Origin of the sequence: Agrobacterium leguminum, from assembly GCF_005144435.2 — a bacterium.
GTDB classification, from domain to species: Bacteria; Pseudomonadota; Alphaproteobacteria; order Rhizobiales; family Rhizobiaceae; genus Agrobacterium; species Agrobacterium leguminum.
This window is the reverse complement of the sequence record NZ_CP120211.1, coordinates 2,947,892-3,034,963: the sequence shown is the minus strand read 5'-3', so window position 1 is coordinate 3,034,963 and position 87,072 is coordinate 2,947,892. Positions and strand designations below refer to the sequence as shown.

93 protein-coding genes and 2 pseudogenes are annotated in these 87,072 nt (G+C 59.5%); 51 read left to right on the top strand and 44 right to left on the bottom strand.

What is annotated here, in order from left to right; genetic code table 11:
* Positions 1 to 770 precede the first annotated feature (770 nt).
* From rpsT to mutM, 3 genes are all read right to left on the bottom strand, one after another.
* Positions 771 to 1,037 carry a 30S ribosomal protein S20 gene (rpsT, locus tag CFBP4996_RS14535; protein ID WP_003493474.1) on the bottom strand — a complete coding sequence of 89 codons (267 nt, stop codon included), beginning with the start codon at positions 1,035 to 1,037 and terminating at the stop codon, positions 771 to 773.
* A 195-nt stretch (positions 1,038 to 1,232) separates the two neighbouring features.
* The gene (locus CFBP4996_RS14530; RefSeq protein WP_080852758.1) at positions 1,233 to 2,006 is read right to left on the bottom strand and encodes an enoyl-CoA hydratase; all 774 of its coding nucleotides are present in this window, start codon (positions 2,004 to 2,006) and stop codon (positions 1,233 to 1,235) included.
* Positions 2,007 to 2,037: 31 nt separating this feature from the next.
* Positions 2,038 to 2,934, bottom strand: a complete 897-nt coding sequence (mutM, locus tag CFBP4996_RS14525) for a bifunctional DNA-formamidopyrimidine glycosylase/DNA-(apurinic or apyrimidinic site) lyase (protein WP_080852759.1) — start codon at positions 2,932 to 2,934, stop codon at positions 2,038 to 2,040.
* A 143-nt stretch (positions 2,935 to 3,077) separates the two neighbouring features.
* Between mutM and ubiE the strand changes: the two genes are divergently transcribed.
* The 3 genes from ubiE (at position 3,078) to olsE (ending at position 6,545) form a co-directional block, all read left to right on the top strand.
* Positions 3,078 to 3,854 (top strand): bifunctional demethylmenaquinone methyltransferase/2-methoxy-6-polyprenyl-1,4-benzoquinol methylase UbiE, encoded by a 777-nt coding sequence (gene ubiE, locus CFBP4996_RS14520; RefSeq protein WP_080852760.1) that lies wholly within the window; start codon positions 3,078 to 3,080, stop codon positions 3,852 to 3,854.
* A gap of 36 nt (positions 3,855 to 3,890) precedes the next feature.
* Positions 3,891 to 5,465 (top strand): 2-polyprenylphenol 6-hydroxylase, encoded by a 1,575-nt coding sequence (gene ubiB / locus CFBP4996_RS14515; RefSeq protein WP_003520095.1) that lies wholly within the window; start codon positions 3,891 to 3,893, stop codon positions 5,463 to 5,465.
* Positions 5,466 to 5,630: 165 nt separating this feature from the next.
* Positions 5,631 to 6,545, top strand: coding sequence for an ornithine lipid hydroxylase OlsE (olsE, locus tag CFBP4996_RS14510; RefSeq protein ID WP_065654590.1), 915 nt, complete (start codon positions 5,631 to 5,633; stop codon positions 6,543 to 6,545).
* A gap of 9 nt (positions 6,546 to 6,554) precedes the next feature.
* On the opposite strand, the gene CFBP4996_RS14505 is transcribed toward olsE, so the two are convergent.
* The 3 genes from CFBP4996_RS14505 to CFBP4996_RS14495 all read right to left on the bottom strand — a co-directional run bounded on the left by CFBP4996_RS14505 (position 6,555) and on the right by CFBP4996_RS14495 (position 9,784).
* Entirely contained in the window at positions 6,555 to 6,929 is a 375-nt protein-coding gene (locus tag CFBP4996_RS14505) for an MmcQ/YjbR family DNA-binding protein (RefSeq protein WP_078051349.1), read from the bottom strand.
* A complete protein-coding gene (gene coaBC / locus CFBP4996_RS14500) occupies positions 6,926 to 8,131 on the bottom strand; it encodes a bifunctional phosphopantothenoylcysteine decarboxylase/phosphopantothenate--cysteine ligase CoaBC (protein ID WP_080852761.1) in 1,206 nt (401 codons plus the stop codon). Before coaBC ends, CFBP4996_RS14505 begins: the two co-directional genes overlap by 4 nt.
* A gap of 69 nt (positions 8,132 to 8,200) precedes the next feature.
* On the bottom strand, positions 8,201 to 9,784 hold the full coding sequence (locus tag CFBP4996_RS14495; protein WP_003520100.1) for a peptide chain release factor 3: 1,584 nt from the start codon (positions 9,782 to 9,784) through the stop codon (positions 8,201 to 8,203).
* 90 nt (positions 9,785 to 9,874) lie between these two features.
* Here CFBP4996_RS14495 and dut point away from each other — a divergent pair, with 90 nt between their 5' ends.
* From dut to cysK, 3 genes are all read left to right on the top strand, one after another.
* Positions 9,875 to 10,345, top strand: a complete 471-nt coding sequence (gene dut / locus CFBP4996_RS14490) for a dUTP diphosphatase (RefSeq protein WP_080852762.1) — start codon at positions 9,875 to 9,877, stop codon at positions 10,343 to 10,345.
* 87 nt (positions 10,346 to 10,432) lie between these two features.
* The gene (locus CFBP4996_RS14485; protein ID WP_003520102.1) at positions 10,433 to 11,050 is read left to right on the top strand and encodes a LysE family translocator; all 618 of its coding nucleotides are present in this window, start codon (positions 10,433 to 10,435) and stop codon (positions 11,048 to 11,050) included.
* A gap of 141 nt (positions 11,051 to 11,191) precedes the next feature.
* Positions 11,192 to 12,160: a cysteine synthase A gene (gene cysK, locus CFBP4996_RS14480; RefSeq protein WP_003520103.1), complete on the top strand. Its 969-nt coding sequence runs from the start codon at positions 11,192 to 11,194 to the stop codon at positions 12,158 to 12,160.
* A 216-nt stretch (positions 12,161 to 12,376) separates the two neighbouring features.
* On the opposite strand, the gene CFBP4996_RS14475 is transcribed toward cysK, so the two are convergent.
* From CFBP4996_RS14475 to rsmI, 11 genes and pseudogenes are all read right to left on the bottom strand, one after another.
* Positions 12,377 to 13,909: a YifB family Mg chelatase-like AAA ATPase gene (locus tag CFBP4996_RS14475; RefSeq protein ID WP_080852763.1), complete on the bottom strand. Its 1,533-nt coding sequence runs from the start codon at positions 13,907 to 13,909 to the stop codon at positions 12,377 to 12,379.
* Positions 13,910 to 14,093: 184 nt separating this feature from the next.
* Entirely contained in the window at positions 14,094 to 15,053 is a 960-nt protein-coding gene (gene gshB, locus CFBP4996_RS14470) for a glutathione synthase (RefSeq protein WP_080853263.1), read from the bottom strand.
* 243 nt (positions 15,054 to 15,296) lie between these two features.
* Entirely contained in the window at positions 15,297 to 15,809 is a 513-nt protein-coding gene (locus CFBP4996_RS14465; protein WP_035264088.1) for a cupin domain-containing protein, read from the bottom strand.
* 109 nt (positions 15,810 to 15,918) lie between these two features.
* Positions 15,919 to 17,019: a sn-glycerol-3-phosphate import ATP-binding protein UgpC gene (locus CFBP4996_RS14460; RefSeq protein WP_080852764.1), complete on the bottom strand. Its 1,101-nt coding sequence runs from the start codon at positions 17,017 to 17,019 to the stop codon at positions 15,919 to 15,921.
* A 10-nt stretch (positions 17,020 to 17,029) separates the two neighbouring features.
* Positions 17,030 to 17,872, bottom strand: a complete 843-nt coding sequence (gene ugpE, locus CFBP4996_RS14455) for a sn-glycerol-3-phosphate ABC transporter permease UgpE (protein WP_003520108.1) — start codon at positions 17,870 to 17,872, stop codon at positions 17,030 to 17,032.
* An 11-nt stretch (positions 17,873 to 17,883) separates the two neighbouring features.
* Positions 17,884 to 18,852 carry an ABC transporter permease subunit gene (locus CFBP4996_RS14450; RefSeq protein ID WP_170988557.1) on the bottom strand — a complete coding sequence of 323 codons (969 nt, stop codon included), beginning with the start codon at positions 18,850 to 18,852 and terminating at the stop codon, positions 17,884 to 17,886.
* An 83-nt stretch (positions 18,853 to 18,935) separates the two neighbouring features.
* Positions 18,936 to 20,234: an extracellular solute-binding protein gene (locus CFBP4996_RS14445; RefSeq protein WP_080852766.1), complete on the bottom strand. Its 1,299-nt coding sequence runs from the start codon at positions 20,232 to 20,234 to the stop codon at positions 18,936 to 18,938.
* Between the two features lie 120 nt (positions 20,235 to 20,354).
* Positions 20,355 to 20,519 (bottom strand): annotated as a pseudogene (locus CFBP4996_RS29545) (DapH/DapD/GlmU-related protein); the annotation flags it as partial.
* Between the two features lie 270 nt (positions 20,520 to 20,789).
* Positions 20,790 to 20,855: pseudogene (locus CFBP4996_RS29540) on the bottom strand (sugar O-acetyltransferase); the annotation flags it as partial.
* Between the two features lie 62 nt (positions 20,856 to 20,917).
* Positions 20,918 to 21,286, bottom strand: a complete 369-nt coding sequence (locus tag CFBP4996_RS14435; RefSeq protein ID WP_080852768.1) for a YraN family protein — start codon at positions 21,284 to 21,286, stop codon at positions 20,918 to 20,920.
* On the bottom strand, positions 21,276 to 22,217 hold the full coding sequence (gene rsmI, locus CFBP4996_RS14430) for a 16S rRNA (cytidine(1402)-2'-O)-methyltransferase (protein WP_080852769.1): 942 nt from the start codon (positions 22,215 to 22,217) through the stop codon (positions 21,276 to 21,278). The genes CFBP4996_RS14435 and rsmI overlap by 11 nt, the downstream gene beginning before the upstream one ends.
* Before the next feature lie 261 nt (positions 22,218 to 22,478).
* Between rsmI and dnaN the strand changes: the two genes are divergently transcribed.
* The 6 genes from dnaN (at position 22,479) to CFBP4996_RS14400 (ending at position 27,197) form a co-directional block, all read left to right on the top strand.
* Complete coding sequence (gene dnaN, locus CFBP4996_RS14425; RefSeq protein ID WP_031233744.1) at positions 22,479 to 23,597, top strand: DNA polymerase III subunit beta; 1,119 nt, start codon at positions 22,479 to 22,481, stop codon at positions 23,595 to 23,597.
* 192 nt (positions 23,598 to 23,789) lie between these two features.
* Entirely contained in the window at positions 23,790 to 24,383 is a 594-nt protein-coding gene (gene pmtA, locus CFBP4996_RS14420; protein WP_003520115.1) for a phospholipid N-methyltransferase PmtA, read from the top strand.
* A 95-nt stretch (positions 24,384 to 24,478) separates the two neighbouring features.
* Positions 24,479 to 25,075, top strand: coding sequence for a histidine phosphatase family protein (locus CFBP4996_RS14415; RefSeq protein WP_080852770.1), 597 nt, complete (start codon positions 24,479 to 24,481; stop codon positions 25,073 to 25,075).
* Positions 25,076 to 25,079: 4 nt separating this feature from the next.
* Positions 25,080 to 25,787, top strand: coding sequence for an orotidine-5'-phosphate decarboxylase (gene pyrF / locus CFBP4996_RS14410; RefSeq protein ID WP_003503850.1), 708 nt, complete (start codon positions 25,080 to 25,082; stop codon positions 25,785 to 25,787).
* A 20-nt stretch (positions 25,788 to 25,807) separates the two neighbouring features.
* Entirely contained in the window at positions 25,808 to 26,095 is a 288-nt protein-coding gene (locus tag CFBP4996_RS14405; RefSeq protein ID WP_003520118.1) for a DUF1330 domain-containing protein, read from the top strand.
* A gap of 121 nt (positions 26,096 to 26,216) precedes the next feature.
* The gene (locus CFBP4996_RS14400; RefSeq protein WP_080852771.1) at positions 26,217 to 27,197 is read left to right on the top strand and encodes a complex I NDUFA9 subunit family protein; all 981 of its coding nucleotides are present in this window, start codon (positions 26,217 to 26,219) and stop codon (positions 27,195 to 27,197) included.
* A 607-nt stretch (positions 27,198 to 27,804) separates the two neighbouring features.
* Here the strand turns inward: CFBP4996_RS14400 and CFBP4996_RS14395 are convergent.
* Positions 27,805 to 28,611 carry an undecaprenyl-diphosphate phosphatase gene (locus CFBP4996_RS14395; RefSeq protein ID WP_080852772.1) on the bottom strand — a complete coding sequence of 269 codons (807 nt, stop codon included), beginning with the start codon at positions 28,609 to 28,611 and terminating at the stop codon, positions 27,805 to 27,807.
* A 159-nt stretch (positions 28,612 to 28,770) separates the two neighbouring features.
* On the opposite strand from CFBP4996_RS14395, the gene CFBP4996_RS14390 reads away from it, so the two are divergent.
* The 13 genes from CFBP4996_RS14390 (at position 28,771) to guaA (ending at position 42,332) form a co-directional block, all read left to right on the top strand.
* Complete coding sequence (locus CFBP4996_RS14390; RefSeq protein ID WP_080852773.1) at positions 28,771 to 29,463, top strand: glutathione S-transferase family protein; 693 nt, start codon at positions 28,771 to 28,773, stop codon at positions 29,461 to 29,463.
* A gap of 130 nt (positions 29,464 to 29,593) precedes the next feature.
* Entirely contained in the window at positions 29,594 to 30,745 is a 1,152-nt protein-coding gene (gene queG / locus CFBP4996_RS14385) for a tRNA epoxyqueuosine(34) reductase QueG (protein ID WP_080852774.1), read from the top strand.
* 3 nt (positions 30,746 to 30,748) lie between these two features.
* Positions 30,749 to 31,621, top strand: coding sequence for an SDR family oxidoreductase (locus CFBP4996_RS14380; protein ID WP_080852775.1), 873 nt, complete (start codon positions 30,749 to 30,751; stop codon positions 31,619 to 31,621).
* A 428-nt stretch (positions 31,622 to 32,049) separates the two neighbouring features.
* A complete protein-coding gene (locus CFBP4996_RS14375; protein WP_059759243.1) occupies positions 32,050 to 32,418 on the top strand; it encodes a septal ring lytic transglycosylase RlpA family protein in 369 nt (122 codons plus the stop codon).
* Positions 32,419 to 32,479: 61 nt separating this feature from the next.
* Positions 32,480 to 33,769 (top strand): RsmB/NOP family class I SAM-dependent RNA methyltransferase, encoded by a 1,290-nt coding sequence (locus CFBP4996_RS14370; RefSeq protein WP_080852776.1) that lies wholly within the window; start codon positions 32,480 to 32,482, stop codon positions 33,767 to 33,769.
* Between the two features lie 155 nt (positions 33,770 to 33,924).
* Positions 33,925 to 35,202, top strand: coding sequence for an imelysin family protein (locus CFBP4996_RS14365; protein WP_080852777.1), 1,278 nt, complete (start codon positions 33,925 to 33,927; stop codon positions 35,200 to 35,202).
* 58 nt (positions 35,203 to 35,260) lie between these two features.
* Entirely contained in the window at positions 35,261 to 36,784 is a 1,524-nt protein-coding gene (locus CFBP4996_RS14360) for a di-heme oxidoreductase family protein (RefSeq protein ID WP_080852778.1), read from the top strand.
* Positions 36,784 to 37,905: an imelysin family protein gene (locus tag CFBP4996_RS14355; protein WP_080852779.1), complete on the top strand. Its 1,122-nt coding sequence runs from the start codon at positions 36,784 to 36,786 to the stop codon at positions 37,903 to 37,905. Before CFBP4996_RS14360 ends, CFBP4996_RS14355 begins: the two co-directional genes overlap by 1 nt.
* Positions 37,906 to 37,909: 4 nt before the next feature.
* Positions 37,910 to 39,004, top strand: a complete 1,095-nt coding sequence (locus tag CFBP4996_RS14350) for a DUF1513 domain-containing protein (RefSeq protein ID WP_080852780.1) — start codon at positions 37,910 to 37,912, stop codon at positions 39,002 to 39,004.
* 51 nt (positions 39,005 to 39,055) lie between these two features.
* Positions 39,056 to 39,508, top strand: coding sequence for a TspO/MBR family protein (locus CFBP4996_RS14345; RefSeq protein ID WP_080852781.1), 453 nt, complete (start codon positions 39,056 to 39,058; stop codon positions 39,506 to 39,508).
* 78 nt (positions 39,509 to 39,586) lie between these two features.
* On the top strand, positions 39,587 to 40,036 hold the full coding sequence (locus CFBP4996_RS14340; RefSeq protein ID WP_003520131.1) for a PaaI family thioesterase: 450 nt from the start codon (positions 39,587 to 39,589) through the stop codon (positions 40,034 to 40,036).
* A complete protein-coding gene (locus tag CFBP4996_RS14335) occupies positions 40,033 to 40,671 on the top strand; it encodes a 5'-methylthioadenosine/S-adenosylhomocysteine nucleosidase (protein WP_080852782.1) in 639 nt (212 codons plus the stop codon). The genes CFBP4996_RS14340 and CFBP4996_RS14335 overlap by 4 nt, the downstream gene beginning before the upstream one ends.
* Positions 40,672 to 40,754: 83 nt before the next feature.
* Positions 40,755 to 42,332, top strand: coding sequence for a glutamine-hydrolyzing GMP synthase (gene guaA / locus CFBP4996_RS14330; protein WP_003520133.1), 1,578 nt, complete (start codon positions 40,755 to 40,757; stop codon positions 42,330 to 42,332).
* Positions 42,333 to 42,371: 39 nt separating this feature from the next.
* On the opposite strand, the gene CFBP4996_RS14325 is transcribed toward guaA, so the two are convergent.
* A complete protein-coding gene (locus CFBP4996_RS14325; protein WP_080852783.1) occupies positions 42,372 to 42,860 on the bottom strand; it encodes a hypothetical protein in 489 nt (162 codons plus the stop codon).
* A 143-nt stretch (positions 42,861 to 43,003) separates the two neighbouring features.
* Complete coding sequence (locus tag CFBP4996_RS14320; protein ID WP_080852784.1) at positions 43,004 to 43,582, bottom strand: TetR/AcrR family transcriptional regulator; 579 nt, start codon at positions 43,580 to 43,582, stop codon at positions 43,004 to 43,006.
* Positions 43,583 to 43,941: 359 nt separating this feature from the next.
* On the opposite strand from CFBP4996_RS14320, the gene CFBP4996_RS14315 reads away from it, so the two are divergent.
* Together CFBP4996_RS14315 and CFBP4996_RS14310 are read left to right on the top strand one after the other, a co-directional pair.
* Positions 43,942 to 44,643, top strand: a complete 702-nt coding sequence (locus CFBP4996_RS14315; protein WP_170988556.1) for a methyltransferase family protein — start codon at positions 43,942 to 43,944, stop codon at positions 44,641 to 44,643.
* A gap of 90 nt (positions 44,644 to 44,733) precedes the next feature.
* Positions 44,734 to 45,450 carry a 2'-5' RNA ligase family protein gene (locus CFBP4996_RS14310; protein ID WP_080852785.1) on the top strand — a complete coding sequence of 239 codons (717 nt, stop codon included), beginning with the start codon at positions 44,734 to 44,736 and terminating at the stop codon, positions 45,448 to 45,450.
* A gap of 178 nt (positions 45,451 to 45,628) precedes the next feature.
* On the opposite strand, the gene CFBP4996_RS14305 is transcribed toward CFBP4996_RS14310, so the two are convergent.
* Positions 45,629 to 45,796, bottom strand: a complete 168-nt coding sequence (locus CFBP4996_RS14305) for a hypothetical protein (protein WP_162935939.1) — start codon at positions 45,794 to 45,796, stop codon at positions 45,629 to 45,631.
* Positions 45,797 to 46,033: 237 nt separating this feature from the next.
* On the opposite strand from CFBP4996_RS14305, the gene CFBP4996_RS14300 reads away from it, so the two are divergent.
* From CFBP4996_RS14300 to CFBP4996_RS14290, 3 genes are all read left to right on the top strand, one after another.
* Positions 46,034 to 46,381, top strand: coding sequence for an ArsC family reductase (locus CFBP4996_RS14300; protein ID WP_080852787.1), 348 nt, complete (start codon positions 46,034 to 46,036; stop codon positions 46,379 to 46,381).
* A 12-nt stretch (positions 46,382 to 46,393) separates the two neighbouring features.
* Positions 46,394 to 46,870 (top strand): Cys-tRNA(Pro) deacylase, encoded by a 477-nt coding sequence (gene ybaK, locus CFBP4996_RS14295; RefSeq protein ID WP_020812408.1) that lies wholly within the window; start codon positions 46,394 to 46,396, stop codon positions 46,868 to 46,870.
* A gap of 88 nt (positions 46,871 to 46,958) precedes the next feature.
* Complete coding sequence (locus CFBP4996_RS14290; protein ID WP_080852788.1) at positions 46,959 to 48,197, top strand: aminopeptidase; 1,239 nt, start codon at positions 46,959 to 46,961, stop codon at positions 48,195 to 48,197.
* Between the two features lie 6 nt (positions 48,198 to 48,203).
* Here CFBP4996_RS14290 and pecM read toward each other — a convergent pair whose 3' ends face one another.
* Positions 48,204 to 49,067: a 4-hydroxybenzaldehyde efflux transporter PecM gene (gene pecM, locus CFBP4996_RS14285; RefSeq protein WP_080852789.1), complete on the bottom strand. Its 864-nt coding sequence runs from the start codon at positions 49,065 to 49,067 to the stop codon at positions 48,204 to 48,206.
* 81 nt (positions 49,068 to 49,148) lie between these two features.
* Here pecM and CFBP4996_RS14280 point away from each other — a divergent pair, with 81 nt between their 5' ends.
* The 3 genes from CFBP4996_RS14280 to CFBP4996_RS14270 all read left to right on the top strand — a co-directional run bounded on the left by CFBP4996_RS14280 (position 49,149) and on the right by CFBP4996_RS14270 (position 51,724).
* Complete coding sequence (locus tag CFBP4996_RS14280) at positions 49,149 to 49,649, top strand: MarR family winged helix-turn-helix transcriptional regulator (protein ID WP_162935940.1); 501 nt, start codon at positions 49,149 to 49,151, stop codon at positions 49,647 to 49,649.
* Between the two features lie 107 nt (positions 49,650 to 49,756).
* Positions 49,757 to 50,464 (top strand): FadR/GntR family transcriptional regulator, encoded by a 708-nt coding sequence (locus CFBP4996_RS14275; protein ID WP_080852790.1) that lies wholly within the window; start codon positions 49,757 to 49,759, stop codon positions 50,462 to 50,464.
* 57 nt (positions 50,465 to 50,521) lie between these two features.
* A complete protein-coding gene (locus CFBP4996_RS14270; protein WP_080852791.1) occupies positions 50,522 to 51,724 on the top strand; it encodes a mandelate racemase/muconate lactonizing enzyme family protein in 1,203 nt (400 codons plus the stop codon).
* On the opposite strand, the gene xseA is transcribed toward CFBP4996_RS14270, so the two are convergent.
* Positions 51,725 to 53,323: an exodeoxyribonuclease VII large subunit gene (xseA, locus tag CFBP4996_RS14265; RefSeq protein ID WP_080852792.1), complete on the bottom strand. Its 1,599-nt coding sequence runs from the start codon at positions 53,321 to 53,323 to the stop codon at positions 51,725 to 51,727.
* Positions 53,324 to 53,512: 189 nt separating this feature from the next.
* Here xseA and CFBP4996_RS14260 point away from each other — a divergent pair, with 189 nt between their 5' ends.
* Positions 53,513 to 53,755: a hypothetical protein gene (locus CFBP4996_RS14260; protein ID WP_020812414.1), complete on the top strand. Its 243-nt coding sequence runs from the start codon at positions 53,513 to 53,515 to the stop codon at positions 53,753 to 53,755.
* Positions 53,756 to 53,767: 12 nt separating this feature from the next.
* Positions 53,768 to 54,139 carry a GtrA domain-containing protein gene (locus CFBP4996_RS14255; protein WP_080852793.1) on the top strand — a complete coding sequence of 124 codons (372 nt, stop codon included), beginning with the start codon at positions 53,768 to 53,770 and terminating at the stop codon, positions 54,137 to 54,139.
* Here the strand turns inward: CFBP4996_RS14255 and CFBP4996_RS14250 are convergent.
* Entirely contained in the window at positions 54,136 to 55,119 is a 984-nt protein-coding gene (locus CFBP4996_RS14250; RefSeq protein WP_080852794.1) for a Gfo/Idh/MocA family protein, read from the bottom strand. The two genes, CFBP4996_RS14255 and CFBP4996_RS14250, sit on opposite strands and share 4 nt — an antisense overlap.
* Before the next feature lie 180 nt (positions 55,120 to 55,299).
* Between CFBP4996_RS14250 and CFBP4996_RS14245 the strand changes: the two genes are divergently transcribed.
* From CFBP4996_RS14245 to CFBP4996_RS14230, 4 genes are all read left to right on the top strand, one after another.
* A complete protein-coding gene (locus CFBP4996_RS14245) occupies positions 55,300 to 55,860 on the top strand; it encodes a cysteine hydrolase family protein (RefSeq protein ID WP_080852795.1) in 561 nt (186 codons plus the stop codon).
* Positions 55,860 to 56,843 carry a GlxA family transcriptional regulator gene (locus tag CFBP4996_RS14240; protein ID WP_080852796.1) on the top strand — a complete coding sequence of 328 codons (984 nt, stop codon included), beginning with the start codon at positions 55,860 to 55,862 and terminating at the stop codon, positions 56,841 to 56,843. The genes CFBP4996_RS14245 and CFBP4996_RS14240 overlap by 1 nt, the downstream gene beginning before the upstream one ends.
* A 108-nt stretch (positions 56,844 to 56,951) precedes the next feature.
* A complete protein-coding gene (locus CFBP4996_RS14235; protein ID WP_080852797.1) occupies positions 56,952 to 57,902 on the top strand; it encodes an aldo/keto reductase in 951 nt (316 codons plus the stop codon).
* Between the two features lies 1 nt (position 57,903).
* Positions 57,904 to 58,347, top strand: coding sequence for a GNAT family N-acetyltransferase (locus tag CFBP4996_RS14230; RefSeq protein WP_080852798.1), 444 nt, complete (start codon positions 57,904 to 57,906; stop codon positions 58,345 to 58,347).
* On the opposite strand, the gene CFBP4996_RS14225 is transcribed toward CFBP4996_RS14230, so the two are convergent.
* The gene (locus tag CFBP4996_RS14225) at positions 58,348 to 59,238 is read right to left on the bottom strand and encodes a LysR family transcriptional regulator (protein ID WP_080852799.1); all 891 of its coding nucleotides are present in this window, start codon (positions 59,236 to 59,238) and stop codon (positions 58,348 to 58,350) included.
* A 117-nt stretch (positions 59,239 to 59,355) separates the two neighbouring features.
* On the opposite strand from CFBP4996_RS14225, the gene CFBP4996_RS14220 reads away from it, so the two are divergent.
* The gene (locus CFBP4996_RS14220; protein WP_080853266.1) at positions 59,356 to 60,357 is read left to right on the top strand and encodes an aldo/keto reductase; all 1,002 of its coding nucleotides are present in this window, start codon (positions 59,356 to 59,358) and stop codon (positions 60,355 to 60,357) included.
* A 58-nt stretch (positions 60,358 to 60,415) separates the two neighbouring features.
* Here the strand turns inward: CFBP4996_RS14220 and pheT are convergent, their stop codons facing one another.
* From pheT to infC, 6 genes are all read right to left on the bottom strand, one after another.
* Positions 60,416 to 62,839: a phenylalanine--tRNA ligase subunit beta gene (gene pheT, locus CFBP4996_RS14215; RefSeq protein WP_080852800.1), complete on the bottom strand. Its 2,424-nt coding sequence runs from the start codon at positions 62,837 to 62,839 to the stop codon at positions 60,416 to 60,418.
* Between the two features lie 24 nt (positions 62,840 to 62,863).
* Entirely contained in the window at positions 62,864 to 63,946 is a 1,083-nt protein-coding gene (gene pheS, locus CFBP4996_RS14210; RefSeq protein ID WP_003507467.1) for a phenylalanine--tRNA ligase subunit alpha, read from the bottom strand.
* The gene (locus CFBP4996_RS14205) at positions 63,939 to 64,817 is read right to left on the bottom strand and encodes a phosphotransferase (protein WP_080852801.1); all 879 of its coding nucleotides are present in this window, start codon (positions 64,815 to 64,817) and stop codon (positions 63,939 to 63,941) included. Before CFBP4996_RS14205 ends, pheS begins: the two co-directional genes overlap by 8 nt.
* Positions 64,818 to 64,992: 175 nt before the next feature.
* Positions 64,993 to 65,397 carry a 50S ribosomal protein L20 gene (rplT, locus tag CFBP4996_RS14200; RefSeq protein WP_003493358.1) on the bottom strand — a complete coding sequence of 135 codons (405 nt, stop codon included), beginning with the start codon at positions 65,395 to 65,397 and terminating at the stop codon, positions 64,993 to 64,995.
* A 40-nt stretch (positions 65,398 to 65,437) separates the two neighbouring features.
* On the bottom strand, positions 65,438 to 65,641 hold the full coding sequence (rpmI, locus tag CFBP4996_RS14195; protein WP_035264590.1) for a 50S ribosomal protein L35: 204 nt from the start codon (positions 65,639 to 65,641) through the stop codon (positions 65,438 to 65,440).
* A 190-nt stretch (positions 65,642 to 65,831) separates the two neighbouring features.
* Complete coding sequence (infC, locus tag CFBP4996_RS14190) at positions 65,832 to 66,368, bottom strand: translation initiation factor IF-3 (RefSeq protein ID WP_078051391.1); 537 nt, start codon at positions 66,366 to 66,368, stop codon at positions 65,832 to 65,834.
* 187 nt (positions 66,369 to 66,555) lie between these two features.
* Between infC and CFBP4996_RS14185 the strand changes: the two genes are divergently transcribed.
* Both CFBP4996_RS14185 and CFBP4996_RS14180 read left to right on the top strand, forming a co-directional pair.
* The gene (locus CFBP4996_RS14185) at positions 66,556 to 67,344 is read left to right on the top strand and encodes an alpha/beta hydrolase (protein WP_080852802.1); all 789 of its coding nucleotides are present in this window, start codon (positions 66,556 to 66,558) and stop codon (positions 67,342 to 67,344) included.
* A gap of 118 nt (positions 67,345 to 67,462) precedes the next feature.
* The gene (locus tag CFBP4996_RS14180; protein ID WP_003524508.1) at positions 67,463 to 68,077 is read left to right on the top strand and encodes a transglutaminase-like cysteine peptidase; all 615 of its coding nucleotides are present in this window, start codon (positions 67,463 to 67,465) and stop codon (positions 68,075 to 68,077) included.
* A gap of 56 nt (positions 68,078 to 68,133) precedes the next feature.
* Here CFBP4996_RS14180 and mbfA read toward each other — a convergent pair whose 3' ends face one another.
* Positions 68,134 to 69,117, bottom strand: a complete 984-nt coding sequence (mbfA, locus tag CFBP4996_RS14175; RefSeq protein WP_080852803.1) for an iron exporter MbfA — start codon at positions 69,115 to 69,117, stop codon at positions 68,134 to 68,136.
* 140 nt (positions 69,118 to 69,257) lie between these two features.
* Between mbfA and CFBP4996_RS14170 the strand changes: the two genes are divergently transcribed.
* Both CFBP4996_RS14170 and CFBP4996_RS14165 read left to right on the top strand, forming a co-directional pair.
* Positions 69,258 to 69,728 carry a group III truncated hemoglobin gene (locus CFBP4996_RS14170; RefSeq protein WP_121490282.1) on the top strand — a complete coding sequence of 157 codons (471 nt, stop codon included), beginning with the start codon at positions 69,258 to 69,260 and terminating at the stop codon, positions 69,726 to 69,728.
* A gap of 162 nt (positions 69,729 to 69,890) precedes the next feature.
* Positions 69,891 to 70,994 (top strand): TRAP transporter substrate-binding protein, encoded by a 1,104-nt coding sequence (locus CFBP4996_RS14165; RefSeq protein WP_080852804.1) that lies wholly within the window; start codon positions 69,891 to 69,893, stop codon positions 70,992 to 70,994.
* Positions 70,995 to 71,000: 6 nt separating this feature from the next.
* Here CFBP4996_RS14165 and CFBP4996_RS14160 read toward each other — a convergent pair whose 3' ends face one another.
* Positions 71,001 to 72,095, bottom strand: coding sequence for a helix-turn-helix domain-containing protein (locus CFBP4996_RS14160; protein ID WP_162935941.1), 1,095 nt, complete (start codon positions 72,093 to 72,095; stop codon positions 71,001 to 71,003).
* Between the two features lie 145 nt (positions 72,096 to 72,240).
* On the opposite strand from CFBP4996_RS14160, the gene CFBP4996_RS14155 reads away from it, so the two are divergent.
* Positions 72,241 to 73,314: an alpha/beta hydrolase family protein gene (locus tag CFBP4996_RS14155; protein ID WP_080852806.1), complete on the top strand. Its 1,074-nt coding sequence runs from the start codon at positions 72,241 to 72,243 to the stop codon at positions 73,312 to 73,314.
* A gap of 18 nt (positions 73,315 to 73,332) precedes the next feature.
* Here CFBP4996_RS14155 and CFBP4996_RS14150 read toward each other — a convergent pair whose 3' ends face one another.
* The 3 genes from CFBP4996_RS14150 to CFBP4996_RS14140 form a co-directional block, all read right to left on the bottom strand.
* Positions 73,333 to 73,851, bottom strand: a complete 519-nt coding sequence (locus CFBP4996_RS14150) for a GNAT family N-acetyltransferase (RefSeq protein ID WP_080852807.1) — start codon at positions 73,849 to 73,851, stop codon at positions 73,333 to 73,335.
* Positions 73,852 to 73,871: 20 nt separating this feature from the next.
* Complete coding sequence (locus CFBP4996_RS14145; protein WP_080852808.1) at positions 73,872 to 74,453, bottom strand: helix-turn-helix domain-containing protein; 582 nt, start codon at positions 74,451 to 74,453, stop codon at positions 73,872 to 73,874.
* A gap of 95 nt (positions 74,454 to 74,548) precedes the next feature.
* Positions 74,549 to 74,950: a ketosteroid isomerase-related protein gene (locus tag CFBP4996_RS14140; protein WP_080852809.1), complete on the bottom strand. Its 402-nt coding sequence runs from the start codon at positions 74,948 to 74,950 to the stop codon at positions 74,549 to 74,551.
* 73 nt (positions 74,951 to 75,023) lie between these two features.
* On the opposite strand from CFBP4996_RS14140, the gene CFBP4996_RS14135 reads away from it, so the two are divergent.
* From CFBP4996_RS14135 to lepA, 3 genes are all read left to right on the top strand, one after another.
* Entirely contained in the window at positions 75,024 to 75,632 is a 609-nt protein-coding gene (locus CFBP4996_RS14135) for a GNAT family N-acetyltransferase (protein WP_162935942.1), read from the top strand.
* Positions 75,629 to 76,498, top strand: a complete 870-nt coding sequence (locus CFBP4996_RS14130) for a carbon-nitrogen hydrolase family protein (protein WP_080852811.1) — start codon at positions 75,629 to 75,631, stop codon at positions 76,496 to 76,498. Before CFBP4996_RS14135 ends, CFBP4996_RS14130 begins: the two co-directional genes overlap by 4 nt.
* Before the next feature lie 61 nt (positions 76,499 to 76,559).
* Positions 76,560 to 78,398: a translation elongation factor 4 gene (gene lepA, locus CFBP4996_RS14125; RefSeq protein WP_035264582.1), complete on the top strand. Its 1,839-nt coding sequence runs from the start codon at positions 76,560 to 76,562 to the stop codon at positions 78,396 to 78,398.
* A 69-nt stretch (positions 78,399 to 78,467) separates the two neighbouring features.
* Here lepA and CFBP4996_RS14120 read toward each other — a convergent pair whose 3' ends face one another.
* Positions 78,468 to 78,875 carry a DUF2000 family protein gene (locus tag CFBP4996_RS14120; protein ID WP_078051400.1) on the bottom strand — a complete coding sequence of 136 codons (408 nt, stop codon included), beginning with the start codon at positions 78,873 to 78,875 and terminating at the stop codon, positions 78,468 to 78,470.
* 94 nt (positions 78,876 to 78,969) lie between these two features.
* Here CFBP4996_RS14120 and CFBP4996_RS14115 point away from each other — a divergent pair, with 94 nt between their 5' ends.
* Positions 78,970 to 79,746 (top strand): AraC family transcriptional regulator, encoded by a 777-nt coding sequence (locus CFBP4996_RS14115; RefSeq protein ID WP_059759147.1) that lies wholly within the window; start codon positions 78,970 to 78,972, stop codon positions 79,744 to 79,746.
* Here the strand turns inward: CFBP4996_RS14115 and CFBP4996_RS14110 are convergent, their stop codons facing one another.
* A complete protein-coding gene (locus CFBP4996_RS14110; protein ID WP_080852812.1) occupies positions 79,747 to 80,634 on the bottom strand; it encodes an NAD(P)/FAD-dependent oxidoreductase in 888 nt (295 codons plus the stop codon).
* A 154-nt stretch (positions 80,635 to 80,788) separates the two neighbouring features.
* Between CFBP4996_RS14110 and CFBP4996_RS14105 the strand changes: the two genes are divergently transcribed.
* A complete protein-coding gene (locus tag CFBP4996_RS14105; RefSeq protein ID WP_059759145.1) occupies positions 80,789 to 81,247 on the top strand; it encodes an Rrf2 family transcriptional regulator in 459 nt (152 codons plus the stop codon).
* 71 nt (positions 81,248 to 81,318) lie between these two features.
* Here CFBP4996_RS14105 and CFBP4996_RS14100 read toward each other — a convergent pair whose 3' ends face one another.
* Both CFBP4996_RS14100 and CFBP4996_RS14095 read right to left on the bottom strand, forming a co-directional pair.
* Complete coding sequence (locus tag CFBP4996_RS14100) at positions 81,319 to 81,636, bottom strand: hypothetical protein (RefSeq protein WP_003524488.1); 318 nt, start codon at positions 81,634 to 81,636, stop codon at positions 81,319 to 81,321.
* A gap of 72 nt (positions 81,637 to 81,708) precedes the next feature.
* Positions 81,709 to 83,121, bottom strand: coding sequence for an aminotransferase-like domain-containing protein (locus CFBP4996_RS14095; protein ID WP_205529277.1), 1,413 nt, complete (start codon positions 83,119 to 83,121; stop codon positions 81,709 to 81,711).
* Between the two features lie 116 nt (positions 83,122 to 83,237).
* Between CFBP4996_RS14095 and CFBP4996_RS14090 the strand changes: the two genes are divergently transcribed.
* On the top strand, positions 83,238 to 84,113 hold the full coding sequence (locus tag CFBP4996_RS14090) for a DMT family transporter (RefSeq protein WP_080852814.1): 876 nt from the start codon (positions 83,238 to 83,240) through the stop codon (positions 84,111 to 84,113).
* Between the two features lie 12 nt (positions 84,114 to 84,125).
* Here the strand turns inward: CFBP4996_RS14090 and CFBP4996_RS14085 are convergent, their stop codons facing one another.
* From CFBP4996_RS14085 to CFBP4996_RS14070, 4 genes are all read right to left on the bottom strand, one after another.
* The gene (locus tag CFBP4996_RS14085) at positions 84,126 to 85,238 is read right to left on the bottom strand and encodes a glycoside hydrolase family 25 protein (RefSeq protein WP_035240397.1); all 1,113 of its coding nucleotides are present in this window, start codon (positions 85,236 to 85,238) and stop codon (positions 84,126 to 84,128) included.
* Positions 85,239 to 85,416: 178 nt separating this feature from the next.
* Positions 85,417 to 85,605, bottom strand: coding sequence for a YegP family protein (locus tag CFBP4996_RS14080; RefSeq protein WP_059759498.1), 189 nt, complete (start codon positions 85,603 to 85,605; stop codon positions 85,417 to 85,419).
* A gap of 58 nt (positions 85,606 to 85,663) precedes the next feature.
* On the bottom strand, positions 85,664 to 86,389 hold the full coding sequence (locus tag CFBP4996_RS14075) for a type 1 glutamine amidotransferase (RefSeq protein ID WP_162935943.1): 726 nt from the start codon (positions 86,387 to 86,389) through the stop codon (positions 85,664 to 85,666).
* Between the two features lie 138 nt (positions 86,390 to 86,527).
* Complete coding sequence (locus tag CFBP4996_RS14070) at positions 86,528 to 86,977, bottom strand: DoxX family protein (protein ID WP_003524478.1); 450 nt, start codon at positions 86,975 to 86,977, stop codon at positions 86,528 to 86,530.
* Positions 86,978 to 87,072 lie beyond the last annotated feature (95 nt).

Genomic DNA, 87,072 nt, shown 5'->3' with positions numbered 1-87,072 from the left:
ATTGCCGCCTTTCAAATTGCCAATCATAGCCTGACGATCAAAGATCGATCGCCAGAGATCCCCCTCGTATATTTTTGCCTCCAGCGTTCCCCTCGAAAGAACGTCAAAGGCGACTACTCGTTTGCGAGCCGGTTATCCCATTTCCCTCCCCCTCATGGAGAGGCCTGCGACACGCTAAAACGCTCCTTTCGTTACAACCTTAAGGCGCATTCTTGAGGACAAAAAACTCCCGCCCGTTCCGGAGACCGAAACGGCACAAAAAGCTCCATGACCTGAAAAAACGGACCCCGAAAGACCCGCCAGCAAGAAGGTGAATATCGTCGATACGATCATCGAGATAATCTGTGGACTGAGATCCGCACCCCTTGTTGAAATGCATTTAGGCAGGATCGTGGGGAGAGATCAATGGCGTTTTTTCTGCAAAAACTCAGATCGGCCATTGACTCGCAAAGACCGTTTTGCATCACCGACAAGGTGCGAAGCAGAATCGCTTATGAATCAATGAGATTCAATTTTGGCAATTTTTGAGAGCTGATTTTGGCAAAAAAATAAAAATCTTCTTGACTCAAAACTAGCCGCGACTTCCGTAGAGAAAGCCCCCGAGTTTTCCAGAGACCTCCAGTAAACCATTGTTTTTATTACAAATTTCCTGTCGTCCATCTGACATGCGTTTGTCACGTTACGGCAGCAATGGTTAACGGGCAGTTAGAATCACAAAAAGCCCGGTCAAAAGACCAGGCTTTTTGAATAATTATTTGTGATTAGCCGGATTAGGCGGAAAGAGCCTTAACGCGCTGTGCGAGACGCGACACCTTGCGGGATGCGGTGTTGCCGTGCAGAACGCCACGGGTGGCGGCGCGCTGGATCTCGGGCTGAGCTGCCTTCAGAGCTTCGGTGGCGACTGCGAGATCACCGGAAGCGATGGCTTCCTCGACCTTGCGGATGAAGCCGCGAACGCGCGAACGGCGAGCCTTGTTGACTGCGGTACGGCGAGCGATCTTGCGGGTCGCCTTTTTCGCCGAAGTTGTATTGGCCATGTATGCCTCTCTTCGAATTCAAACCAAATTCCGCAACCATAGGATCGGGTCGTTCGAAGACCTCACGTAACCCAAGAATGCGGGAGTAATTTCGGACAAGCCGGATGGCTTTCCTTAACCGTGGGCGGGCATATACCGCTAAAGCTTACGCCCGTCAACGCGCAAAACGCTTAAAAGCGCCGATATTCCGAATCCTTAGCGATTCCGGAAAGCGGGTTTGCGCTTTTCCACGAAGGCGGCCATGCCCTCCTTCTGATCCACTGTCGCAAAGAGCGACTGGAAGGATCGTCTTTCATATCTCAGTCCCTCCGCAAGCGGCACCTCGAAGGAGCGATTGACGCTTTCCTTGGCCATGAGAACGGAAGCACGCGACAGGGAAGCGATGCGGGTTGCCGCCTCCACCGCCTCGTCCATGAGATTTGCAGCCGGCACGACACGCGACACGAGACCGGCCCGCTCAGCCTCCTCCGCATCCATCATGCGCCCGGTCAGAACCATATCCATGGCCTTCGCCTTGCCAACTGCCCGTGTCAGCCGCTGCGAGCCGCCCATGCCCGGAATGACACCGAGGGTGATTTCCGGCTGGCCGAATTTTGCCGTGTCCGAAGCGATGATGAAATCGCACATCATCGCCAATTCGCAGCCACCGCCCAGCGCAAAGCCGGATACGGCGGCGATGACCGGCTTGCGGGTGGCCGCAACCTCGTCCCAGCCGCCGAGAAAATCGCCGACATAGGCATCGACGAAATCCAGCCCCTGCATTTCCTTGATATCGGCGCCTGCCGCAAATGCCTTTTCCGAACCGGTAATAATGATCGCACCGATGGAATCATCGGCGGAAAACGAAGACAGAATGTGCCGCAGCTCTTTCAGAAGCACCGAATTGAGAGCGTTGAGCGCCTTGGGGCGGTTGAGGGTGATGACACCCACCTCATCGCGTTTCTCGACCAGTATCGTTTCATAGTCCACGGCAATCTCCCCTTCCGGCACTCCGGCTCCGTTACTTCTGGCAGGCGGCGCAATAAAAGGTCGAACGACCGGCCTGCACCACCCTTTCAACCGTACCCCCGCAGCCGGGTGTCCGGCAAGGCTGGCCTTCCTGATCGTAGACCGAAAAGGAATGCTGGAAATAACCGAGCGTTCCGTCCGTCTGTATATGGTCTCGCAATGAGGAACCGCCAGCGGCGATGGCGTCGGCGATCACGTCGCGGATTTTCTCCGTCAGATCGACGAGCTGTGCTTTGGGCTTGCCACCTTTCGTCACCAGCGTTCCCGCCGCCCGCAAAGGCGAAAGATGCGCACGCCATAGCGCCTCGCAGACATAGATATTGCCGAGGCCGGCAATAACCTTCTGGTCCAGCAGCGTGCTTTTCAGGGGCTGGCTTTTACCTTCAAACCGGCTCGCCAGATAATCCGCGCTCAGTGCATTGCCTGTCGGCTCCGGGCCAAGCTCGGCAAAGGCAGGATAAAGGTCGAGCTTGTTGCGCTCCACCAGATGCATGAAGCCGAAGCGGCGCGGATCATTATAAATGACGCAGACGCGCTCTTCCCCTTTATCCAGATAAAAGACGACATGGTCATGCTTGCCGTCTTTGGAACGGGCATGGTGAAACGTACCTGGCGCATTGCCAATCTCATCTGCCTCCGCCTCGATGCGGAACGAGCCGGACATACCGAGGTGGGAAACGATGGTCAGCCCGTCCTCCAGTTCGATCAGAAGATATTTCGCCCTGCGCCCGAGCGACAGGATTTTCTTGCCTTCGATAAGCGCTGCAAAATCCTGCGGGAATGGAAAGCGCAAATCGGGGCGGCCGAGATGGAGCCTGCGGACCCTTGCGCCTTCCATGGCGGGCGCAAGGCCGCGTCTGACGGTTTCGACTTCTGGCAATTCTGGCATCTGGCTTATCCGACAGTTTATCGTTAGGACCATGTGGTCTATACAGTGCACGCGAAATGTCGCGCCCAGGCGATGCGGCAACAGATAGCGTTGCCATGGCGTTTCCGCTATGGTCCGCCACGCAATAAATATGGAGACAGACGATGACCGACGCCCGTACCACTGCCCAAGGCGGCATGGAAACGTCCTATGGCTTCCACAAGGTGGACGAAGGCAAAAAGCAGGGGCTGGTCAACGAGGTCTTCCACAAGGTGGCCAAACGCTACGACATCATGAACGATGTGATGTCGGCCGGCCTGCACCGGCTGTGGAAAGACGCCATGGTCTCTTCACTTTCGCCACGCAAGGACGCGACCTACAAGGTTCTGGACGTTGCGGGCGGCACCGGCGATATCGCCTTCCGTATCATCGATGCCTCCAACCGTCTGGCGCATGCCACCGTTCTCGACATCAACGGCTCAATGCTGGCCGTCGGCGAAGAACGCGCGGCAAAAAAGAAACTTTCCGACAATCTGACCTTCGTGGAGGCCAATGCCGAGGAGCTGCCTTTCGAGGCAAACAGTTTCGACGCCTATACGGTCGCGTTCGGCATCCGCAATGTGCCGCGCATCGATGTCGCGCTGAAAGAGGCCCATCGCGTGCTGAAGCGCGGCGGGCGGCTGCTGGTGCTGGAGTTTTCCGAAGTAGAAATGCCATTGCTTGACCGCGTTTATGACGCCTGGTCGTTCAACGCCATTCCGCAATTCGGCAAGATGATCACGGGTGACGCCGAGCCCTATCAATATCTGGTCGAATCGATCCGCAAATTCCCCAATCAGGAGGATTTCGCGACGATGATCCGCACCGCCGGCTTCTCCCGCGTCACCTATACCAATTACACCGGCGGCATCGCCGCCCTGCATTCCGGCTGGAAGCTTTAAGACCATGGCCGGCAGACGCAGGAGACAAGCATAAGCATGAGTACTTTGGGCGCATATTTCCGCCTCGCAAGGGTTGGCTGGGTTCTCGTGCGCGAAGGCGTCGTGCTGGCCCTGCCTTCCGATGACCTACCTGCTCCCGCCCAATTGTTGAAAGCGCTGCTGAAGCCGTTCGCCCGCAGCAAGGCGAAAAGGGCGCAGCGCAGCGACCGTCTGGCGGTGGCTGTGGAGCGGCTTGGTCCTTCCTATGTGAAGATGGGTCAGTTTCTCGCCACCCGGCCGGATGTGGTGGGCGCCGACTTCGCCGACGATCTCGCGAGCCTTCAGGACCGCATGGCCTTTTTCCCGGCGGCTGCGGCGAAAGCGAATATCGAAGGCTCGCTCGGCCGTTCGGTGTCCGATCTCTACAGGGAATTCGGCGATCCTATCGCCGCCGCCTCCATTGCCCAGGTTCATCCGGCAATGGTGGATACGCCGAAGGGGCCGCGCAAGGTGGCCGTCAAGGTCATCCGCCCCGGCGTGCGCCAGCGTTTCCAGAACGATCTCGAGGCGATGTATCTGATCGCCGATCTGCAGCAGCGTTTCGTCCGCTCCGCCCGTCGCCTGCGCCCCGTCGAGGTGACACGCACGCTGGAGCAGACCACCAAGATCGAGATGGATCTGCGGCTCGAGGCCGCCGCCCTTTCCGAACTTGCGGAAAACACCAAGGACGATCCCGGATTCCGAGTTCCCGAGGTCGACTGGGAACGCACCGGGCGCGATGTCGTCACCATGGAGTGGATCGACGGCGTCAAGATGTCGGATATCGAAGGGTTGAAGGCCGCCGGCCACGACCTGAACAAACTCGCCGACACGCTGATCCAGTCCTTCCTGCGGCACACGCTGCGCGATGGCTTCTTCCATGCCGACATGCATCCCGGCAATCTCTTCGTCGATGCTGAGGGCGAGATCGTCGCCGTCGACATGGGCATTGCCGGACGTCTCGGCAAAAAGGAACGCCGCTTCCTTGCCGAGATCCTCTACGGCTTCATTACCCGCGATTACATGCGGGTGGCGGAAGTGCATTTCGAGGCCGGTTACGTGCCGGGCCATCACGATATAGCGAGCTTCGCCCAGGCGATCCGCGCCATTGGCGAGCCGATCCACGGCCAGCCGGCCGAAACGATCTCCATGGGCAAGCTTTTGACGCTGCTGTTCGAAGTGACCGAGCTTTTCGACATGGAAACGCGGCCGGAACTGGTGATGCTGCAAAAGACCATGGTGGTGGTGGAAGGCGTGTCGCGCATGCTCAATCCGCGCTTCAACATGTGGAAGGCGGCAGACCCGGTCGTCGGCGGCTGGATCAGGGACAATCTCGGCCCGAAACGCATCGTCACCGATCTGAAGGACGGCGTGAAGGCGGCCCTCAAGCTTGCCGAGGCAGCGCCGGAGATCGCCGCCAAGACGGAGAAGCTGCATTCCGAATTGATGTATATGAGCGAGAACGGCCTGCGTTTCGACGCGCAGACGGCGGAAGCCATCGGCAAGGCGGAAGCGCGCCACACCAAATGGGGACGGGCGGCACTCTGGGTCATAGCGCTGACGCTTCTTTACATCGCAATCAGGATAAGCTGAGCATCTCGGCACCGGTGAGTGCCATGTTTGTGTAATGCATTGGAGCGATAAGGGCCTGATCTCTAGTCGAGACAGGTGATCGATGCGGGGTAAGGGCTGCTTTGATGCCTGCGCGGAATTGCGCCGGCGGTATAGACGGACGATGCCGGACGGGATTTGATTTTGATGGCAAAAGCGCAAGTACTGAAAGAGGCCCTTTCCTATTCTTCGTGGCCGCTAGTGTTCGTCGGCGGCCTCGTGGGGTCCTATTTCGCTTTCACGAGCAGCCATCCGATCGCGGCCTTTTTGACCGTTTATGCGGGCGCGGTTTTGAGCCTGTTTCTTCTCGAACGCTATATTCCCTACGAAATCCAATGGCTTGAGGGTGATGGCGAGACCGTTAACAGCATCGGCCATACGCTTTTGACGAAAGGGCTCGTCCAGCTCGCAGCCGCCGCAGCGGCAATCTTCCCGATGGTGACCGCCAATGTGCTGCAGCCGCTCGCCGCCATGCGTTTCGACCTGTGGCCGTCTCATCTGCCGATGATCGTTCAGGTCGCCCTTGCGGTGACGATTGCCGAATTCGGCCTCTACTGGTCCCACCGTATTGCACATGAAACCGTATTCTTCTGGCGTTTCCATGCGCTGCATCACAGCGTCGTGCGGCTCTGGGTCGTCAATACGGGACGGTTCCATGTGGCCGATTCCCTGTTCAAGATCGCTCTCAGCCAGATTCCGCTCTATTTCATGGGTGCGCCGCTACAGGTTTTCTGGTGGCTCGGTGCCGTTACCGCATTCATCGGTATTTTGACCCATTGCAACGTCGATATGAAAACGGGGCCGCTCGATTACGTGTTCAGCACCCCGCGCCTGCACCGCTGGCACCATTCAAAACAGCTTCCGGAAGGAAACACCAATTACGGCGAGAATCTCGTCTTCTTCGATCTGATCTTCGGCTCCTACCATAACCCCGATCGGCCCTCTTCCACCGATATCGGCATCAAGGGCAAGATTGCGAAAGGATTCCTGCCGCAGCTCCTGCAGCCCTTCACCAAGGAAGGCGTCCGCCAGATCATCGGCAAGGACACCAAGCTCGACTGAACCGAAAAACTACAGGGCACGCGCAGTATCGATCACGATACCGAGTTCGCCCCGCAGTTTTTTGGTCAGACCGGCTGCGACAAGTTCATAGGAGCGGCGCACATAATGCTCCAGTTCTTCCTGTTCGAGCGGGGAATGATCGCCAATCGATATCCATTTGCGTTTGGCGAAATAGGGCGCCTGCCCTATGCCTTCCAGCGAGGTCAGTATTTCGAAGCTCTCTTCCGAGCATTTCACGACCAGCCGCCAGTCCTCCCGCTCGCCAAGCACGGCAAAGACCTTGTCGCCCACCTTGGCGACATGGGAATCCCATTGGTCGACAAAACGCACGCCCGGCCATTTGCCGAGCACCCTGTCGAAAGTCTTGCGATCGAACAGGCTCATGCGAGTTTCTCCGCGATCAGGGCCACCAGACGTTTTGCAACCTCGGCCTTGCCGAGATCCGGCCAAACGTCGACGCCATCTGCGGAAATGATCTTCACGCTGTTGCGATCCCCGCCCATGATGCCGGTTTCCGCCGAAACATCATTCGCGACGATATAGTCCGCCCCTTTGCGCTCCAGCTTCGCCCGGCCGTTCTTCTCGACATCCTGCGTTTCGGCGGCGAAGCCCACCACAATCTTCGGGCGCTTTTCATGGTGGCCGACGGTTTTGAGAATATCGGGATTTTCCGTCAGCTGCAGCGCCGGCGGCGCATCGCCCGGCTGCTTCTTGATCTTCTGCTCCGACGAGCCCGTCACCCGCCAGTCGGCGACGGCGGCGACCATGACGGCGATATCCGCCGGCAGTCTCGATATCACCGCATCGCGCATCTCCTCGGCGCGCTCGACATGGATCGTCGTGACCCCGGCAGGATCGGCGATGGTGACAGGCCCTGAGACCAGCGTGACCTCTGCCCCCAGCCCAGCCAGAGCCGCCGCAATGGCATGGCCCTGCTTGCCGGAGGAGCGATTGGCGATGTAACGCACCGGGTCAATCGGTTCATGCGTGGGACCGGAGGTCACGATGGCCGTTCTGCCCTTCAGGGGCTTTGGCCCCTCATCCAGCAGTGCCGCGACGGCTTCGACGATCTGCAATGGCTCGGCCATGCGGCCAAAACCAGCCTCGCCCTTCTCTGCCATCTCGCCGGCCATGGGTCCGATGAAAAACACGCCGTCTTTTTTCAGCGTTTCGACATTACGCAGCGTGGGCTTCGCCGCCCACATTTTCGGGTTCATCGCCGGTGCCACCAGCACCTTTCGATCCGTCGCGAGAAGGACTGTGGAGGCAAGATCGTCTGCCAGACCATGTACCATCTTCGCCATCAGATCGGCGGTGGCGGGCGCCACAAGCACGAGGTCGCAGTCACGCGCCAGCCTGATATGGCCGACATCCTGTTCATCCTGCCGGGAAAAGAGATCGGTGAAGACATGGGTGGCGGAAAGTGCACCAACGGCAAGCGGCGTGACGAATTCCTGGGCGCCCTTCGTCATCACCGGCGTCACCTTAGCGCCGCGCTCCTTCAGGCGGCGGATGAGATCGAGACTCTTATAGGCCGCTATGCCACCGGAGATGATGAGGAGAATATGTTTGCCTGAAAGCGTCATGATGCCGGACCAGTTTCCCGTTTCAGGGGAAACTAAGCCCTTGGCATACAAAGTGCAATCCGGCCGATATCACGCCGCCTTGGCGACGTGATATTCCTTGATCGCGACCATCTTGATCGCCGGAAAACGCTCGGACTCATAGCGGAGCGAGAAGGCGTCCTGCGCGAGAAACACCGGATCGCCATCCAGATCGCGGGCGATATCGCCGCGCTTGACGTTGAGGAACTTGTCCATTTCCGCCGGCTGATCGGAGGAAATCCAGCGGCAGACGGAAAAGCGCGACATTTCGAAGGAGACCGGCAGGCCATATTCGCCCATCAGGCGCTCCTTCAACACGTCGAGCTGCAGCGCGCCGACGACACCGACGATGGCCGGCGAGCCGTCTTCCGGCGAAAAGAGCTGCACGACGCCTTCTTCCGCCATCTGCTGCAGGGCTTCCTTCAGCTTCTTCGCCTTCATGGCGTCTTCCAGACGCACGCGGCGGAGAATTTCCGGCGAGAAATTCGGCACGCCTTGGAAGACGAGGTTTTCACCCTCGGTCAGCGTATCGCCGATGCGCAGCGTGCCGTGGTTCGGGATGCCCACCACGTCACCCGCAAAGGCCGTATCGGCCAGTTGGCGCTGCGAGGCGAAGAAGAACTGCGGCGCAGTGAGGCCCATCTGTTTGCCGGTGCGAGCAAGCCGCGCCTTCATGCCGCGCTCCAGCTTGCCGGAGCAGATGCGGGCAAAAGCGATGCGGTCACGATGGTTCGGGTCCATATTGGCCTGAATCTTGAAGACGAAGGCCGTCATTTTTTCTTCAGCCGCATGTACGGTGCGGGTATCGGCCACCTGATCGCGCGGCGGCGGCGCGAAATCGCCAAGCGCATTGATGAGGTCGCGTACACCGAAATTGCGCAGCGCCGAACCGAAGAATACCGGCGTCATATGACCTTCGAGAAATGCCTGACGATCGAAAGGACGGCAGGCTTCCAGCGCAAGCTCCGTTTCCTCGACGAAAAGATGGCGTTCATTTTCCGGCAGGCGATCGGCAACCGCCTGCGGACCGTTAACCGGCATGGCTTCCACCTGCGTATCGACGCCACGGAAGGTGCTGTCGGCGAGATTATAGGCGCCGCAGAAGGTCTTTGCCCGACCGACCGGCCAGGTGATCGGCGCGGTATCGAGCGCGAGCTTCTCTTCCACCTCATCCAGAATCTCGAAGGGGTCGCGGCTTTCGCGGTCCATCTTGTTGATGAAGGTGATGATCGGAATATCGCGCATGCGGCAGACTTCGAAGAGCTTCAGCGTGCGCGGCTCGATACCCTTGGCGGCGTCGATGACCATGATCGCCGCATCCACCGCCGTCAGCGTGCGGTAGGTGTCGTCGGCAAAGTCTTCGTGGCCGGGCGTATCGAGAATGTTGAAGACACGGTCGTTATATTCGAAGGTCATGACCGAGGTAACGACCGAAATGCCGCGCTCGCGCTCGATCTTCATCCAGTCCGAACGGGTCTGGATGCGGTCCTTCTTCGCCTTCACCTCACCGGCAAGCTGGATCGCTCCGCCGAACAGCAGCAGTTTTTCGGTAAGCGTGGTCTTACCCGCGTCCGGGTGCGCGATAATAGCAAAGGTGCGGCGGCGGGAGACCGCCTCGGCAAGTGTTTCGGCCATCTGACAAATCCTGTGGAATTGCGGGCTATCTAGCGTTTCAGGCCCGCATTTGCAATTGACCTTGCCGCGATCTCGGCAAACTAATGCCGCATGACCCTTCAAAACGACAATCGCCCCCCTCTCCGGCTCGTCCGCCTCGCCAATGGCGCTGACCTCGAATTGCCGTCTTACGAAACCCGTGGCGCCGCCGGCATGGACCTGCGCGCTGCCGTACCTTCCGGTGAACCGCTGACCCTGCAACCGGGCGAACGCACCCTGATCCCGACCGGTTTCATCTTCGAGGTTCCGCAGGGATACGAGGCGCAAATCCGCCCCCGCTCCGGCCTCGCCATCAAGAACGGCATCACCTGCCTCAACTCTCCCGGCACGGTGGACAGCGATTATCGCGGCGAGGTGAAAGTCATCCTCGCCAATCTTGGCCAGGACGTTTTTGTCATCGAGCGCGGCATGCGCATTGCACAGATGGTGATTGCGCCGGTAACCCAGGTTGTTGTGAGCGAGGTGACGGAAACTTCCGAGACGGCGCGGGGCGCCGGCGGTTTCGGCTCCACCGGGGTTTAGCGACACCACTGGGACAGACGCGCGGACTGATTGTCTTTACCGGGCAATTTCGTTATGGATTTAGCGGATTTTTCGGGAAACACGATCATGACGCTGACGACACTTTTCGCCTATGCCACCGCCCTCTTCATCGCCGCTGCCATTCCCGGCCCCGGCATGACGGCGATCGTGGCACGGGCGCTGGGTTCGGGCTTTCGCGAAACCTTCTTCATGGGTCTCGGACTGGTGCTGGGCGACATGATTTACCTGACCGCTGTGATCTTGGGCTTGGCCTTCGTCGCGCAGACCTTTCAGGAAGCCTTCATGGTTCTGAAATTCGCGGGCGCGGCCTATCTCCTTTATATTGCCTGGAAGCTTTGGACCGCCGGTCTGCTGCCACAGGAGCTGAAGGCCAAGAAAAGCACCAGCATGCCCATGTCCTTCCTGTCCGGCCTGCTGATCACGCTCGGCAACCCGAAAACCATGCTGTTTTATGTGGCGCTGGTGCCGACGCTGATCGATATCCGCATGATCGGTCCTTCGGAATATGCGACACTTCTCGCCATCACCTTCGTCGTGCTGATGGCGGTTCTCCTGCCTTACATCCTGCTTGCAGCCAAGGCACGTAACCTCCTGAAAAGGCCGAGCGCCTTGACAATCCTCAACCGCACGGCGGCGGGTATTCTGGCCGGAACCGCCACCATGATCGCGATCCGCAGCACGTAAAACAAATTCGTGCATTTATGCGATTTATCGTGAAATTATTCCTGCAATTTAGGGATATTAGGACGAACGTTCGCTAGCTTGCGAAAGCTATTGCTCCTATTCTGCCGCTCAAATCTTGCGGTCTTTACACAGGAGAGCATCATGCCCGAAGCCAGAAAGCCCGGACGCGGACGCGTCTATTCCTCGATTACGGAAACAATCGGCGACACGCCGATCGTGCGGCTCGACAAGCTGGCGAAGGAGAAGGGCGTGAAGGCCAACCTTCTCGCCAAACTCGAATTTTTCAATCCCATCGCTTCCGTGAAGGACCGCATCGGCGTCGCCATGATCGAAGCTCTGGAAGCGCAGGGCAAGATCACCCCCGGCAAAACCACGCTGGTGGAGCCGACCTCCGGCAACACGGGCATCGCGCTTGCCTTCGCCGCCGCCGCGAAGGGCTACAAGTTAATCCTGACCATGCCTGAAACCATGTCGGTTGAGCGCCGGAAAATGCTGGCCCTGCTCGGCGCCGAACTGGTGTTGACCGAAGGCCCCAAGGGCATGAAGGGCGCCATCGCCAAGGCGCAGGAACTGGCCGAGACCCTGCCTGACGCCATCATTCCGCAGCAGTTCGAAAATCCCGCCAATCCCGATATTCACCGCAAGACGACGGCTGAAGAAATCTGGAACGACACCGAAGGCACGGTCGATATTCTCGTCTCGGGTATCGGCACCGGCGGCACCATCACCGGCACGGGTCAAGTGCTGAAATCCCGCAAGCCCGAGGTGAAGGTCATTGCGGTCGAACCTGCCGACAGCCCGGTTCTTTCGGGCGGCAACCCCGGCCCGCACAAGATTCAGGGCATCGGCGCCGGTTTTGCACCCGCCATCCTCGACACCGGCATTTATGACGAGATCGTCACCGTGACCAATGACGAGGCTTTCGAAACCGCACGTCTGGCGGCAAGGCTGGAAGGCGTGCCGGTCGGCATCTCCTCGGGTGCGGCGCTGGCGGCGGCAATCAAGGTCGGCGCGCGGGAAGAAAATGCCGGCAAGAACATCGTCGTCATCATTCCTTCCTTCGCGGAACGCTACCTTTCGACAGCGCTTTTCGAAGGCCTTGGACTTTAAGCCAAACTTTCAAGCGCGGTACGATCGCGCGCGAGATTAGCGAATATTCTTATGTGCCGCCGGCTCCGCTGGCGGCACAGTGTTTTTTCAGGGAAGGCACAAAAGGCGACCTTCTGGAGCATCTCCGGCTTAAACGGAATCGTTAGACGTGCTCTACTTCTTTGTTTTTACACACTTTCCTGACAAAAACCGCTTCGTTCTTTTACTGCAAATGCTCTAGGCAGCCGCCGTCAGCCTTTCGCCAGCGATACGATAGGACACGGCTTCCGCCACATGGATACGGCCGACCGTCTGTTTTCCATCCAGATCCGCCAGGGTGCGGGCAACCTTGAGAATGCGATGATAACCGCGCGCGGAGAACTTCAGCCGCTCGGCCGCATCGCGCAGCAATTGCAGTCCGGATGCATCCGGCTCGGCATATTTTTCTATCAGGGTCGTCGTGCAGCGGGCATTGGTGCGAATGGCGGCAAATCCCGCCGCCGCGTAACGTTCCTGCTGCGTAAGGCGTGCCCGGGCGACACGAGCGGCGACCGCGGCACTCGGCTCGGACGCGACGGGACGGATGAGATCGGCAGCAGAGACGGCGGGAACGTCGATGCGGATATCGATACGATCCAGCAGCGGGCCGGAAATGCGGGCCTGATAATCCGTCACACAACGCGGGCCTCGGGCGCAGGTGAAACCCGGCTCTCCCGCCATGCCGCAGCGGCAGGGGTTCATCGCCGCAACGAGCTGGATTTCCGCCGGATAGCTGACGCGATGATTGGCCCGCGCAATGATGCATTCGCCCGTTTCCAGCGGCTGGCGCAGCGCATCTAGCACCTGCGGCGAAAATTCCGGGAACTCATCCAGAAAAAGAACGCCGTGATGGGCGAGCGAAGCCTCACCCGGCTTGGCGCGAAGCCCCCCGCCGATCAGCGCCGCCATGGTGGCGGAGTGGTGCGGGGTGCGGAATGGCCTGCGGTCCGAAAGCTTGCCGCCGGACAATTGGCCGGCGATGGAATGGACCATGGACACTTCCAGCAATTCCGCCGCCTCCAGCGGCGGCAGGATGGAAGGCAGGCGGGCTGCGAGCATGGATTTGCCGGAGCCGGGTGGACCGACCATAAGCAGGTTGTGTCCGCCGGCGGCTGCCACCTCCAGCGCGCGCCGGGCGCTCTCCTGCCCTTTTATATCCGCTAAATCCGGCAGATTGACCGGGTTGGCGCGGATGGCGGGCGTCGGGCGCGAGAGAAGCTGGGTGCCGCGAAAATGATTGGCCAGCGCAATCAGGCTGCGCGGGGCGAGAATATCGATACCGGCGCCGGCCCAGGCCGCTTCCGGCCCGCTTTCAGCCGGGCAGATCAGCCCCTTGCCAAGCGCATTGGCACCGATCGCCGCCGGCAGGGCGCCCGAAACCATACCGATGGTGCCATCGAGATTGAGTTCGCCGAGAACCACATAACGTGCCAGCATTTCCGCCGGTATCGCGCCCAAAGCGGCCATGAGGCCAAGCGCAATGGGAAGATCGAAATGCGATCCTTCCTTGGGCAGATCGGCAGGCGCGAGATTGACGGTGACTTTTTTTGCCGGCAGCGTCAGACCGGAGGCATGCAGGGCGGCCTGCACCCGCTCGCGGCTTTCGGCCACCGCCTTATCGGGCAGGCCGACAATCTGGATGCCCACCTTTCCCGGCGCGACCATGACCTGCACCTCGACGGGCACACCCTCTATGCCCTGAAATGCAACCGTATTGACCCTTGCCACCATGGCCTGCCCCCGCAAACCGGCCGCGTCACCAGAGCTTCATGCCCTATCACGGCCACCCGCAAGCAACGTGCCACAGGGCAAAGAATAAAACAAGAACATCCAGCGAACAATTTCTCGCTGACGATGTATTTTAGTTGTGTCTAGTTGTACTCGCGGAACAAAGCTGGACCGGCGAAAGCTCGCCTCAGAAATCCTGGGCTTCGCGCTTTTTCTCGATCGCATCCCACAACAGGCTTGCGACATCGGCACCGCCGAATTTCCGCACTTCGCGAATGCCGGTCGGCGAGGTGACGTTGATTTCCGTCATATAGTCGCCAATCACATCGATGCCGACGAAAAGAAAACCGCGCTCGCGCAAGGCAGGGCCGATGCGGCAGCAGATTTCCTTCTCGCGTGCCGTCAGTTCCGTCGGTTCCGGCCGTCCGCCGGCATGCATGTTGGAGCGGGCGTCGTTTTCCGCCGGCACGCGGTTGATTGCGCCAACCGGCTCGCCATCCACCAGGAGGATACGCTTGTCGCCCTTGCGGACGTCAGGCAGATATTGCTGGGCGATATAAGGCTCGCGGAACATCTGGCCGAACATCTCCAGCAGAGAAGAGAAATTGCGGTCGTCGCGCGCGGAATGGAAGACGCCGGCGCCACCATTGCCATAAAGCGGCTTGAGGATGATATCGCCCATTTCATTGCGGAAGCGGGCGATTTCCTCCACGTCCTTGGTGATCAGCGTCTTCGGCATCAGATCGGCGAATTCGGTGACGAAAATCTTTTCCGGCGAATTGCGCACCCAGGCGGGATCGTTGACCACCAGCGTTTTCGGATGAATGCGTTCCAGCAGATGGGTCGAGGTGATGTAAGCCATGTCGAATGGCGGATCCTGACGCAGATGGATGACATCCATGGTCGACAGATCGACGCGCTCCGGTTCGGACAGCGAGAAATGGTCGCCCTTGATGTCGCGCAGTTCCATCTGCTCGACGGTGGCGTAAATCTTGCCATCGCGCATGGAAAGGCGCTCAGGCGTATAATGGAACAGCCGATATCCGCGCGCCTGCGCCTCAAGGCTCATGGCGAAGGTGGAGTCGCCGGCGATATTGATGCCGGAGACATGATCCATCTGGATCGCGACGTTCTTGATCTTCGCCATGCGCATGTTCCTCTTGCAGCATACGGACGCTTTGTCGGCCCGCGGTGCCCATTGCCTCGCCTTTTCAAGCTTCCCTGCAGGACCGGTAGAAACCCGGAAATGCTTCAGAAAACCCTGAAGATGTAGGGCAGCGACCATTCAAAGGCAACTGCTGCAAGCGGTGGTTTGTGTGAGTTTTATTGAACCTTCACAATTCCGTCGGCGAAGCCGTGCAGGCCCCGCCGACTGGAATGTTTTATGGGTTCAGGCCGCCAGCTTATAGGAACGGCCGGCAAACAGCTTGTTCTTGACGCGATAGGCAAAAGCCAGCGCCTTGGGGAACGGACGGCGCATGAATGCAACCTTGCGGACATAGTCATCCACCCGCCAGGTGGCCCATGTTCCCGCAGGGAAATAAGCGACATCGCCGACCCGCAGGATACTGATGGAACCGTCTTCCGCGGTCACATGCACTTCGCCTTCGAGAATATAGACGGTTTCATCCCAGCCGAAGAACCAGCGGAACTCACCCGCCGTGCAATCCCACATGGCGGTGCTGGAGGCACGGTCGCCGCTTCTGGAATGATCCGCCGCGCGCGCCTGGGGGTTGCCGGAAATGATCCATTCCGGATTGATAGGGGCCGGCTGAAGCCGCAAATCGGTACAGGATGCGCTGACGACGGCCTCGTCTTTTGACCGGCGCAAATAGGCCGGCAATATCGGCACGGTCCGGACCGCCATGGTTGCTGCGGCAGCGAACATCATTTTGAAGGACATATTAGAAAACCCCCGTGAAATATTGGAGGTCTTCTATCATCGGGATCGTAACGAAGCGGTTTTGACAATCGGCGCAATTTTAGTCATCGCGCCGATTTCTGCGAAGCACTCAGACTGTCGCCATTTGCGCGGGCTGCGCCGCCAGCTGCTCCGCTTTGCCGGCGATGCGCTTGCCGGTTTCGCTGGAGAAGAAATGCAGTTTTTCCGGCGCGATCGTGACGGAAAGCGCAGACGGAACCTCGACATCCGGCGGGAAAGCAACTGTCAGGTTCTGGTCGCCGATCATGCCGTGGATAAGTCGCTGCGACCCCAGCTCCTCGATATAATCGACCCGAAGCGGGAAGCCCTGCTCACCTGCCGCAGCGAGGCGGAAATCTTCCGCCCGCATGCCCACCGTTACGGGGCCGGAGGCAGGTGCGAAGCCGTTGAGCGCAAAGAGCGACGGACCGATGGCGAGGCTATCGCCATGCAACTCGGCGTTCAGCAGGTTCATGGCGGGAGAGCCGATGAAACTCGCAACGAAGGTCGAAGCAGGCGTGTGATAGACATCGAGCGGCGCGCCGATCTGTTCGATACGGCCGCCATTCAACACCACAAGACGATCGGCGAGCGTCATGGCCTCCAGCTGATCGTGGGTGACGTAGATCGAGGTGGTGCCGAGGCGCTTTTGCAGGCGCTTGATCTCGCCGCGCATGGAAACGCGCAGCTTGGCATCGAGATTGGACAGAGGCTCGTCGAAGAGGAAGGCCGCCGGTTTGCGCACGATGGCGCGACCCATGGCGACACGCTGCCGCTGGCCGCCGGAAAGGGCGCGCGGCTTGCGGTCCAGGTAGGGTTCGAGCTGCAGCATACGCGCGGCTTCGGCCACACGCGCATCGATCTCCGTCTTCGCCGTCTTGCGGTTCTTCAACCCGTATTCCAGGTTCTGGCGCACCGACATATGCGGGTAAAGCGCGTAGTTCTGAAACACCATGGCGATATCCCGGTCAGCCGGATCAGCCTGATTGACCACCCGGTCACCGATCTTCACTGTGCCTTCGGAAATATCCTCAAGCCCTGCTACCATGCGCAGAAGCGTGGATTTGCCGCATCCGGAGGGGCCGACCAGAACGATGAACTCACCGTCCCTGATGTCGATATCGACGTGGTGCACGGCGCGCACGCCGCCATGATAATCCTTGCAGACCTGACTGATTTCTATCGCGGCCATTTCGGTCTCCTTATTTATCGCTTTCGGTCAGGCCCTTGATGAACCAGCGCTGGAAAATGACGACGATCAGCACCGGCGGCAGCATAGCCAGCACGGCGAGCGCGAAAGCTTCGTTGTAATCGGGAATTTGCGAACCGACCCAGACCTGCAGGATCGACTTAATGCCGCGCATCAGGGTGAAGAAGCCCTCATCCGTCGTCATCAGCATGGGCCAGAGATACTGGTTCCAGCCGTAAACGAACATGATGATGAAGATCGCCGCCATCATGGTGCGGGACAGCGGGATGAGAACGTCGATGAAGAATTTCACCGGCCCTGCGCCGTCAATGCGGGCAGCCTCCAGCAACTCCTCCGGCACGGATTTGAAGAACTGCCGGAAATAGAAGGTGCCCGTCGCCGAAGCGAGAAGCGGCACGATGAGGCCGGTATAGGAGTTCAGAAGGCCAAGTTTGCTCATCACCTCGTAGGAGGGCATGATGCGCACTTCGAGCGGCAGAAGCAGCGTCGTGAAAATGATCCAGAAGGCGAGCGTTGCGAACCGGAAGCGGAAATAGACGATCGCATAGGCCGCCGTCATTGACAGGACGATCTTGCCGACGGCAAAACCGATGCCGAGGATCAGCGAATTCAGCACCATGTTGAGACCCGTGATCTGCCCGGTGAAGCCGCCCTTCTGGGTCAGGACCTTTTCATAAGTCTCGATGAAATTGTCGCCGGGAACCATCGTCAAACCGCTGCGGTGGATTTCCGCAGCGGTGTGGGTGGAGGTCATGAAGGCCACGATGACCGGCAAGATCAGGAACAGCGCGCCGATGATCAGCACCAGATGATCGAGGGGTTTTGTCTTGTACATGGTCTTTTCCCTCAATTGTAGTGGATGCGCTTTTCGATGAAGCGGAACTGAATGATGGTGAGAACAAAGACGACCAGCATCAGAATGACGGACTGGGCCGAAGAGCCACCGATGTCATTGCCGCGGAAACCATCCAGAAACACCTTGTAGACCAGCGTGATCGGATTGTTGGCCGCCTTGTCCTTCACCATCACGTCGATGACGCCGAATGTGTCGAAGAGCGCATAGGTGATGTTGATGATGAGCAGGAAGAAGGCCGTGGGCGCCAGAAGCGGCATGATCACCGTCCAGAACCGGCGAAAGCCCGAGCAGCAGTCGATGGCGGCAGCTTCCCGCACGGAGACCGGAACGCCCTGAAGACCGGAGAGGAAGAAGATGAAATTGTAAGGGATCTGCTTCCAGACCGCGACGACGATCATGGCGAAGGCCGTATCGAAATAATTGAGGCCGACCTTCATGTCCCAGCCGAGGAATGCGGCCATCTTGACGAAGGGGCCGATATGCTGGTCGAAAAACATCATTCCGATGAGACCGGCGACCGGCGGCGCGATGGCATAGACGGAAATCAATAGCGTCTTGTATGTCGAGCTGCCGCGAATGACCGCATCCGCCTTGACGGCGAGCAGCAGGCCGAGCGCCAGAGAAAAGAAGGTGACCAGCACGGTGAAGACAACCGTGAATTTGGCGATGCTGAGATATTCGGGACTGAAGATCGCATCCGAATAATTGGCAAGTCCGACGAAGGAAGCGCCGAAACCGAACGGGTCTTCGATATAGAAGGACGAATGTATGGCCTGAACCGATGGCCAGTAGAAGAAGATGAAAATCACCGCAAGCTGCGGCGCCAGAAACAGGTAAGGTACGTAGGACGAGGAGAACTGCACGCGTTTCATGCCGGCGTCGGCAGGTTTGGCGGGCTTTCCAGCCTTTGCGGACCAGCCGGACAAAAACCGGCGCGGTTGAGACGATGTATAGGCCACGCTTGCGCTTCCTTATCCGAGAGCGAGCCTCCCTTCCGTGGGAAAGGAGGCTCGGCAATGGTCATTGGTTTCGAAACAGACGATCAGCCGGCCGTCTTGGCGAAACGGGCGAGCAGGTCGTTGCCTTCCTTCTCGATGATCTCGAAAGCAGCCTTCGGCGTAACTTCGCCGGAGAAGATGCGGTTATATTCACGTTCCATGACGGCGCGGATCTGCGGGTAGAAGCCGAGGCGGTAGCCCTTGGACCATTCGCCGCCCGGCAGCGAGAGCTGCTGGATACCGACTTCCGCGACCGGCTTTTCCTTGTAGAAGCCTTCAGCCTTGGCCTTTTCGTAAGCCGCCTTGGTGATGGCGACGTAACCGGTTGCCTTGTGGTAGAAGACCTGGATTTCCGGCGAGGTCAGGAACTGGAAGAAGTCGGCCACGCACTTGTTTTCGGCTTCAGACTTGCCCGACATTGCAAAGAGCGCAGCGCCGCCGATGAAGGAGTTGGTGCCGGCACCCTTGATGGAGCCCCAGTAGGGAAGGAAGGTTGCCGAGAACGGCATGGTCGCCGTCTTCTGCAGGCCGCCGAAGGAGCCCGAAGAACCGATCCAGAACGCGACCTTGCCTTCTTCGAAGGGCTTCTGGTTGTCGTTCCAGCCGGCGCCGTAATAGGCGAACAGGCCCTTGTCCTTCCAGTCCTTCAGCTTGTCGAACATCATGACGAGGTTCGGGTCGGTGACCTTGAGCTTGGTGTCGGCAACGCTGTCATAACCGTTATTGTTGGTGGCGAACTGGATGTTGTTGCGGGAGAAGAAGTTCTCCGTGAACTGCCAGGTGAGCTGCGACTGAACGAGCGGAATGTAGCCGGCTTCCTTCAGCTTCGGCGCAACCTGCTCGAACTCTTCCCAGGTCTTCGGGGCTTCGACGCCGGCCTTCTTCAGGGCTTCGTCGTTGACGTACATGATGGGGGCGGAGGAGTTGAACGGCATGCCGACAAACTTGCCGTCAGCGGCAGCATAGAAATAACGCACGCCGTTGATGAAGGCTTCGCGGTCGAACTTGTAACCGGCCTTGTTGATGAGGTCTTCGGCGGGAATGACGGCGCCCTTGGCGTTGATGATGGTGGCGGCGCCAGCATCGAAAACCTGGAGGATGTTCGGCTGTTCGCCAGAGCGGAAAGCAGCAATGCCGCTGGCCAGCGCTTCTTCGTAAGAGCCCTTGGAAACCGGCGTCAGAGCGCATTCTTTCTGGGCTTCGTTGAACTTCTGGGCGACTTCGTTGATGACTTCGCCATTTCGGCCGCCCATGCCGTGCCACCAGGTGATGTTGGTAGCAGCCATGGAAGATGTCGCCGAAATGCTGACGGCCACTGCGGCCATGGAAATCTTCTTCAACATTACTAAATCCTCTCCACCATTTATTGGGATGAGGATGCGAATAGAGACGTTCCATGACGCCTCTTTGACAGTTCCATGTCAGATTTATTACAGCGGCTGACGAAAATCTCAGTCGGTCATGCGCTTTATGGGCCGAGCGGGATTTCCCACCACCGTCACGCCTGGCGGCACATTGCGCGTCACGACTGAACCGGCGCCGACAATCGCTCCGTCGCCGATGGTGATGCCAGCCAGAAGGATCGCTCCGCCGCCGATCCAGACATCACGGCCGATCGTGACGGGCTTTGCGATTTCAATGCCTTGCGCTCGCGGCACCGGGTCCAGATGGTGTTCCGCACAATAGATCTGCACCGCAGGCCCGAGCATCGCGCCGTCGCCTATCGTAACCTTCGCGGAATCGAGAATGGTGCAGCCGGCATTGAGATAGACATTTTTGCCCAGCGTGATGTTGAAGCCGTAAGCGCAATGAAACGGCGCTTCGATAAATGCCCCTTCACCAACAGAAGCGAACAGAGCCCGCAGCAAGGGGGCCATTGCCCCGCGCTCATCCGGCGGCATCGTATTGTGCTGGTGGACGGCCCCTCGTGCCCGCCAGCGCAATATATCCAGCTCAGCATCCATGCAGCTGTACCATTCGCCCGCGGCCATTTTTTCCCGCTCCGTGGACATTGTTTCCCTCCCCCTTAAAAGGCGTCGATAAAATGCTGCGGCAGGCGTCGCGGCAGGACCGCGACAATATCGAAACGCAGCGAAAACCGCGCGGCATCCTTGCGACGGGCGAGCCATAGATCGGCCGCCGCCCGAATGCGTTGCTGCGAATGGAAACCGACGGCATCCACGGCACCTTCACCGGACGTTCGCGCCTTGACCTCGACGATGGCGACGAGGTCCTTCTTGCGGGCGATGAGATCGATTTCCCCTAGCCGGGTGCGATAACGAATGGCGAGGATGCGATATCCCTTCAGCAGCAGATAAAGTGCCGCCCAATATTCCGCGGCATGGCCGCGTCGCTCGGCCTTGCGCCTTTTATTGCTTCGCCCGTCAGCGGCCATCCGTTTCCTTCATATCCAGCAGCCTTTGATAAAGCTCCTTGCGCGGCAGGCCCGTCAGCTTCGCCGCTTCGCCTGCCGCCTTGGCGGCGGGCATGGTGGCGACGAGATCCTTCAGCAGCTTCTCGACATCCTCGATATCGGGAATCTCGTCATAGGAAGGCGGCTCCACCAGAAGAACGATCTCGCCCTTCACCACGCGGTCGCCATCGTAATAATCCGCAAGCTCGTCCAGCGTGCCGCGCCGGAACTCCTCGAAGGTCTTGGTCAGCTCGCGGCAGACCACGGCGCGGCGGTCGCGGCCGAGCACTTCGGCCGCGACCTTGACGGAAGCGCCGATGCGATGCGGCGATTCAAAGAAGATCAATGTGGCCGGGATTTTTGCGAGTTCGGCAAAACGGTCGCGCTTGCCGCGATCCTTTACCGGCAGGAAGCCTGCAAACAGGAAAGCATCGCTCGGCATTCCCGAACCCACGAGGGCGGCGAGCGGCGCTGATGCCCCCGGCACCGGCACGACACGATGCCCGGCCTCAAGCGCGAGTTGGCCGAGGCGGTAACCGGGATCGGAAACGAGCGGCGTTCCGGCATCCGAGACCAGCGCCACGGATTTTCCCGCCTCAAGCGCCGCAATGAGCTTCGGCCCCGCTTCGTTTGCATTGTGCTCATGATAAGAGAGCGGGCGGGTGCGGATGCCGTAACGTTCGAGCAGGATGCGGGTGACGCGGGTATCCTCGCAGGCGAGAACATCGGCAGAGGCCAGCGTTTCCAGCGCGCGGATGGTGATATCGCCAAGATTGCCGATGGGCGTGGCCACGAGATAAAGCGCCGGCTCCAGCGGCCGCGCCGGAATGGTGGCCGTGCCGATCCTGAAACTCTTTGTCGCATCTCTCAAGTCGCTGTTCGATATTTCTTCCGTCACACGGCTTCCAATCATTCTGGCCGATTATTCGCGGCCGCTGGTTTCCTCTCTTTATGGGCAATAGAAAACCGGCGAACAAGGTCCACGGACGCCCCCAGCCTGTGGATCATGCTGTATAGCAGCAAAATGACCCGTGGCAGATGCACTCGGCTCTTGCATTTCCTGCAATAACTCTGCCATTTTGCCCGTCCACATTATCCGGCTTTCTGGCCGGTGAAGACTCTTCTTGCCGATCCGGCGGTGGCCGGTTCGCAACGGTTGAAAGCGGTAGCGTCCATGCGTATTACTCTTGAGCGGTCGAACCTTCTGAAATCGCTGAACCACGTCCACCGGGTCGTCGAGCGTCGCAACACGATCCCGATCCTGTCCAACGTCCTGCTGCGCGCCTCCGGCGCCAATCTGGACATGAAGGCGACCGACCTCGATCTCGAAATCACCGAAGCGACACCGGCCATGGTGGAGCAGGCAGGCGCCACCACGGTGCCGGCGCATCTGCTTTATGAAATCGTGCGCAAGCTGCCGGACGGGTCCGAAGTGCTTCTGGCCACCAATCCGGACGGCTCCTCGATGACGGTTGCCTCCGGCCGTTCAAAATTCTCGCTGCAATGCCTTCCGGAAACGGATTTCCCTGATCTGACCGCCGGCACCTTCAGCCACACCTTCAAACTGAAGGCTACCGACCTGAAGATGCTGATCGACCGGACGCAATTTGCGATCTCGACCGAAGAAACACGTTATTACCTGAACGGTATTTTCTTCCATACCATCGAAAGCAATGGCGACCTGAAGCTGCGCGCCGTCGCGACCGATGGCCACCGCCTGGCGCGCGCCGATGTGGATGCGCCTTCCGGTTCCGAAGGCATGCCGGGCATCATCATTCCGCGCAAGACCGTCGGCGAGTTGCAGAAGCTGATGGACAACCCTGAGCTGGAAGTCACGGTCGAAGTCTCGGATGCGAAAATCCGCCTGACCATCGGTTCGGTCGTTCTGACCTCGAAGCTGATCGACGGCACATTCCCGGATTATCAGCGCGTGATCCCGACCGGCAACGACAAGGAAATGCGGGTCGATTGCCAGACCTTCGCGCAGGCTGTCGACCGCGTCTCGACCATTTCTTCCGAGCGCGGCCGCGCCGTGAAGCTCGCGCTCACCAACGGCCAGCTGACGCTGACCGTCAACAACCCGGACTCGGGAAGTGCTACGGAAGAAGTGGCTGTCGGTTACGACAATGATTCGATGGAAATCGGCTTCAACGCCAAATACCTCCTCGACATCACCTCGCAGCTTTCCGGCGACGACGCGATTTTCCTGCTGGCCGACGCCGGTTCGCCGACGCTCGTTCGCGACACCGCCGGCGACGATGCGCTTTATGTTCTGATGCCGATGCGCGTTTGAAACGGGAATTTTCCGCAAATTTCATCAAAAAAGCCGGTGGAACACTTCACCGGCTTTTTTGATTCGGCGAAGGCGCATTTCAAACCGTAAGCGAATTTTTCCAGTTACGACATTTTGCCTTGTTTTTGCGCCAAATGGGATCAACATTGCGTAACAGTTTTTTGACAATGACCAAAAGCATCTGAGGGAACTATGGCACTTAACCTGAAGCAACGGCTTGAACAGAAATTTGAAGAAGAAATCCGCTTTTTCAAGGGCATGGTCAGCCAGCCGAAAAAAGTCGGGGCCATTGTGCCGACATCGTCCATCACGGCGAAAAAAATGGCGAGTGTCATCAATCCCCATTCCGGCCTGCCGGTTCTCGAACTCGGTCCCGGCACCGGCGTCATCACCAAGGCCATTCTGGCGCGCGGCATCAAGCCGGAGAACCTGACCGCCATCGAATATTCGACCGATTTCTACAATCAGCTGCTCAGGAGCTATCCGGGCGTCAATTTCGTCAATGGCGACGCCTTCGATCTCGATGCGACGCTTGGCGAACACAAGGGCCAGATGTTCGATAGCGTCGTCTCCGCCGTGCCGATGCTGAATTTCCCCATGGCCGCCCGTATCAAGCTTCTCGACGAATTGCTGAAGCGCGTGCCCCATGGCCGCCCCGTCGTGCAGATATCCTACGGTCCGATTTCCCCCATCGTCGCCCAGCCGCATCTCTACCACATCCGCCATTTCGATTTCATCGTGCGCAATATTCCGCCGGCGCAATTGTGGACCTATACGCGGGCCTGATATTCGACAGAGTGCCGGAACCCGTCATTTCCCGGTCGTGACGAATGGTTAGGGTGTCGATTTGCCCTTTCCATCGCCCTTGAGGACCGATTGCCATGCATGCGCTCTACATCACCCACCCCCAGGTCAAGATCGATCCGGCTGTTCCCGTTCCCGAATGGGGGCTTTCGGACAGGGGTGCCGAGCGGACGCGCGAGGCAAGCCGCCTGCCCTGGGCGCGGTCATTGCGCCGCATCGTTTCCAGCGCCGAGACCAAGGCGATCGAAACCGCCCGCATCCTGGCTGAAACCTCCGGGGCGGAAATGGATATCGTCGAGGCGATGCATGAAAACGACCGGTCCGCCACCGGCTTCCTGCCGCCGCCGGAATTCGAAAAAGCGGCGGACTGGTTCTTCGCCCATCCCGAGGAAAGCTTTCACGGCTGGGAGCGTGCAATCGACGCGCAGGTGCGGATCGTCGGGGCGGTCAAAGCGGTTCTTGACCAGCACGACCCGCAGCAGCCGATTGCCTTTGTCGGCCATGGTGGCGTGGGTACGCTTCTGAAATGCCATATCGAAGGCCGCGGCATCAGTCGCAGCAAGGACCAGCCGCCCGGCGGCGGCAATCTCTTTCGCTTCCCCATCGCCGACTTTTCACTTGCAGCCGCGTCCCCCACATGCGACTGGACGGCAATGGAAACATGGCAGGGATAAGACAATGACCGCGCGCGAAAAACTCATCGTCGGGCTGGATGTTCCGACTGTGCAGCAGGCCGAAGACATCGTGTCGAAGATCGGCGACGAGGTTCTGTTCTACAAGATCGGTTATCAGTTGGTCTTTGCCGGCGGTCTCGAATTTGCGCGCGACCTTGTCCAGAGCGGCAAGAAGGTCTTTCTCGACATGAAGCTGCTCGATATCGACAACACCGTCGCCTCCGGTGTCGAAAACATCGCCCGCATGGGCATGTCGATGCTGACGCTGCATGCCTACCCCAAAGCGATGCGCGCTGCCGTCAAGGCCGCCGAAGGCTCCGGTCTCTGCCTGCTGGGCGTCACCGTGCTGACCTCGATGGACGACGTCGATCTCGCCGAGGCGGGTTATGCCTCTGACGCCCGTTCGCTGGTGCTGCGCCGGGCGGAGCAGGCACGCGAGGCGGGCATGGGCGGCATCGTCTGTTCGGCGGAAGAATCGACCGCCGTGCGCGAAATCCTCGGCCCGGACCTTGCCGTCGTCACCCCCGGCATTCGCCCGGCCGGCGCGGATCTCGGCGATCAGAAGCGGGTGATGACACCCTACGACGCCATCAAGGCCGGATCGAGCCATCTGGTCGTCGCCCGCCCGATCGTCAGGGCGGAAGACCCGAAAGCGGCGGCCCGCGCCATTCTTGACGACATGCTGCGCGCCAGCTTTCCGGCCAATCAGTAACGACAATCGGAGGAGATGAAATGGCAAAGGGATATTGGATCGCCCGCGTCGATGTGCGCGATAGTGAGCGTTACAAGGACTATGTCACGACGGCTAAGCCCGCTTTCGAGCGGTTCGGCGCCAATTTCCTGGCCCGTGGCGGCGCGCTGACCGAGCTGGAGGGCAAGGCGCGTGCGCGCAATGTCGTTATCGAGTTCCCGTCGGTGCAGCACGCCATCGACTGCTATAATTCTCCCGAATATCAGGCCGCGGCCAAAATCCGCCAGGAAGTCGCGGATGCGGAGATGATGATCGTCGAAGGAATTTGACGACCGTCAACCGCATTTCCCAAACCGGCTTCCGGCCTCGCGACAACATCTCTTCACGCGCGCGCGGCTTTGGGCTAAGAGACTGAAAAACGCTTTATCGACAGCTTCTGAGGAGCCTCCCATGACCTTGGCCAACCTTCCACCCCTCGTCACCGTTTTCGGCGGTTCGGGTTTTGTCGGGCGGCATGTCGTGCGGATACTTGCGAAGCGCGGTTATCGCATCCGCGTCGCCGTGCGCCGCCCGGATCTCGCCGGTTTCCTGCAGCCGCTCGGCAATGTCGGCCAGATTTCCTTCGCCCAAGCGAACCTGCGTTATCGCGATTCCATCGTCAAAGCCGTGGAAGACGCCGACCATGTGGTCAATTGCGTCGGCATCCTGACCGAAAGCGGCCGCAACACCTTTGACGCCGTACAGGAATTCGGCGCAAAAGCCATTGCCGAGGCGGCCCGCGATGCCGGCGCCACGCTGACGCATATCTCCGCCATCGGCGCCGATGCCAGTTCGCCGACCGGTTATGGCCGCACCAAGGGCCGCGCCGAGACTGCCATTCATTCCATCCTGCCTGGCGCCGTGATCCTGCGCCCGTCGATCATTTTTGGACCGGAAGACGATTTCTTCAACAAGTGCGCAAAGATGGCCCGCAGCATGCCGTTCCTGCCGCTGATCGGCGGCGGAAAAACCAGGTTCCAGCCGGTCTATGTCGAGGATGTCGCGGAAGCTGTCGCCCTTGGCGTCGATGGCAAGCTGAAGCCCGGCGCGATCTATGAACTCGGCGGTCAGGATGTCATGACGTTCCGTGACTGTCTCGAGGCGGTTCTTGCCGCGACCTATCGGGAGCGTCCCTTCGTCAACCTGCCCTTCGGCGTCGCGTCGATGATTGGCAAGATCGCTTCAATGGTGCCGCTGATTACGCCGCCGCTGACGCCCGATCAGGTGACCATGCTGAAAAAGGACAATGTCGTTTCCACTGACGCCGAAAAGAACGGCCTGACGCTGGAAGGCATCGGCATCACCCCCGTTCGCGTCGCATCCATTCTGCCTTCCTACATGGTGCAATATCGCCCTCACGGCCAGTTCTCCAATGCCGGAAAAGCGGCCTGAAGCCCACCTTCAGCCTCATCGACCATAAACGAAAGCGGGAGCCATTCCCGCTTTTTGTTTTTGCGCAATTCAATTGCAACCAAACCGCTATTCGTGCATTTTCCCCTCAACTGCAGGGGAGGTATTGAATGAACCAGGGCTGTTTTGCAAAGCCGGGTAAAAGTTAACGTCGGTCTGGCCTCCACAGGCAAGCGTGGCACAAGCGCAACTGTGGAAAAGACTTCGTATTAACCCGGTATTCAACAAGCTGCTTTATTGATATTCGCCACATTCCAAACATATCCCGACCACTCAATTCACACACGGCGGCATGATCCGCGCGAACGAACGTCTGAAAGGCAATCATAAAATGGGCAGATCTATCGCACTCTTTTTTGCGTGTGCGGCTTTGGTGGTTCTGGCGGGTTCTTTCATGGCGCCGGGAACGGTTGCAGCGGGTAAGAGCGGTTGCGCTCCCGCCTATGGCGTCGACCCCTGCGCAACGGCCTCGATCAGCACCAACTGATCGGCCTTTAAAAGTTTCAAAGAAAAAGCGCCGCCGGCTCTCCGGGGGCGCTTTTCTTTTTCTGTTCGCTCGTCGCGGACGGAGATTATTCCCGCCCCTGGTTCAACCCAGAACCAGAAGTGCGATCAGTCCCAGCGAACCGATGGCGATGCGCCACCAGGCGAAGGGTGCAAAGCCCCGCCGCGATACGAAATCCAGCAGGGAGCGAACGACGAAGAGGCCCGAGACAAAAGCGGCGATGAAACCCACGGCGATCAGCGCGCCGTCATCGAAGCTCAGCGCATCGCGGTTCTTGTAAAGATCGAGCGTGAAAGCGCCAAGCATGGTCGGCATCGCCAGGAAGAACGAAAATTCAGCGGCGGAGCGCTTGTCCGTTCCCATCAGCAGCGACCCGACGATTGTAGCGCCGGACCGCGACGTGCCGGGAATCATCGCAAGGCACTGGAAGAGGCCGATCTTGAAGGCGAGCGACGGCGGATAATCCATGATGTCGGTATATTTCGGTTTCAGCGGCATGCGGTCGACGCCGAGCAGAATGACGCCGCCGATGATCAGCACCACGCAGATGAGCATCGGCGTTTCAAATAGCACGGTCTTGATGAAGTCATGCGCCAAAGCGCCGATTATCGCCGCCGGCAGGAAAGCGAGAGCAACGGCCAGCACGAAGCGGCGCGCTTTCGCGCTTGTCGGCAGAGCGAGCGCAATCGACACAAGCTTTTGAAAATAAACAAGAAGGATCGCAAGGATCGCACCAAGCTGAATAAGAACGGCAAAGGTGTTGCCGGGTGATTTAAAGCCGAGGAAATGCCCGGCCAGCAGCACGTGCGCCGTTGAGGAGACGGGAATGAACTCCGTCAGACCCTCGATAATGCCCAGCAGAAGCGCGCTGATGATCGATTGGTCACCCATGAGGTATCCTTCTTTTCAGGGGGAAAGTGGCAATGGAAGGCAATTGCGTTAAACTTGTTTTAAAGTAGCCAAGCTCTTATAGCGTCTTGATGAAGCGAAACTGAAAAAGTTTTTCGGCAAATGCCGATCATGACAACCAATCGTAAAAATTGAGTACCGATGCCAACTCTCTATCACTCTCCGATGTCGACCGCATCCCGGTTCGTTCGTCTGATCCTCGCGGAATACGGGTTCCAGACCGATCTCGTGGAAGAGCAGCCGTGGGAAAGACGGCGGGAGTTTCTGGCGCTCAATCCGGCCGGCACCCTGCCGGTCTATCTGGACGACAATATGCGCTCGCTGAGCGGGCCTTATGTGCTTGCGGAATTTCTCGATGAAACGCACGGGGTTCTGAAGCGCGACCGTCGGCTTCTTGCCGAAGACCCGTTTCAGCGCGCGGAAATTCGCCGCCTGACGGAATGGTTTCTGCAGAAGATGGAAAACGATGTGACCCGGCCGCTGGTGCGGGAACGGATCTATAAATTACAGATGACGGCGGCGCAGGGTGGCGGACCGCCGGATTCCAAGCTGCTGCGCACCGCCCGCAACAATATTCGCCAGCACATCAAATATCTGGAATGGCTGGCCGGCTCGCGCACCTGGCTGGCCGGCGACCGGTTGAGCTATGCCGATCTTGCCGCGGCTGCCGCGGTCTCGGTGCTGGATTATCTCGGTGAGATCAACTGGCTCGAAGCGCCGATTGCCAAGGAATGGTATCAGCGGGTGAAATCCCGGCCTTCCTTCCGGCCGTTCCTCAGCGAACGCATTCCGCGCCTTGCCCCTTCCTCCCACTACGCCGATCTGGACTTCTGAGGTCTGCCCTTCCGGTTATTTGCTGTGGCCTGCGGCTGTATCTAAAGCATGTCGTTGTCCCGAAACCGCTGCACACTTTCGGGCGACATGCATTATATATGCCGCAGAATAACCCGCAGGAGAGACGACCATCGACGTCGCGAGCGAAAAGCAGCGAATACGCGCGCGTAAACTGACGGACTTCGTTCGTCAGGAAGCGCTTTCGCTTGGCTTTGATCTCTGCCGCATCACTGCCCCAGACAGCATTCCGCTCGCGCCGGAACGGCTGAGACAGTTTCTCGACAATGGCTATCACGGCACGATGGCGTGGATGGAGGAAACCGAGGCCCGCCGGGCAGAGCCGAAAACGCTGTGGGGAGACGTGCGCTCTATCGTCATGTTCGGGCTGAACTACGGTCCGGAAGAAGATCCGCGCGGCCTGCTTTCCAAACCCGATAAGGCGGCCGTTTCGGTCTATGCCCGCAATCGCGATTATCACGACGTCATCAAGGGGCGGCTGAAGGAAATCGCTACCCGTTTTGCCGCGCGCGCCGGCGAGGATGTGAAAGTCTTTGTCGATACCGCACCCGTAATGGAAAAACCGCTTGCCGCCGCCGCCGGTCTCGGCTGGCAGGGCAAGCACACCAATCTCGTCAGCCGCACCCATGGTTCCTGGCTGTTTCTCGGCAGCATGTTCACCACGGCCGAACTCTGTCTTGACGAGGCCGAGAGGGACCATTGCGGCTCCTGCCGCGCCTGTCTCGATGCCTGTCCGACGGCCGCTTTCCCCGCGCCCTATCAATTGGACGCGCGCCGCTGCATTTCCTATCTCACCATCGAGCACAAGGGGCCGATCCCGCACGAATTCCGGCCGGTTATCGGCAATCGCATCTATGGCTGCGACGACTGCCTTGCCGCCTGTCCGTGGAACAAATTCGCAGCCAGCGCCTCCGAGATGAAATTGCAGGCGCGCGAGGATCTGAAGGAACCTTCCATCGCCTTCCTGCTCACGCTCGATGACGCCGCCTTTCGCGGTTTCTTCAGCGGCTCGCCCGTCAAGCGCATCGGCCGCAATCGCTTCATCCGCAATGTGCTGATCGCGGCGGGAAACTCCGCCGACCGGCAATTCGTGGAACGATGCAAGGCGCTTGCCGAAACCGACCCTTCGCCCGAAGTACGCGGCATGGCCGCATGGGCTTTGTCACGGCTTATGGACAGGGACGAATTCCGTACATACTCTGCCGGTCGCGCGCCGGAGCCTGATCCGGAGGCGGAAATGGAATGGCAACTGGCAGAGGCGTGACGCATGCATGTGATGATTTTCGGCGCGGGATATTCGGGCAAAGCCATCGCTAACGCGCTGAGAACCGAAGCAGCAAGCGTTTCCGGCACCACACGCAGCCAGGACAAGTTCCCAAACCTCGCCGCCGCAGGCATGACGCCGTTGCTCTTCGACGGCGTTCAGCTCAGTGACGCGCTCGTCACCGCAATGGGCAATATCACGCATCTCGTACAGTCCGTCGCACCGGGCAAGGATGGCGATCCGCTGCTTGCGCTTCTGGGCGGCGATCTGAAAAAGCTCATGCCCAATCTGAAATGGGTCGCTTATCTTTCCACCGTCGGTGTTTATGGCGACCATGGCGGCGCCTGGGTGGACGAGACAACGCCCTGCCGCCCGGTCTCCGCGCGATCCGTGGAGCGGGTGGCTGCGGAAACCGCCTGGACTGCGGCAGCGGAAAAGGCGGATGTGCCGCTTTCCATCCTGCGCCTGTCCGGAATTTACGGCCCCGGACGCAATGCCTTCATGAATTTCGAGAAGGGAACGGCACGGCGGCTGGTGAAGAAAGACCAGGTGTTCAATCGCATCCGGGTCGAGGATATCGGTGCCGCACTTGCCTTTCTGGCACGGAAAAACGAACGCGGCATCTTCAACGTGACCGACGACGAACCCTGCCCGCCGCAGGATGTTGTGAGCTTCGCAGCAGCGCTGATGGGTGTGGAACCGCCACCCGAGCAGGCCTTCGAGACCGCCGATCTGACGCCGATGGCGCGCTCTTTTTATGGCGAGAACAAGCGCGTTTCCAATGCCAGAATACGCGATCTCGGCTTCGATTTCCGCTTTCCGGAGTACAGGTTCTCCCTCAGACAATTGTGGGAAAACAGCCTCTGGCGAGGCTGAAAAACCCCACCCTGAAAAGCGATGAAAAATCCTTCCAATCCCGCTTTTGCGGATGGTTTTCGTCTTATTTCAGCCAATTAGGATTTTATTAACCATCCAAAAATCACTAAAATCGTAGTCATTAGAAAAATATTTCACTCACATTTCGTGAACTGGATTCACGAAGCCGTGACCTGCAACAGCATTTCCGTTATCCATTGATTCTGCGTTATTTTTTCCAGCTTTTCGGCGGGAAGCCCTGCCGACAACTTTCCGGCTAACGATCACAAATATTACAGACTGTAACAGTTCGTGATTTGAGGTCAGCTTTTTTTCGCCATTTTTCCCTCGCCCTACAATCTCGCATCAAAAGGCGTTCAGGCCAGTTCATGGCCGTTTAGCAAGGGCACAATCAATCGGCGCGGGGCCGATTTTCAGGGAAGCACAGTTTGTTGAATATCCGTCGTATAACTTTCACCGCTGCAACTATCGCCGCCTGTTCCATCATTGCGCCTCTTCAGGCGAATGCGGCAAATGGTTGTGGAGGCGCATCGTGGTATGCGTTGACCTCCAAGACTGCTTCGGGCGAGCGCATGAACGCCGCCAACCTGACCGCCGCCCACCGCTCGCTGCGGTTCGGTACCAAGGTCAAGGTGACCAATGCGCGCAATGGCAAGGCCGTTGTGGTGCGCATCAATGACCGTGGGCCTTTCATCAAGGGCCGCGTTCTCGATCTTTCCAAGGCAGCCGCCAAGAACATCGGCATGATCAACTCCGGCACCGCCAAGGTCTGCTACGAGGTCGTCAAGGCCGATTGAGCCTTGCCCTCGCCGCCATTCGCGTCTACCAACCGGGCTTAGCACAAGAACGAGGTAGACAATGCGTTTAGGCGGGCGTTTGGCCGGAGCAATCGAAGTATTGGCGGATATTGAGGGACGCAGGCGTCCCGTCGCCGATGCTCTGAAAGATTGGGGCCTTGCCCATCGTTTCGCCGGCTCCGGCGACAGGGCTGCAATCGGCAACATCGTCTATGACGCGCTGCGCATGAAACTGTCGCACGCCTGGCTGATGGATGACGACAGCGCTGCCTCGCTTGGTTATGCCGTGCTGCTGCGCCAATGGGGCAAGAGCTTTTCGGACCTTTCGGCGGAATTCGACGGCGACAAATTCGCCCCCGCCGCACCGGATGAACAAAGGCAGCAGGCCTTTCTGTCCCGTTCCCTCAGCGATGCACCGGCCCATATTCAGGGCGACATACCCGAATGGGTGCAATCCTCCTTCGAAACCGCCTTTGGAGAGCGCTGGCTCGCCGAGGCGCAGGCGCTGAATGAGCGGCCCACGCTTGATCTGCGCGCCAACACCTTGAAAGCGACGCGCGACAAGGTGCTGAAGGCTTTGGAGGAAAGCGGCGCGGAAGCCACACATATCGCCCGGCAGGGCGTGCGCATTCCCGCTGGCGAAGGCCCTTCCCGCCTGCCGAACGTTACCGCCGAACTGTCCTTCCAGAAGGGCTGGTTCGAAGTGCAGGACGAAGGCTCGCAGATCGTTGCCGATCTTGCCGGTGCGCATGAAGGCGAGCAGATCCTCGATTATTGCGCGGGCGGCGGCGGCAAGACGCTGGCCATGGCGGCCAGCATGAACAATAAGGGCCAGGTCCACGCCTTCGACGCCGACCGCAAGCGCCTTGCGCCGATCATCGAACGGCTGAAGCGGGCCGGCACGCGCAATGTGCAGGTGCACGACCGCGCCTCCGGCCTGACGCCGTTTCAGGAAAAATTCGACCGCGTTCTGGTGGACGCGCCCTGCACCGGCACCGGGACATGGCGTCGCCGGCCCGACACCAAATGGCGGCTGACGGCCCGCAATCTGGAAGAGCGCGTACAGCAGCAGGGCGAGGCGCTTTCGCAGGCCAAGGGGTTCGTACGCCCGGGCGGAGAGCTGCTTTATGTCACCTGTTCGGTTCTGCCCGAAGAAAACGAACAGCAGGTAAGGCGTTTCTGCGTGGAAAATCCGGAATTTTCCATCGGCTCCGCACTGGAACGCTGGCAGACGACTTTCGGCGGCAACGCGAATAAACCGCATTCTTCCGACAGCAAGACAGTGACGCTGACGCCTGCAACCACAGATACGGATGGCTTCTTCTTCTGCTTGATGAAACGCAAAGCATAACGCTGTCTTTGCAAGCACTGATTTTACTTGGAAAACAACACCAGGTCTTGTTTCAAAGCATTCTAAACTAGAATGTTTGACACAAGTTTGTGATTGGGTCAGAACTCGCTTGCCGCGGCGCGAAGTCATTTCACGCCTGCCGAAGGAGAGGGATCATGATCCGCAAAACCATTCTCAGCGCTTCTTTTGCGCTTCTTGCCGCATCTGCGGCTTTCACCGCGCTTCCCGCCCGGGCCGCCACCGACGCGGCCGCCGTCGTCAAGCATTATGCCGATGTCGCGCATGCGAAATACGAGGATTCGCTGTCCACGGCGAAGGCGCTGGACAAGGCCATCGATGCGCTGATCGCAACGCCGAGCGAAGAAACCCTGAAGGCCGCCCGGGAAGCATGGATCAAGGCCCGCGTTCCCTATCAGCAGTCGGAAGTCTACCGTTTCGGCAACCCGATAGTCGACGATTGGGAAGGTAAGGTGAATGCCTGGCCGCTGGATGAAGGTCTGATCGACTATGTCGACGGTTCTTACGGTACGGAAAGCGACGAGAACGAGCTTTACGTTGCCAACATCATCGCCAATCCGAAGATCAAGATCAGCGGTGAAGAGGTCGACGCCTCCAAGATCACCCCCGAGCTGATCGAAAGCCTGCACGAGGCGGGCGATGTCGAAGCCAATGTGACGACCGGTTACCACGCCATCGAATTCCTGCTCTGGGGTCAGGATCTGAACGGCACCGGACCGGGCGCAGGCAACCGCTCCTACACCGATTACGACAAGGCGAAATGCACGAACGGCAATTGCGACCGCCGCGCCGATTACCTGAAATCCGCCTCGACCCTGCTGGTCAAGGATCTTCAGGAGATGGTGGATGCCTGGGCGCCGGAAGGCGAAGCCACGAAAACGGTGGAAGCCGATCCGAAAGCGGGCCTGACCGCCATTCTCACCGGCATGGGTTCGCTCTCCTATGGCGAGCTGGCGGGTGAGCGCATGAAGCTCGGCCTTCTGCTGCACGATCCGGAAGAGGAGCATGATTGCTTCTCCGACAACACCTACAATTCGCATCTTTACGACGCGATCGGCATCGCCTCGGCCTATACCGGCGACTATACCCGCGTGGACGGAACGAAGATGACGGGCGCTTCGCTGTCGGAACTGGTCGGCGCCAAGGACAAGGCGCTGAACGACGAGATGCTGGCGAAGCTGAACAAGACGCTCGACGCCATGCATGCGATGGAAAAGCGCGCGCAGACCGTCGAGGCCTATGACCAGATGATCGGTGAAGGCAACAAGGAAGGCAACGCCGTGGTTCAGACGGCCATCGACGGCCTTCTCGATCAGACGAAGACTGTCGAACGCGTCATCGCGGCGCTCGATCTCGGCAAGATCGAGCTTGAAGGCTCCGACAGCCTCGACAATCCGAACGCCGTCTTCAAATAAGTGGTAAAGCGGGCCGCAGATCGCTGCGGCCCGTTACTTTTCACCCGCCCTTATTGTCATGCAATTTTTGCTGCCGCCGATCCGCAAGCCATTCTTCTTCGCCGGGGCAGCCTGCCTTGTGGCGTCGATGGCGCTTGCCGAACCGCTGCGCAACGACCTGACGGAGAAAGATCGAAGCCGCGTGCTGGCCGTGACCGCGCCAACGGCGGATTTTACCAGGCCGGAACCTTTCGAAGCCATGTCCGGCGGAGCGACGACGAGCGTCAGCAAGGCCGACAGCGGCGCGTTCTCGCATCCTTCCGCCACCATGCCGCTCGAACGGAAGCAGGATTTCAAGCTCGGCAATGCGCTGTTCCAGAAGCTCTGGGTCTCCTCTCCGTCCTCCACACAGGCCTCGGACGGGCTCGGGCCGCTTTTTAACGCTCGATCCTGCCAGACCTGCCATGTGAAGGATGGCAGGGGTCGACCGCCTCTTGCCGGAGAAGACGCCGTCTCGCTGTTTCTGCGGCTGGCGCGACCGGCCCGCAATGAAGCCGAACGACAGGCCATTGCCAGCCACCAGGTCCTGAATTTTCCCGATGAGACCTATGGCCGGCAGCTTCAGAACCTAGCCATTCCCGGCCTCGCCGCCGAAGGCAAACCGGTCATCGCCTATACGGAAGAGCCGTTTCAGCTGGCGGATGGTGAGGTGGTGATGCTGCGCAAGCCCGACTATGCCGTGGCGAACCTGCAATATGGCTCGCTCGGTGCGGACACGACGCTTTCGGCGCGCATCGCCATGCCCACCCTCGGTCTTGGCTTGATCGAGGCCATTGCCGAGACCGATATTCTGGCCAGGGCCGACCCGGACGACAACAATGGCGACGGCATTGCCGGGCGTCCCGCATGGGTCAAAGACCATCGCACCGGCGAGGTGAAACTCGGTCGGTTTGGCTGGAAAGCGCAGAATGCGAGCGTGCGAGACCAGAGCGCCAGCGCCTTCTCCCACGATATCGGCATTTCCACACCGGATGCGCCGAATGCCTATGGCGACTGCACGGGCGTCCAGAAGGACTGTCTTGCCATGCCGACCGGTGTGCAGCTGAGGCTCGGGCCGGTGGAAGCGCCCGATCCGGTTCTCGATCTCGTGACCTTCTATACCGAAAACCTCGCCGTGCCGCGCCGCCGCAACGTCGATGATCCGACGGTCCTGCAGGGAAAGCAGCTTTTCTACGCCTCCGGCTGTACGGCCTGCCACACCCCGAAATTCGTCACTCGCCGCGACGCCGCCGACCCCATGCATTCTTTCCAGCTGATCTGGCCCTATTCCGATTTTCTGCTGCATGACATGGGCGAAGGACTTGCCGATGGCCAGCAGGTGGGCGAAGCAAACGGCAGACAGTGGCGAACCCAGCCGCTCTGGGCCATAGGCCTGACGCAAAAGGTCAATGGCAACGGTTTTTACCTGCATGACGGGCGGGCGCGCAGCCTGACGGAAGCGATATTGTGGCACGGCGGCGAAGGACAAAAAGCGCGCGACGCCTTTGCCGCCTTGCAAAAATCCGACCGGCAGGCTTTGCTGGCCTTTCTGGAGTCCCTTTGATGAAAAATGCCATGCGAAAAATTTCCGGCGTCATGTCCGTGCTGCTGCTCCTGACCACGCCGCCGGCAAGGGCGCAGGATGTGGAACTGATGCCGCCGCCGCCGCTCGACCCGGTTGAGGTGCGGGGCGTGATGGAAAAGGCGGTGAACGGTTTCATCCGTCCCGGCTATGACCGCTTCCGGCAGTCGGCGCAGACGCTGGAAGGCCGCATGAGAGCTTTCTGCACCGCTCCTTCCGAAACGACGGCAGCGGCGGCCAAGGCTGCCTTTGTCGATACGGTGTCAAGCTGGTCGACCATCGAGATCGTGCGTGTCGGCCCCGTCATCGAGAAGAACCGTTTCGAACGCGTGCTCTATTATCCCGACAAGAAGGGTCTCGGGCTGAAACAGGTGCAGCGTTATCTCACCGAAAAGGATGAAAGCGTCACGAGTGCGGATGGCCTGAGCGGCAAGAGCGTTGCGGCGCAGGGGCTCGGCGCTCTTGAGTTCGTGCTTTACGGAACCGGAGCGGAAGAACTGCTCGACAGGAAGGGTGATTTCCGCTGCCGTTACGGCGCCGCTATCGCCGGCAATATCGCCAATGTGGCGGCGGAACTTTCCTACAGCTGGAATGCGCCTGACGGCGCGCAGAAAAACTGGACCCAGCCCGGAGCGGACAACCCCGTCTTTCGTGACGAGCGCGAGGCGCTTGTTTCCCTGCTCGGCATTCTCGTCCATGGCTCCGAAGCCATTCGCGACCAGCGGATCGAAACCTTCTACAAGGGACCGGACAAGGCAAGATTTCCCCGCACCGCCATTTATTGGCGCTCCGGCCTGACATGGCAGAGCATTTCCACCAATATCAAGGCGGTTCAGACGCTGCTGCACACGGCGGATATGGTCGAACTCGTACCGCCCGATCAGCGCTCCATCGTCAACTCCATCGATTTCATCGCCAAATCGATGATCCGCGTTGCCGGGACCATCGATACGGATGTGCAAAAGGCGCTGGATCAGGACGATCAGCGCGCCAAGGTGGATTATCTGCTGCTCAATGGCAAAGACCTGATCTACCGCTTGAACGATCAATATGGCGGCGCCATCGGCCTCAGCTCCGGCTTCTCCTTCGCCGATGGGGACTGAGCCGATGATCTCCGGCGCCAAACGGATGCTGATAGATCGGCGCAGCTTCATCAAAGCGGCGGGAGCTCCCTTCCTCGCCGCGCTGGCTCCCCGTTCACTTTATGCGCTGGAGCGGACAGACGCGGTCTTTGCTTCCGCCTTCCGCGCCCGTGACGGGTCCTACGGCATTGCGACGGTGAGCGAGCGCGGCGAGATCATCGACCGCGTCGCGCTTCCTGCCCGCGCCCATGGAATGGCGACGAGCCATGCGACCGGCATGACCGTGGCCTTTGCGCGCCGGCCCGGCACCTTCTTCATGGCCTTCGACCCCGCGCGGCGCGGCGAACCGACCGTGATGCACACGCCGGAAAACCGCCACTTCTACGGCCATGGGCAATTTTCCCCTGACGGAACAATCCTCTATGCCAGCGAAAACGACTTCGACGGCAATCGTGGCGTTATCGGGCTCTATGACGCCCGCAACGGCTTTGCCCGCATCGGCGAATATGATGCGCATGGCATCGGCACGCATGACATGACGGTGAGCGATGACGGCCGGCTGATCGTGATCGCCAATGGCGGCATCGAAACCCATCCGGATTTCGGTCGAACCAAGCTCAATATCGACAATATGCAGCCGTCTCTCGTGCTTCTGGACGCCTCGACCGGGCAAGTGATCCAGAAACACGCCATGCCGGCGCATCTGCGGCAGCTTTCCACCCGCCATGTCGATCTCGGCGATGACGGGCGTATCTGGTTCGCCTGCCAATATGAGGGACCGCGCAACGATCTCCCGCCGCTTGTCGGCCATTTCTCCAGGGGCGAGGCTCTCACCTTCGTCGATCTGCCGGAAGAAACGACGGTGCGCCTTGCCAATTATGTCGGGGCCATTGCCGTCAACCGGCGCGATGGGCTGGTGGGCCTGACATCGCCCAACGGCAACGCCGCCGTGACGCTGGATGCGAAAACCGGGCGCGTCGTTTCCGAGACGACCGTGCGGGAAGCGGCAGGCGTCGCGCCCGCCGCGAGAGGCATTGCGGTTTCTTCCTATGACGGCTTTTTCGAGACCCGGCGCAGTGACGTGGCGTGGGACCAGCACATCGTGCGTCTGCCCAGCTAAAATACTGAAAAGAAAGGGGAACAAAAGCCCGGCCGGCGCATTGGACGGATCATGAGAAACCTTGCCGTCTATGTCGTTTTTGTGGTTGCTGTTGTTGCCGTGGGGGCGCTGATTGGCGTCAACAATGTGCCCGGCGAATGGTATCAATCGCTGCAGAAGCCTTTCTTCAATCCGCCCAACTGGATTTTCGGGCCCATCTGGACCGCGCTTTACGTGCTGATCGGCATTGCCGGCGCACGGACATGGATCCGCAAGCCGATGGGAACGCGCATGCGGCTCTGGTTCACGCAGATGGTGCTGAACTTCCTGTGGTCTCCGATTTTTTTCGGAATGCAAAGCCCGGCGGGTGCACTCATCATCATCATTCCGATGCTGATCTGCATCGTCGCCTTTGTGGCGCTCACCTACCGCCGTGACCGCATATCCATGTGGCTTTTCGTGCCCTATGCCGTGTGGGTCGCCTTTGCCACGGTGTTGAACGCAAGCATCGGCATGTTGAACTAAATCCCCGCACCGCCCTTGCCTTGCCTGCCGCCACACGCCATGTCAGTTTGCGATGAGGCAGAAGCAGGCAGGTAGGCCATGGAGATCACGGATCCCGGCGATTTTCGTCAGCGGATAGAAAGAAGCTTTGCGCGGCAGGGCGTGGTGCAGGCGATTAACGCCGAGATCAGCCGTATCGAACACCGGCTGGTGGAAATCGAACTCCCCTTTCATGAAAAGCTGACGCAGCAGCACGGCATATTGCATGCCGGCGTCATCGCCGCCGGTCTGGACACCGCCTGCACCTATGCCGCCTATACGATCATCGAGCCGGAAGCCTCGCTGCTGACCATCGAGTTCAAGGTCAACCTCATGTCGCCCGGGCGCGGCGAGCGGTTCCTGTTTCGCGGCGAGATCATAAAGCCCGGCAACAACCTGATCGTCGCCGATGGCCGCGCCTATGCGCTGTCCGACGGACCGGCGAAGCTGATCGCCTCCATGACGGGCACGATGATGGTGGTGAAGGGGCGCGAGGATATTACCGGATGAGCTACCGGCTTTTGCATGTTGCGGATAAATCCGTCCTCTTCGTCATGGCGGCTTCCCCCGAATACGGTCCCCATCTTCAGGCACGCATTGCGCCGCTGATGACCGGTATCGGCCCGGTCGAGGCGGCAATTGCCGTCACAGGCGTTCTTGCCGGTCTCGATGCGGCCGATCACCTGCCCGACCTCGTCGTTTCGCTCGGTTCCGCCGGTTCGCGGACGCTGGAACAAACCGGCGTCTATCAGGCGATTTCGGTTTCCTATCGCGACATGGACGCCTCCGCCTTCGGTTTCGAAAAGGGCTGCACGCCGCTGCTCGATCTGCCCGCAGAAGTGGCTTTGCCTTTGCGGATACCTGAAATTGCCGAGGCGCGGCTTTCCACGGGCGCCAATGTCGTTTCGGGCGAGGTCTACGGGCTGATCGACGCCGATATGGTGGAAATGGAAACCTTTGCGGTATTAAGGGCCTGCCAGCGCTTCGGCATACCGCTCGTCAGTCTGCGCGGCATTTCCGATGGCAAGGTGGATGTGAACCATGTGGACGACTGGACGGAGTACCTGCACATCATCGATGAAAAGCTGGCGGATGCCGTCGACAGGCTTTGCCGCGCCATCGAAGACGGTGCGATCGCCCTTTGAAACCTTGCGATTTTCGCAAATTTCCGCTGTTTGACGCCCGCTTCCGGGTTGCCTAAAGCCGCCATTTTCTTTAAAGGCTCGCCATGACCCAGATAGCCCATCCCGACAGCATTCTCATCATCGATTTCGGCAGCCAGGTGACGCAGCTGATTGCGCGCCGCATCCGCGAAGCCGGGGTCTATTGCGAAATCCATCCGTTCCAGAATGCCGCAGAGGCGTTCGAGAAGCTTCAGCCCAAGGGCGTGATCTTCTCCGGCGGCCCCGCATCTGTCACGGCGGAAGGAAGCCCGCGCGCACCGCAGGCGGTGTTCGACAGCAAGGTTCCGATCCTCGGCATCTGCTACGGCCAGCAAACGCTCTGCACGCAGCTCGGCGGTGTGGTCGAGGGTGGCCATGCGGCGGAATTCGGCCGCGCCGATATCGACATCAAAAAGGCGAGCCCGCTTTTCGAAGGCTTCTGGGAACAGGGCAAGAGCTATCCCGTCTGGATGAGCCATGGCGACCGCGTGACGAAGCTGCCGGAAGGTTTCGAGGTCATCGCGACCTCCGAGAATGCACCTTTCGCCATCGCCGCGGACGAGAAGCGCCACTACTACTCCACCATGTTCCACCCGGAAGTGGTGCATACGCCTGACGGCGGCAAGCTGCTCTCCAACTTCGTGCACAAGATCGTCGGGCTCAAATCCGACTGGACGATGGCGGCCTATCGCGCCGAAATGATCCGCAAGATCCGCGAGCAGGTCGGCACCGGCCGCGTGCTCTGCGCGCTTTCCGGCGGCGTCGATTCCTCGGTTGCGGCCATCCTCATCCATGAGGCGATCGGCGACCAGCTCACCTGCGTTTACGTCGACCACGGCCTGATGCGGCTTGGCGAAAGCGAGCAGGTCGTCGGCATGTTCCGCGACCATTACAATATTCCGCTGGTGCATGTGGATGCCGCCGACCTGTTCCTCGGCGAACTGTCGGGCGTTTCCGATCCGGAAGTGAAGCGCAAGACCATCGGCCGCCTGTTCATCGAGGTCTTCGAGGCCGAAGCGGCCAAGATCGCCGCCGATGGCAAGGGCGCACCGAATTTCCTGGCGCAGGGCACGCTTTACCCTGACGTCATCGAAAGCGTCTCCTTCTCCGGCGGCCCCTCGGTCACCATCAAGAGCCACCACAATGTCGGCGGCCTTCCCGAGCGGATGAACATGCAGCTCGTCGAGCCGCTGCGCGAGCTCTTCAAGGATGAAGTGCGCGCGCTCGGCCGTGAACTCGGCCTGCCGGACAGCTTCATCGGCCGCCACCCCTTCCCCGGTCCGGGCCTGGCAATCCGCTGCCCCGGTGCGATTACCCGTGAGAAGCTCGATATTCTGCGCAAGGCGGATGCGATCTATCTCGATGAAATCCGCAAGGCCGGTCTCTACGACACCATCTGGCAAGCTTTCGCCGTGCTGCTGCCGGTGCAGACCGTGGGCGTCATGGGCGATTACCGTACCTATGACTTCGTCTGCGCGCTTCGCGCCGTGACCTCGGTGGATGGCATGACGGCGGATTTCTATCCCTACGACATGAATTTCCTTGGCCGCGCAGCAACCCGCATCATCAACGAAGTGCGCGGCATCAATCGCGTCGTCTATGACGTGACGAGCAAGCCGCCCGGCACGATCGAGTGGGAATAAGGACTATACTCGACAGGTCCTATAAAGATGGCGCCGCGACTAGTTCGCGGCGTTTCTGTTTTGCCGTGCGAGATAGATGATCTGGGCGGTCAGGCCAACCACGAGGATCGCCAGCAACCCTGCCTGAGCGCCGAGAAGCAGCGGCGATTTCAGGTCCGTAACCAGAGGTTGGCCGTCTGGAACACGACGCAGGATTTCGCTGACCGTCGGGACCATCAAAAGAAACGCACTGATGCTGAGACAGATGGTTTCGATATATCTGGCCATGCGCGTTGAACCCAGAACACCTTCGATGCCGTAACCTGCGAGCAGGAACAGGATGGTCAGGACGCCAACGCCGTAACTGATCGGCTGATGCGCCACGAGGAAGACCGTCGCAGCGCCGATCAGCATGGAGACAAGATAGAGGGTGCCTAGCGCTGATCGGGGAACGATTCGACCGTGGCGGGCAAACATGTAAATGGCGGCGGGAATGGCCGGCAGGCTTCCAAGCGTATGGATCCAGCCGAGCGGAGAAATTCCGAACATGAGAGATTGCCTTTCTCGTCCAGAAGGACGTGGTGGTCCGGGAAGCAGACCGTCATCGACAAATCTGCCAGCTTAATACGGTCTATTTTTTCGGTGGCGTGCCGCTCAGGTCATGCATCGAGCTCCCTCCCGAAACTCCGATTTTAAGCGGTCATGCGCTCCAGCATGGGGCGGGTTATTGCGCCAAAAGTCGTCGCATCACCATGGGCACGGGCAGAGAGCATCGCGCCGTGCACGGTGGCCATGAAGATTTCAGCATTCGCTCTGGCGGTCCCGCTCAGCACGAGGCGCCCGTGGACAACGCCGCGTTCCAGAACGGCGGTGAGCCAGTCGGAGAGATTTCGAAAATGCGCGCGCACTTCAAGAGCGACCGTTTCAGGAAGAACCGGAATTTCACTGGCGAGCAGAGCGCAGACGCAGAAGGGATGAGTGGCCTCGGCGATACAGCCCTCCCAATAGCCGATATAGGCGCGGAGCTGTTCGAGCGGGTCGGAAATGTTTCGCTCCAGTTCGGCGATACCGGCTTCGGCCTCCTGCCTGTATTGAGCGACAAGTTTTTGGACCAGATCGGACTTGCCGGGAAAGTGATGGTGAATGCTCGCATTGCGAATGCCGACCACGGCGGAAATGTCGGCATAGCTGAAACTGTTGTAGCCGCCCTTTATGATCAGGGAGCGTGCGCAACGGAGGATTTCATCGGCCTTGGTTTGTGGATTTTTCATGAGAACTACCTACCAACTAGTAGGTAGAATGTCAACGCCAGGCGATTTTAGCCTATGACCGCTGACAAGAGCGTGCCGGAGACCGAGTGCGCGTGACGGATATGGCGGACCTATTCCAAGGCCGATGGCAGCTAATCCACGCCCCGAACCGAGGCCGCATCGTCCCGGTCCAGAAACTCGTGTCGTGCGGTTGACGAGCCACGAAGCCGCTTGCACGTTTGACTTTGCGCCCTTTTTCGCCAGTATTTCGACCATCCTTTGCAGAGCACCCGTCGGTCCGGCATGGCTTTAGCCAATGCCATGCAGTCCGTTAGGACAGGCTACATTTGCCTGCAAAGGACAATGGGAGGAGCCCATCGATGACACACGATGTCGATCCGAAGCCAATGTCACGCGGCGCCGCGATCCTTTACGCCATTATTTCACCGCTCAGCCTGATGGCCCTGATCTTTCTGCCTGCGGGCCGGATCGGCTGGTGTCCGGGCTGGGTTTTCCTCGCGGTCGTCGTCGCCGCCTTTGGCCTTTCCGCACTGGTATTGGCGCGTGTGAACCCGGTCATTTTCCACGCGCGCAGCCGGTTCCAGCCGGGGACCAAGACATGGGACCTGTTTCTCGTCACCGGTATCCTTCTCGCTTTTGCCGCTGAAATCCCGGTTGCGGCACTCGACGCCGGCCGGATGGGATGGTCCGTCGTGCCACTTTGGGCCATTCTGCTCGGATATATCCTGCTTGTCGGCGGCATTGCGGTTACGGCATGGGCCCAGGCCGTCAATCCGTTCTTCGAGCCGGGTGTCCGCATCCAAAGCGAGCGCGGACAGCGGGTGATCACGTCGGGCCCATACGGTATCGTGCGCCACCCCGGTTACACGGCCGCAATCGCCATGTTCACTGGCATACCGCTCGCATTGGGTTCCTGGGTGGCTCTGCTCCCCGCCGCCTTGGCCATCGCCCTGCTAATCCTGCGCACCGGCCGGGAAGATTGTCTGCTCCAGGCCGAATTGCCCGGTTATGCTGATTATGCCCGTGAAAGGCGCTATCGGCTATTTCCCGGCATCTGGTAAGCACCTAATGTTTTCGTTCTCTTTTTGTTCTTTTAATTGTTGCCGTTGGTGATAATATCCCGGCCCGGGCAAAGGCCGTGGAGCATCGCTATGGGTTTCGGGTTGGCAGATGAAGGAGGCTTAAGGCAGCTTTTCTTCGAAGGATGGGAGCCGGAGAAAATACGGCGTTTCAATCCGCGATTTAGCAGCAAGCTCTTGATCACGGTGAAACCGCCGGCAGCCCTGGCGGAACGAATTTTTGCCGATGCGTCGCGCCATGCCGCAGGGCGGACGAAGCGTGAGGCCTGTCCGCCGGAGCTTCTGCATATAACCCTGCTCTGTATCGGAGGTTTCGAGACCGTGCCTCATGGGCTGGTAGAAAGGCTGAAAGCAGCGCTGGGGGAGATCAAGGCGCGGCCCGTGCCGATCACATTCGATGGAACGTTGCTTTTCGGCAATCGCAACAGTCTGGCGCTACGCAGCAGCCGCGAGATGCAGGAACTTAAGGCTCTGGCGAAAATGGTGCAGCGCGCCCTGCGGCGGGCAAACCTGCCCTATGTCGCCGCATCGTCGTTTACGCCGCATCTCACCGTGATCTACGGCTGCGGGAAAATTGAGCTGATGCCGGCTGACAAACCCTATAGCTGGCTGGCGGGGAGCTTCGAACTCGTTTTCAGCCACAATGGCGAAACACGGCATGAGTTGCTTGGGCGCTTCGCACTCTCGCCGAAAGCGGAGCGTTATGAACGGCCTGAAAGCCAGCTACATTTGCCGGAAAAAGTGATCGGACCTTCGAAACGGCCGACACAAAGGGCGTCGGTGCGATAACATGCACCCGAAGCGGCATAGCGCTCTGATACCGACAATTTTTCCGCATTCTCCATTGGGAACTATGCGGAACCTTCTTGTGCGAATCCGATGCTTTTAGCGCCAGCCGAAAACCGATCCGGTTATCGATCCCGAGCGCAAGCGAGGCGCTATCGCCTCGCAACGGATAATGACCAGCTTAGAGCTGTACCGTGTCGAAAGCCTTGCCGTCGATGCCGAGGGCTTCGAGATCGGCGCGGGCGGGCTTGCGATGTGCGCGAACAGCGGCCGAAACCGAGAGCGCTGCACCGAGAACGGCGAAAGTTTCACCGAAGAAGTTACGCGATGTCTTTGCAACCTGACGCATTTTTCTCTCCATCTTTGATGCCCAGATAATGGGCATTTCCGGCCCGTTCTACAACTCATGATGCAGCAGGGAAGCCATGCAGCTTTGCTCGCGCTCGTTTGGATATCAGCTATTGCGATTTTGCATGGCTTAAGCACCGGAACCGGGTATATGCGCAGGGCACTTCAGCAGGCGGGTTGAATAAGACGGATATTTTGTTATGCCGGAAGTGCTTTTAGAGACGAAGAGGCAGATGGCATGACGGTCACAATTTACGGCATCAAAAACTGCGACACGATGAAGAAGGCCAGAAGCTGGCTGGAAGCCAACGATGTCGACTATTCTTTCCATGACTATAAGGCGGCCGGCATCGACCGTGCCCATCTGGAAACATGGTGCGATGCCGCGGGCTGGGAAACGGTTCTCAACCGCGCCGGCACGACCTTCAAGAAACTTGATGACGGCCAGAAGGCCGATCTCACCCGTGAGAAGGCCATCGAGCTGATGCTGGAACAGCCCTCCATGATCAAGCGTCCCGTGCTGGAAGCGAAGGACAGGATAACCGTCGGTTTCAAACCTGAAACCTACCAGACCCTTTTTGCGTGAACGCAGCCCGCCATGTCCAAAACAACCCGTGCCACCCAGATGCTGACCAAGGCCGGCGTTGCCTTCACCACCGTTACCTATGACTACGATCCGAATGCAGACCGCATCGGCCTGCAGGCGGCCGAGGCGATCGGTGAACCACCGCATCTGGTGCTGAAAACGCTGATGGCGGAACTCGATGGCAAGCCGGTCTGCGTCGTTGTCCCTTCGGATCGCGAGGTTAGCATGAAGAAGCTGGCCGCCGCCTTCGGTGGCAAATCCGCCAGCATGATGAAGCCTGCCGATGCGGAACGGGCCACCGGTTACCATGTCGGCGGCATCAGCCCTTTCGGGCAGAAGAAACAGGTGCCGACGGCCATCGAGGCCGGGGCCATGGCGCATGATTATGTCTACATGAATGGCGGACAGCGTGGCCTGCAGGTGAGGCTTTCGCCCCGCGATGCGCAAAGCGCACTGAAGGCGATTGCCGCGCCGCTGGTCGCCGATTGAAGCGCAGGAGGCGCGCCTGAAAGCATTTGGCTTTCGGAAGGAATGGGCTATGGTCGGCGCCTCCTATTGAAATAGACGAAGGCAGATCATGACCGTTTCCCCCATCGATCCCGTCAAACTCGAAAAACTGGCCGAAGTCGCCGTCAAGGTCGGCCTGCAATTGCAGAAGGATCAGGATCTGGTGATTACCGCACCGCTGGCGGCCCTGCCGCTGGTGCGATTTTTGACCAAACACGCCTATATGGCGGGTGGCGGACTGGTCACCACCTTCTATTCCGACGAAGAAACCACGCTTGCCCGCTATCGCCACGCCAGCGACGCCAATTTCGACCGGGCTTCCGGCTGGCTCTACGAAGGCATGGCGAAAGCCTATGCCAATGGCGCGGCGCGGCTGGCGATTGCCGGCGACAATCCCATGCTGCTGGCCGAACAGGACCCCGCCAAGGTAGCCCGCGCCAACAAGGCCAACTCCACGGCCTACAAGCCGGCGCTGGAGAAGATTTCCAATTTCGACATCAACTGGAACATCATCTCCTATCCGAACCCCTCCTGGGCAAAGCAGGTCTTTCCGGATGTGACGGAAGACGAAGCGGTCCGCAAGCTCGCGGACGCCATCTTCGCCGCATCGCGGGTGGATCTGGCCGATCCGGTCGCGGCATGGGCCGAGCACAATGCCAATCTCGCCAAACGTTCGGCATGGCTGAACGGCGAGCGCTTCTCTGCGCTGCATTTCACCGGTCCCGGTACGGATGTGAAGATCGGCCTGGCGGACGGCCATGAATGGCATGGCGGCGCCTCCACCGCCAAGAATGGCGTGACCTGCAACCCGAATATCCCGACGGAAGAAGTCTTCACCACCCCGCATGCGCTGCGTGTCGACGGTTACGTCTCCAGCACCAAGCCGCTCTCACATCAGGGAACGCTGATCGACGACATCCAGGTGAAGTTCGAAGCCGGCCGCATCGTCGAAGCCAAGGCTTCGAAGGGCGAAGCGGTGCTGAACAAGGTGCTCGACACCGACGAGGGCGCGCGGCGTCTCGGCGAAGTGGCGCTGGTGCCGCATTCCTCGCCGATCTCGGCAAGCGGCATTCTGTTCTACAATACGCTGTTCGATGAAAACGCCTCCTGCCACATCGCGCTTGGCCAATGCTATTCGAAATGCTTCCTCGACGGCGCTTCGCTGTCGCAGGATGAGATCAAGGCGCAGGGCGGTAACTCGAGCCTGATCCACATCGACTGGATGATCGGTTCCGACAAGGTGGATATTGACGGTGTGAAGCCGGACGGCTCCACGGTTCCGGTGATGCGCAAGGGCGAATGGGCCTGACGACACCTATCTCGGCAACTGGCTGCGCTGACTGAGCCAGATGCTGAAAAGCACCGCACCGAAACCGGCGATCTGCGCTGGCGTAAGGCTTTGGCCGAGCGCCAGCCAGCCGAGCAGGGTTGCAACGACCGGGCTTAGAAAACCGAGCGATGCGGCGGCGGAAGGTTCGATGCGGGCAAGCCCGCGAAACCACAGAAAATAGGTCAGGGCAGCACCGATAAGTCCCAGATAGGCCATGCCGAGAATATTGGCCGCTGTCGGCGTCGGCAGGGCCGGTTCCAGGAAATAGGCGACCGGCAGCAACAGAAGGCCGCCCGCCGTCAATTGCCAGGCGGTAAACGTGAGGTTCGACACCGGCGGCCGCCACTTACGGGTCAGCACCGTTCCAAAAGCGATGGAGACGGCACCGGCAAGACCTGCCGCCACACCGATACCATCCAGCGCAGCGCCCGGCGCCAGAACCAGAAGCGCGACGCCGACAATGCCCAGAAAACCGGCCGCGATGGCCAGCGGCCGGACGGGCGCCGCGAGAAACAGCCGGGAAAGCCCAATCACGATCAGGGGCTGGACTGCGCCCACCGTCGCCGCCACGCCGCCCGGCAGCCGATAGGCCGACACAAAAAGCATCGCCCAGAAGAACGAGAAATTCAGCGCTCCGAGAATGAAGCTGCGCGGCCACCAGATACCGTGCGGCAACTTTCTCACGAAAAGCAGCAAAAGCACGCCGGCCGGCAATGCGCGCAGCATCGCGACATGAAAGGGATAACCGTGCGGCAAAAATTCGGTCGTCACGAAATAGGTGGTTCCCCAGATGGCGGGGGCAAGGGCTGTCACCAGCACATTGGTGGCATAGGTCGTATTTTTCTTCATTTCAAGAATCTCTACATCAAGATAAATATTATCTAGCCGATTTTATCTTGACGTCAAGACATCAATTGTTATGCCTTGGTGATGAGCAAAGAACCGTTGGACCACGTCGATCACATTCTGGCGCAATGGCGCAGGGAGCGACCCGATCTCGATGTCGGCCCCATGGGGCTGCTCGGGCGCCTGAACCGTCTCACCACCCATCTCGGCCGGGAGGTGGAGGCGGTGCTGCTGAAGCACGGGCTTTCCTCTTCCGCTTTCGATGTGCTGGCGACATTGCGGCGCTCCGGCTCACCCTACAGGCTCTCCCCCGGCGATCTTTTGGCCATGACGATGGTGAGTTCCGGCACCATGACCAACCGGATCGACCAGCTCGAGAAAGCCGGGCTGGTGGAGCGTATCCATAACCCGAACGACCGGCGCAGCGTCCTGATATCGTTGACGGAACGGGGGTTTGCCATTGTCGAGGAAGCGGCAGGCGCTCACGTCGAAAACCAGCATCGCCTGGTCGCTGGTCTCAGCGAAGAAGAGCGCGTGACGCTGAACCGGCTGCTGAAACGGTTTTTGCGGGACTTTGAAGAATAGGCTTTTCGGCCCGACAAACACACAATGGCTCCGTGATGGCGCTTGTTTCGCTCCCAAAAATCCTGTAAGCAATTTTCCATAAACCTGTACTACAGGTTGGAGGAAAAATGTTAACTGCCATTTCGCATGAATCCGGTCTCGTCAGCAGCACGATCGGCGCTATCACCCGCCATATCCGCGAAAACGAACTTGCACCGGGAGCGAAGCTCCCCAGCGAGCTTTCGCTCTCACAGCAACTCGGCGTTTCCCGCACCGTCGTTCGCGAGGCTTTCCGGTCCCTCTCGGCCATGCGGCTGATCGACGTGAGTGCCGGCAAGCGCGCGACGGTGGCAACGCTGGATCACGGTGCAATGTCATTGATGTTCGAACATGGCATTCACACCGAACAGATCAACATCCAGCAGATCTACGATGTGCGCCGCACAATCGAAGTCAGAACCGTAACTCTGGCGGCACTGAGGCGCACGGATGCTGAAGCGCTCACCATTCTCGACCTTGCCAACAATATGGAGCGGGATTTCGGCGACAACGACAAGGTCATGGAACACGACCTTGCTTTTCACATCGCCGTTGCCAGGGCCTCCAAGAACCCGGTTTTCGAACTCATTCTCGGGGCTTTCCAGAACGTGACGCGCCAGACATGGCCGATCGGCTGGAAAAGCCGCACATCCGATGCGCAGCGCCATGCCGCAAGCGAGCTTCACATCGCCATCGGACAGGCCATTGCCGCCGGCGATCCGCAAACGGCTTCAACACTGATGGCGCGGCATTTCGATGAAAGCGTGCACGCGCTTCTGGCAGCCGGCATCGCCTGATTTTTCAAACACCGTTCCAGACGGAACACGACCTGCCTCTGGAGGAGGAGACACTTCATGAAAATCACAAAACTCGAGACCGTCCGCGTGGCGGAACGGACAAACTTGCTCTGGGTTCTGGTCCATACGGATGAGGGCATTACCGGGCTCGGCGAAACCTTCTTCGGAGCGGAGACGGTGGAGACCTATGTGCATGAATATATTGCCCCGCGCGTGATCGGGCGCGATCCGCTGCAGATCGACCTTCTGGCGCAAGACCTCGTCGGTTATCTCGGCTTCCGTTCATCGGGCGCGGAAGTGCGCGGCAATTCCGCCTTCGATATTGCGCTGTGGGATATTTTCGGCAAGGCCACAAATCAGCCCATCGCCCAGCTGCTCGGCGGTTTCAGCCGCAAGGAAATCCGCACCTACAATACCTGCGCGGGCACCGAATATATCAAGAAGGCCACCGGGCAGCAGACGGCCAATTACGGCCTCTCCAGCGGCAAGGATTACGACGACCTTAATGGCTTCCTGCACCGCGCTGACGAGCTTGCCCATTCGCTGCTGGAAGACGGCATCACGGCCATGAAGATCTGGCCTTTCGATGCGGCGGCGGAAAAGACGCGCGGGCAATATATCTCGATGCCGGAACTGAAAAACGCGCTCGAGCCTTTCGAGAAAATTCGCAAGGCGGTGGGTGACAAGATGGATATCATGGTGGAGTTTCACTCCATGTGGCAACTTCTGCCCGCCATGCAGATCGCCAAGGCGCTCACTCCCTACCAGACCTTCTGGCATGAAGACCCGATCAAGATGGACAGTCTTTCCAGCCTGGCGCGTTATGCCGCCGTTTCGCCTGCGCCCATTTCCGCCTCGGAAACGCTCGGCTCCCGCTGGGCCTTCCGCGATCTGCTGGAGACAGGTGCTGCCGGTGTGGTAATGCTGGACATCAGCTGGTGCGGCGGGCTTTCGGAGGCGCGCAAGATCGCTTCGATGGCGGAAGCCTGGCATCTGCCAGTCGCCCCGCATGATTGCACCGGGCCGGTGGTGCTCTGCGCCTCCACCCATCTGTCGCTCAACGCGCCGAACGCGCTGGTGCAGGAAAGCGTGCGCGCCTTCTACAAGACCTGGTATCGCGATCTTGTCACCGCATTGCCTGAGGTGAAGAATGGCATGATCACCGTGCCGCCGGGCGCCGGCCTTGGCATGGAACTGCATCCCGATATCGAAAAGACCTTCACCGTCAGCCGCCGTTTTTCGGATGCGGCATCGATCTGATCAGAACAGGCTGCCCTGATTGCCCGGATCGGAAGAAGCCGGTTTGGCCGGCTTCTTTTTTGGCACTACGGGGCTATCAGGGGATGGCGCGCCCTCCCCCGTCGCGATGGCCGAGACGCGGCCATCGGCAAATTCCATCGACACCACAGCACCTGAAGCGACAGCGGCAGCGCGGGTCAGCGGCCGGTTCTCCTCATCGCGGATTACGGCATAACCACGTTTCAGCACGTTTTTATAAGACAGCGATTGCAGGATGCGGTCATGGGCGGCAAGGCCTGCGCGGTTCTGCGCCATGCGGTGCAATATGGCTGTATCGGCCCGGCGCGCGCCGGTGACGACCCGCTCCTTCTGCCGCTCCAACTGGCCGAGCAGCCGGGCGGGAAGCGAACGCAGCGCGGAATCGAAGGCATCGACGCGGCCTTTTCCCTGCAGCAGACGGCGTTCCACCAGGGTCTCGGCCCGATGCATGCGCTCGGTAATCCGTTGCCTGTGCTGTTTGAGACCGTTCAGCAGGGTTTCCGGCCTGAGACCCGAAGCGGACCGTTCAAAGGCGCGGCGCTTGTTCAGCGTGGTCAATTCCAGTCCACGCCCGAGACCGCTCGCGGCCTCGTCGAACCTGCGGCGTGGCAGGGCCAGAAGCTGATCGAGAGACGGCAACGCGCGTACCAGCGCCCGCACGCCCTGACGGCGATTGTCCATCTGCCGCGATACAGAGCCTGAAAGACGCGCGGCAAGGCCGGAGAGCTGCGCTTCCAGTTCCGCCCGCACCGGCACGGCCATTTCGGCGGCCCCCGTCGGGGTCGGCGCACGCACATCGGCGGCGTAGTCGATCAAGGTCGTATCGGTTTCATGCCCGACGGCGGAAATCAGCGGGATTTCGCTTTCGGCAGCAGCGCGTACGACGATTTCGTCGTTGAAGCTCCAGAGGTCCTCCAGACTGCCGCCGCCGCGCGCGACAATCAGCACATCCGGCCGCGCAATCTCACCGCCGGGCTGAAGCGCGTTGAAACCGCGAATGGCGTTCGCCACCTCCTCGCCCGAACCTTCGCCCTGCACCTTGACCGGCCAGACGACGACATGGACCGGAAAGCGATCCGAAATGCGGTGAAGAATATCGCGAATGACAGCGCCTGTGGGCGAGGTGACGACGCCGATGACATGCGGCATGAAGGGCAGCCGGCGCTTGCGAGCCGCATCGAACAGCCCTTCCGCCGCCAGACGCCGGCGGCGATCTTCGAGAAGCGCCATCAGCGCACCGGCGCCGGCAGGCTCAAGGCTTTCTATGACGATCTGGTATTTCGATGAGCCGGGAAAGGTTGTGACCTTGCCGGTGGCGATGACTTCCATGCCCTCTTCCGGGCGGAACTTCAGCCGCGAGAAGGTGCCTTTCCAGATCACCGCATCGATACGGGCGCGGTCGTCCTTCAGCGAGAAATAGGCGTGTCCTGAAGAATGCGGCCCACGATAACCGGAAATCTCGCCGCGCACCCGCACCTGCTCGAAAGCCGTCTCCACCGTGCGCTTGATGGAACCCGACAGTTCGGAGACCGAGAACTCGGCAAGATTGCTCAATGCTGCGTGGGAGAAGATATCGCTCATGCCCGTTTGTAACCAAAACCCGTCGATTCGGAAATGCCGGCGCCGGCCAGCCTCATTTTAACGGCGATGAAACCATATCCTCAACTAACGAGTTAGGAAAATGGGGATTGGAGGAGGAAACAAGGGTTCGTTAGGGAAAACGGCGTTACGTCTTGCCCCAGGCCCGACAACCAAAGAGGAGGCGGCATCATGATTTTTCTTACCGCCACAGCGCTCGGCGTAACCGCAGTTGCGCTTCGTTCGGTTTTCAGCATCGTTTTCATCTGCATGATGATTATCGGCGCCTATGGCGTGGCGATTGCACTTTCTTCTACGGCCGTGCCCTTGATGTCGCTGCTTCTGGCGCTCGCCGGTTACAATTTCGGTGTCGTGGGTGTCGTCCTCGGCCTTCTGGTGCTGCAGCGCCCGCGTTCCACCCAGCCAACCCTCTAAAAGCCCACGGTCTTGAGGCTTCCCCGCTTTGCGCTGACCGAGATTTGCGGACTGGCCGCCGACCTTGCCGTTACCTGTCTGCTTATTTTCTATCTCGGTGTCGATCCGCTGGCCGCCCGTTTGCCGGGCGCAGCAACGGGGCTTGCAACAAGCTGGCGGCTGAACCGTGCAAATGGTGAGGCATCGGCCAGGCTGAACAGCTTTCTGATGAATGCCGTCACACTCACCTCACGTATCGTCAGTGTCGGCCTGTTTGCCCTGCTGCAATGGCGCAATCCTCTCGTGCAACCGCTCGTCCCGCTTGCCTTTTCAATAATCGCAGCACTGGCGCTTGCGCTTTACGGCTATTGGCGGCTTCAAAAGCAACGGCAAGATCAGGACTAAACCGTCTCCCAGCCATCCTTTTCCGCTGCCCGGTAGATAGCGTCGATGAAAAGCTGGTTCTTTCTCGAGCTTTCCAGCGTAACCACGTCGCCCTCGCCCTTCGCCGCACGGGCAAAGGCCTCCGCCTCCAGCTTATATTGGCGGCTATCCTGAAACCGGAATATTTGCGACTGGTTATGGGCCTGATTGGTCAGTTCGATCTCTTCCGCACCCCAGCGATTGGCGTTGAAGGGAGACTTGACCTCAATGTACCCCTCAGTGCCATGGAAAACCATGAGCTGACGGGCGGCCAGCTGTGTGGCCAGATAAAAACTCAGTTCGAAATCGCCGAAATCGGCCCTGACACTGGAATAGATATCCGTGCCGAATTCCTTATCGCGCTCGACGGTGGCCTGTACGCGCCGGGGCTCCGCGCCGGTAGCGAAGCGGGTAACGATGGTCGGGTAAACGCCGATATCCGGCAGGGCGCCGCCACCCAGTTCGGGAATATTGCGCATATTGCCGGGATCGCGGTTGAAATAGCTGAAAGCGCCCTGAACATGCTTCAGTGTGCCTATCGCGCCGGACGCCAGCAATTCCTTCACCTTCGCCCAGACGGGCGCGTAGGTGATCATGAAAGCTTCCGAGATGATAACACGGTTGCGGTCACGCGCGGCGATGAGGGTGTCGATCTCCTCTGCCTTCAATGCAATCGGCTTTTCACACAAAACATGCTTGCCGGCATCGGCGGCCTTGATGGTCCATTCCACGTGCTGCGAGGTCGGAAGCGGAATATAGACGGCGTCGATCACATCCGAGGCCAGCATCTCCTCATAAGAGCCGAAGGCGTGGGGCACGGAAAAACGATCCGCCACCGCGCGCGCCTTGGCATGGTCACGGCTGGCGATGGCGCTGACCACGCAGTTCTGCGCATCCTGTATCGCCGGAATAACGTGATCCTGAGCGATTTTCGCCGTTGAGATTATTCCGAAGCGCAGCATTCCATTCTCCCGCTCTGCCATCAGTCGGAAACTTACCATCGTCACACGGTCTGGCAAGCCGCAGATGCATGACAGAACAAGGTATGGCTGAATTTGTCCTGTCTTTGTCGGAATGCCAGCTTTTCTCTGAGCTGGATAAGAGGAACTATGCTATGCATGAACCCAATGGAGAAACATGAAATGTCCTCTTCTCATACAGCGCTGCTTGTCATCGACGTTCAGGAATCCTTTCGGCACGCCCCTTACTTCGAAGAAAGCGAGCTTGCCGCCTATCTGGAGAAGCAGCAGGCACTGATCGACGGTGCAAGGGCTGCGGGCATTCCCGTCGTGCAAATCTTCCATGTCGATGGCGACCGGGCCTTTTCAAAAGGCAGCGGCTATATCCGGGCGCTGGAGGGTGTGCGGATCACCCCTGATGTCACCTTTCACAAGAACCGCCATTCGGCTTTTGCCGGCACCGGCCTCGAAATCTGGCTGACGCAGAAGGGCATCAACCGGTTGATCGTCTCCGGCATCCGTACCGAACAATGCTGCGAAACCACCACCCGGCACGCTTCCGATCTCGGTTACAGCGTCGATTACGTCACCGAAGCGACGCTGACTTTCCCGATGACACATGCTTCCGGCACCGTCTTCAGCCCGGACGATATCCGCAAGCGGACCGAGCTGGTGCTGGCCGGCCGCTTCGCGCGCATCGTGACCGTCGACGACGCACTTGCCACCGTGAAAGAGGCCGCCTGATGAATAAGGGCGGCACACGCTTCATTCCCATTTATACGCTTGTGCCGCCACATGCGCTGTTGCTCGATATTGCCGGCCCGCTCGAAGTGATCCGTTATGCCAACGGGGAACAACGGGACATCCATTTCGACTGCCGCTACATTGCGGCGACTGACAAACAACAATCTTCCATCGGCCTTGCGCTTTCAGGGCTGGAGAACTTGCCTGCGACCCTGCCGGAAAATGCTTTCCTGCTGATCTCGGGCAGCACATCACGCTTCGACAACGATCCGGAGACACGGCGAGAGCGGCAGGCGCTGGCGGCATGGCTGCGCCGCGCGGTGCGCCCCGATACGACAGTCATTTCGATCTGTTCCGGCGCGCTGCTGGCTGGCGAAGCCGGGCTTTTTGACGGACGCAACTGCACGACCCATGCCGATTGCGTTGAAGGGCTGCGCCGCATCGCGCCGCTGTCCCAGGTCGCCGAAAACCGCCTTTTCGTCGAGGATGGCAACCGCTTCTCAAGCGCCGGTATTTCCACCGGCATCGACCTCATGCTGCATGTGGTTTCCCGGCTGACATCCCCGGCGGTCGCGGCGCGTATTGCCAAAACCATGGTGGTTTATCTCAGGCGCAGCGGCAGCGATCCGCAAATCTCCCCTTGGATGACCGGCCGCAACCACATCCACCCCGCCATTCACCGGGTTCAGGACCGTGTAATGGCCGAGCCGGCGCAGGACTGGTCGCTGGAGCGGCTGGCCGATATTGCGGCGCTCAGCGAAAGGCATTTGTCGCGCCTGTTTCGCGAGCATACCGGCATCAGCGTCATCGACTACGTCAACCTGATGCGGGTCAATCTCGCCCGCGACATTCTCGCCAACAGTCGCCTGGATATGGAAGCCATTGCCGAACGGGCGGGTTTTGCCTCCGCCCGGCATTTACGGCGTGTCTGGCAGCAGCATAATCGTTACCCGCCCAGCCATTATCGCGGTTTTCAGGCCTGATAATCTCAAACCCTGCCGCTGCCTGATGAATGCCATCAAAGGAATTGAATGGTTATGCGGATGAGCAGTTGCTACCTTGCCACCAAGACAGCAACAGGAGCATTCCCCGTGGAAAAACGAAGCCTCGGCCGCACCGGCCTCTCCATCGCCCCGATCGTTTTCGGCGGCAACGTGTTCGGCTGGACAGCGGATGAGAAGACTTCCTTTGCCCTGCTCGACGCCTTTTTCGACACCGGGTTCAACGCTATCGACACGGCGGATGTCTATTCCGCGTGGGTGGATGGCCATGAGGGTGGCGAGTCCGAAACCATCATCGGCAAATGGCTGAAGCAGTCGAGCGTGAAGCGCGAAGATGCGGTAATCGTCACCAAGGTCGGTTTTGACAATCGCGGCCAGAAGACAGGCCTCAGCGCCAAGTGGATTACGGAAGCTGTCGACGCCTCGCTGAAGCGGCTGCAAACCGACTATATCGACCTTTACCTCGCCCACAAGCCGGATGCGGAGGTGCCGCTGGAGGAGACGCTCACCGCTTTCGGCAAACTGAAGGAACAGGGAAAAATCCGCGCCATCGGCTGCTCCAATTATTCCGCAAGCCAGCTTCAGGACGCGCTGGATACGGCTGCGAAGAACAATCTTCCCCGTTATGACGTGCTGCAGCCGGAGTATAATCTCTATAACCGCGCGGATTTCGAAGGCCCGCTTGCCGAACTTTGCCAGAAGGAAGAGATTGGCGTCATCAATTATTACAGCCTCGCCGCCGGATTCCTGACCGGGAAATATCGTGCCAAGGCCGATACGGAAGGCGTCGCCCGCAGCTATCGCGTGGGCGAATATGTCAATACGCGCGGGCTTGCCATTCTGGGCGCCATGGATGCGGTGGCAGTGGAAACCGGGGCCAAGCTTGCCGATATCGCGCTGGCCTGGCTATTGCGAAAGAAGGCGATAACCGCGCCGATCGCCAGCGCCACCAGCCTCTCCCAGCTCGAAAGCTTCAAACGCGCCGTCGAGTTAAAGCTGACGGATGAGATGATGACGTTGCTCGACAAGGCGGGCGCGTAACATGGAGCTCAGAATTCGCGACGCGCAGCCGGCTGACCGGACGGAATGGCTGCGCCTGTGGAACGACTACCTCGCCTTTTATGATGTCGATCTTGCCGATGACGTGACCGACCATACATGGGCGCGCATTCTCGATCCCGCATCCCGCGTTTCCATGCGGGTGGCGCTGCTCGGCGACCGCATGGCCGGTTTCGCCATTCACCACTTCCATGATTCCACCTGGGTGAAGACGCCCGACTGCTATCTGGAAGACCTGTTCGTCGATGGCGAAATCCGCGGCAAGGGAACGGGCCGGGCGCTGATGGACGATCTTGTCACCATCTGCAAGGACAAGGGCTGGTCACGGCTGTACTGGCACACCGGTGAGGATAATCACCGCGCCCAGAAGCTCTATGACAGCTACGTGAAAAGCGACGGCCATATCCGCTATCGCATCAAGTTCTGATCAACTCCTGAAGCGGAAAAAATCCACGAAAGCCCTCAGCGCTGGCCGCATCTGCCGGCGCGAGGGATAGTAGATATAGAAACCATCGAAGGGCGCGCACCAGTCCTCCAGCACGCGGATCAGCCTTCCCTCCCTGATATCGTCCTCGACACGCTGCTCGAAAACAAAGGCAAGCCCTGCCCCGTCGATGGCAGCCCTGCGAATGAGGCTCTGGTCCGACAGGATCAGCGGTCCCTGCACATCGACCACCAGCGGCTTGCCATTCTTCTCCAGTTCCCAGCGATAGATAAGGCCGCTGGCGAAACGCCGACGGATGCAGCGATGCCGAATAAGATCCCGTGGATCCTGCGGTGGTGGATTTTCTGCGAAATAGGCGGGGGCGCCAACAATCGCGCCGCGCCATGCGCCGCTGGCTTTTACCGCAATCATATCCGCATCGAGGTGCTCACCAAGCCGCAAACCCGCATCGAAACCTTTCGCGACAATATCTTCGAAGCGATCATCCGTTGAAATTTCCAGTGAAATGTCGGGATAGAGCCGCAGGAACTCACCCAGCCGGGGCACGATGAGGTCCTCGGCAGCAAGTCGCGGCAGGGTGATGCGCAGGGGGCCGGCCGGTCTTCCGCCCTGCTCGGCAAGCGTCTCGATGACCGCATCGATATCGGCAAGCGCCGGACCAAGCGTCTCGAGAAGCCGCTTGCCTTCCTCTGTCGGAGAAACGCTGCGGGTGGTACGATGAAGCAGGCGCAGCCCAAGGCTCGCCTCCAGCGACGACACCGCATGGCTGACGGCGGAAGGCGCAATGGCAAGTTCGGCGGCAGCCTTGCGAAAGCTGCGGCCTTCGGCAACGGCGGCGAGAACGGCCAGCTGGGAGAGTTGCACACGGTTCATTGTTCTAAATGATAGAACAACCCAAGCGGATTTGCAGCGATTATTTTTACCGCCATGAGACGCTATTTTCTCATCACGCCCTTAGCGATGGGCGGTTCCTTATGGAAGGACGAACAGATGAAAAAAAGAACCCTTGGAAACAACCTTTCCGTTTCGGCGCTTGGCCTCGGCTGCATGGGCATGACACATGCCTATAGCCCGACCGGCGATGAGAGCAGCGCAATTGCAACGCTGCACCGCGCCGTCGAACTCGGCGTCACCTTTTTCGATACGGCGGAGGTTTACGGGCCTTACAATAACGAAATCCTTGTCGGCAGGGGTTTGAAGCCCTATCGCGACAAGGTAGTCATCGCCACCAAGTTCGGCTTCAAAATCGACACCAGCAAACCCGCTGGCCAGATGATGGTGGGCACCGACAGCCGCCCGGACAATGTGCGCGCCGTCGCCGAAGCCTCTCTCAAACGCCTCGGCGTCGATGAGATCGACCTGTTCTACCAGCATCGCGTCGATCCGAATGTTCCGATCGAAGACACGGTAGGCGCCATGGCCGGGCTGGTCCGGCAGGGCAAGGTGAAACATCTCGGCCTTTCGGAAGCGAGCGCCGAAACGCTTCGCAAAGCGCACGCCGTTCATCCCATTGCGGCAATTCAGAGCGAATATTCGCTGTGGACCCGCGACGTGGAGGAAAACGGCGTGTTGGAAACATGCCGTGAACTCGGTATCGGTTTCGTACCCTTCAGCCCGCTCGGGCGCGGTGCCTTGACTGGCGCATTGAAGACGCTAGACGGACTTGCATCCGACGATTTCCGCCGCGGCCTGCCGCGCTTCCAGAGCGAAAACTTCGACGCCAATCTGGCGCTCATCAAGCTTCTGGAGGGCATGGCGACTGAGAAGGGCGTGACCGCCGGACAACTGGCGCTGGCCTGGGTTCTGGCGCAGGGCGACTTCATCGTTCCTATTCCCGGCACGACAAAAATCGCCAATCTGGAGAAGAACGTTGCCGCAGCGGAGGTATCGCTGACGGCAGAAGAAGCCGCCAGCCTCGGCGCGCTGCTTTCGCCCGCAAAAGTCGCCGGCGCGCGTTACCCAGAACAGATGTCACGGATGGCCAACCGATAAAAACAAAAAGCCGCGGCAGTTGCCGCGGCTTTTTTCATTCCGTCAGCTGCCTTCAGGCTCAAGCGCGCAGGACGCCGCCCGTCGATTTCTCGACATTGCCGACGATCTTCGCCGTCAGCGCTTCGAAATCCTCGTCCGTCAGCGTCTTGTCGACCGGCTGGATCTGCACTTCGATGGCGACCGACTTGCGGTTTTCGCCGAGCGATGCGCCCTCGAAAATATCGAAGACATTGACACCGGTGATCAGCTTGCGGTCAGCGCTCGTTGCAGCCTTGATGATGGCGCCCGCCTCGACCGACTTGTCGACCACGAAGGCGAAATCGCGCTTGACTGCCTGGAAGGGCGAAAGTTCGAGCGCAGGCTTGGTGCGGGTTGCCTTCTTCTTCGGCTCCTGCATGGCGTCGAGATAAATCTCAAAACCGCAATAGGCGCCGGAGACGTCCAGCTCGGACAGCGTCTTCGGATGGAACTCGCCGAAATAGCCGAGCACGACCTTCGGCCCCATCTTGATGGTGCCGGAGCGGCCTGGGTGATACCAGCCGGGGCCGCCGGCTTCGATCTGCACATTGGCCATGGGCAGGCCGCAGGCTTCCAGCACCGCCAGCGCATCAGCCTTGGCGTCATAGACATCGACCGGCTTGCCGCCGCCCTTCAAAGCATTTGACCACATACGACCGCTGCCTGCGAGCGAGGCCGTGCCACGGCGAACACCGCCGGCAACGCGGCGCTGCGCATCAGGCGTATCACCCCCATAGGTGCCGGAGACCTCGAAGATTGCGACATCGCCATAGCCCTTGTCGGCATTGCGCTGCGCGGCGGTCAGAAGGCCGGGCAGCAGCGAAGGCCGCATGTCCGACATATCGGCTGCGATGGGGTTGGCGAGTTTCAGCGCGGGTGAACCACCGCCGAACAGCTTTGCCTGCGCTTCCGGGATGAAGGACCAGGTGACGGCCTCGAGCATGCCGCGGCTTGCCAGCGCACGGCGCGCGGTACGCGTACGGATCTGCAGCGTGGTCAGGATACGGCCATTGACGGCGCCGAAGCTTTCCAGCGGCTCCGGCTTGATGTTGTCGACGCCATGGATGCGCATGACCTCTTCCACCAGATCGGCCTTGCCATCGACATCCGGACGCCAGGACGGGACGGTGACGGAAACGCGCTCGCCCGTTCCCTCGACACCGAAACCAAGGCCTTTGAGAATGGCGAGGCTCTCTTCCGCCGAGACTTCCAGACCTGTCAGGCGCTTCACTTCCGCCAACGGAAAATCCACGACCTTTGGCTGATGGCCCTTGTAACCGACGACCCGAGCTTCGCCGGCGACGCCGCCGCACAGTTCGAGGACCAGTTCGGTGGTGCGCTCCAGACCCGGAACCATATATTCAGGATCGACGCCACGCTCGAAACGATAACGCGCATCGGTGATGATGCCGAGCGAACGGCCAGTCTTGGCGATGTTGATCGGATCCCAGAGTGCGGACTCGATCAGCACGTCGACGGTGTTTTCATCGCAGCCGGAATGTTCGCCACCCATGACGCCGCCGATGGATTCGAGACCCTTCTCGTCGGCGATGACGACATTGTTCGGGCCGAGCTTATATTCACGCTGGTCGAGCGCGAGGATGGTCTCGCCCTCTTTCGCGCGGCGAACCGTCAGATCGCCCTTGACCTTGGCGGCGTCGAAGACGTGCATCGGCCGGCCCTGATCGAAGGTCATGTAGTTGGTGATGTCGACAAGCGCATTGATGGGACGCAGGCCAATTGCCAGCAGGCGCTGCTGCATCCACTTCGGGCTGGGGCCGTTCTTGACACCGCGAACGATCCGCAGCGAAAAGCCGGGGCAGAGCGCCGCATCGTCCAGCTCCAACTTCACGTCGACCGGAGTTGCGCCTTCCACCTTGAAGGACGGCGCGGGTCTCGTTTTCAGCTTGCCGAGACCGGAAGCGGCGAGATCGCGGGCAATACCGTAGATCGAGGTGCAGTCCGGGCGGTTCGGGGTCAGGTTGATTTCGATGACCGGATCGTCGAGCCCGGCATAGGTGGCGAAGGAGGTGCCGACCGGCGCGTCTTCCGGCAGGTCGATGATGCCGTCGTGATCGTCGGAAATGTTGAGCTCCTTTTCGGAGCACATCATGCCATGGCTTTCGACACCGCGAATTTTGCCGACGGCAAGGGTGACGTCGATGCCCGGAACATACATGCCCGGACGCGCGAGCGCACCGACGAGGCCGGCGCGTGCATTCGGCGCGCCGCAGACGATCTGCACCGGCTTACCGTCGCCGGCATCAACGGAGAGAACCTTCAGGCGGTCAGCTTCCGGGTGCTTCTCGGCGGAGAGCACCTTGGCGATGACGAAAGGCTTGTAAGCCGCCTTGTCGTCAACGTCCTCCACCTCAAGGCCAATTGCTGTCAGCCGCTCGCAAATCTCGTCCAGCGTCGCATCGGTATCGAGATGCTCTTTCAGCCAGGAAAGAGTGAATTTCATGTCTTTGCTCCTTGGCTAACCGGATTAAACGCTCAAACCGCCGAACAGCGTCGGCATGTCGAGCGGGCGGAAGCCGTAGTGGTTCATCCAGCGGACATCGGCGTTGAAGAAATCGCGCAGGTCCGGCATGCCGTATTTCAGCATGGCGATGCGGTCGAGGCCCATGCCCCAGGCAAAGCCCTGATATTCATCCGGATCCAGCCCGCCGGCGCGCAGCACGTTCGGGTGCACCATGCCGCAGCCGAGAATCTCCATCCAGTCCTTGCCTTCGCCGAACTTGACGATGGGGCCGGAACGGTCGCACTGGATATCCACCTCGAAGCTCGGCTCCGTGAAGGGGAAGAAGGACGGGCGGAAACGCATGACCACGCTGTCGACCTCGAAGAAGGTCTTGCAGAACTCTTCCAGAATCCAGCGCAGATTGCCGACATGCGCCTTCTTGTCGATGACAAGGCCTTCGACCTGATGGAACATCGGCGAATGGGTGGCGTCGGAATCCTGACGGTAGGTCTTGCCGGGAATGACGATGCGGATCGGCGGCTTCTGGCTTTCCATGGTGCGGATCTGCACCGGCGAGGTGTGGGTGCGCAGCACCTTGCGCTCGCCGTTTTCATCCGGCTGGAAGAAGAAGGTATCGTGCATTTCGCGGGCCGGATGGCCTTCGGGGAAATTCAGCGCCGTGAAGTTGTAATAGTCGGTTTCGATATCCGGACCTTCGGCAATCGAGAAACCCATATCCGCGAAGATGGCGGTGATTTCATCGACGATCTGGCTGATCGGATGAATGCGGCCGCGCTCGGCCGGAGACTGGCGGACCGGCAGGCTGACATCCACCGTTTCGGCCTTCAGGCGCGCAGTAATGGCGGCGTCCTTCAGCGCATTCTTGCGCTCGCCGATGAGGTCGGTGATTTCGGTCTTGAGCTGGTTGATGGCAGCGCCGCGGGTCTGGCGCTCTTCCGGCGTCATGCTGCCAAGCGTCTTCAGAAGCTCCGAAACCGAGCCCTTCTTGCCCAGCGCGGAAACACGCACGGCTTCGATGGCCGGCTCATCGGCAGCCGTGGCGATCTCCGACATCAATTGCGATTTCAAGGTATCAAGTTCAGTCATCTTTTCCTGCCTTGCCGGTCTTTTTAACAGCGGCTTCGGGGTTCACAGCATTCATCAGATAGTCGGTCGCCATGATAAAGCGTCGCAGATCACTACCCATCCGCACGCGCCCGATCAACCGGGCAACCGGTAAAAAACGCCCCAGAATGCCGGTCAGACGGCACAATTCTTCCAGCGCCCGGGGCGGGGCGTTTTCGCGCCAGCGGGCGAAGGCGGCATCGCAGGTTTTCCGCGCATCGCAGGCGCGTGTCGCGACCTGCAGAAACAGCAGCCATATATCGCGGGCCTGCGCCGTCTCGAGCGGCATGACGTCCTGCGGGCGCTCTTCGAAATCCATGAAACCGACGCGGCCATGTTCGAGAAAAAAGTCGCGCACATGCGGTCGCCCATGGCAAAGGCCTGCCGCATGCAATTCGCCAAGTGCCTCGGCAGATTTTACCAGCAGGGCATCATGCTCTACCGGCCTCGCGGTTTTTATCGCGTCCATATGCTCCATGATGGTGGGGCCGACATCACCGAGGACAACGGCCGTCAACGAAGAATAGATGATGGGCGGAACGGGAAAACCGCGGGCCTTGAAGACCTGCAATGTTTCGAGTTCACGGCGCATCAGGCCTGCGCCATCGAGCGGCGGCGATGGGCGCATGAAAGTGTAGGGAAGCAGCTTTGCGAGAAAGGTCTGCAGCTTTATCCACCAGGATGGCGTTTCCGTGCCCTGGCGCTTGATCCACACGGTTGTTGCGGAAAGCTCGAGTTTCTGCACGCGGCGCTCGCTTTTAAGCAAAGCCCGCATCAAGGCTGCGATATCGCCATCTTCGAGATGGACGTGGAAACCCTTCGCCTTTTCCGCCTCGCTTGCGGCAACCAGCATTTTCCGCCCCCAATGGAACCTGCCGACCGAGAGCCGGATGCCCCACCCTTTTGGCAACCTCGGCGCAAAAGCGTTCCACGCCTTTGCCGAAACTGCCGTGAATTCCAAAAAACGAAAACCCGCGCCGGAGAACCGGCGCGGGTTTCAAATGAACAACAGATTGTCCGCGCCGTAATTACTTTACAGCGGTTTCAAACTCGTTGGCCGTACCAGCATCCTTGAGGTACTCAAGCGCCTTCTTCGCTGCTTCGACGAGCGCGCCGAATGCTGCCGGCTCATGGATAGCCATGTCGGACAGAACCTTGCGGTCGACTTCGATGCCAGCCTTGTTCAGGCCGTCGATGAAGCGGCCGTAGGTCAGGCCGAATTCGCGAACAGCAGCGTTGATACGCTGGATCCACAGAGCGCGGAAGTTGCGCTTGTTGACCTTGCGGTCGCGGTAAGCGTACTGCTTGGAACGATCCACGGCAGCCTTTGCTGCGCGGATAGTGTTCTTGCGGCGGCCGTAGAAGCCCTTGGCTGCCTTGAGTGTCTTGGTGTGCTTGGCGCGGGAAGTTACGCCACGTTTTACGCGTGCCATGTCATGATCTCCTTAAAGTGTCCAAAAGTGCGGAAAAGTCTCAGAGACCGTTCGGCAGGTAGTTCTTGACGACCTTCTTGCCGTCAGCGTCGGCGAGAACCATGGTTCCACGCGCGTCGCGAATGAACTTGTTGGTACGCTTGATCATGCCGTGGCGCTTGCCGGCGGCGGCTGCAACAACCTTGCCGGTTGCGGTGATCTTGAACCGCTTCTTTGCAGCGGACTTCGTCTTCATCTTGGGCATTTTGCTACTCCGTTTTTGTATCGAAACAGGCAGACGAGGCCTATTTCAAGCTATTCAGGAACGGCCTCGGCATGCCCTGCCGGACCGTTCGGACGCGCGCTTATAACCGCAGTCGGCTAAAAGCGCAACGGGGAATGAGAATTTCCCCTTGCGGTGGGATACGCGCCGGTGATGTGAACGCGTAAAAAGATTATTTCGGGGCGAGAACCATCATCATCTGACGGCCTTCCAGCTTCGGCTCGGCCTCCACCTTGGCAATCGCCTGGGTGTCTTCCTTAACCTGGAGGAGAAGCTTCATGCCGAGTTCCTGGTGGGCCATTTCGCGGCCGCGGAACTTCAGCGTTACCTTCACCTTGTCGCCATCGTCAAAGAAACGGCCCATCGCCTTCATCTTCACGTCATAGTCATGCGTGTCGATGTTGGGGCGCATCTTGATTTCTTTAACTTCGACGATCTTCTGTTTCTTGCGCGCTTCAGCGGCCTTTTTCTGGGTCGAGTACTTCAGCTTGCCGAGATCGAGGATCTTGCATACCGGCGGTTCCGCGTTCGGCGAAATCTCAACGAGATCGAGACCGGCCTCCTCCGCCAGTTTCAAAGCCTGATCCGTCGGCATGCTACCGAGGTTCTGGCCCTCTTCATCAATAAGCTGAACTCTGGGAACCCGAATTTCCCGGTTGGAGCGCGGCCCCTCCTTGACGGGGGCATCGGCTTTGAAAGGTCTGCGAATGGTCGTATTCTCCTGATCTGTTTCTGGATCACGTCAGCAAAAAACAGCTTGTTTGGTACAAGCGGCGGAAATGTCGTTATTGCTGTGGCGAAGTCAATAGCATATCTGCCCGAAAAGATCACCTGTTGTCACGGTTTTTGCAAATACGCCGCCGTTGTTGCACCAAAATCAGGAGAATTGCATATACATGACCGAACAAGCCGCTGAATTCCTGCGCGTAGGCCCCGACAACGACACTCGCGACATCGCTTTCCTTCATCGCCCGGCGGCTTCGGGCGAGAATATGCCGATGCTGGTATGGCTCGGCGGCTATCGTTCCGACATGACCGGAACCAAGGCGGTTGAACTCGATCGCTTCGCCGCTGAAAACGGCCTTGCCTGCCTGCGGCTCGACTATTCCGGCCATGGCGCCTCCGGCGGCGACTTCAGGAAGGGCACGATTTCCCGCTGGCTGGAAGAGACGCTTGCCGTGGTGCGCGCAAAGGCGCCGTCGCGCGTCGTTCTCATCGGCTCCTCGATGGGCGGATGGATTGCGCTACGCATGGTCGAGGAGCTGCGCAAGGCGGGTGGCGCGCCATCCGTCGCCGGTCTCGTCCTCATTGCGCCAGCGCCGGATTTCACGCAGGAGCTGATAGAACCCAGCCTTTCGGATGCGGAAAAAATCTCTCTGGCGGAAAAGGGTTATTTCGAGGAACATTCGGAATATAGCCCCGAGCCCAACATCTTCACCCGCGCGCTGATGGAGGACGGGAAGCAGAACCGCGTGCTGCAGGGTATCATCACCACCGGCTGCCCCGTTCACATCCTGCAGGGCATGCGCGACCCCGATGTTCCCTATCAGCATGCACTGAAGCTTCTCGAACATCTTCCGTCCGACGACGTCGTGCTGACGCTGATCCGCGACGGCGACCATCGGCTTTCCCGGCCGCAGGATATCGAGCGGATGCTCGCCGCGGTCAAAGCCCTTGCAATATAGGCATTTGCGCAACGCTCTTAACCATATTCGACGAGTCTTGCGCGCCGCCGATTGCTAGCGATTGACTCAAGACCCCTATCCCTCTTAACTTTTCGTTAAGAATTAAGGGACGGGTTTCATGATGAACGCACCGCTGGCGCGTGCGCTGCTGTTTGCAGTTGCCGCCGGGCTAATGACTGCTGCCTCCGCCACGGCGGAAACCAAGGGAAGCCCTTCCATGGTGACGGGGGGGATTACATCCCAGCCGATCGGCCATTATGAGTTCTGTCAGAAATATGCCGACGAGTGCAATATTCGCAGCAAGGCGACACCGCCGCCCCGCGTCACGGATTATGGCTGGGATGTCATTCGCGAGGTCAATACGTCCGTCAACACCACCATCGTGGCGATGACCGACCAGGAAATATACGGCAAGGACGAAGTCTGGGAATATCCGACGACCGCCGGCGACTGCGAAGATTTCGTGCTGCTGAAGCGCAAGAAGCTGGTTGAGCGCGGTTTTTCCGTGGCTGATCTTCTGATCACCGTCGTGCGCAAGCCGGATGGCGAGGGCCATGCCGTGCTGACCCTTCGCACCACCGACGGCGACTATATTCTCGATAATCTCACCGACGACGTGAAGCTCTGGACCGACACCAACTATACCTATCTGAAGCGGCAGGCGTCCTTCAATACGGGCCGCTGGGTCTCCATTGAGGATGGCCGCGACGTGCTGGTCGGCGCATTGCGCTAACGCCTGGCTCCACATTTGATGCATTGAGAGCCCGCCATCGCGGGCTCTTTCTTTTTTCACCCATTGCCGATGATAATGCCGGCCGCCAGCACCAGTGAGCCGCCGAGAACCACCTGAAACACCGCGCGCAGGAACGGCGTTTCCATGAAGCGGTTCTGAATGAAGGCGATGGCCCAGAGTTCCACGAAAACGACGACGGCGGCAATTGCCGTCGCTGTCCAGAAATGCGGAATGAGATAGGGCAAGGCATGGCCGAGACCGCCTATGGCCGTCATGATACCCGAAGCCAGGCCCCTCTTTACCGGAGAACCGCGGCCGGAAAGCTTGCCGTCATCATGGGCGGCCTCGGTGAAACCCATGGAGATGCCCGCACCGACGGAGGCCGAGAGGCCGATCAAGAAGGTCTGCCAGGTATCCTGCGTGGCAAAGGCGGCCGCGAAAATCGGTGCGAGCGTCGAGACGGAGCCATCCATAAGCCCCGCAAGACCCGGCTGCACATAGGTCAGAAGAAATTGCCGTTTTGCGGTTTCCGCTTCTTCGGTCTTGCCGTTTTCATCGAGGTGTTTTTCTTCCAGCATCTGCGCGATGTCTTCGTGCCCCCGCTCCGCCTCGGCCAGATCGCCGAGGAGCTTGCGCGTCGAGGCATCGCTGGTGCGCTTGAGGGCCTCATCATAGAAGCGGATCGCCTGGGCTTCCATCAATTCGGCCTGGGCGCGGATTTTTTCGAGCGACAGGTTCTTCACCAGCCAGTCCGGGGTACGCTCGTAAAAACCACGCACATGTTCGCGGCGGATCAGCGGGATGGTTTCTCCGAAACGACGGCGATGCATGTCGATCAGGATATTTCGATGCTGCTGCTCGACTTCCGCCATATCGTCGAAGACTTTCGCCGATTGCGGATATTGCGCACGCAGATGGTCGGCATAGGAGCGATAGATGCGGGAATCGTCTTCTTCGGACGAAATGGCGAGCGCGAGGATTTCCTGTTCGCCGAGGGAGGAAAAGGGGCGTTTGGACAGGGAAAAAAGACTGCGAAACATGGCTGAAACCTTTTTTAGAATAATTCTAAATACATTCATGCTGCAGCAGGATCAAGCCATCTTAGAATAATTCTAACATGGCAAAGGGTCGCATTGCGGGCCGCATCGCGGCGGGGTAAATTCGCAAAAAAGGAAACACCATGCAGAACGACGTTACGGCCAGAGCCGCCCACAGCGCGGAAATTCAGCATAGGGCGGAAAAAGCCATGGCGGAGATCGGCGTCGATGCCGGTTTCATCGATTTGCTGGTGGAAACATTTTACGGTCGCGTTCTTGAACACCCCACGCTCGGTCCGGTTTTTGATGCGCGGCTTGCCGGGCGCTGGCCGGAGCATATGGCAAGGATGAAACAGTTCTGGGCGGCTGTCGCGTTCAAGAATGGTGGCTATGGCGGCAAGCCCGTGCAGGCGCATCTCGGCGTAAAGGGCATGTCGGCGGAGCTTTTCCCGCAATGGCTTGCGCTTTTTTCCGCCACGCTGGATGACATCGCGCCGAACAGGCAGGCCCATGGCTGGTTCATGGAAACGGCGGAACGCATCGCCAGAAGCCTGACGCTTTCGCTGTTTTATAATCCCGCAATGGACGACCCGGCGTTGATGCGCAGCAAGTGACGCGGAAAGACGTGACGAAGCAACATTCGCCAAGCATCACCGGAGATCACGCAAGTTTCGAACATTCCCTCTTGATGGCTGCGGGGATAAATGATTAGTAGCCCGCGGGAGGCGTACCGTGCGGTTCGCCTATAATGTGCAGACATAGCAGGGCTTATCGACATGGATCGCAGATCATTTATCCGCAAGGCGGGCGCTCTCGGCGCCGGTGTTACCGCAACGGCGCTTGCCGCTCCGGCCATCGCACAGGAAAACCCCAAGATCACCTGGCGCATGACGTCGTCCTTCACCAAGGGCCTCGACATTCTTTTCGGCGCGGGCCAGATCGTCGCCGACCATGTCAAGGAAGCCTCCGGCGGCAACTTCGTCATTCAGCACTTTGCCGGCGGCGAAATCGTGCCGGCGCTGCAGGCGGCGGATGCGGTGACGGCCGGGACCGTCGAAATGGCGCATACCTGCGCCTATTATTACGTTGGCAAGGATCCAACCTTCGCGCTCGGAACCTCGGTTCCCTTCGGCCTCAATGCACGCCAGACGAATGCCTGGTTCAATCAGGCCGGCGGCAACGAGTTGCTGAATGAATTCCTCGCCCAGCACAATATCTACTCGATCCTGCTCGGTAATACCGGTGCCCAGATGGGCGGCTGGTTCCGCAAGGAAATCAACACCATCGACGACCTGAAGGGTCTGAAGATGCGCATTGCCGGTCTGACCGGCCAGGTGATGCAGAAGGTTGGCGTGACACCGCAGCAGATCGCCGGCGGCGATGTCTATGCGGCTCTGGAAAAGGGCACAATCGACGCCACCGAATTCGTCGGCCCCTATGACGACCAGAAGCTCGGCTTCTACAAGGTCGCGAAATATTACTACTACCCGGCATGGTGGGAAGGCGGCCCGGCCGTGCATGCCTTCGTGAACCTGCAGAAGTTCAATGAACTGCCGGAGAACTACAAGCGCATCCTGAAAGACGCCTGCGCCGCCGGCAGCGCCAGCATGCTGGAGCGTTACGACGCGCGCAATCCGAAGGCATTGAAGGAACTCGTGGCGCAGGGCGCCATCCTGCGCCCCTTCAGCCAGGAAATCCTCGATGTCTGCCACAAGGCGGCCCAGGACACCTATGCGGAGATTTCTGCCAAGAACGAAAGCTTCAAGAAGATTTATGAGAGCCAGCAGGCCTTCAAGAAAGATGCCTATCTCTGGGCGCAGATCGCCGAATATACCTATGACACCTACATGATGATCCAGCAGCGCAACGGCACGCTCTGATCCCCATCATTTCCCGACGATCTTCAAACGGTCATCCGGCATCTGCCGGGTGGCCGTTTTGTTTGGCGAGACCAGCTTCCACACTTCACGCTCCCGCCAGTCGACCGGGCTCATGCCGGTGACGCGACGAAATTCGCGGTTGAAGTTGGACTTGGTCTGAAAGCCGGAGGACAGCATGATCGCGGTCACCGATTGCTCCGTCTCTTCCAGCAACCGGCAGGCTTCGCGGATGCGCAACTGGTTGACATATTGCGAGACATTGACGCCGAGCGAGCGGTTGATCGCGCCCGATATCTGCCGGCTCGGCAGGCCGAGGCGTCTTGCAAGCCGCGACAGGTTGAGGTTCTCGTCGCGGTAAAGCGCCTGTGTCTCCATCAGCCGATCAACCCTTGCAATGATATCCCGGTCCTGTTCCGATGGCTCCGCCGACGGTGACAATTCCGCGACAGGTTCTACCGCTGTTTGCGGTGCCTTGCTCTTGCCAGCCAGCGCGGCCATGAGGCCAATCAGCAGCAGGCCGAAAAGATTGGCATTGCTGACCAGCGCTGCAACATTCTGCCCATGCGCCCATTCGAAATCGAAAAACACCAGAAGATCGAATAGGGCAGAAACACAAAGAGCGATGGCAGCGATGATAAGCGCCCGGTGCGCCGAGGTGACGCTGGCAAATTGCGCCTCGTCCAGCCCATCCGGCCCCTTTCTGCCAAGAAGAAGCAGGGCAATGGCGTGGCCGACAAAGATGACGATCAGCGCAAGATCAATCGCCATCGGCCAGGTGAATTCCATGATGACGATGAGCAAAGGCGACAAAGCGAGGTTGGCGAGCATCGCTATCCTGCTCTCCGCCGCCACTCTCATCAGCCCACGAAAAGCAATGTAGACGAGCGGCGGCAGGCAGGCGGCGAGGACCGGCAAAACATAACGCGCTTCGCTGACGCCATACCCCCAGCGCAGTCCGACAAGGACGGATTGCAGGGCACAAAGCGCGATCAGCGTCAGAAAGGCCCGATTGGTTCGCACATCGTCTCCGCCTCGAAAGAAAACGATGAACATGACAACCAGCAGAAGCGCCACAACGAAAGGCAGCGGAATGAACAGCACGAATGAATATCCCCGGAACAACGGCTTATATCGCCAATTCATGGACCAGATCACGTTTCGGGACGACCTTTAACACGATCAAGGACGCAAAAAACATGTCGCGGCGCAGATTGAACCCCGTTCTTTCCAACCGCACGAGGTTTTCATGCGCCCTATCACCACCGTCACGACCATCCTGTTTTCCGCTCTCGTCACCCAGCCTGTTCTTGCAGGAGAGGCTGTCGGCGTCAGCGAAACCACCATCCATTCGCCAGCACGCGGCAAGGACCTTGCCGTCACAATCTGGTATCCATCCGACGGAAAGGGCACGCAGACGCTTTCCGGCGATGACCGGATTTTTCAGGGCACGCCCATATTCAAGGATGGCGCCGTGAAACCGGGTCGGCTGCCGCTTGTGCTTCTGTCCCACGGCTCGGGTTCACGAGTGTCCGGCATGGCATGGATCGCCGCAAAACTTGCGAGCGAAGGTTTCATTGTGGCCGGAGCCAACCACCCCGGTACGACCAGCGGCGATTCCACACCCGCCGACACGCCGAAAATCTGGGAGCGAACGGACGATCTCTCCACGATTGTCACTGTTCTAACGGCGAAGGGCAAATGGTCGAGTGTGATCGACGCGCAAAGGATCGGCGTGCTCGGCTTTTCGCTCGGCGGCAGCGCGGCGATGGAGATTTCGGGCGCGCGCGCCGATCTTGATGCCTATGCGCGCTATTGCGAAGACTATTCCACGATGATGGATTGCCAATGGTTCGCCGGTGGCCGGGGTTACCTCAATGGCGAGGCGGTTAACGTGCCGAAGCTCGATCTCAGAACCCTCGACAAGGCCCGTTTCGAGCAGCAGAACCGCGATCCCCGTATTCGGTCCGCCGTGCTGGTCGATCCCGGTCTGGCGCTTGCCTTTCAGCTTGATAGCCTGAAGCAGATCGATATTCCGCTAACCTTCATCAATCTCGGCAGCAAGGGCAAAATTCCGCCGGCCGTGCTTGCGGATAAACTCGCGGACCAAGTGCCCGGCGCGACCTATCAGCAGGTGGACGAGGCCAATCATTTCAGCTTCCTGCCGCTGTGCAAACCGGATGCCGACGCCTTTCTCAAATCCGTCGGCGAGCGCGATCCCATCTGCGAACCGGCCGGACCACGGGACCGCGCGGATATTCACGCACAATTGGAGACGATGATCGCTGCCGCCTTCAACCGCACGCTTAAGCCGGGTCAATAGGGCCGCAGACTGAGAGGCCTAGCCGATCCGCTTGTAAAACAGGGTCGTGCCGCAAAAGCGTCCATCCGGAAACAGGGCGTAATCGGGGATGACGCCGACCCGCTCCCAGCCGAGGCGAGGATAAATCGCCTCGGCATCACTGCCCGTAGCCGTATCCAGCACCAAAAGGGTACGACCACGTTTCGCCGCCTCCTCCTCCACTTTTTGCATGAGTTTGCGGGCAAGCCCGAGGCCTCGCGCGGACGGATGCACGAGGAGCTTCATCAGATCGCCGCGATGCGGCTGGTTGGGTTTGGAGGCAAGGCCGACCTGAACGGTGCCCACAACCCTGCCATCCACTTCCGCCACCACATGAATGGTCGTCCCCTCGCCCGCCGTTTCCGCTGCGGATCGCCAGAAAGGTTCGGCATCCTGTGGAGAAAAGGGCAACATGAAGCCGACGGATGCGCCGCCGTTCACGCAGGCAGCCAGAACCTCACAGAGTTCGGGCAAGACATCGATGGTCTCTTGTCCGTTCAACACTCGGATGGTGGTCATATTAACTCCTGTCGGGGAAATCAGCGCTGTCTTTGGTCCAGCACGACGGCATAACGGGCAGGTTTTTCGGAGGGGTTGTGGAAAACATGTCCCTCGCCAACCGGCATAAAAAGGCAATCGCCGGGCTCCAGCCGGTGGATGTCTCCGCCGCTTGTCATTTCCAGCACACCTTCGAAAAGCCAGACATATTGCGTCATTCCCCGGCTCGCCGCGTGCGGAGGGAAACCCACGCGCGCACCGGGTGGAAATTCGACTTCAACGATATCGACATCGGATCCCACACGCGGCGGGGAGATGGCGCGGCGGACATAACCGGTTTCGGGGTCTTTCCAGAGCTGCTGATCGCGCTTTTTCATGAGCGGGGAAACAGCCTCTTCGTTTTCGGCGAAGAAACCGGAGAGCGACAAGCCAAGGGCTGCGCAGATACGGGCCAGCAGCGAGGCCGTGGGGCTCGCCTCGCCGCGCTCGATGCGGGAAATCATGGCGCGGCTGACGCCGGATTCGGACGCAAGCCGGTCCAGCGTCAAACCGTTTTCCGCCCGCAATGTTTTGATCCGCTCACCGATCGAGCGTTCGAGAATATGATCTTCGTTTTCCATCATATGAGAATTGCACTCTCATATGATGGAGTCAATATCCACGATAATGGAAACTATCATCTTCTTTGCCGCCGGTTGCTTTGCGGCAAAAGGGCGTCTCAGGCGCCGACCTGGGCAATCCAGTCGTTCAGATTATAGTAGTTAGTTACTCGGCTAACTTTGCCGTCCTTCAGGTCGAAAAAGGCACCGGCCGGCAGTACGTATTTCTGGCCATTCGCCTCGGGCAATCCCTCGTCGGTCTTGAGATATTCGCCATTGACGATGAATTCCGCGGAAGCACGCTTGCCATCTTCGCTCGCCATGATGACCGTGTCAGTGAGATTTTCCTTATAGCAGCGGTTCATATGGTCCATGAAGGAGGCGAAGGCGGCCTTGCCGGTCTGGCGCTCGCCCTGATTGATGTCGTGCACCACCTCATCGTGAAGAAGCGCCAGAAAGGCATCCATGTCCTGACGGTTGAAGGCATCATAGTAAGCGCGGATGGTCTCTGTGGCGGTCATCGTCTTCTCCGTTCAATGCTTGCGCGGGTTTTCCATGACGGTATAACCAGTGCAACCGAAAGTGAAAATGCCCATGACCGTCGAAATCAAGTCTCTTTCCGGCATTGACGCCACACCCTATTTCGATGACCTCGCGCGCCTGCGGATCGAGGTGTTTCGCGCCTTTCCCTATCTCTATGACGGCTCGCTGGACTATGAGCGCAAATATCTCGCGACCTATGCCGATACGGACGGCGCCGTCTTCGTGCTGGCGCTCGATGACGGCAGAGTGATCGGCATGTCCACGGGCATGCCGATGGCAGCCGAGACGGAAGAGGTGAAAACGCCCTTCGTCAAGGCGGGCTACGATCCGGACCGCATATTTTACTTCGGTGAAAGCGTACTTCTGCCCGGCTATCGCGGCCACGGCATTGGGGTGCGCTTCTTCGAAGAACGGGAGGCGCACGCAAAACGGCTCGGCTTTAACCGTTGTACCTTTTGCGCGGTCGAGCGGCCCGCAGACCATCCACGCCGGCCGGCGGACTACGTTCCGCTGAACACCTTCTGGGAAAAGCGCGGTTATCGCCATCACCCGGAACTGCGCACCAGTTTCACATGGCAGGACCTCGACGAAAGCGCTGAAAGCCCGAAACCCCTGTCCTTCTGGATGAAGAACATCGCCGCAGGAGACGGAAACAGATGACCCGAGTTGCCGCCAGCCAATATGCCATCGAACTGATCGAGACATGGGAGACTTACGCCGCACATCTTTCCGCCATTGTCCGCGAAGCGAAGGAAAAGGGTGCCGAGCTGCTGCTTTTGCCGGAATATTCGGCGATGACGCTGACAGGGCAATTGCCGCCCGATATCCGGGCCGATCTGCATCGTTCCATCGAAGAGCTTCAACAGTTGATACCCTCCTGGGTGGAGCTTTGCGAGGAGCTGGCGCGGCAACATCAAATCCTCTTCCAACCGGGTAGCGCGCCGGTGAAGGATCCGGACGGCAAATTCCGCAACCGCGCATGGCTGTTCGGCCCGGATGGGCTGATCGGTTATCAGGACAAGCAGATCATGACCCGCTTCGAGCGGGAGCAATGGAACATTCATGCCGGCGTCGAGGGCCTGAAAGCCTTCGAGACGCCGATCGGCAGGCTCGGCATCCTGATCTGTTACGACAACGAATTCCCGATGCTGGGCCGCAGGCTGGCGGAGCTTGGCGTCGAACTCGTGCTCGCGCCGAGTTGCACCGATACGCTGGCCGGTGCTTACCGGGTGCGCATCGGCGCGCAGGCCAGGGCGCTGGAAAATCAATATGCCGTTCTTTCCGCCCCCACAGCGGGGGAAGCGCCATGGTCTCCCGCCGTCGATGAGAATCGCGGCCGCGCCGCCCTTTACGTGCCTTCGGACTATGGCATGCCGGCATCCGGCGTCATTGCGGAAAGCGAGCGTGATGCGGTCACGCAAAGCTCGCTGCTGATCGCCGATATCGATCTTGCCGCCGTCGCAAGGCTCCGCACAGAGGGACAGGTGGCCACCCGGCGCGACTGGCCGGAGCAATTTGCGATCTGAAAAGCCCATTTTAAAAGGCTTTTAACCAAATTCCCGCTTTGCGGTGTGACAAGCCCCTGCTATAGCGCGGGACATGAGCACAAATTCGACCCGCACGCCCCTGGACCATATCCGCAACTTCTCGATCGTTGCCCACATCGATCATGGCAAATCGACGCTGGCCGACCGGTTGATCCAGTCGACGGGCGGCCTTGCCGAACGCGACATGTCGGAACAGGTTCTCGATTCGATGGATATCGAGCGCGAACGCGGCATCACCATCAAGGCCCAGACCGTGCGCCTGCACTACAAGGCAAATAACGGCGAAACCTATGTGCTGAACCTCATCGACACGCCCGGTCACGTCGACTTCGCCTACGAAGTGTCCCGCTCGCTTTCGGCCTGCGAAGGCTCGCTGCTGGTGGTCGATGCATCGCAGGGCGTGGAAGCCCAGACGCTCGCCAACGTCTATCAGGCCATCGACAACAATCACGAGCTGGTCACCGTGCTCAACAAGATCGACCTGCCGGCGGCCGAACCCGACCGCATCAAGGAGCAGATCGAAGAGGTGATCGGCATCGACGCCTCCGACGCCGTGATGATTTCCGCCAAGACCGGTCTTGGTATCCCCGACGTTTTGGAAGCCATCGTCAACCGTCTGCCGCCGCCGAAGAGCGAAGTCGGCGAAAATGGACCGCTGAAGGCGCTGCTGGTCGATAGCTGGTACGACACCTATCTCGGCGTCATGGTTCTGGTGCGCGTCATCGATGGCGTGCTGAGCAAGGGCCAGCAGATCCGCATGATGGGCTCGGGCGCGAAATACGGCATCGAGCGCGTCGGCGTGCTGACCCCGAAGATGGTCAATGTCGACAGCCTCGGCCCCGGCGAGATCGGCTTCATCACCGCCTCGATCAAGGAAGTCGCCGATACCCGTGTTGGCGATACGATTACCGACGACAAGCGCCCGACGGCGCAGGCCCTGCCCGGCTTCAAGCCCGCGCAGCCCGTTGTGTTCTGCGGCCTGTTCCCGGTCGATGCGGCCGACTTCGAAGATTTGCGTGCGGCTGTGGGCAAGCTTCGCCTCAACGACGCTTCCTTCTCCTTCGAAATGGAATCGTCCGCCGCCCTCGGTTTCGGTTTCCGCTGCGGCTTCCTCGGCCTGCTGCATCTCGAAATCATTCAGGAACGCCTCGAGCGCGAGTTCAATCTCGATCTCGTCGCGACGGCACCTTCGGTCGTCTATGAAATGACGCTGACCGATGGCACGGAGAAGGAACTGCACAACCCGGCCGACATGCCCGACGTTGTGAAGATCAAGGAAATCCGCGAGCCGTGGATCAAGGCGACGATCATGACGCCGGACGAATATCTCGGCGGCATCCTGAAACTCTGTCAGGACCGGCGCGGCCTGCAGACGGAGCTGACCTATGTCGGCAACCGTGCGATGATCACCTATGAACTGCCGCTCAACGAAGTGGTGTTCGATTTCTACGACCGGCTGAAATCCATCTCCAAGGGTTACGCCTCGTTCGACTACAACATCATCGACTATCGCGAAGGCGATCTCGTCAAGATGTCGATCCTCGTCAATGGCGATCCGGTGGATGCGCTCTCCATGCTGGTGCACCGCTCGGCGGCCGACCGGCGTGGGCGTGGCATGTGCGAAAAGCTGAAGGAACTCATTCCGCCGCACATGTTCCAGATTCCGATCCAGGCGGCCATCGGCGGCAAGGTCATCGCCCGCGAAACCGTGCGCGCGCTGCGCAAGGACGTGACGGCGAAGTGCTATGGCGGCGACGCGACGCGCAAACGCAAGCTTCTGGACAAGCAGAAGGAAGGCAAGAAGCGCATGCGCCAGTTCGGCAAGGTGGAAATTCCGCAGGAAGCCTTCATCGCCGCCTTGAAGATGAACGACGAATAAGCGGCAAAATCATATTGCCATCGCTATGGAAGGGAGGCCCAGAGCCTCCCTTTTGCGTTTAGGCTTCTATCACGCGTGCAGCTTCGCGCCCTTGGTGATCTTGTCGACGATCTTCCTGTCGGCCCTCAGCGCCATGCCCACCACCTTGGCATTTTCCGGCGAAAACTCCGAAAATACCTGGCGATTGGCGACATCGTGCCCGGTGGCGAACATTTCCTCGATATAAAGCGATGTCGTAACGTCGCGCTCGAGGGATCGCTGGTGGATTTTGCGCAGCGCCTCCTGATCCGTGGCCATGACGACAATCGGCTGGATGGACAGGGGATTATAGACGTTGCCCGCCCCGTCGCGATATGGTTCTCCAATGATCTCCTTGGTCTGGGCGACGATCCCGGACATGAGAAATGCGGTAACATTCAGTTTTTGCCACACGGCAAGGTCATCGCGAAGGATGACGGCGATCTTGGTATCAAACATGCGAACTCAATCTGGCTGTGGTTACGAAAGAGAAGCGATCCTAGCGCCTCAGGGCGTCGGCGATCTTGAACGTTCGTGCAAATTCGAAGGGATCGTGCAGGCGCCCTCCAGCGAAGGCATAGAACGCATCGAAGCGCGCTTTCATGGCAACGCCTATGCGCCGCACCGTCATGATACCTATGCGCTGGGTGTCACGCTTTCCGGCGTCCAGACCTTTTCCTATCGGGGGAAATCGCATTTCAGCACGCCCGGAAAGGTAATCGTGCTGCATCCGGACGAAGTTCACGATGGCGGCGCAGGCACCGATGAAGGCCTGCGCTACCGTATGCTTTATCTTCCGCCCGAAAAAACGACTGAGGCGGGATATAATGCGCTGCCCTTCGCCCAGAATCCCGTCATCGAGGATGAGGAATTCCGGCAATGCCTCATCGAGGCTCTTGGCAATCTGGAAGGCGAGCCGGACAATCTGCTTCTCACCGACTGGCAGTCGAGACTGGCGGATTTGCTCTGGAAACATTCAAACGGAAGCGCCAGAACCATCAAACGGATCGACCGTATCGCCGTTTTACGGTGCCGGGACTATCTGCTGGAGAATAGTGCCGACACGGTCGGCTCTGAAGAGCTGGAACGGATAAGCGGGCTCGACCGCTTCACGCTCTTTCGGCACTTTCGCTTCCTGTTCGGCACCAGCCCGCACCGTTATCTCATCATGCGCCGACTGCAGAAATGCAAGGACATGATGCGTGCGGGTGCGGGCCTTGCGGAAACGGCATTTGCCTGCGGTTTTGCGGATCAGGCGCATTTTACCCGACATTTCAAAAATGCCTTCGGCATGCCGCCGGGCCGCTGGCTCAACCTTGTTTCGCATTGATCATTCCGGAAACAGGATCGACCGGTGAGCCGCAGCACCCGCCATGGCGCCGTCTCCCACCGAAAGGGCGACCGAGCCGGCAGGCCTTGCCACATCACCGCAGGCGAAGATGCCGTGGGCGGTGGTCTGTTTCATGGGATCTGTCACGATGGTCGATCCCATCGGCCCCTCCTCCACGGCGCAGCCAAGTTTTTCCAGCCAGTTCGAGGAGATACGCAATTTAGGCTGGGTGAAAAGGCCAGCCAACGCGATGCTGCGTCCATCCGCCAGAACGACATCCGCATGCCCCGTAATTTCCCGGATGCGGGTTGTTTCCACCCGCACGCCCCGGTCCGACAACAATACTTGCTGATCCCCATCCGGCTCGAATACGCCATTGGTGAAAAAGGTCGTCTCGCCCCAGTCGGGCAGCATCAATGCGTGGTGAATGGCCAAAGGTGAAGCGGCGATGACGCCGATTTTTCCCTGATTGAGCTCGTAACCATGGCAATAGGGGCAATGGAAGACCGAAGAGCCCCAACGCTCTTTCAGCCCGGCAATAGCAGGCAATTCATCGGTGACGCCCATGGCGAGGATCAGCCGGTCCGCTGTCTCACGACGTTCGCCATCGATCTCGACTACAAAATCGCCGAAGGAGCCTTCGGCATCGGTCACCCTGCCCTCGACCCAATCTATGGTCGGGTAACGTTCGATCTGGCGGCGCGCCTCGGCGATAATCTCACCCGGCGCCTTGCCATCCTGGCCGAGAAAACCGTGGGAATGGCTGGCGAAACGGTTTCTCCGTTCACCGGCATCCACCACCAGAATGTTTTTTCTGGCGCGTCCAAGCTGCAGGGCGGCCGAGAGGCCGGCATAGCTGCCGCCGATAATGATGACGTCGAATTTCATGATGCACCCATCGTTTCAGGAAAGAGGCGGAAGCGCCCGTTCATTTCACGATACTTATATTGTTACGTGATTTTCGGAGTCAATAGTCACGCAACTTATATTGTTACGTCACCTCGAAAGTGATAGCGTCGGTGTAAACAGACGGGTTTGGACAATGAGACACGACACGCGCCTTTCACGGGTGCTGCATATTCTGATCCATATGGAAAATCATAAGGGTGCGGCGACATCCGAAAGCATCGCGGCGATGCTTCAGACCAATCCGGTGGTGGTGCGCAGGACAATGGCCGGCTTGCGAGAGCATGGTTATGTCTCGTCGGAAAAAGGCCATGGCGGCGGATGGGTGCTGGCGCGGCCGCTCAGCGAAATCACGCTGCTCGATATTTACCGGGCGCTTGGCGCACCGGAGCTGTTCTCGATCGGGCTGGCGGGCGACAACCCGAACTGCGTCATCGAACAGGCCGTCAATGCAGCACTTTTCGAGGCCATGAAAGAGGCGGAGAACATTCTGCTGTCCCGTTTCGGAAGCATTGCCCTTTCGCAACTGGCACAGGAGTCCATCAGCCGCTGGTCCAGGGTTTCCAACCACCCTTCCGCAATGGAGCAGCTTTAGGGCGCGGATAAGGGCCGCAAAGAAAAACCGCCTGCCCGGAGGCAGGCGGTTTTATCATATCAGTAGGCCCGTTACGGCTGGGTCTGCGTGCCGCCCGTATTCGGGCTTGCCGGTGCGGTGTTGTTCGCAGGCGGCGTTGCCGGAGCGGTCGGAGCCATGGGCGCCGGTGCCTGATCCGTTGCCGCAGGCGGCGTGGTGGAGGATGTCGTGGCCGGATCGGTGGTGGGGCCGCTCATCTGCGACCAGGCGAAAACGCCCACCAATACGACAACGATGATCGCCAACCACGGCACCCAGGACGACGACGTGCGGGCACGCGGTTCATTGCTGATATTCACTTCCGGACGAAGATCGCGGTCCGGACGCGGGTTGTTGGGATCGAATGTCATGGTGTTTCCTCCTCTTCATTCTGCGGAGAAAACGACGTTCACGGGATTTTGTTCCGATTCCTTCCAGAACGCTTACAACCGACAAGGTTCGGGCGTTTGCTGAAGCGCCTCCGCCAGCACCGTCATGACCTGCGGACCTGCCATTTGCGACACATTGAAACGCATGAAACCGGAGGCATTCTGCGAGGAACTGAACACATTGCCGGGGGCCAGCACCACCTGCCGCGAAAGCGCGCGGCGCGCCACATCGGCGGCATCTACCCCGTCCGGCAGGCGGCACCATAAAAACATGCCCGCCTGCGGTTCGATCCACGGCACACATCCGACCGACCTCAGACGCGCCGCCACCTCCGGCATCGTTGCCGCAAGACGCTGCCTCAGCGCCTCGATATGCTTGCGGTAACTGCCATCGGTCAAAAGCGAGAGGATCAGCGCCGCCGAAAAATGCGTTCCGCCAAAAGTGGTGGCGATCTTGAGATCGGTCAGGGCCTCCACCCAAGCCATGGGTGCTGCAATGAAACCGCACCGCACGGAGGCCGATAGTGTTTTTGAAAAACTGCCTATCTGGACGACGCGGTTCAGACCATCAAAGGCCGCCAGCCGGGGCGCGGCCTGGGTTTCGAAATCGGCAAAAATATCATCCTCGATGATGGTCAGCCCCACCTGCTCGGCGAGCATCAGCAGGCGATGGGCGGAAACGGCGGAAAGCCTTGCACCTGTCGGATTATGGATTGCGGAATTGGTGATATAAAGCCGGGGCTGATGGTCTTTCAGCGCCTGCTCGAAAAGTGCCAGATCCGGTCCGGTCGGCGTATAGGGAACACCGACGATCTTCACCCGATGCGCCCGCAAAAGAGCATGGAAATTGAAGTAGCATGGGTCATCGACAACAACCGTATCCCCCGGTTGCAGCAGGAAACGGCACAGAAGATCGATCGCCTGCGTGCCGGAATCGGTGAGCATGATCTGGCTGGCGCCCGCCTGCACCCCGTGTTCGGCCAGCCTGCGCGACAGAAGCTGGCGCAGGGGCAGCAGCCCCATCGGGTTGCCATAATCCGTCAGCAGGGCGGCGTCGGCGCGGGCAAGCCCGCGCATCGCCCGCCTCAACGCTTCCTGCGGCATCCACGATGCGGGAAGCCAGCCGCAACCGGGTTTGGCGAGAACGGAACCTTCATCCAGCGCCTGCCGCGAGACCCACAAGGGATCCACCGCCCTGTCGAGCTGCGGCTCGATATCGGCGAGCGACAGGGGCGCAAGCGGGCCCGAAACGAAAAAACCGGAGCCGGGGCGCGAGCTTATCGTACCATCCGCCACGAGCCGGTCGTAGGCCTCGACAACGGTGGAGGTGGAAACCTGCATGGTCTTCGCCAGCGCCCTGACCGACGGCAGGCGCGCGCCCGGCACGAGGCTGCGCGATGCAATGCGTTGCCGCACACTTGCCATCACCTTTTCTATGCGCGTGCCCACGACAACCTGTACGTCCACATTTTCCTCCAACTGTACCGCTTGTGATACCATAACAGTTTGTTGAAATCGTATATGATTGTCGCTGTTCCTGCCAGCCATTCGGGATCAAGAAAGGCAAAACGCAGGAGTTGACAATGGACAAGACGACGAGCGGCTGGCTGAGCGGCCTGACAGGCGTGGTGATATTCAGCGGCTCGCTGCCCGCGACACGCATTGCGGTAACGGGTTTCGATCCGGTGTTCCTGACCGTCGCCCGCGCCAGCATTGCCGGCCTGCTGGCGTTGGCGCTGCTGTTTCTGTTCAGGCAAAGGCGCCCGGCGCGCGATGATCTGACATCGCTTTTCATCGTCTCGCTCGGTGTCGTGGTGGGCTTCCCGCTATTGACCGCACTCGCCCTGCGACATGTCACCTCGGCGCATTCCATCGTTTTCGTGGGGCTCTTGCCGCTCGCGACAGCAATCTTCGCCGTGCTGCGCGGCGGAGAACGCCCGCGCCCCGTCTTCTGGTTCTTTTCCTGTCTTGGAAGCGCGCTTGTTGCGGGGTTTTCGCTGTCAAATTCGTTTGCCGCCGGGATCGAGGCCTCGCTTGCCGGCGATCTTCTGATGCTCGGCGCAATCATCGTCTGCGGGCTCGGCTATGCGGAAGGTGCTGCCCTTTCCCGCAAGCTGGGCGGCTGGCAGGTCATTTCCTGGGCGCTGGTTCTTTCCCTGCCGGTAATGCTGCCGCTTGCTTTCTTCACCGGGCCGGAAACGCTTGCCGGCATCGACCCGCAGGCCTGGGCTGGCCTTGCCTATGTTTCCCTGTTCAGCATGCTGATCGGCTTCATCTTCTGGTACCGCGGGCTGGCGCTTGGCGGCATCGCAGCCGTCGGCCAGCTGCAATTGCTTCAGCCCTTCTTCGGGCTCGCACTTGCCGCGACCCTGCTGCATGAGGAGGTGAGCCCGGCCATGATCGCCGTTACGCTTATTGTGGTGCTTTGTGTTGCAGGCGCGCGGAAATTCGCGCGCTGACGGCTGCCATCGTCAGCTCGAACGGCGGTCCACCCAGCGATGCCATGCGTCCTCGCTGCCGTTGAAGACATTGAGATCGATGCGGCCATCGACGCCGTGCGACAGGCCGGAACCGGAATATTGCCAGAACAACCACTTGCGGCCGGGATAAACCACCGACGGATGCTGGGCGACGGCGCGCAGCCAGAAGGGATAGTCCTGGAACTCGCCCTGGAGGTTGTCCTTGTAAAAATCGGGCGCCGTATAAATGATCGGCCGCTGGCCGTAATGGCGCTCGAGCTTGTCCATGAAGACGCGCATCTTTTCCAGAACGCGTTCACGCGAATGGCGCATCTTGCAGCTCGATTCGCCGTTATATTCCACGTCGATAACCGGCGGCAGGGCGTCCGGGTCGCGCGGTACATTACGAATGAACCAGTCCGCCTGTTCGCTGGCGTTGCGGCACCAATAGAAGAAGTGGTAAGCGCCGCGGCGAATGCCCGCCTCCTTCGCGCGCTGCCAGTTGGTGCGGAACATCGGATCGAGATGGTCGCCGCCATCCGTCGCCTTGATGAAGGCGAAATTGGCGCCGCGCGTGCGCAGCTGCGGCCAGTTTATATTGGCCTGCCAGCGGGATACATCCACCCCGTGGACCTGAAAATGACGCGGCTGGACCCTGCCGAAATTGATCGGCTTGGCATCGCTGAAGCTGGAGCGGAAAATGCGCGAGCGAATCTGTGCACCGGCGCTCGCCGCCGGGGCCGCAGCCATGGCCAACTGTACCGGACGCTCCATCTGGTTGATCGTGGGGCGCTCCGCCGGCCGCACCATTCCGGCCGCCTGTGACGGAACCGGTAAACGGATTTCAGGCGCATTCTGCGTTAACGACGCCCTGGGGGTGACAGCGGAAAAGGCCTTGGGTTCGTCAGGCACCGGCCCGCCCCATGCCAGAACTTCCTGCCGTGGTTGAGCGGCGATGGCCTGGGTACCGACGCCTGCCTGCGGCACCGGTGCGGATGGCGTGACCGAACTCGTCGTTTCCTTCGAGGGCAAACCGGCCATCAGGCTTTCCGGCCCGGAACTGGACGTGCAGCCTCCAAGCAGGAAGCAACCAAAGAAAAGTGCTGGCACAGCCGATGAACGCATGAGAACCCGTACGCAAAACAAATCGGGGGCACTCTGATGCCGCCCGGAGACCTCGAAATACAAATGCTAACGGAAGATTATCAAAAAAGACTGAATCTTATCTTTACGTCGGCACCCGCCGATGCGCCCGTCATTTCTGGCAGGCGAAACGGTTCGAGTTCTCGCGCGGCGGCGCGGCTCAGGCCGTCATGGCGGTCAGATCGACAGTGTCGGCGCCGGGGGAATTTCTCTTGATCGATTCGATCGCATGGATGGCCGACGCCTTCGCCTTGTATCCTTCCGACGAGAACATTGTTTCCCCGTTGGATGCCTTGAAGCGAAAACGATATTCGCCGGCCTTGTCCTGATAGATTTCGAATTTGTACATAATCTTTGCGCCTCCTTTCGCGCGGTAGTCCATCAGCCGCAACTTTGTTCGGCCTCGATCACTTTCGCAACGGAAAATCGCAGATCTCAATGAGCCGTACCCAGGCTCGAGCGATTTCAAGCCCGGCTGCATCGGCCATTTCTGCGCGCAAGCCACGGTGGTCACGATAGTTCTCCAGCCAGCCCGGCGACATTCTTTCGACGGAAGCAGGAAACGCCTGGCACCAGCCATCAACCACGGCGGTCGAGGCCTCGAAATGGAATTGCGTGCCATAGACCGCCCGGCCGATGCGAAAGGCCTGATTTCGTGTCGCGCCATTGGTCGCAAGCCGCGTGGCGTCCGGCGGAAGCGTAAATGTATCGCAATGCCACTGAAAAATAGGGAATGTCTTTTCCAGCCCGGCCAATAGCGGATCGGACACGCCCTCTTCCGTCAGGGATACATCCTGCCAGCCGAATTCCGGCGGCCCCGAGAGAATATTCTCTCCCCCATAGGCGCGCGCCAGCAACTGGCTGCCGAGGCACACACCCATGACCGCTTTACCAGCATCGCCAAAGGCTTTCATGAGAAGGGAGAGATCGGCAAGATAGGGATAAAGCGCATCGTCAAGCGCGTTCTGTTCGCCGCCCAGAACGACGAGCGCATCATGGTCGGCGGCATCCCTTGGGAGAGGCTCACCCGCATAGGCGCGGATGACATGGATTTCCGCCGCCGCTTCTTCCAGCGCTACGCCGAGCTGCCCGTGCGGCGTACCCGCCATGTTTTCTATGATTGCGACGCGCATAAGACCTCGTGGAGACGACAATGGATTCAACCGGCCAAGAGTGCCGATCGAATCCAGCTTCACCACGAGAAAAATCGATTTTCAAGAGCCGCGGCGTCGCCAGTGCGACGACAGGCGGATGACCTGATCTGATGCGCCTTAGAATTCACGCGCCAGCTTGGCGTCTGCGGAATGCCGGTTGCCGCCACGAACGGCGAAGAACAGGAAAATCGCGGCCCACAGAATAGATTTTTCCGCGCCACCCAGACCTTCCGCCTTTACGATGCCGTGAAAATAAACGGTTACCAAAAGAACGATCATGGCCGCGAAGGATGCCGGCCGTGTGAACAGGCCGATGGCGACCAGAATTCCGCCGAAAAATTCCGTGGCAGCAAGCAGCGGCGACCAGAAGACGCCGGGATAAAAACCGAGGCTCTCCACCATGCCGACCGCGCCGAAAGGATTGACGATCTTGCCGAACCCATGGGTGACGAGGAGAAGCCCGGCAGTGACGCGCAGGATCGTCTCCACCAGATCGTGTGTCGCATTATAAAGCGGTGCGACCGCCGGAACGAAAAGACGCTGACGATTATTCTCGAACTGGGCCATAGGATCTCCACGTTTCAGCCTTCGACAGCTTCTCTGTTCGCAAAGCCGCATGATAAGAACAAGCGTACGCCCGGTAAAAACATGAGTATTATAGT

What these genes read in the sequence shown, in the direction of transcription:
- CFBP4996_RS14070 (WP_003524478.1), bottom strand. Translation starts at nt 86,977, where the DNA reads ATGGCCCAGTTCGAGAATAATCGTCAGCGTCTTTTCGTTCCGGCGGTC.
- CFBP4996_RS14305 (WP_162935939.1), bottom strand. Translation starts at nt 45,796, where the DNA reads ATGCGTCAGGTTGCAAAGACATCGCGTAACTTCTTCGGTGAAACTTTC.
- CFBP4996_RS14340 (WP_003520131.1), top strand. Translation starts at nt 39,587, where the DNA reads ATGGAGATCACGGATCCCGGCGATTTTCGTCAGCGGATAGAAAGAAGC.
- CFBP4996_RS14120 (WP_078051400.1), bottom strand. Translation starts at nt 78,875, where the DNA reads ATGTTTGATACCAAGATCGCCGTCATCCTTCGCGATGACCTTGCCGTG.
- CFBP4996_RS14230 (WP_080852798.1), top strand. Translation starts at nt 57,904, where the DNA reads ATGGAGCTCAGAATTCGCGACGCGCAGCCGGCTGACCGGACGGAATGG.
- CFBP4996_RS14180 (WP_003524508.1), top strand. Translation starts at nt 67,463, where the DNA reads ATGATGAACGCACCGCTGGCGCGTGCGCTGCTGTTTGCAGTTGCCGCC.
- CFBP4996_RS14400 (WP_080852771.1), top strand. Translation starts at nt 26,217, where the DNA reads ATGACCTTGGCCAACCTTCCACCCCTCGTCACCGTTTTCGGCGGTTCG.
- olsE (WP_065654590.1), top strand. Translation starts at nt 5,631, where the DNA reads ATGGCAAAAGCGCAAGTACTGAAAGAGGCCCTTTCCTATTCTTCGTGG.
- CFBP4996_RS14150 (WP_080852807.1), bottom strand. Translation starts at nt 73,851, where the DNA reads ATGACCACCATCCGAGTGTTGAACGGACAAGAGACCATCGATGTCTTG.
- CFBP4996_RS14090 (WP_080852814.1), top strand. Translation starts at nt 83,238, where the DNA reads ATGGACAAGACGACGAGCGGCTGGCTGAGCGGCCTGACAGGCGTGGTG.
- CFBP4996_RS14325 (WP_080852783.1), bottom strand. Translation starts at nt 42,860, where the DNA reads ATGTTCGGAATTTCTCCGCTCGGCTGGATCCATACGCTTGGAAGCCTG.
- CFBP4996_RS14185 (WP_080852802.1), top strand. Translation starts at nt 66,556, where the DNA reads ATGACCGAACAAGCCGCTGAATTCCTGCGCGTAGGCCCCGACAACGAC.
- rpsT (WP_003493474.1), bottom strand. Translation starts at nt 1,037, where the DNA reads ATGGCCAATACAACTTCGGCGAAAAAGGCGACCCGCAAGATCGCTCGC.
- CFBP4996_RS14405 (WP_003520118.1), top strand. Translation starts at nt 25,808, where the DNA reads ATGGCAAAGGGATATTGGATCGCCCGCGTCGATGTGCGCGATAGTGAG.
- CFBP4996_RS14275 (WP_080852790.1), top strand. Translation starts at nt 49,757, where the DNA reads ATGTTAACTGCCATTTCGCATGAATCCGGTCTCGTCAGCAGCACGATC.
- CFBP4996_RS14445 (WP_080852766.1), bottom strand. Translation starts at nt 20,234, where the DNA reads ATGTTGAAGAAGATTTCCATGGCCGCAGTGGCCGTCAGCATTTCGGCG.
- CFBP4996_RS14290 (WP_080852788.1), top strand. Translation starts at nt 46,959, where the DNA reads ATGACCGTTTCCCCCATCGATCCCGTCAAACTCGAAAAACTGGCCGAA.
- CFBP4996_RS14415 (WP_080852770.1), top strand. Translation starts at nt 24,479, where the DNA reads ATGCATGCGCTCTACATCACCCACCCCCAGGTCAAGATCGATCCGGCT.
- CFBP4996_RS14205 (WP_080852801.1), bottom strand. Translation starts at nt 64,817, where the DNA reads ATGCTGGTTGCCGCAAGCGAGGCGGAAAAGGCGAAGGGTTTCCACGTC.
- CFBP4996_RS14165 (WP_080852804.1), top strand. Translation starts at nt 69,891, where the DNA reads ATGGATCGCAGATCATTTATCCGCAAGGCGGGCGCTCTCGGCGCCGGT.
- ubiE (WP_080852760.1), top strand. Translation starts at nt 3,078, where the DNA reads ATGACCGACGCCCGTACCACTGCCCAAGGCGGCATGGAAACGTCCTAT.
- pheT (WP_080852800.1), bottom strand. Translation starts at nt 62,839, where the DNA reads ATGAAATTCACTCTTTCCTGGCTGAAAGAGCATCTCGATACCGATGCG.
- CFBP4996_RS14300 (WP_080852787.1), top strand. Translation starts at nt 46,034, where the DNA reads ATGACGGTCACAATTTACGGCATCAAAAACTGCGACACGATGAAGAAG.
- CFBP4996_RS14365 (WP_080852777.1), top strand. Translation starts at nt 33,925, where the DNA reads ATGATCCGCAAAACCATTCTCAGCGCTTCTTTTGCGCTTCTTGCCGCA.
- CFBP4996_RS14315 (WP_170988556.1), top strand. Translation starts at nt 43,942, where the DNA reads ATGACACACGATGTCGATCCGAAGCCAATGTCACGCGGCGCCGCGATC.
- pecM (WP_080852789.1), bottom strand. Translation starts at nt 49,067, where the DNA reads ATGAAGAAAAATACGACCTATGCCACCAATGTGCTGGTGACAGCCCTT.
- cysK (WP_003520103.1), top strand. Translation starts at nt 11,192, where the DNA reads ATGCCCGAAGCCAGAAAGCCCGGACGCGGACGCGTCTATTCCTCGATT.
- CFBP4996_RS14345 (WP_080852781.1), top strand. Translation starts at nt 39,056, where the DNA reads ATGAGAAACCTTGCCGTCTATGTCGTTTTTGTGGTTGCTGTTGTTGCC.
- CFBP4996_RS14240 (WP_080852796.1), top strand. Translation starts at nt 55,860, where the DNA reads ATGAATAAGGGCGGCACACGCTTCATTCCCATTTATACGCTTGTGCCG.
- CFBP4996_RS14105 (WP_059759145.1), top strand. Translation starts at nt 80,789, where the DNA reads ATGAGACACGACACGCGCCTTTCACGGGTGCTGCATATTCTGATCCAT.
- ugpE (WP_003520108.1), bottom strand. Translation starts at nt 17,872, where the DNA reads ATGTACAAGACAAAACCCCTCGATCATCTGGTGCTGATCATCGGCGCG.
- CFBP4996_RS14460 (WP_080852764.1), bottom strand. Translation starts at nt 17,019, where the DNA reads ATGGCCGCGATAGAAATCAGTCAGGTCTGCAAGGATTATCATGGCGGC.
- CFBP4996_RS14130 (WP_080852811.1), top strand. Translation starts at nt 75,629, where the DNA reads ATGACCCGAGTTGCCGCCAGCCAATATGCCATCGAACTGATCGAGACA.
- mutM (WP_080852759.1), bottom strand. Translation starts at nt 2,934, where the DNA reads ATGCCAGAATTGCCAGAAGTCGAAACCGTCAGACGCGGCCTTGCGCCC.
- CFBP4996_RS14110 (WP_080852812.1), bottom strand. Translation starts at nt 80,634, where the DNA reads ATGAAATTCGACGTCATCATTATCGGCGGCAGCTATGCCGGCCTCTCG.
- CFBP4996_RS14135 (WP_162935942.1), top strand. Translation starts at nt 75,024, where the DNA reads ATGACCGTCGAAATCAAGTCTCTTTCCGGCATTGACGCCACACCCTAT.
- dut (WP_080852762.1), top strand. Translation starts at nt 9,875, where the DNA reads ATGACCCTTCAAAACGACAATCGCCCCCCTCTCCGGCTCGTCCGCCTC.
- CFBP4996_RS14360 (WP_080852778.1), top strand. Translation starts at nt 35,261, where the DNA reads ATGCAATTTTTGCTGCCGCCGATCCGCAAGCCATTCTTCTTCGCCGGG.
- CFBP4996_RS14350 (WP_080852780.1), top strand. Translation starts at nt 37,910, where the DNA reads ATGATCTCCGGCGCCAAACGGATGCTGATAGATCGGCGCAGCTTCATC.
- rsmI (WP_080852769.1), bottom strand. Translation starts at nt 22,217, where the DNA reads ATGATTGGAAGCCGTGTGACGGAAGAAATATCGAACAGCGACTTGAGA.
- CFBP4996_RS14355 (WP_080852779.1), top strand. Translation starts at nt 36,784, where the DNA reads ATGAAAAATGCCATGCGAAAAATTTCCGGCGTCATGTCCGTGCTGCTG.
- CFBP4996_RS14370 (WP_080852776.1), top strand. Translation starts at nt 32,480, where the DNA reads ATGCGTTTAGGCGGGCGTTTGGCCGGAGCAATCGAAGTATTGGCGGAT.
- coaBC (WP_080852761.1), bottom strand. Translation starts at nt 8,131, where the DNA reads ATGACGCTTTCAGGCAAACATATTCTCCTCATCATCTCCGGTGGCATA.
- CFBP4996_RS14085 (WP_035240397.1), bottom strand. Translation starts at nt 85,238, where the DNA reads ATGCGTTCATCGGCTGTGCCAGCACTTTTCTTTGGTTGCTTCCTGCTT.
- CFBP4996_RS14225 (WP_080852799.1), bottom strand. Translation starts at nt 59,238, where the DNA reads ATGAACCGTGTGCAACTCTCCCAGCTGGCCGTTCTCGCCGCCGTTGCC.
- rplT (WP_003493358.1), bottom strand. Translation starts at nt 65,397, where the DNA reads ATGGCACGCGTAAAACGTGGCGTAACTTCCCGCGCCAAGCACACCAAG.
- ubiB (WP_003520095.1), top strand. Translation starts at nt 3,891, where the DNA reads ATGAGTACTTTGGGCGCATATTTCCGCCTCGCAAGGGTTGGCTGGGTT.
- ybaK (WP_020812408.1), top strand. Translation starts at nt 46,394, where the DNA reads ATGTCCAAAACAACCCGTGCCACCCAGATGCTGACCAAGGCCGGCGTT.
- CFBP4996_RS14465 (WP_035264088.1), bottom strand. Translation starts at nt 15,809, where the DNA reads ATGTCCTTCAAAATGATGTTCGCTGCCGCAGCAACCATGGCGGTCCGG.
- CFBP4996_RS14505 (WP_078051349.1), bottom strand. Translation starts at nt 6,929, where the DNA reads ATGAGCCTGTTCGATCGCAAGACTTTCGACAGGGTGCTCGGCAAATGG.
- guaA (WP_003520133.1), top strand. Translation starts at nt 40,755, where the DNA reads ATGACCCAGATAGCCCATCCCGACAGCATTCTCATCATCGATTTCGGC.
- xseA (WP_080852792.1), bottom strand. Translation starts at nt 53,323, where the DNA reads ATGAGCGATATCTTCTCCCACGCAGCATTGAGCAATCTTGCCGAGTTC.
- CFBP4996_RS14310 (WP_080852785.1), top strand. Translation starts at nt 44,734, where the DNA reads ATGGGTTTCGGGTTGGCAGATGAAGGAGGCTTAAGGCAGCTTTTCTTC.
- CFBP4996_RS14495 (WP_003520100.1), bottom strand. Translation starts at nt 9,784, where the DNA reads ATGGCCGAAACACTTGCCGAGGCGGTCTCCCGCCGCCGCACCTTTGCT.
- CFBP4996_RS14390 (WP_080852773.1), top strand. Translation starts at nt 28,771, where the DNA reads ATGCCAACTCTCTATCACTCTCCGATGTCGACCGCATCCCGGTTCGTT.
- dnaN (WP_031233744.1), top strand. Translation starts at nt 22,479, where the DNA reads ATGCGTATTACTCTTGAGCGGTCGAACCTTCTGAAATCGCTGAACCAC.
- pyrF (WP_003503850.1), top strand. Translation starts at nt 25,080, where the DNA reads ATGACCGCGCGCGAAAAACTCATCGTCGGGCTGGATGTTCCGACTGTG.
- CFBP4996_RS14170 (WP_121490282.1), top strand. Translation starts at nt 69,258, where the DNA reads ATGCAGAACGACGTTACGGCCAGAGCCGCCCACAGCGCGGAAATTCAG.
- CFBP4996_RS14320 (WP_080852784.1), bottom strand. Translation starts at nt 43,582, where the DNA reads ATGAAAAATCCACAAACCAAGGCCGATGAAATCCTCCGTTGCGCACGC.
- CFBP4996_RS14220 (WP_080853266.1), top strand. Translation starts at nt 59,356, where the DNA reads ATGAAAAAAAGAACCCTTGGAAACAACCTTTCCGTTTCGGCGCTTGGC.
- pheS (WP_003507467.1), bottom strand. Translation starts at nt 63,946, where the DNA reads ATGACTGAACTTGATACCTTGAAATCGCAATTGATGTCGGAGATCGCC.
- CFBP4996_RS14250 (WP_080852794.1), bottom strand. Translation starts at nt 55,119, where the DNA reads ATGCTGCGCTTCGGAATAATCTCAACGGCGAAAATCGCTCAGGATCAC.
- rpmI (WP_035264590.1), bottom strand. Translation starts at nt 65,641, where the DNA reads ATGCCCAAGATGAAGACGAAGTCCGCTGCAAAGAAGCGGTTCAAGATC.
- CFBP4996_RS14245 (WP_080852795.1), top strand. Translation starts at nt 55,300, where the DNA reads ATGTCCTCTTCTCATACAGCGCTGCTTGTCATCGACGTTCAGGAATCC.
- CFBP4996_RS14475 (WP_080852763.1), bottom strand. Translation starts at nt 13,909, where the DNA reads ATGGTGGCAAGGGTCAATACGGTTGCATTTCAGGGCATAGAGGGTGTG.
- CFBP4996_RS14280 (WP_162935940.1), top strand. Translation starts at nt 49,149, where the DNA reads ATGAGCAAAGAACCGTTGGACCACGTCGATCACATTCTGGCGCAATGG.
- CFBP4996_RS14140 (WP_080852809.1), bottom strand. Translation starts at nt 74,950, where the DNA reads ATGACCGCCACAGAGACCATCCGCGCTTACTATGATGCCTTCAACCGT.
- CFBP4996_RS14260 (WP_020812414.1), top strand. Translation starts at nt 53,513, where the DNA reads ATGATTTTTCTTACCGCCACAGCGCTCGGCGTAACCGCAGTTGCGCTT.
- CFBP4996_RS14145 (WP_080852808.1), bottom strand. Translation starts at nt 74,453, where the DNA reads ATGATGGAAAACGAAGATCATATTCTCGAACGCTCGATCGGTGAGCGG.
- gshB (WP_080853263.1), bottom strand. Translation starts at nt 15,053, where the DNA reads ATGGCGAAGATCAAGAACGTCGCGATCCAGATGGATCATGTCTCCGGC.
- pmtA (WP_003520115.1), top strand. Translation starts at nt 23,790, where the DNA reads ATGGCACTTAACCTGAAGCAACGGCTTGAACAGAAATTTGAAGAAGAA.
- CFBP4996_RS14395 (WP_080852772.1), bottom strand. Translation starts at nt 28,611, where the DNA reads ATGGGTGACCAATCGATCATCAGCGCGCTTCTGCTGGGCATTATCGAG.
- CFBP4996_RS14075 (WP_162935943.1), bottom strand. Translation starts at nt 86,389, where the DNA reads ATGCGCGTCGCAATCATAGAAAACATGGCGGGTACGCCGCACGGGCAG.
- CFBP4996_RS14155 (WP_080852806.1), top strand. Translation starts at nt 72,241, where the DNA reads ATGCGCCCTATCACCACCGTCACGACCATCCTGTTTTCCGCTCTCGTC.
- CFBP4996_RS14080 (WP_059759498.1), bottom strand. Translation starts at nt 85,605, where the DNA reads ATGTACAAATTCGAAATCTATCAGGACAAGGCCGGCGAATATCGTTTT.
- mbfA (WP_080852803.1), bottom strand. Translation starts at nt 69,117, where the DNA reads ATGTTTCGCAGTCTTTTTTCCCTGTCCAAACGCCCCTTTTCCTCCCTC.
- CFBP4996_RS14380 (WP_080852775.1), top strand. Translation starts at nt 30,749, where the DNA reads ATGCATGTGATGATTTTCGGCGCGGGATATTCGGGCAAAGCCATCGCT.
- CFBP4996_RS14270 (WP_080852791.1), top strand. Translation starts at nt 50,522, where the DNA reads ATGAAAATCACAAAACTCGAGACCGTCCGCGTGGCGGAACGGACAAAC.
- CFBP4996_RS14335 (WP_080852782.1), top strand. Translation starts at nt 40,033, where the DNA reads ATGAGCTACCGGCTTTTGCATGTTGCGGATAAATCCGTCCTCTTCGTC.
- CFBP4996_RS14100 (WP_003524488.1), bottom strand. Translation starts at nt 81,636, where the DNA reads ATGACATTCGATCCCAACAACCCGCGTCCGGACCGCGATCTTCGTCCG.
- CFBP4996_RS14485 (WP_003520102.1), top strand. Translation starts at nt 10,433, where the DNA reads ATGACGCTGACGACACTTTTCGCCTATGCCACCGCCCTCTTCATCGCC.
- CFBP4996_RS14435 (WP_080852768.1), bottom strand. Translation starts at nt 21,286, where the DNA reads ATGGCCGCTGACGGGCGAAGCAATAAAAGGCGCAAGGCCGAGCGACGC.